107 protein-coding genes, 3 tRNA genes and 1 pseudogene (2 of these 111 only partly in view) are annotated in these 114514 nt (G+C 70.9%); 44 read left to right on the top strand and 67 right to left on the bottom strand.

Annotation, left to right across the window (positions count from 1 at the left end; all coding sequences use genetic code 11):
- The 8 genes and pseudogenes from V6U86_RS03480 to V6U86_RS03445 all read right to left on the bottom strand — a co-directional run.
- Positions 1–577 carry the start of a TIGR02678 family protein gene (locus tag V6U86_RS03480; protein WP_334498296.1) on the bottom strand. The gene continues 641 nt to the left of window position 1, outside the view, so the window shows 577 of its 1218 coding nt (coding positions 1–577); it begins with the start codon at positions 575–577; its stop codon lies off the left edge, out of view.
- Complete coding sequence (locus V6U86_RS03475) at positions 570–2156, bottom strand: DUF2397 domain-containing protein (protein WP_334498293.1); 1587 nt, start codon at positions 2154–2156, stop codon at positions 570–572. Before V6U86_RS03475 ends, V6U86_RS03480 begins: the two co-directional genes overlap by 8 nt.
- Positions 2157–2703: 547 nt before the next feature.
- A complete protein-coding gene (locus V6U86_RS03470) occupies positions 2704–5421 on the bottom strand; it encodes a ParA family protein (protein ID WP_334498290.1) in 2718 nt (905 codons plus the stop codon).
- Entirely contained in the window at positions 5418–5834 is a 417-nt protein-coding gene (locus V6U86_RS03465; protein WP_334498287.1) for a hypothetical protein, read from the bottom strand. Before V6U86_RS03465 ends, V6U86_RS03470 begins: the two co-directional genes overlap by 4 nt.
- Before the next feature lie 186 nt (positions 5835–6020).
- A pseudogene (locus tag V6U86_RS03460) lies at positions 6021–7492 on the bottom strand (tyrosine-type recombinase/integrase).
- On the bottom strand, positions 7489–7890 hold the full coding sequence (locus V6U86_RS03455; protein ID WP_334498284.1) for a helix-turn-helix transcriptional regulator: 402 nt from the start codon (positions 7888–7890) through the stop codon (positions 7489–7491). The pseudogene V6U86_RS03460 and the gene V6U86_RS03455 overlap by 4 nt, the downstream one beginning before the upstream one ends.
- A complete protein-coding gene (locus V6U86_RS03450; RefSeq protein WP_334498620.1) occupies positions 7865–8785 on the bottom strand; it encodes a DUF2637 domain-containing protein in 921 nt (306 codons plus the stop codon). Before V6U86_RS03450 ends, V6U86_RS03455 begins: the two co-directional genes overlap by 26 nt.
- 378 nt (positions 8786–9163) lie before the next feature.
- Positions 9164–10051, bottom strand: coding sequence for a replication-relaxation family protein (locus V6U86_RS03445; RefSeq protein ID WP_334498282.1), 888 nt, complete (start codon positions 10049–10051; stop codon positions 9164–9166).
- Positions 10052–10537: 486 nt separating this feature from the next.
- Between V6U86_RS03445 and V6U86_RS03440 the strand changes: the two genes are divergently transcribed.
- Positions 10538–11050, top strand: a complete 513-nt coding sequence (locus V6U86_RS03440; protein ID WP_334498280.1) for an HAD domain-containing protein — start codon at positions 10538–10540, stop codon at positions 11048–11050.
- Positions 11051–11175: 125 nt separating this feature from the next.
- On the opposite strand, the gene V6U86_RS03435 is transcribed toward V6U86_RS03440, so the two are convergent.
- The 8 genes from V6U86_RS03435 to V6U86_RS03400 form a co-directional block, all read right to left on the bottom strand.
- Positions 11176–12309: a DeoR family transcriptional regulator gene (locus V6U86_RS03435; protein ID WP_334498278.1), complete on the bottom strand. Its 1134-nt coding sequence runs from the start codon at positions 12307–12309 to the stop codon at positions 11176–11178.
- Positions 12310–12534: 225 nt separating this feature from the next.
- Entirely contained in the window at positions 12535–13221 is a 687-nt protein-coding gene (locus V6U86_RS03430; protein WP_334498276.1) for a pentapeptide repeat-containing protein, read from the bottom strand.
- A 72-nt stretch (positions 13222–13293) separates the two neighbouring features.
- Entirely contained in the window at positions 13294–13476 is a 183-nt protein-coding gene (gene amcA, locus V6U86_RS03425) for a multiple cyclophane-containing RiPP AmcA (protein ID WP_334498273.1), read from the bottom strand.
- Entirely contained in the window at positions 13473–14615 is a 1143-nt protein-coding gene (gene amcB, locus V6U86_RS03420) for a cyclophane-forming radical SAM peptide maturase AmcB (protein WP_334498270.1), read from the bottom strand. The genes amcA (V6U86_RS03425) and amcB overlap by 4 nt, the downstream gene beginning before the upstream one ends.
- A 59-nt stretch (positions 14616–14674) precedes the next feature.
- Positions 14675–14947 carry a hypothetical protein gene (locus V6U86_RS03415; RefSeq protein ID WP_334498267.1) on the bottom strand — a complete coding sequence of 91 codons (273 nt, stop codon included), beginning with the start codon at positions 14945–14947 and terminating at the stop codon, positions 14675–14677.
- Positions 14944–15108 carry a multiple cyclophane-containing RiPP AmcA gene (amcA, locus tag V6U86_RS03410; RefSeq protein ID WP_334498264.1) on the bottom strand — a complete coding sequence of 55 codons (165 nt, stop codon included), beginning with the start codon at positions 15106–15108 and terminating at the stop codon, positions 14944–14946. The genes V6U86_RS03415 and amcA (V6U86_RS03410) overlap by 4 nt, the downstream gene beginning before the upstream one ends.
- 447 nt (positions 15109–15555) lie before the next feature.
- Positions 15556–16440 carry a phosphotransferase gene (locus V6U86_RS03405; protein ID WP_334498261.1) on the bottom strand — a complete coding sequence of 295 codons (885 nt, stop codon included), beginning with the start codon at positions 16438–16440 and terminating at the stop codon, positions 15556–15558.
- A gap of 7 nt (positions 16441–16447) precedes the next feature.
- Complete coding sequence (locus V6U86_RS03400) at positions 16448–17803, bottom strand: hypothetical protein (protein ID WP_334498258.1); 1356 nt, start codon at positions 17801–17803, stop codon at positions 16448–16450.
- Positions 17804–18034: 231 nt separating this feature from the next.
- On the opposite strand from V6U86_RS03400, the gene V6U86_RS03395 reads away from it, so the two are divergent.
- Complete coding sequence (locus V6U86_RS03395) at positions 18035–18556, top strand: topology modulation protein (RefSeq protein ID WP_334498255.1); 522 nt, start codon at positions 18035–18037, stop codon at positions 18554–18556.
- Between the two features lie 149 nt (positions 18557–18705).
- Here the strand turns inward: V6U86_RS03395 and V6U86_RS03390 are convergent.
- Positions 18706–18781: transfer RNA gene (locus V6U86_RS03390), tRNA-Lys, on the bottom strand.
- A gap of 186 nt (positions 18782–18967) precedes the next feature.
- Here V6U86_RS03390 and V6U86_RS03385 point away from each other — a divergent pair.
- Together V6U86_RS03385 and V6U86_RS03380 are read left to right on the top strand one after the other, a co-directional pair.
- Positions 18968–20230 (top strand): L,D-transpeptidase, encoded by a 1263-nt coding sequence (locus V6U86_RS03385; protein ID WP_334498252.1) that lies wholly within the window; start codon positions 18968–18970, stop codon positions 20228–20230.
- Between the two features lie 247 nt (positions 20231–20477).
- The gene (locus V6U86_RS03380; protein ID WP_334498250.1) at positions 20478–21770 is read left to right on the top strand and encodes a L,D-transpeptidase; all 1293 of its coding nucleotides are present in this window, start codon (positions 20478–20480) and stop codon (positions 21768–21770) included.
- Between the two features lie 146 nt (positions 21771–21916).
- Here the strand turns inward: V6U86_RS03380 and V6U86_RS03375 are convergent.
- Together V6U86_RS03375 and orn are read right to left on the bottom strand one after the other, a co-directional pair.
- Positions 21917–21992, bottom strand: a tRNA-His gene (locus V6U86_RS03375).
- Positions 21993–22096: 104 nt separating this feature from the next.
- A complete protein-coding gene (gene orn / locus V6U86_RS03370) occupies positions 22097–22687 on the bottom strand; it encodes an oligoribonuclease (protein ID WP_334498247.1) in 591 nt (196 codons plus the stop codon).
- 72 nt (positions 22688–22759) lie between these two features.
- Between orn and V6U86_RS03365 the strand changes: the two genes are divergently transcribed.
- On the top strand, positions 22760–24043 hold the full coding sequence (locus V6U86_RS03365; RefSeq protein WP_334498244.1) for a glycosyltransferase 87 family protein: 1284 nt from the start codon (positions 22760–22762) through the stop codon (positions 24041–24043).
- Positions 24044–24147: 104 nt separating this feature from the next.
- Here the strand turns inward: V6U86_RS03365 and V6U86_RS33335 are convergent, their stop codons facing one another.
- The 3 genes from V6U86_RS33335 to V6U86_RS03350 form a co-directional block, all read right to left on the bottom strand.
- Entirely contained in the window at positions 24148–25182 is a 1035-nt protein-coding gene (locus V6U86_RS33335; RefSeq protein ID WP_442934868.1) for a hypothetical protein, read from the bottom strand.
- Positions 25183–25331: 149 nt separating this feature from the next.
- Positions 25332–26066: a YcnI family copper-binding membrane protein gene (locus V6U86_RS03355; protein ID WP_334498241.1), complete on the bottom strand. Its 735-nt coding sequence runs from the start codon at positions 26064–26066 to the stop codon at positions 25332–25334.
- A gap of 17 nt (positions 26067–26083) precedes the next feature.
- Positions 26084–27751, bottom strand: a complete 1668-nt coding sequence (locus tag V6U86_RS03350) for a copper resistance CopC/CopD family protein (RefSeq protein WP_334498237.1) — start codon at positions 27749–27751, stop codon at positions 26084–26086.
- 171 nt (positions 27752–27922) lie between these two features.
- Here V6U86_RS03350 and V6U86_RS03345 point away from each other — a divergent pair, with 171 nt between their 5' ends.
- From V6U86_RS03345 to V6U86_RS03330, 4 genes are read left to right on the top strand one after another with little or no spacing between them, the layout of a single operon-like run.
- A complete protein-coding gene (locus V6U86_RS03345; protein WP_334498235.1) occupies positions 27923–28513 on the top strand; it encodes a sigma-70 family RNA polymerase sigma factor in 591 nt (196 codons plus the stop codon).
- 32 nt (positions 28514–28545) lie between these two features.
- On the top strand, positions 28546–29067 hold the full coding sequence (locus V6U86_RS03340; RefSeq protein ID WP_334498232.1) for a MauE/DoxX family redox-associated membrane protein: 522 nt from the start codon (positions 28546–28548) through the stop codon (positions 29065–29067).
- The gene (locus V6U86_RS03335) at positions 29060–29776 is read left to right on the top strand and encodes a DsbA family protein (RefSeq protein WP_334498229.1); all 717 of its coding nucleotides are present in this window, start codon (positions 29060–29062) and stop codon (positions 29774–29776) included. Before V6U86_RS03340 ends, V6U86_RS03335 begins: the two co-directional genes overlap by 8 nt.
- Positions 29773–30870: a hypothetical protein gene (locus V6U86_RS03330; protein ID WP_334498227.1), complete on the top strand. Its 1098-nt coding sequence runs from the start codon at positions 29773–29775 to the stop codon at positions 30868–30870. The genes V6U86_RS03335 and V6U86_RS03330 overlap by 4 nt, the downstream gene beginning before the upstream one ends.
- Positions 30871–31073: 203 nt before the next feature.
- On the opposite strand, the gene V6U86_RS03325 is transcribed toward V6U86_RS03330, so the two are convergent.
- From V6U86_RS03325 to V6U86_RS03310, 4 genes are read right to left on the bottom strand one after another with little or no spacing between them, the layout of a single operon-like run.
- Positions 31074–31832: an energy-coupling factor ABC transporter ATP-binding protein gene (locus V6U86_RS03325; RefSeq protein ID WP_334498224.1), complete on the bottom strand. Its 759-nt coding sequence runs from the start codon at positions 31830–31832 to the stop codon at positions 31074–31076.
- Complete coding sequence (gene cbiQ, locus V6U86_RS03320) at positions 31829–32599, bottom strand: cobalt ECF transporter T component CbiQ (protein WP_334498221.1); 771 nt, start codon at positions 32597–32599, stop codon at positions 31829–31831. Before cbiQ ends, V6U86_RS03325 begins: the two co-directional genes overlap by 4 nt.
- A gap of 15 nt (positions 32600–32614) precedes the next feature.
- Complete coding sequence (locus tag V6U86_RS03315) at positions 32615–33031, bottom strand: PDGLE domain-containing protein (RefSeq protein ID WP_334498219.1); 417 nt, start codon at positions 33029–33031, stop codon at positions 32615–32617.
- Positions 33028–33744, bottom strand: coding sequence for an energy-coupling factor ABC transporter permease (locus V6U86_RS03310; protein WP_334498216.1), 717 nt, complete (start codon positions 33742–33744; stop codon positions 33028–33030). The genes V6U86_RS03315 and V6U86_RS03310 overlap by 4 nt, the downstream gene beginning before the upstream one ends.
- A gap of 177 nt (positions 33745–33921) precedes the next feature.
- Here V6U86_RS03310 and bcp point away from each other — a divergent pair, with 177 nt between their 5' ends.
- From bcp to V6U86_RS03290, 4 genes are all read left to right on the top strand, one after another.
- The gene (gene bcp / locus V6U86_RS03305) at positions 33922–34398 is read left to right on the top strand and encodes a thioredoxin-dependent thiol peroxidase (RefSeq protein WP_334498215.1); all 477 of its coding nucleotides are present in this window, start codon (positions 33922–33924) and stop codon (positions 34396–34398) included.
- A 30-nt stretch (positions 34399–34428) separates the two neighbouring features.
- Positions 34429–35355 (top strand): HNH endonuclease, encoded by a 927-nt coding sequence (locus tag V6U86_RS03300; protein WP_334498213.1) that lies wholly within the window; start codon positions 34429–34431, stop codon positions 35353–35355.
- Positions 35341–35423, top strand: a tRNA-Leu gene (locus V6U86_RS03295). Before V6U86_RS03300 ends, V6U86_RS03295 begins: the two co-directional genes overlap by 15 nt.
- Positions 35424–35514: 91 nt before the next feature.
- Positions 35515–36042, top strand: a complete 528-nt coding sequence (locus V6U86_RS03290; protein ID WP_334498211.1) for a GNAT family N-acetyltransferase — start codon at positions 35515–35517, stop codon at positions 36040–36042.
- Between the two features lie 4 nt (positions 36043–36046).
- On the opposite strand, the gene V6U86_RS03285 is transcribed toward V6U86_RS03290, so the two are convergent.
- From V6U86_RS03285 to V6U86_RS03275, 3 genes are all read right to left on the bottom strand, one after another.
- Positions 36047–37033 (bottom strand): expansin EXLX1 family cellulose-binding protein, encoded by a 987-nt coding sequence (locus V6U86_RS03285; protein WP_334498209.1) that lies wholly within the window; start codon positions 37031–37033, stop codon positions 36047–36049.
- A 111-nt stretch (positions 37034–37144) separates the two neighbouring features.
- Positions 37145–37963, bottom strand: a complete 819-nt coding sequence (locus tag V6U86_RS03280) for an MOSC domain-containing protein (RefSeq protein ID WP_334498207.1) — start codon at positions 37961–37963, stop codon at positions 37145–37147.
- A gap of 4 nt (positions 37964–37967) precedes the next feature.
- Positions 37968–38801, bottom strand: coding sequence for an O-methyltransferase (locus tag V6U86_RS03275; protein ID WP_334498205.1), 834 nt, complete (start codon positions 38799–38801; stop codon positions 37968–37970).
- A gap of 140 nt (positions 38802–38941) precedes the next feature.
- On the opposite strand from V6U86_RS03275, the gene V6U86_RS03270 reads away from it, so the two are divergent.
- Positions 38942–40024: an LCP family protein gene (locus V6U86_RS03270; RefSeq protein WP_334498203.1), complete on the top strand. Its 1083-nt coding sequence runs from the start codon at positions 38942–38944 to the stop codon at positions 40022–40024.
- 119 nt (positions 40025–40143) lie between these two features.
- Here V6U86_RS03270 and V6U86_RS03265 read toward each other — a convergent pair whose 3' ends face one another.
- Positions 40144–41601, bottom strand: a complete 1458-nt coding sequence (locus V6U86_RS03265) for a sugar transferase (RefSeq protein ID WP_334498201.1) — start codon at positions 41599–41601, stop codon at positions 40144–40146.
- 200 nt (positions 41602–41801) lie between these two features.
- Positions 41802–43208, bottom strand: a complete 1407-nt coding sequence (locus V6U86_RS03260; RefSeq protein WP_334498199.1) for an endo-1,4-beta-xylanase — start codon at positions 43206–43208, stop codon at positions 41802–41804.
- Between the two features lie 13 nt (positions 43209–43221).
- Here V6U86_RS03260 and V6U86_RS03255 point away from each other — a divergent pair, with 13 nt between their 5' ends.
- The 5 genes from V6U86_RS03255 to V6U86_RS03235 are packed head-to-tail and all read left to right on the top strand — an operon-like array spanning position 43222 to position 48569.
- Positions 43222–44838 carry a lipopolysaccharide biosynthesis protein gene (locus V6U86_RS03255; protein WP_334498197.1) on the top strand — a complete coding sequence of 539 codons (1617 nt, stop codon included), beginning with the start codon at positions 43222–43224 and terminating at the stop codon, positions 44836–44838.
- Between the two features lie 14 nt (positions 44839–44852).
- Positions 44853–45884: a glycosyltransferase family 4 protein gene (locus tag V6U86_RS03250; protein ID WP_334498195.1), complete on the top strand. Its 1032-nt coding sequence runs from the start codon at positions 44853–44855 to the stop codon at positions 45882–45884.
- Positions 45881–46825, top strand: a complete 945-nt coding sequence (locus V6U86_RS03245; protein WP_334498193.1) for an NAD-dependent epimerase/dehydratase family protein — start codon at positions 45881–45883, stop codon at positions 46823–46825. Before V6U86_RS03250 ends, V6U86_RS03245 begins: the two co-directional genes overlap by 4 nt.
- The gene (locus tag V6U86_RS03240; protein ID WP_334498191.1) at positions 46822–47862 is read left to right on the top strand and encodes a GDP-mannose 4,6-dehydratase; all 1041 of its coding nucleotides are present in this window, start codon (positions 46822–46824) and stop codon (positions 47860–47862) included. The genes V6U86_RS03245 and V6U86_RS03240 overlap by 4 nt, the downstream gene beginning before the upstream one ends.
- Positions 47859–48569, top strand: coding sequence for a nucleotidyltransferase family protein (locus tag V6U86_RS03235; RefSeq protein ID WP_334498189.1), 711 nt, complete (start codon positions 47859–47861; stop codon positions 48567–48569). The genes V6U86_RS03240 and V6U86_RS03235 overlap by 4 nt, the downstream gene beginning before the upstream one ends.
- Before the next feature lie 59 nt (positions 48570–48628).
- On the opposite strand, the gene V6U86_RS03230 is transcribed toward V6U86_RS03235, so the two are convergent.
- The 3 genes from V6U86_RS03230 to V6U86_RS03220 all read right to left on the bottom strand — a co-directional run bounded on the left by V6U86_RS03230 (position 48629) and on the right by V6U86_RS03220 (position 53491).
- The gene (locus tag V6U86_RS03230) at positions 48629–49594 is read right to left on the bottom strand and encodes a glycosyltransferase family 2 protein (RefSeq protein ID WP_334498188.1); all 966 of its coding nucleotides are present in this window, start codon (positions 49592–49594) and stop codon (positions 48629–48631) included.
- Positions 49595–49862: 268 nt separating this feature from the next.
- Positions 49863–51566 carry an O-antigen ligase family protein gene (locus V6U86_RS03225; RefSeq protein ID WP_334498186.1) on the bottom strand — a complete coding sequence of 568 codons (1704 nt, stop codon included), beginning with the start codon at positions 51564–51566 and terminating at the stop codon, positions 49863–49865.
- A gap of 20 nt (positions 51567–51586) precedes the next feature.
- Positions 51587–53491 carry a trypsin-like peptidase domain-containing protein gene (locus V6U86_RS03220; protein WP_334498184.1) on the bottom strand — a complete coding sequence of 635 codons (1905 nt, stop codon included), beginning with the start codon at positions 53489–53491 and terminating at the stop codon, positions 51587–51589.
- A gap of 199 nt (positions 53492–53690) precedes the next feature.
- Here V6U86_RS03220 and V6U86_RS03215 point away from each other — a divergent pair, with 199 nt between their 5' ends.
- The 6 genes from V6U86_RS03215 (at position 53691) to hutH (ending at position 61778) form a co-directional block, all read left to right on the top strand.
- Entirely contained in the window at positions 53691–54542 is an 852-nt protein-coding gene (locus V6U86_RS03215) for a MurR/RpiR family transcriptional regulator (protein ID WP_334498181.1), read from the top strand.
- Between the two features lie 17 nt (positions 54543–54559).
- Complete coding sequence (hutU, locus tag V6U86_RS03210) at positions 54560–56218, top strand: urocanate hydratase (protein ID WP_334498180.1); 1659 nt, start codon at positions 54560–54562, stop codon at positions 56216–56218.
- Complete coding sequence (locus tag V6U86_RS03205) at positions 56215–57417, top strand: allantoate amidohydrolase (RefSeq protein ID WP_334498177.1); 1203 nt, start codon at positions 56215–56217, stop codon at positions 57415–57417. The genes hutU and V6U86_RS03205 overlap by 4 nt, the downstream gene beginning before the upstream one ends.
- Positions 57418–57691: 274 nt before the next feature.
- Positions 57692–59053: a formimidoylglutamate deiminase gene (locus tag V6U86_RS03200; protein WP_334498175.1), complete on the top strand. Its 1362-nt coding sequence runs from the start codon at positions 57692–57694 to the stop codon at positions 59051–59053.
- A complete protein-coding gene (gene hutI, locus V6U86_RS03195) occupies positions 59050–60243 on the top strand; it encodes an imidazolonepropionase (RefSeq protein ID WP_334498173.1) in 1194 nt (397 codons plus the stop codon). The genes V6U86_RS03200 and hutI overlap by 4 nt, the downstream gene beginning before the upstream one ends.
- Entirely contained in the window at positions 60240–61778 is a 1539-nt protein-coding gene (gene hutH, locus V6U86_RS03190; RefSeq protein WP_334498171.1) for a histidine ammonia-lyase, read from the top strand. The genes hutI and hutH overlap by 4 nt, the downstream gene beginning before the upstream one ends.
- A 102-nt stretch (positions 61779–61880) precedes the next feature.
- Here the strand turns inward: hutH and V6U86_RS03185 are convergent, their stop codons facing one another.
- From V6U86_RS03185 to V6U86_RS03140, 10 genes are all read right to left on the bottom strand, one after another.
- A complete protein-coding gene (locus V6U86_RS03185; RefSeq protein ID WP_334498169.1) occupies positions 61881–63326 on the bottom strand; it encodes a glycosyltransferase family 39 protein in 1446 nt (481 codons plus the stop codon).
- Positions 63327–63487: 161 nt separating this feature from the next.
- Positions 63488–64102 carry an RdgB/HAM1 family non-canonical purine NTP pyrophosphatase gene (gene rdgB / locus V6U86_RS03180; protein WP_334498167.1) on the bottom strand — a complete coding sequence of 205 codons (615 nt, stop codon included), beginning with the start codon at positions 64100–64102 and terminating at the stop codon, positions 63488–63490.
- The gene (gene rph, locus V6U86_RS03175) at positions 64099–64824 is read right to left on the bottom strand and encodes a ribonuclease PH (protein ID WP_334498164.1); all 726 of its coding nucleotides are present in this window, start codon (positions 64822–64824) and stop codon (positions 64099–64101) included. Before rph ends, rdgB begins: the two co-directional genes overlap by 4 nt.
- Positions 64825–64903: 79 nt before the next feature.
- Positions 64904–65647: an MBL fold metallo-hydrolase gene (locus tag V6U86_RS03170; protein ID WP_334498161.1), complete on the bottom strand. Its 744-nt coding sequence runs from the start codon at positions 65645–65647 to the stop codon at positions 64904–64906.
- A 224-nt stretch (positions 65648–65871) separates the two neighbouring features.
- On the bottom strand, positions 65872–66837 hold the full coding sequence (locus V6U86_RS03165) for a PLP-dependent cysteine synthase family protein (RefSeq protein WP_334498158.1): 966 nt from the start codon (positions 66835–66837) through the stop codon (positions 65872–65874).
- A gap of 11 nt (positions 66838–66848) precedes the next feature.
- A complete protein-coding gene (locus V6U86_RS03160; protein WP_334498156.1) occupies positions 66849–67250 on the bottom strand; it encodes a MoaD/ThiS family protein in 402 nt (133 codons plus the stop codon).
- A 65-nt stretch (positions 67251–67315) separates the two neighbouring features.
- The gene (locus V6U86_RS03155; protein ID WP_334498153.1) at positions 67316–67804 is read right to left on the bottom strand and encodes a M67 family metallopeptidase; all 489 of its coding nucleotides are present in this window, start codon (positions 67802–67804) and stop codon (positions 67316–67318) included.
- A 52-nt stretch (positions 67805–67856) separates the two neighbouring features.
- Positions 67857–68357 carry a DUF2017 domain-containing protein gene (locus V6U86_RS03150; protein ID WP_030331274.1) on the bottom strand — a complete coding sequence of 167 codons (501 nt, stop codon included), beginning with the start codon at positions 68355–68357 and terminating at the stop codon, positions 67857–67859.
- Positions 68354–68644, bottom strand: coding sequence for an ATP-dependent Clp protease adapter ClpS (gene clpS, locus V6U86_RS03145; RefSeq protein WP_334498149.1), 291 nt, complete (start codon positions 68642–68644; stop codon positions 68354–68356). Before clpS ends, V6U86_RS03150 begins: the two co-directional genes overlap by 4 nt.
- A 148-nt stretch (positions 68645–68792) precedes the next feature.
- Positions 68793–70343 carry a hypothetical protein gene (locus V6U86_RS03140; RefSeq protein WP_334498147.1) on the bottom strand — a complete coding sequence of 517 codons (1551 nt, stop codon included), beginning with the start codon at positions 70341–70343 and terminating at the stop codon, positions 68793–68795.
- A 194-nt stretch (positions 70344–70537) separates the two neighbouring features.
- On the opposite strand from V6U86_RS03140, the gene V6U86_RS03135 reads away from it, so the two are divergent.
- From V6U86_RS03135 to V6U86_RS03120, 4 genes are read left to right on the top strand one after another with little or no spacing between them, the layout of a single operon-like run.
- Positions 70538–73216: a LuxR C-terminal-related transcriptional regulator gene (locus V6U86_RS03135; protein WP_334498145.1), complete on the top strand. Its 2679-nt coding sequence runs from the start codon at positions 70538–70540 to the stop codon at positions 73214–73216.
- Positions 73217–73232: 16 nt separating this feature from the next.
- Positions 73233–74519, top strand: coding sequence for a nicotinate phosphoribosyltransferase (locus tag V6U86_RS03130; RefSeq protein WP_334498143.1), 1287 nt, complete (start codon positions 73233–73235; stop codon positions 74517–74519).
- Positions 74520–74554: 35 nt separating this feature from the next.
- Positions 74555–75136, top strand: a complete 582-nt coding sequence (locus V6U86_RS03125; RefSeq protein WP_334498141.1) for an isochorismatase family protein — start codon at positions 74555–74557, stop codon at positions 75134–75136.
- Positions 75137–75176: 40 nt separating this feature from the next.
- The gene (locus V6U86_RS03120; protein ID WP_334498139.1) at positions 75177–76424 is read left to right on the top strand and encodes an MFS transporter; all 1248 of its coding nucleotides are present in this window, start codon (positions 75177–75179) and stop codon (positions 76422–76424) included.
- An 819-nt stretch (positions 76425–77243) separates the two neighbouring features.
- Here V6U86_RS03120 and ctaD read toward each other — a convergent pair.
- Positions 77244–79001 (bottom strand): aa3-type cytochrome oxidase subunit I, encoded by a 1758-nt coding sequence (gene ctaD / locus V6U86_RS03115; RefSeq protein ID WP_334498137.1) that lies wholly within the window; start codon positions 78999–79001, stop codon positions 77244–77246.
- Between the two features lie 130 nt (positions 79002–79131).
- Positions 79132–80238 carry an FAD-dependent monooxygenase gene (locus V6U86_RS03110; RefSeq protein ID WP_334498135.1) on the bottom strand — a complete coding sequence of 369 codons (1107 nt, stop codon included), beginning with the start codon at positions 80236–80238 and terminating at the stop codon, positions 79132–79134.
- 302 nt (positions 80239–80540) lie between these two features.
- On the opposite strand from V6U86_RS03110, the gene V6U86_RS03105 reads away from it, so the two are divergent.
- The gene (locus V6U86_RS03105; RefSeq protein ID WP_334498133.1) at positions 80541–81662 is read left to right on the top strand and encodes a GH12 family glycosyl hydrolase domain-containing protein; all 1122 of its coding nucleotides are present in this window, start codon (positions 80541–80543) and stop codon (positions 81660–81662) included.
- 56 nt (positions 81663–81718) lie between these two features.
- Here V6U86_RS03105 and V6U86_RS03100 read toward each other — a convergent pair whose 3' ends face one another.
- From V6U86_RS03100 to V6U86_RS03090, 3 genes are all read right to left on the bottom strand, one after another.
- Positions 81719–82684, bottom strand: a complete 966-nt coding sequence (locus tag V6U86_RS03100) for a golvesin C-terminal-like domain-containing protein (protein ID WP_334498131.1) — start codon at positions 82682–82684, stop codon at positions 81719–81721.
- Entirely contained in the window at positions 82684–82836 is a 153-nt protein-coding gene (locus V6U86_RS03095) for a hypothetical protein (protein ID WP_334498128.1), read from the bottom strand. Before V6U86_RS03095 ends, V6U86_RS03100 begins: the two co-directional genes overlap by 1 nt.
- 126 nt (positions 82837–82962) lie before the next feature.
- On the bottom strand, positions 82963–83751 hold the full coding sequence (locus V6U86_RS03090; RefSeq protein WP_334498125.1) for an aldo/keto reductase: 789 nt from the start codon (positions 83749–83751) through the stop codon (positions 82963–82965).
- Between the two features lie 195 nt (positions 83752–83946).
- Between V6U86_RS03090 and V6U86_RS03085 the strand changes: the two genes are divergently transcribed.
- Positions 83947–85137 carry a threonine synthase gene (locus V6U86_RS03085; protein WP_334498618.1) on the top strand — a complete coding sequence of 397 codons (1191 nt, stop codon included), beginning with the start codon at positions 83947–83949 and terminating at the stop codon, positions 85135–85137.
- A gap of 6 nt (positions 85138–85143) precedes the next feature.
- Here the strand turns inward: V6U86_RS03085 and V6U86_RS03080 are convergent, their stop codons facing one another.
- The 3 genes from V6U86_RS03080 to V6U86_RS03070 form a co-directional block, all read right to left on the bottom strand.
- Positions 85144–86943 (bottom strand): glycoside hydrolase family 15 protein, encoded by a 1800-nt coding sequence (locus V6U86_RS03080; RefSeq protein WP_334498122.1) that lies wholly within the window; start codon positions 86941–86943, stop codon positions 85144–85146.
- Between the two features lie 42 nt (positions 86944–86985).
- Positions 86986–87378: a cupin domain-containing protein gene (locus V6U86_RS03075; protein WP_334498120.1), complete on the bottom strand. Its 393-nt coding sequence runs from the start codon at positions 87376–87378 to the stop codon at positions 86986–86988.
- Between the two features lie 272 nt (positions 87379–87650).
- Complete coding sequence (locus tag V6U86_RS03070) at positions 87651–88529, bottom strand: sulfotransferase domain-containing protein (RefSeq protein ID WP_334498118.1); 879 nt, start codon at positions 88527–88529, stop codon at positions 87651–87653.
- A 91-nt stretch (positions 88530–88620) separates the two neighbouring features.
- Here V6U86_RS03070 and V6U86_RS03065 point away from each other — a divergent pair, with 91 nt between their 5' ends.
- Positions 88621–89685, top strand: a complete 1065-nt coding sequence (locus tag V6U86_RS03065; RefSeq protein ID WP_334498117.1) for a beta family protein — start codon at positions 88621–88623, stop codon at positions 89683–89685.
- Between the two features lie 8 nt (positions 89686–89693).
- Here V6U86_RS03065 and V6U86_RS03060 read toward each other — a convergent pair whose 3' ends face one another.
- Complete coding sequence (locus V6U86_RS03060; protein ID WP_334498115.1) at positions 89694–89975, bottom strand: adhesin; 282 nt, start codon at positions 89973–89975, stop codon at positions 89694–89696.
- A gap of 196 nt (positions 89976–90171) precedes the next feature.
- A complete protein-coding gene (locus V6U86_RS03055) occupies positions 90172–91305 on the bottom strand; it encodes an NAD(P)-binding domain-containing protein (RefSeq protein ID WP_334498113.1) in 1134 nt (377 codons plus the stop codon).
- Between the two features lie 49 nt (positions 91306–91354).
- Between V6U86_RS03055 and V6U86_RS03050 the strand changes: the two genes are divergently transcribed.
- Together V6U86_RS03050 and dacB are read left to right on the top strand one after the other, a co-directional pair.
- Entirely contained in the window at positions 91355–92071 is a 717-nt protein-coding gene (locus tag V6U86_RS03050; protein ID WP_334498111.1) for an MIP/aquaporin family protein, read from the top strand.
- A gap of 66 nt (positions 92072–92137) precedes the next feature.
- Positions 92138–93721 carry a D-alanyl-D-alanine carboxypeptidase/D-alanyl-D-alanine endopeptidase gene (gene dacB, locus V6U86_RS03045; protein ID WP_334498109.1) on the top strand — a complete coding sequence of 528 codons (1584 nt, stop codon included), beginning with the start codon at positions 92138–92140 and terminating at the stop codon, positions 93719–93721.
- 45 nt (positions 93722–93766) lie between these two features.
- Here the strand turns inward: dacB and V6U86_RS03040 are convergent, their stop codons facing one another.
- From V6U86_RS03040 to V6U86_RS03030, 3 genes are all read right to left on the bottom strand, one after another.
- The gene (locus V6U86_RS03040; RefSeq protein WP_334498107.1) at positions 93767–94096 is read right to left on the bottom strand and encodes a hypothetical protein; all 330 of its coding nucleotides are present in this window, start codon (positions 94094–94096) and stop codon (positions 93767–93769) included.
- Between the two features lie 117 nt (positions 94097–94213).
- A complete protein-coding gene (locus tag V6U86_RS03035) occupies positions 94214–95083 on the bottom strand; it encodes a hypothetical protein (RefSeq protein ID WP_334498105.1) in 870 nt (289 codons plus the stop codon).
- 271 nt (positions 95084–95354) lie between these two features.
- The gene (locus V6U86_RS03030; RefSeq protein WP_334498104.1) at positions 95355–95948 is read right to left on the bottom strand and encodes a pentapeptide repeat-containing protein; all 594 of its coding nucleotides are present in this window, start codon (positions 95946–95948) and stop codon (positions 95355–95357) included.
- 95 nt (positions 95949–96043) lie between these two features.
- Between V6U86_RS03030 and V6U86_RS03025 the strand changes: the two genes are divergently transcribed.
- A complete protein-coding gene (locus V6U86_RS03025) occupies positions 96044–97276 on the top strand; it encodes a serine hydrolase domain-containing protein (protein WP_334498102.1) in 1233 nt (410 codons plus the stop codon).
- A gap of 87 nt (positions 97277–97363) precedes the next feature.
- Here the strand turns inward: V6U86_RS03025 and V6U86_RS03020 are convergent, their stop codons facing one another.
- Positions 97364–97825, bottom strand: a complete 462-nt coding sequence (locus tag V6U86_RS03020) for a PPOX class F420-dependent oxidoreductase (RefSeq protein ID WP_334498100.1) — start codon at positions 97823–97825, stop codon at positions 97364–97366.
- 42 nt (positions 97826–97867) lie between these two features.
- Positions 97868–98506, bottom strand: a complete 639-nt coding sequence (locus V6U86_RS03015) for a DUF6642 family protein (RefSeq protein ID WP_334498098.1) — start codon at positions 98504–98506, stop codon at positions 97868–97870.
- A gap of 304 nt (positions 98507–98810) precedes the next feature.
- Here V6U86_RS03015 and V6U86_RS03010 point away from each other — a divergent pair, with 304 nt between their 5' ends.
- Complete coding sequence (locus tag V6U86_RS03010; RefSeq protein ID WP_334498096.1) at positions 98811–99590, top strand: D-Ala-D-Ala carboxypeptidase family metallohydrolase; 780 nt, start codon at positions 98811–98813, stop codon at positions 99588–99590.
- A gap of 102 nt (positions 99591–99692) precedes the next feature.
- Here the strand turns inward: V6U86_RS03010 and V6U86_RS03005 are convergent, their stop codons facing one another.
- From V6U86_RS03005 to V6U86_RS02995, 3 genes are all read right to left on the bottom strand, one after another.
- Positions 99693–100103: a hypothetical protein gene (locus V6U86_RS03005; protein ID WP_112582266.1), complete on the bottom strand. Its 411-nt coding sequence runs from the start codon at positions 100101–100103 to the stop codon at positions 99693–99695.
- A gap of 88 nt (positions 100104–100191) precedes the next feature.
- Entirely contained in the window at positions 100192–100929 is a 738-nt protein-coding gene (locus tag V6U86_RS03000) for a response regulator transcription factor (protein WP_334498616.1), read from the bottom strand.
- Positions 100908–102161 carry a sensor histidine kinase gene (locus V6U86_RS02995; RefSeq protein WP_334498092.1) on the bottom strand — a complete coding sequence of 418 codons (1254 nt, stop codon included), beginning with the start codon at positions 102159–102161 and terminating at the stop codon, positions 100908–100910. Before V6U86_RS02995 ends, V6U86_RS03000 begins: the two co-directional genes overlap by 22 nt.
- Positions 102162–102293: 132 nt before the next feature.
- On the opposite strand from V6U86_RS02995, the gene V6U86_RS02990 reads away from it, so the two are divergent.
- From V6U86_RS02990 to V6U86_RS02975, 4 genes are read left to right on the top strand one after another with little or no spacing between them, the layout of a single operon-like run.
- Positions 102294–103190, top strand: a complete 897-nt coding sequence (locus V6U86_RS02990) for an ABC transporter ATP-binding protein (RefSeq protein ID WP_334498088.1) — start codon at positions 102294–102296, stop codon at positions 103188–103190.
- Entirely contained in the window at positions 103187–103981 is a 795-nt protein-coding gene (locus V6U86_RS02985) for an ABC transporter permease (RefSeq protein WP_334498086.1), read from the top strand. Before V6U86_RS02990 ends, V6U86_RS02985 begins: the two co-directional genes overlap by 4 nt.
- 2 nt (positions 103982–103983) lie before the next feature.
- A complete protein-coding gene (locus tag V6U86_RS02980) occupies positions 103984–104733 on the top strand; it encodes a YqeB family protein (protein ID WP_334498085.1) in 750 nt (249 codons plus the stop codon).
- Positions 104734–104765: 32 nt separating this feature from the next.
- Entirely contained in the window at positions 104766–105326 is a 561-nt protein-coding gene (locus V6U86_RS02975) for an SOUL family heme-binding protein (protein WP_334498083.1), read from the top strand.
- A gap of 1 nt (position 105327) precedes the next feature.
- Here V6U86_RS02975 and V6U86_RS02970 read toward each other — a convergent pair whose 3' ends face one another.
- Genes V6U86_RS02970 through V6U86_RS02960 form a run of 3 tightly spaced genes read right to left on the bottom strand, consistent with a single transcriptional unit; the run spans position 105328 to position 109538 of the window.
- Positions 105328–106317, bottom strand: a complete 990-nt coding sequence (locus tag V6U86_RS02970) for a hypothetical protein (RefSeq protein ID WP_334498081.1) — start codon at positions 106315–106317, stop codon at positions 105328–105330.
- A 48-nt stretch (positions 106318–106365) separates the two neighbouring features.
- Complete coding sequence (locus V6U86_RS02965) at positions 106366–108795, bottom strand: ABC transporter permease (RefSeq protein ID WP_334498080.1); 2430 nt, start codon at positions 108793–108795, stop codon at positions 106366–106368.
- Complete coding sequence (locus V6U86_RS02960; protein ID WP_334498077.1) at positions 108789–109538, bottom strand: ABC transporter ATP-binding protein; 750 nt, start codon at positions 109536–109538, stop codon at positions 108789–108791. The genes V6U86_RS02965 and V6U86_RS02960 overlap by 7 nt, the downstream gene beginning before the upstream one ends.
- A gap of 169 nt (positions 109539–109707) precedes the next feature.
- On the opposite strand from V6U86_RS02960, the gene V6U86_RS02955 reads away from it, so the two are divergent.
- Genes V6U86_RS02955 through V6U86_RS02945 form a run of 3 tightly spaced genes read left to right on the top strand, consistent with a single transcriptional unit; the run spans position 109708 to position 112099 of the window.
- Positions 109708–110862: a sensor histidine kinase gene (locus V6U86_RS02955; RefSeq protein WP_334498075.1), complete on the top strand. Its 1155-nt coding sequence runs from the start codon at positions 109708–109710 to the stop codon at positions 110860–110862.
- Entirely contained in the window at positions 110859–111527 is a 669-nt protein-coding gene (locus V6U86_RS02950; protein WP_334498073.1) for a response regulator transcription factor, read from the top strand. Before V6U86_RS02955 ends, V6U86_RS02950 begins: the two co-directional genes overlap by 4 nt.
- 29 nt (positions 111528–111556) lie before the next feature.
- Complete coding sequence (locus V6U86_RS02945) at positions 111557–112099, top strand: DUF1697 domain-containing protein (protein WP_334498070.1); 543 nt, start codon at positions 111557–111559, stop codon at positions 112097–112099.
- 42 nt (positions 112100–112141) lie between these two features.
- On the opposite strand, the gene V6U86_RS02940 is transcribed toward V6U86_RS02945, so the two are convergent.
- Both V6U86_RS02940 and V6U86_RS02935 read right to left on the bottom strand, forming a co-directional pair.
- Positions 112142–113119, bottom strand: a complete 978-nt coding sequence (locus V6U86_RS02940) for an MBL fold metallo-hydrolase (protein WP_334498068.1) — start codon at positions 113117–113119, stop codon at positions 112142–112144.
- A gap of 154 nt (positions 113120–113273) precedes the next feature.
- A complete protein-coding gene (locus tag V6U86_RS02935; protein ID WP_334498066.1) occupies positions 113274–114218 on the bottom strand; it encodes a serine hydrolase in 945 nt (314 codons plus the stop codon).
- A 52-nt stretch (positions 114219–114270) separates the two neighbouring features.
- On the opposite strand from V6U86_RS02935, the gene V6U86_RS02930 reads away from it, so the two are divergent.
- Positions 114271–114514 carry the 5' portion of a LysR family transcriptional regulator gene (locus V6U86_RS02930; protein WP_334498064.1) on the top strand. The gene runs 722 nt beyond the window's last position, so the window shows 244 of its 966 coding nt (coding positions 1–244); the start codon lies at positions 114271–114273; the stop codon falls past the right edge of the window.

Genomic DNA, 114514 nt, shown 5'->3' with positions numbered 1-114514 from the left:
AAGTGCGCACCGGCCGCCCCATCAGTCCCAGCAGCTCTGCATCGACTGTTATAAGCGCCTCCTCGGGACCGCCGGATGCCACCGCCGCCACGCTCCCTTCGGTCTCCTCCAGCACGCCCAGTGTGACCAGGTGACGTAGGGCGGCCGCCAACGCCCGGAGTTCGACCGGGTCGTCGCTCACCGCGATGCCGGCCTCGGCCGCAGCTCCGCGTACGTTGGCCACCAGTTGGGACAGCAGGACCTGGCGGCCCACCTCCACCAGCGCCGCGAGCGTCAGGGCCAGGTACGCATAGCTGCGCGGGGTGAACCCGGACACACCGCGTCCGCCACCGTCATCGCGCTGCTTGAAGAGGCGGGCGAAACGGCGCTCCACCCGCAGTGGGTAGCCGAGGTAGGCCGCGAACAGCCGGCGCAGCACAGCCCGATGCCGGTACAGCAGGGGTAGCAGCTCCGCCTCCGGCCCGTCGGCGTGCAGTAGAGGCTGCCGCAGCAGCGCACGCGCGCACCTGCGGACCTGGGCAGCCTCGATATGCGGCAAGTCACCGAGCAGATCCATGTGGCGGCCCCGCTCATCCATGCGGTGACTCCGCTGCCGACGCCCCTTCGCAGACCTCGACATGGACAGCCACGTCGTGCAGCGTCAAAGTGCCGTGCGCGGCCCGGATGTGACACCGGACACCGGCCAGCGGTCCCACGCGTACGCGTAGCTGTGAAGGCGTGTGCAGGAATTCGCCAGCGCCATCGACACGCTCTCGGTGACTCATCGCGCGGCGCAATAGATCGTAAAGCACGTCCAGCGCACCGGCCGACAGGGTAACCTCTTCCAGCCGAGCCGCCGCGGCTCGCAGCTCCGCGTACGCCGCCTCACGCCTTCGGGCCTGCTCCTGGGCTTCGACCAGCGCCAGTTGCTCACCGAGAGGATTCTCTACGATCTTGGCCGTGCGGCCTCGCGCGGCTCGATCGCCCCGACTCGACATAGACACCGGGACCGGCGTCCTCATCCCGTCGCGCCACGGCGTCGTGGGCAGCGTATCGTCCACGTCCGGCGCTAGGAGCCAGTGTCGCGCACCCCACACACCAAATGATTCAGCGTATAGGCCGTGCGCCTCCTCTACTGTGGATTCGTCGAACCGGCGGGCGAGCCGAATCAGTTCCGTACGCCGCCCCGGCGCGATGTCTCCTCCGCCGGTTGCTCGCTTGACATTGGCCAGCAGTGACCCAATCGCCTTCGCCGTGGCCTCGCGGAGAGCTCCGACCTGACTGACCTGCCCTGGTCGCTCGACGAACCAGTCCGTTAGGCCACGCCAGTCGCTCATCGAACGGCCCCGGGCGCGCTCGACCGACTCTCCCAACTCGGCGGTCGGCGCAAGGAGCCGCAGCACCTCCGGCAGCGCCGTTTCGAGCGTGCCTATGGTCTCCGCGATCGGTGTCGTGTGCCGCATGACATCGTCGACAACGAGCTGGATGTACTCGACCAGCAGCCCACGGAACCCGGCGATTTCCTCCGGATTCAGATCATGCCGAGCCACGACCTGTCCCACATGGGCATAGAAGTCACGCACCGTGGCGGCCAGCTCAGCGTGCTGAAGGAACAGGGTGGTCACCTGCTCGGACAACCGCTCCCGCAACTTCGCCACCGCCGACGAACCCGAGCCGTGTAGCCGCTCAGCCACCAATGCTGCGGATATGGTGCCCGCCGCATCGTCCAGGCCACGCCGGATCGCGGGCAGCAGCTCTCTCGAAACCTCCCGAGCACCCTCCGGAATCGCCAATAGTGCCTCGGCCTCGCGATGTATCCGCAGCGCAAGTTTGTCCACCTGATAACGGAGGCTTCCGTGCGCGAACTCGGCAATCGACTTAGCGTTCGTTTCGCGCCGGCCGGGAACGAGATTTCCCCACTTCCTCAGCTGGGTAAGGCGGTCCACCACGCGGTCTACTGACGATTCCCCTGGCTCGATGCGACCGTCACGCTCGGCAGCGAACAACGCGTTTGACACATCAGTCGCCGATAAATCCGCGAGCAAGGTCGAGGAGAACACCCGCATGATGGCGAAATAGGTACGTGGGAATTCCCTGGAAGTCAGGTACGAGTATCGACGCAGACGACTCTCTGCATCGGAAGGGTCTCCAGCGACGTCGCCCTCTGCGTCCTCCACGTGTCGTACCGTAGCGAGCGACGAGGCCATCCCGGTACCCCCATTGATGTGGACCTTCCAGGAATCAGCAGGCGAAGTCGCGTGGACGAGCGACCTTGCGCTGCCGCTCGTTTGGAGACGCGACGCTCAGGGAATGCGGCTCAATGCCTGGCTGGGCACACCTCCCATACGCCAAAGAGGCTGTCCGGCGCCCACCGCCAGCGCTCCGCGCCGCCCTCCCGCACCGCAGCCTGCCCGACCCCTTCGATGCCAACCGTCCTCACCACCGGACCGCCACCGCTGCCGCCAGCCGTGCACCGCAGTCTGCAACACCCGCAACCGCCACGCAATCTCCGGCACCGACACACCCTCGGCGAACCACCCCGCGGCCTGCCGCCGCACCCCCCTCCGGCTCCGCCCGCGCCGCGCGGACGGACCACTACCATCGACACACCTCATCACGCCGGATCTACCCCAACTCCACACGATCACGCCACCAGCCATCCACAACGGACGAAGCTGGCCTTGCAATAAGTTTGGTTGAGCCGCACAGTCGAGGTGACGCCGGTCAACCGGAGATGTCGTTCCGGCGACGCACCACCTTCGCCATCGCCACCACTCTCGGTCGACCCTGCACCGAGAAGCCCAGTCCGTGCCGGAAGATCTCCGGAATCCAGTACTGGTCGCCTTCCCGAAACACGACACCATTCGTGTCCAGCAGCCGCGCCTCCTCGCTGCTGAGGCCGACCGATTCCAGCCGGAACGGCACCTTCTTTTGGTCCACGTCAAGGTCCCGTAGCCGGTCCAGCAGCTTCTTCACCGGTGGATTCTCCAGCCGAATCGCGTCGATCTTTTGCTCGCTGCACTTGGGGAGGGCGTTGCGCATGGCGGTGGGGGCGAGGATCCGATCCGACCAGCGCGGGTCGGCTCCCACCGACTCCTCCGCGGCCTTGGCGAGAAAGGCGACGATGTCCCGGGCCTGGATCTGTCCGCGGAAGTCGGAGAGCGCGGCGAAGAACCACACCTCAGACCGGGCCTCCTTGGACTTGGCACTGCCCATCTTCTCGCCCCAGATGGCCGACATCAGATGGGAGAGCCGGGACTCGGTAGCGGTACGGACGTCCTCGCCGGAGACCTCCGGGAGGCTCCTGCCCCGGTGGCACACCCACGCTGCCAGCCGCAGCGCCTCCTCGGTGTTCCAGCGCAGGGCGTACTTCTCATACCGCTTCTCGAACTGGCCGGGATTCTGTCGGATGGCGGCCAACGCCAGATCCCGCCGGACAAACGCCACTAAGCCGAGCGGTCGACCGCGCAAGGTGCGAAGCCACTCCGGGCAACCGACCAGAAGTGCCTGGAGGGCGTCCTGCTCCCGGCTCTTGTCGGCGAACGACGGGAACAGGTCCTCAAGGCCGTCGAGTACGAAGACCGCGGAGTGGTCACGGGCGAACGCCGTGAGGATCTCCTCGGCGGTAGCGGGGTCGGCGTCCAGACCGATTGAACGGGCGAAACATGCCAGCCACACCCGACGCCAACCGACCTGGGTCAGTTCCTGGGCCTTAGCCTCGTCGATCATGTCCCGAATCGCCCCACGGTTCACCGGCTGCCGGCCACTGAGGCTGCGCGCCGCCGCCGACCGTCGCTCATCGATCATTGTCGCCGGGGCGGGCAGCAGGTTCGTGGAGGCCAGAACCGGCACGGTCGGCACGGTCAGCGAGGCGTTGGGCACCCCGGCGGCCTGTACGAAGGACGCCCAGTCGGGGCGCTGGCACAACTGCATGAACGTGAAGGTCTTGCCAGCCCCCTTGCCGCCGATGACGATCTCCACCGGCAGTTCCGTCCGATGGGCTTCGGCGAGATTGCGGAGAGCGTCCGTGGTGAGGAACTCCGATTCGGCGGACCCTTCCGCATAGATCATGGCGTCGGCGACGCTGGCGAGGTGGTTCCTCACCTCTTCCACCGAGGCCAGCTCGACCTCGACCCGGGCGTGAGCATTCGTAGCAACGACGGGCAGCGCCTCGACCAAGGTGGTAACCACATCGGCGAGACGCAGGCGGGCGATGAGCTCCACCACGTCGTCCCAGGAGGCAGGGAGGTTGAGTAGACCAGGTTCGAAGCGGCTTGTCATTAGCGGGATCGCCGCGTCCGCCGCAGGCAGGTCGTCGTGTAGATCGCCAGCCCGGCCGGACACTTCGAGTGCGCCGTCCCTCAGCTCGGCCACCACGTCCGCCAGCCGATCACCGTGGTCCACCGCATGGAACTGCGTGAGGAGCAGAGCACAGTCCGGGTCGCCAGGCTGTTGACTGGGGGCACGACGGCTGAGCTCACGGAGGATCTGGCGGGTGCCTCGGACCGACTGGTCGCTGATGGTGGTGACGAAGACCCGGAGCACTCGGGGATCAAGCAGCAGGGGTGCGCTCAGCTCGCTCGATCCTGCCCGCAGATCGACAAGTACGGTGTCCGCGCCGACCGCGTGCCCCAGCTTGGCCAGGGCTTCGGTTAGCACGTAGGGGTCGCGGTCCGTGGTGAGTAGATCAACCGGCTCGATACGAGGTGGGGCAACCCGCAGGTGGTCGCGACGGGCGGGCATGACCACCACGCCATCCAGCTCCTGATTGGCCAGGAACTTCCGACCCAAGCTGATGGCTTCGACGTACGTCGCATCGGTTGCCCCGTGTACCAGAGCGAGGAAATCCTCATAGGCGAAGTCGATGCGCGTCGAGTCGGCCACCATCCAGGTGATCCCCGGTGCTTCGAGATCGGCGTCGACCAGCAGTACCTTCCGGCCGAGTTCGGCGAGACGTCGAGCCGTGGCGACGCAGTGGAGGGTGCGGCCGACCCCGCCCTTGAACGAGTGAAAGGCGACGATGGGCACGTCGTGCGGCAGGGCTGGACGTGGTGCGGGTAAGGCACCGGCCAGGTCGGAGACCACCCGACGGTCGTTCCAACGCGGTCGACGCTCCGCCGGGGGCACCTCACCAGCGGCCTCGATCTCGATGGCGAGCGGTCGCTGTGGGCCGTCCGGGCCAGTGTCGTCGAGCAGCAGCACGCCACGGTCGGGCTCGACGGTCAACGGCCCGAGTGCGTCTCGCAGCCAGGTCCAGACCTCGTCCGTCGACACCGTCGAGTCGACGACGAAGCGGGCACTGTCCCAGTATGCGTCGACCTCGTGCAGCCAGTGGGGCCAGCCGCCGTCACGCGCAAGATCGGCAAAGTACTGGTTGACGTCCAACCAGGTGAAGAGGTGATCGGGGTGGGCGGGTAGGGGGGCGTCAGACCGATCGATCACCGCCCGATCCTTTCTGCGCAGAGTTGTCCGAGCGTGGTCAAGCCTGCCACAGTCCGCCTCTCGTCCTCAGAATCAAGCTCCGCGCCGTACCGCCACGCCTCGTGTAGTTCCTTCGTCGCTACCGGTGGATGGCTGAATCCCCCCTTTGCGGGGCGTCGGCAGCTCATCAGGTTCCGATAGGCGGAGGCGCTCAGCTTGAGGGTTTTCGCCAACTGCCGCAGATCATGCGTGATGAGTTCCTGTTGCTGGGCGGTGGAACTCACCTTCCTCTCCTTGAGTGCCAGAACCTTCAACCCGCACTCGACGGAGTAGAAGCGTAGTAGGTGACTCACCGGCGGAGGGCTCGTTTCGGCAGCGTCGCGGAGTCGAACGTAGCTGTTGGTCAGCTCGCGGAGAGAGACAGTCAGCGGCACCGACGGATCCTATCGATGACTTCCGGTACTGGAAAGCGATCTATTGTCAGGTATCTGCGTGGCGGTTACTGCTGTACCGGGAGGTTGTGTCCCAGGATTGCGGACATCGAGTGGCCTTAGCGCTGGGTCAGCCAGCGAGTCGACCGGCTGGCCCAGCGCTACTGAGAACCGTCCGACAAGTGTGGATTACGCCGGCCTTGTCGCGCCGCGGCGGCTCGGGACGACGGCGGCGGTTGCTTCGGCGGCGGCGTGGGAGAGCTCGGGTAGGACTCGCCGTAGAACTTGGCGGTGAAGTGGGGGCTGGAGTGGCGGAGCCGGTTGGAGATGACTTTCATCTGGACGCCGGCGGCGAGGCCCATGGTGGCGGCGCCGTGGCGGAGGTCGTGGAGTCGGATGGGTGGTAGACCGGCTTGTGCGGCGAGGTGGTGGAAGTGGTCGGTGACGTCGGCGGGGTGGAGTCGGCCGCCGTTGGGTGTCGTGAATACCAGTCCCGTCTTGGTCCAGGTGGTGCCGGCGGCGAGGCGTTCGCGGTGTTGCCGCGTGCGGTGGGCGCGCAGGACGGCGACGGTTTCGGTGTCGAGGGCGACGGCGGCTTCGCTGTCGGTGGTTTTGGGTGTGTCGATGGCGGTGGCCCAGCCGTGTTGGACGAGTTGCCAGCGGACGGTGAGGGTGTGGGCGTCGAGGTCGAGGTCGTCCCAGTGCAGGCCGCAGGCTTCGCCGCGGCGTAGGCCGGTGAAGGTGATGAGGTGGTAGAGGGCGTACAGGCGGTCGCCGGCGTCGTGGGTGTGGTCGAGGAATCGGCCGGTGTGTTCGGGGGCCCAGATCATGACGGGGCTGGGGGTTTTGCCGGTGTCGCGCCACGTTTTGATGCGTTGGTCGGTCCAGATGGTGGGCTTGGGTGGTCGGGCGGTGGGTAGTTCGATCATGAGGGCGGGGTTGGTGTCGATGTAGCGGTGGCGGCGCATCGCGTCGTTGAGGGCCTTGCGCAGGGTGGCGTGGATGACGTGCAGGGTCCGGTTGCCCACGATCCGCTGGTTCTTGACCTGGTCGCGTTTCGCTTGGTCGCGGCTGGCGCGCAGGGCGGCGATGGTGGTGTTGCGTTCGGCGATGGCGTCGTACATGGCGTCGATGTGGCCGGGGCGAAGCCGGTCGATGCGTAGGTGCCCGAGGTGCGGGATCAGGTACAGCCGGATGTGCCCTTCGTAGGAGCGCAGGGTGCCGGCCTTGATGTTCTTGCGCCCGGCGAGCCAGTCGGTCAGGTACGCCCGCAACGTGGGCAGTTCGGTGGGGGTGATGTCCAGGTGCAGCGCCCGCCGAATCTGATCCGGGATGGGAACGGGCGCGCCGGTTTTGACGGCGGTTTCGATGAGGTCACCGGTCTTGACGGTGGCGTGCGGGTCGGTGGGGTCCGGGATGGCAAGCGCGGCCCGGATTCGGTCCAGGACGGCGTCGGCGTCGCCCTGGGTGGCGTACGGGCCGTGGCGCAGCGGGCGACGGGTGCCGTCGACGCGGGCGGGGATCTCGATCTGCCAGTGCCAGTGGCCGTGGGTGCGGGACCAGCCGCCGCCGGGCCGGCGCAGCTGAGGACAGGAGCGTCCCAGTCGCCGGCCCGTGACGCTGTCGCGGCAGCCGCAGCGTTTGAAGGTGGATCCCTTCACTCATCGTCTCCTGGATGCTTCGTCTGGTGCCGCCAGCGGTGCCGGGTGGAATCCGCTGGCGGCGGGGTCATCGCATCCACGCTCACCTTCGCGTCGGCTTCAAGTCCGCCGCCGCCGGCTGCGGCGGGGTCGGGTTGGAGGAGGTGGAGCAGGGCGGCGACCGGGACGATGATGCGGCTTCCGGCCCGGATCAGCGGTACAGGGAACTGGTCGGTGGCGGCGAGCCGGTAGGCCTGGGATCGGCTGATCCCGAGCACCGACGCGGTGGTGGCGAGGGTGGTGGTGACGCCGAGGGCACGGATGCGCTCGATCGTCCACACCTGCCCGACGCTGGGCGCGGTGGTGTTGTTGGTCGTGGTGCGGGTTGTCTGGTCAGCGGGGTTCGTTGGGCTGTTCATGATCTGGCTTCTCCTGGTTATGAGATGGATGGCTGTGAGGTAGGAGCGGGGTAGCCCTGTCGGGGTCGACCGGCGGCGCAGGGGTGGTTGCTGCGCCACCATCGCGCCACTTCGGTGACAGAGGCGGTGACGTCGGGTCGGTCGGCATGACCGGGCTCACGATCAGTTCGGGTGGTGCCGACGATTCGACCTTGAGGGTCTTGAGGAGTTCGGATATTCGGGTGTTGGACACGGTGTGACCGGCCGCGCGGAGGGCTTCGGCGAGCGCTGCCCGGGTCAGTGCCTGGCCGTCTGCGGAGAGCCGGTCCCGGACCTTTCGCGCCGCTGGCAGCAGCTCGGCCACCGCGCGGGACGGCTGCGGGGACGGTCCCCGGTCCGCTCGCCGCCGCCGTTCCCGTCCGCCTCCAAGACGAGCATCCGATGAGCGGACGGTCCGGTTGCTGGGCCGCTCCCCCGCCGTGACGACGGACCGCACGGTCTCGTCCGGTCCGCTGCCCGGACGGGTCCATCCGGCCTCATCCGGTCGGCAGTCCCCAACCGCCACGGCAGGGGCGAGCGTGGCGGTGCTGGTCCGGCCGAGGGCGATCTTGACCATGACGAGGAAACCGAGCGCGGGTAGGGCGGCGGTGATCCACCCGATGACCGAGGGTTCGGCCTCGACGACCTGCGCCGCCAGGGACAGGGTGACCGCACACGCCAGCACAGTCGCGGGGAACACCGTTGAGGTGTGAGCGCGTTTTCGGCGGCGCAGTTCCAGGCCGGAGGCGATCGACATCAACTCCAGGACGATCGCGTCGGCCCAAGCCAACCAGCCGGGTTGGCCGTGCGCAGCAGCGACGTTGTGCACGTGGGTGAAGCTGGCCGCTCCGGCTGCCCCGCCAATGGCCAGCATGATGACGACCTGGACGACGCCCTCGACGCGGCTACCCCGAGCTCCCGCGGTCGGATCAGTGGCCGGTGCCGTCGTGGCCCATCACCTCCCCGACCCAGACCGGAACAACGACCCGTCCGCCTGTCACAAGAGCCCGGACCGGATGCCGGGCCGACCTGGCGCCGGACAACCATCGGGACGGGGACCGCACACCGCCCGCGGACCGCCCGCCGCAAACGCGGGACCGGGATCCGGTCCCACGGCTGTGAGAGCGGACGTTCGGCGCTCTCACAGATCTGTCAGCACCGGCCGTGCCGCTCAGAACAGATCCGTGACAGACGCCGGCCGTTGCTGTCCGATCCGCAGCAGAGGTACTGTCCGCCGCCATCGTGTCGTCGCCAATCACGCGGCCTCACCCGCCCGGCCGGAGACGTCAACGACGTAACCGGCCAGATCAGCCAGCCGCAGCCGCTGCCCTTCCCCGCCGGCCACGGCCCACACCGCCTCCGCTGGGCCCAGGCCGGCCGTCGCGGCGTGGTCGCGGGCACCGGTAGCCACCGCCACCGACAGCGGCCCGTCGGCCAACACGCGGCGCAGGTTGCGCTCCCGGGCGGCCGAGTGCAGCCAGAACAACACCGGCCACGCCCGCTCGAGCGTCGCGAACAGCTCCTGATAGCCGTCCACCTTGCCGGCCAGAATCGACAACTGCTCTGCGCCGGTGTCGTACTCGACGAAGAACGGCACCTCGACACCGTTGTCGACCCACCGGCCGTAGCCGTCCGGGCGCACCCGCGGCTGATACGCCCGCACCAGCCCCGGATCCTGCCGGCTGGTGAACGTACCGGCGCGCTGGCACACCGCCTCCGGCAACCACTCCACCAAGCCGGTGCCCGGACGGGTGCGGGCGTGCCCGGCCAGGTCGGTGAAGAACCCGTTCACCCCGAGGCGGTGCGTGAGGCTGCGGGTCGAGGTCCAACGTCGCCGCTCCACCCGGGCGTGGTCGCGCCGGGGTGGGCGTTCGTCCCAGCTGGCCGCGACAACCTCAGCGCCGAGCTGATCTATCACGTAGTGGTACGGGTACGAGCCGCCGTCGGCCCGCTGTGGCCGAAACCGGGCCACCAACCGCAGCCGGTACAGGGTCCGCAGCCGCCGCTGGCAGAAATCGAGAGACGGGAACAGGGCGGTCGCGAGCTGGAACGACGTCAACACGCCGTGGTCGTACAACCAGCCCAGCAGCACACGGTCACGGCCGGTCAGCTGGGACTGGACCCGAAGGACCGGATCATCCACCGGCTACCACCTCCTTTTCCGGTACCGAATGCCAGCCCCAGGGGGAGAGACCCGAGACCAGGCAGGGTCTGTCGCAGGACAAGCCGATGGCGCTGACAGCCAGGCTGGCCTGCGGTGTGAGAAGAAACAGGGGGTCGGTTCGGGGGTCCGGCTGAAGACTGACGTCAACGCTGACGCCAAGCCCGACCCTCAAACGGGGATCAAGCCGGAACTCGTCACTGCCAGTGCCTACGGCAGTAGGTGAAGGTGTCGGCGAGAGCACGGAAACTCCTTGGTTGAGGGTGTGGAATGTGGTGCTGATGGCGTGGTCGGGTCACCACAGCGCCGTTGGAGCGAGAAGGGCCGGTGAGATGCATCCCGGCGCCGGCCCGGCGGTGGTCGCCACCCCAGCGGCGCACGCCTGGCGGGAGCCGTAGCGAAACGATTGGACTTGGGGTAAGCGCGCAGAGGTGGTTGGTGGCGGGGTGAGGGCTAGCCTCTTGGGTCATGTCCGCTCCTGCGCCGCATCCGTTGCTGTTCCTTGACGTGGACGGCACCCTCATCCCGTTCGGAACACCCGCGGCGGCTCAGTCGGGCATGCCGCATGGCCACACCCAGGCACCGGTCCTACCGGCCGACGCCCATCCCCTGCTGGGCAGGGTCGATCCGGAACACGGCCGCCGGCTGGAGTCCCTACCGTGTGACCTGGTGTGGGCGACGACCTGGATGAACGACGCGAACGACGTGCTCGCGCCCCTGCTCGGGCTACCGACCCTGCCGGTTGTGGACTGGCCCGACTCTGACGAGGTTGGCGTCCTGCACTGGAAGACCCGTGGGCTGGTCGAATGGGCGCACGGACGCCCCTTCGTCTGGGTGGACGACGAGATCTCTGACGCCGATCAGCAGTGGGTATCGACTCATCACCACGCCCCGGCCCTGCTGCATCGGGTCGACCCACGTCACGGGCTGACGGAGCACGACTTCACAGTCATCGAGAGCTGGCTCATGCAGGCGCGGTAGAGCGAGCCCCGAGCCGTCGCGGGCGCCGCTCTTGACGGCTGCCTGCCAGTCAGGACCGCCGCTGGTGAGATCCCGCACCATGCCGCTGGCGTTGGCGGCGTCCCGGGGGTCGTGACGTCGTGCGGTCACGATCCGACCTCGATGAGGCGACACCTGCCGATGTTCCCCGGCACCTGCCATATCTGCTCGTCCGGCCGGTGGCGATACAACAACTGCTCCGTGGTCGTAGCGAGCACGTTCCGCAGCGGCCGGCGGAGCAGGTCGGCCCGCAGCCGGTCCTCCCGCTCGGCATCCTGCGCGATCAGAAGAACCGCCCCGACCGGCACCAGCCGGTCCGCACGCCGGTAGCCGCCCAACAGTCCACCCAGCCCTGACGCCGGCCGCTCGTACTCGGCGACAACGTCGCCGGTCGGCCCACGGTCGACGTGTACCAGAAACCGCAGGCAACGCCCGTCCTGCAGCCAGACGCCGTACCCGTCGGCCCGAAGCTGCGCCAAGTCGTGCTGGCGCAACCACGACGAGGTCTCCATCGTCGCCAGCCACTGAAACAGCTCGCACCGCCCCGGGTTGCGTCGCGACACCTCGACCAACGGCAGGAACAACAGGGCATCCGCCACACCAGAGGACCGCTGGCCCAACCGCAAGGGAACCGGCCGCCCCGATCCCGTCAGGGCGCGGCGGAGCACGTCGGTCCCCTCAGCCGTGACCCCGTACCACCAGGTATGGGTCCGGTCCTCCGCCGAGCGCTCGCGGCGCACCAGTCCCGCCTCGTGCAGCCACACCAGATCCCGGTGAGCCGCCAACCGCGACACCGCACAGACAAGCGCCACGTCCAGCGTTGACGCGGAACCATGCTGAGCCAGGTACGACAGGATCCGCCACCGCCGCGGAGACAACCGCCGCTTGGCACCCTGCTCACCCATCCCCCGATGATCCCTCCGGGTGCCGACAGTCCGACACCCCGCTCCCGACAACCGCAACAGAAAGTAATCAATTGCGCCAACCGGGATACCGAAATTCAGGACCACCGTGACCGGAAACAGCGCTGGCCGCAGGCCGCTGGGCGACGCGTCAGCGGGCCGTGCGAGCACCCACATATCCAAACCGTGGTTTTGGGGTCGATTTTGGAGATCACTGTTCAGCGAATCAGCCGAAGAGTCGAGGACAAAAAATATATCACGGTCAAATCGGGCCGCCGATAGTTGATCTTCACGATTAGCGCCATACTGCGGCCCCGATCTTCCAGAAGCTCGCGACATGCCTCGTTCCGGCTCGGCGATGACGTGCCACCCACCGAAACGGCTGTTACTGAACGTAACAACGTCAGCGGGTCATTCTTGCGTCTTCCCTCGGTAACGAGCTATGCGCCAAGGGCCCATACAGGTGGACGACCGGACGAGCCGTGGACGGTGTCTGCGGCGAACTGGCCACTCGCTCGATCTCGCGGCTGTTGCCCTCAAGCGCAGCCGCAGCCGGTAGCGGCGTCAGCGGTCGTGGCCCCGCGCCACGTCGGCGCGGACGTTGATGCTGAGGGCGTCGATGGTCATCCGGGTCAGCTCGGGAAGCTGCTCCTCGGTGAGGGCGACGCCCTGCAAATTGTCCAGTGATGCAGCGAAGGCGTGCAGTCGACTGCCCCGCAGGTCAGCGCCGTCGAGGCGGCAGGAGTCCAGTTCCAGATCGCTGAGGTCGCACGACCGCAGCACAACACCGGAGAGTCGGCAGGATGACCACGTGCCGTGGACGAGGGTGCAGTCGATGAAGGCCACCGAACCGGCGGCGCTGACGCGGTTCAGCGTGGCGTAGTCGAACCGGCAGTTGTCGAACAAAACGTCTTTCAGGCCTACGTCGATGAGTCGGGTTCCAGTGAGGCGGGAGCCGGTGACCGAGCACCGCTCGATGCTGACGCCGGTGAGGGCTGCTCCGGACAGGTCCGTCTGGACGATCTCGCAGCCGTAGAGGGCACCGCCCTCCCAGGTGATCTCATCGAGATCCGCTCCGGTGATCCGGCAGCCTCGGATACTCCAGTCGGCGATCTGTCGACCTCGCCAGGAAGCGTCCTGCACGAGGCCGTCGTGAAGGTCGCCGTCCGGTAGGTCGCTGACTTGGTCGAGATCTTCCGGGTCGAGGTCGGGCAGGAGGATCGTCACGTCGCCCACGGTGGTCCTACGCATGTCTTTCCAACCTGTTCGGGCGCGGGGTGGGCACGCCGCCCCGCGCGTCGACTTGAGCTGCCGGTCGGCGGGCTACTTCTTCTTGTTCCAGTTGTCCCAGCCGGGGCGGCTGTCGAACTTCCCCTTGTTCTCCCAGGCGGGTCGGTTGTCGAACTTCGCCGCGTCGATCGACGCTACCGCGCGCTGCGGGTCGACGCCGAGGAGGGCGAGGCGGTCCGGCGTTGCGTCGAGAAGCGCGGCAAGGGCGTTGGTCATGACGGTCCTCCTTGAGGGGTGAGGTGATCCGCGGCGGCGCGGACCAGGGCTTGCCGAGTCGTGCGGCAGTAACCGGTCTCCCGGGCGGTGAAGGTGCCGTGTTCGAAGTAGCGGTTGCCGGCCTGAGCGCCCCGGCAGAAGTCGTAGAACGCGCAGCGGTCCGCACAGTCGTTGAGCGCCGTCACGAACTCAGCGACGTATCGCAACTCACCGGCGCGGGCCACCATGTCGCCGATCGCTTCACCGAGCACGTTGCCCGCGATGAAGTCGCCGTACCGCGGGCTCTTGATACCCAGCAGTTCCGGTGACAGCAGAACCACCTGGCCGTCGTGGGCGACTGTGGGGATCGGTTCGTACGGGCCGTGGTCGGTGAGGCCGGCGCGGGTGGCGCCGAGGTAGTCGGCCAAGCGATCCAGGTCGCGGATTCGCAGCGGACTGCCGGCGAGTCGGTGCCGGACGAGTCGACTCCAGAACCGGTACGCGGCTTCCTCCGGCACCGGCGTACGGGCGGCGCCTTCCTGTTCCTCGATGTTGAAGCCCACCGACTCGCATCCCGGCAGGGCGGTGAAAAACTCGACGAGGTCATTGGCGAGGTCGATGGTTTCGGGTGTGACGACGCAGATCACTGAGTACGGCAGGCTGGCCTCGGCCAGGACTCGCGTGCCGCGGATCGTGCGGGCCGTCGTCGCGTTACCGGCTCGGTCAAGCCGGTTCCTGTTGAGCATGCCGGGCCCGTCGATGCTGACGCCGATCTCGAAGTCGTAGGCGGCGAACAGATCGCACCACCGCTCGTTCATCAGCGTCGCGTTGGTCTGGATCTCGTGGCGCACCCGCCCAGCTCGCCGCATAGCTTCGAAGGGAGCCAGCAGTGCCTGGAAGACGTCAATCGGCGTCGTTGTGGGCTCGCCGCCGTGCCACACGACGCTTACTGGATGGGCGCTGTCCTGCTGCTCGATTGAACGGGCGCAGGCGGTCGCAACGGAGACGGACATGAGCTGGCGCGAGCGCCGGTCGGGCAGGTAGCAGTAGCTGCAGTCCAGGTTGCAGAAGCTGGTGGGCTGCAGGACCAGGGTATGGAAGGTCCCGGCGATGGCCGGCTGCCCTGTCGTGGCGATGATCCCGATGTCCCGGACGGTCATGTCTCCTCCGGTGTCTGCGGTCCGGCGATGGGCGGGCGACGGCTACGGTGCCGAGCCGGTCAGCCGAGAAAGCGGTCGAACAGGTTCCTGACGTCGCCGGTGGTGCTCGGGTTGAGTCGGTGCAGGTCGTCGATGGCCTCCTGCAGGCAGCCGGACAGGTAGAGCAGCAGGTTGAGCCGGCTGCCCTGGTAGCTGGTCAACAGGGCGAGCTTGGCCCGTCCACAGGGCCAGGGCTGCCCGCAGGCCCGGCAAAGCCAGAGCGGACGCAGCGGCAGATGCTCCGACTGCAGCTCCGGGTCCGTCTGAGCGGCAGACACTCCGTCCCCGCTCATCGGCGATCGCTTTCCCGCGCCTGCCGCTCGAACACGATCCGCCAGACGTGCGTCAGCAGTGGCGGATCGGTCGAGCCCCGCCGCGCCGACACCGCAACCGCCGCTGGGCGGTCTGTCGTCAGCTCGCCGGTCGCCGCGTACCGCGACACGTACACCGTCATAGCCAGCTCCCGGTCGGCGTCGACGCGTGTGTGCGGTGGGCTTGCCGGCATACCGGCAAGCCCACCGCCGTCGGCCAGCGGCTGGGAGCAGACCGCCGGTCACCCGCCCACGCAGCCCTGCTGGCGGTACGCGAACGGGGAGTCACCCGTGCGGTCGACGGAGTGCCCGGCGCGAGCACTTGCCGGTGCGTCGGGTCGCGTTCCGACCGGTCGCCAAGTGGCACGTCCATCTGGGTCTCCCTGGCGTGACATTGCCGCTGGCCCGTCGGCGCGCCATGGGGGTCAGGATGGTCCTGGACCGTTCCGCCGACGTGTTCCTGACGTCCACGATCGCTGGCGGCACTGGCCGGGAGACAGACCCAGCGTGGTGGGCCACGGTGGGCCTCACCGTGTCCCGCCTGAGCCAATGCGGAGAGGACACACGGTGCCCGCCCTACAAGACTCGGCTCAGAGGATGTGCCAGCGGCGGAGTTCCGACGCGTCGTCGACGAGGCCCGCGATCCGGTGGTGCACCTCGGCGGCGGCCTCGGTTCCGGGCCGGGATTTGCGAGCGTTGGTGGCGATCATCTGCAGCTCACGGAGCTGGCACAGGTCTTCGAATCTCGGCCAGGATGTGGCATCCCAGCCGTAGGCGGCGGTGAAGCCGGCGAAGGCATCGGGACCGGGCTGGTCGAACCGGCGGCAGTGGACAGCGACCGTGGCGATGTCCCACTCTCGGGGCCCGAGGGCGGCGCCGTCCCAGTCGGCCAGCACGGGCGTGCCGTCGAAGCGCCGGAGCGCGTTGCGGATCTGGGGATCGGACTGGATCATGCTCGTGCCGCCGGGAAACCGCATCGCCTCCCAGCCGGCAGCCAGCGCCTCGAGCCTGCCCATCAGCAGATCCTGTTCCTTGCCGTTGAGGATCTCCGAACAAATGACGGCCCGCTCGATGCCGTGGATCGGTCGCAGTGCAGGCAGCGGCACCGGCGGAGCGGGCAAGGCGTGCAGTTCCCGGAGAAGGCTTCCGAGCTCGGAGACGGTGATGGGGTCGTCGTGTGCCGGGTCCAGACGCTGCCAGACCGTAACGGCGTACCCGCCCACCCGCGTCGGCTGGGAGACGCCCGGATGAAGGCCCACCGTGGGGAAACCTCGGGCCACCAGCCAGTCGACCACGGCCACCATCCCGCGCACCCGTTCCAGGTCATGATCGCCAGGGGCGATCTTGACGACCACGTCACCGACTGCGTAGACGGCGTTGGTGTGGTGCCGTAGCAGGACCGCGTCCGAGTCGGAATAGCCGAGGAGACGACACACCTCGGCGAGTACCGGCCGGGTGCGCGCCTCGACGAACATGGGGCTCCTAGGGACCGAGTGCGGCTGTGGTCCCAAGACTACGGGCGCGCTCGCGGCACGCCCGTAGGTAATCCGTCAAGCTGGCGACCTCGCCGCGCCCGTTTTTCTCGGGGATCGCCGTGGCCACCTCGGTGGCCCTGGTCAGGATGATCTCCGTACGCTGCGTCTCGGGCAGGTCCGCGACGGCATCACGCGCGGTCAGGGCCGCTTCGGTCGCCCGCCGGTCGTGCGCGAGGCACATCGACCGGTCCAGGGCGATGAGCGCCGCGTCGATCGGTACGGCCGGAGCCGCGCCGTAGAGCCGCAATGCCTCGTCCTGGACCCGGTACGCCTCCACCGTGTCACCGAGCCAGGTGTATGCCCCGGAGAGGTAGAACAGCAGCCGCTTCGCCGGAAACCTGAACGCCACGTCGGTGTCCTCGTCGCCAGCCTGGTCGAACAGCCGCCGTGCCTGATCGATGGCCGACCGCGCCTGCTCGATGGCGCCGATCCGGGCCAGAGCACGCGCCCGGCCCGCCGCTGCCAGGGCACCCGGCGACGATGCGTTCGACGTCACCGCCAGAGCCGCATCTGCGAGGGCAACGGTTTGGGTTGGATCCCCGAAGTAGTACGGCAGCATCGCCGCTTGGGCCCGAACGAGCACCCTGAAACGAGCTTCCCCGCTGTCGTCCGCCGCGTGGATCGCCGTGCCGTACCACCGGCGAGCCTCGGACACGTCTCCGAGCCTCATCAACGCATCAGCGCACATCGTCGCCAGCAACGCCGCCACCCCGGACAGCCGGGACTGGACTGCCGCCGGCTGCCGTCGAAGCGACAGCGCCTGGACCTCTCGGCAATCGGCGGCCAGTAGCGCAAGCATGATCTGCGGCGAGGCCGAGGGGTAGACCCTCATATGCTCGCCTGCAGCTTGTTCAATCAGCTCGAGCTGCCGAGGAGCGAGACTCGCCGCTGCCAGAGCCTCGTCCAGTCCCAGTCGGAGCCTGACCAGATTGCTGACCTCGATGCGGGCGGCGGCACCGGCCGGCGATCGGTCCGCTCCACCCTCCACAGCCAGGCGGTCGGGGTCGCGAGGCACAACGATGTCCTCGTCGCGCCCGAGTCCCATAGCCGGACGCGGAATGTTCAGACCGGCTGCGATCCGTTCCAAAACCTCGTAGGCCGTGACCTGGCGGACGCCTTTGGCGATTTCAGCAGCGCGGTTGGGCGAGATGCCAACAAGAGCCGCAATCCGGCCGTATGACACGCCCCTGGCATGAAGGAAGTGGAAGACCGCGGTGATGTCGCGCCGCCGCAGGAACTCACTGATCGGTAGACCGTTCCAAAGCCCCGAACTCCACCACTCAGGATCCACCTGTGCAGCCACGAATCACCCCGATCGAACGACGACCAGTTACAAGCACAGCGCATGAGTGCCGTCACATCAAGTCAGCGACACGTCGAGTCGTTGGCGCTCACCTCAGAGTTGACCCATGCGGCAGCATCCGGAACACCACGATGGGCCCTCACCATGTCCCCATGGGATGAAGCGCAGGATCCGAGCGCCGCTAACCCTCCTTCCGCCGGAGTGCGCCTCCTCGGCCCTACCGTGGAAGACGTGGATCGGATCGCCATCATCGGCTGCGGCGGCAGCGGCAAATCCACCGTTGCCAGGAAGCTCGCTCGGATCCTCGACGTACCGCTGGTCCACCTCGACGCGATCTACTACGACGAGCGCTGGAGGCCGCTCCCCAGGGATGAGTTCGCCGCTCAACAGGAGAAGCTCGTCAGCGGCGAGCGGTGGATCATCGAGGGCAACTACGCAAGCAGCCTGCCCATCCGGCTCGCCGCCGCCGACACCGTGATCTTCCTCGACCTACCCGCCGCCGCATGCCTGTGGGGCATCGTCCAACGACGGTGGCGCTACCGCGGCGGCCAGCACCAGGCCGACGGCGTCTACGACCGGATCACCTGGAACTTCGTCCGCTACATCGTCAGCTACAGGCACACAATGCGACCTCGGGTCCGCAGCCTGCTTCGTCACCACGGGCCACACGTCCAGCTGATCACTCTCACCAGCCGACGCCACGCCGACAGGTTCCTGGACCGCGTACAACGGAAAAGACAGCCGGGCATCTGACCCATGCGTCCATGACGACAGCCAGGCATCCAATAGGACGACGGCCGGGTCCAACGGCTCCCGAGCACCCACCGAGCGACCGCCCACCACCGAAGCACACGAAAAAGGCCCTTCCCCAGTGTGAAACACCAGGTCAGGGCCTATCTCGTTGGTGCGCCGCCAGGGACTCGAACCCCGAACCCGCGGATTAAGAGTCCGCTGCTCTGCCAGTTGAGCTAGCGGCGCTCGTCGGCAACGGAGAGAACATTAGCACCCCTCCCGAGCGGGCTCCAATTCGGTTACCCGGGTCCCCCCTTCGGTCGAGCTTTGCCGGCAAAAGCCTCAAACCGGCCATCGCCCTCAAGATCGGGGCCTGGGTTGCGGCGGCGATGCGGCACGATGTCCGCCAGGTACGCGAGAACAGAGGTGGGCATGGCACGGTTCACGCGAGCTGGGGCGGTGGTGGGCGCCCTGACTCTGGCGGCGTCGCTGGCACTGAGCGGGTGCGGCGGCGACGAGAAGAAGCCGGAATTCGTTGGTGGGGCATCCTCGGACGTGAGCGCCGCCCCTGGTTCAGCCGCACCGTCCACGCCGACCGCGCCGAGCGGGCCGTCGCTCACCCTGAGCCCGGCGGACGGCACGAAGAACAGGCCGGTGAGCACGGAGATCAGCGCGAAGCTCCCGGATGGCGGGAAGGTGTCCGAGGTAACCCTGACGGCGGACGGCGGCGGCTCGATCGAGGGCAAGCTGCGTACCGATGGCTCGGCCTGGGTGCCGTCGGCTCCCCTGAAGTGGGGCACCCGCTACACGGCCACGGTGACGGCGAGCGCGTCGGACGGCACGAGCAGCCAGGGCACCAGCAGCTTCACCACGATGGCCAAGCCGAAGTCGACGATCGGGTCGGGCCTGTACCTCTTCGACGACAAGAGTTACGGGGTGGCCATGCCGGTGGTCACGGAGTTCCACCCCGGCATCCCGAAGAAGGACCGGGCGGCGGTCCAGAAGCGGATGTTCGTCAAGACCGACCCGCCGCAGCCGGGCGCGTGGCACTGGGTCAGCAACGGTACGCAGGCCTACTACCGGGCCCCGGAGTACTGGAAGCCGGGCACGACCATCACTGTGCGGATCGCCCTGGCGGGGGTGCCGTTGAGCAACGGCAGGTATGGCGACGTCGACCGCAAGGCCACCGCCAAGATCGGCCGGTCGTTCGAGATGAAGGTCGACAACGCCAACAAGAAGATGCTGGTGTACGAGAACGGCGCGGTGGTACGCACGATTCCGGTGAGCCTGGGCAAGAAGAGCACGCCGTCGTCGAGCGGCACGATGGTCGTGATGGAGAAGAAGGAAGCCACGGTCTTCGACACCCGTGACGATCCGGATCCGGCCAACCGCTACGTGACCGACATCCAGTTCGCCCAGCGGCTCACCTGGGGTGGCGAGTACATCCACGCGGCGCCCTGGTCGGAGCACGTGCAGGGGCGGCGGAACGTCTCGCACGGCTGCGTGAACGTGTCGATGGCGAACGCCAAGTGGTTGTTCGACAAGACCCGGATTGGTGACCCGATCACGATCAAGGGCACCGAGCGCAGGATCACCGCCGGTAACGGCTGGACGGCGTGGAGCCTGAGCTGGTCGGAGTTCATCAAGGGCAGCGCGTTGCCGGTGCCCAGTGGTGGGGCCGGCCCGGCGGTCTGAGCCGCCGGATCGTTGCGCCGGCCCTGCCGTTGGCGGGGCCGGCGTACCCTTGCACTCCCGCCGCGCGGGACGGCGCGGCGACCCCGCCAACCCCCGCACGGAGACGAACCAGGCTCACGAAACGCCGAATAGCAGCAGGATTCGGGCACTATTGACGGCGTGTTTCGGTTCACCCTCGGCAACCGGGGCGGGCTCTGGCGCGTCAGTAGGAGACGATGGGGCAGCGACCACGACTGTGAGGGAATTCATGCGAGCTAGCCAGGACCAGCTGATCAGGCCCGGTGGGCGACGCCGCGTGTTCGCGGCGGGGCTTCTCGCCGTGGCGCTGGCCTTCACCTCCGCCTGCACCAACGGTGACGGCGGTAAGCCGTCCTCCTGGCACGGCGGTGGCGAGAACCCGGCGCCGAAGGCCGCGGCGACGATCAGTGAGCCGGCCGCCGACGCCAAGGACGTGCCGGCGTCGACCGGCATCACCTTCACCACGAAGGACGCCGTGGAGACCGCGGTCGAGCTGAAGGACGCCGCCGGCAAGGCGGTCGAGGGCGCCCTTGCCAAGGACGGCAAGTCGTGGCTGCCGGCCGGCGCGCTGGCGTACGGCACGAGCTACACGGCGACCGTGACCGCCACCGGTGACGACGGGCGCCCGGCCACCGCGACCAGCACCTTCACCACCATGGCCAAGCCCGGCAATCAGGTACGGGTGAGCAGCTTCCTCGGTGACAACCAGGTCGTCGGGGTGGGCATGCCGCTGATCGTGAAGTTCAGCCGGGGCATCCCGGTGGACTACCGCGACGATGTGCAGCGCCGGATGACGGTCACCTCGACGCCGGCGCAGGAGGGGATCTGGCACTGGGTCAGCCCCACCGAGATCCGGTACCGGCCGAAGGAGTTCTGGAAGCCCGACAGCAAGGTCTCCTACCGGGTGCAGGCGGGTGGCCTGCCGATGGGTGAGGGCTGGTACGGCCGCGCCGACCTCTCGGTGGACATCAAGATCGGCGCGTCGCTGGTCATGACTGTGGACAACAAGACCAAGCGGATGACGGTGACCCGCAACGGCTCTGTGATCAAGACCCTCCCGGTCAGCCTGGGCAAGAAGAGCACCCCGTCGTCCAGCGGCACCATGGTCGTGATCGAGAAGCTGCGCAAGACGGTCTTCGACACGTTCGAGGAGCTGGGTCCGGAGGACGGCTACCGCACCAAGATTGACTTCGCGCAGCGCCTCACCTGGGGCGGGGAGTTCATCCACGCGGCACCCTGGTCCGAGGGCCAGCAGGGCAGTGTGAACGTGTCGCACGGTTGCGTGAACGTGTCGATGGCCAACGGCGAGTGGCTCTTCAAGAACACCCAGATCGGCGACCCGATCACGGTCAAGGGCACCGAGCGCAAGCTGCAGAACGGCAACGGCTGGACCGACTGGAACATGAGCTGGGACGAGTACGTCAAGGGCAGCGCCATTCCGTACGAGCCGCCGGCCGACCCGGACACCACCACGCCGACCCCGGACGCGACGGTCACCCCGTCCGCCACGCCGACCGCCTGAGCTAAATCGACTCGAGTTTCTTGAAACCGGGGCATCCCGCTCGATCGGACGCCCCGGTTTCCTGAAACCGGAGTCGATCATCGGCCAGCAGGCCCCGACAACGACTAAGGCCCCCTCCGAAGAGGGGGCCTTAGTCGTGAAACCAATGGGGTGACTGATGGGAATTGAACCCACGACAACCGGGACCACAACCCGGTGCTCTGCCAACTGAGCTACAGCCACCATGCCGCCGTCGCCCGGTCGATCGCTCCGGGCGGGGTGCGGACCAATAATAGCCACACCCCGGCCGGGCACGTCCAGCGGGTTGCCGGTCAGCGCGGCAGGGGTCAGAGTTCGGCGGCGATGGCCTTGGCGGTCTCGACATCCGGGCCGGGCAGCGGAACGAAGAGGGTGCGCCGGTAGTACTCCAACTCCCGGATGCTCTCCCGGACGTCGGCCAACGCCCGGTGCGCGAGACCCTTCTGCGGCTGGCCGAAGTACACCCGTGGGTACCAGCGGCGGCACAGTTCCTTGATCGACGACACGTCGATCATCCGGTAGTGCAGGTGCGCGTCGAGGCGGGGCATGTCCCGGGCGATGAAGCCCCGGTCGGTGGCGATCGAGTTGCCACACAGCGGAGCCGTACGCGGATCCTTGACGAAGGTGCGGACGTACTCCAGGACCAGGTCCTCGGCTTCGGTAAGGGTGACCACCGAGCGGCGGACCTCTTCGGTGAGGCCGGACTTGGCGTGCATGGTCTGCACGATCTCCGGCATTCCCGCCAGCGCCGCCTCGTCGGCGTGGATGACCACGTCGACACCGTCACCCAGCACGTTGAGGTCGGGATCGGTGACCAGTGCCGCAACCTCGATCAGTTTGTCCCTGCCGAGGTCCAACCCAGTCATCTCACAGTCGATCCAGACGAGGAGATCAGCCACCGGGACAGCCTACGCGCAGCCCACACCTCGCGGCTGCGCGCTCTCAGCGGACCGGCCCGCTAGGGTTTCGGGGTGCCAGCAGAACCCGTCGCGCCGCCCGCCGTCACCGAAGACGATCCTGGTGGCCGTACGGTCCGTCGCCTGGTCGCGGTGGTGGCGCTCAGCGCCGTGCTGCCAGCGCTCTACCTGCCCGGCCTCGTGCACAACTTCTTCGATCTCAAGATCTACATGTCCGCGATGGACTGGTGGCGGGTCGGCCACCCGCTCTACGACTATGTTCAACCCGACCGGGTGCAGGGCGAGTTGTACTTCACCTATCCGCCATTCAGTGCGCTGCTGCTGTGGCCGTTCGGTCTGCTGCGACTCGGTGCCACCGTGGCGATCTTCACGGCGCTGACCGTGTTGGCCGTGGTGCTGACCACCCGGTGGCTGGTGGTGCCGGTGATCGACCGACACCACCTGCCCCGAACGTTCACCCTGGTCACCGCCGTCCTGCTGGTGCTGGCGGTGGAGGGCATCCGGGAGACGATCACCTTCGGCCAGATCAACATGCTGCTGGTCGTGCTGATCCTGGCCGATCTGCTGTTCGCGGTGCCGCAGGCGCGACGCTGGGCCGGGGTGGGCGTGGGGCTGGCGACGGCGCTCAAGCTCTTCCCCGGCATCTTCATCGTGTACCTGCTGGCCACCCGGCGGTGGCGGGCCGCAGCGGTGGCGACCGCGACCGCGGCGGCGGCGACCCTGCTGGCGGCGGCGGTCGCCCCCCGCGACTCGTGGCGATTCTGGACGCACGAATTGTGGACCACCGAGCGGGTGGGGCGCACCGACATCGTCGGCAACCAGTCGCTGTTCGGCCTGCTCAGCCGGTTCACCGCTCCGGAGAAACCGGACCGGCTGCTCTGGCTTCTGTTGGTCGCCGTGGTCGCCGGCTACGGGCTGTGGCGGGCCGCCCGCGCGGCACGGGCCGGTGACCCGTTGACGGGCCTGACGTTGACCGGGCTGGTCGGTTCTCTGGCCAGCCCGATCACCTGGACCCACCACATCTACTGGTTCGTGCCGGCGGTGGTGCTGCTCGCCGACGCGGCGTTGAGCGCCAACCACCCGAACGAGGCGCGTCGGCGTGGGTGGTTGGCCGGGCTCGCAGTGGGCATCACCGCCCTGACGATCTACGGCGTGGTGACCTTCCAGGCCTGGGGCGCGGGGCTGGTCCGCACTCACGACCCGGTGGACTTCGCCCTGCAGAACACCTACGTGCTGCTCAGCCTGCTGCTGCTGGCAGCGTTGCCGGTGCGGCCGCGACCCCGTGCGGAAAATCGCACCAACTGGACAGACCTCCCGAGTAGCCATCATCAGCGCTAATCTGTCCTCATCTACCTCAAGCGTCGCTCGGGTAGCACCGATCCCCCGGTGAGAGTGGCCCTGCGCGTCGGCAGCGCGCAGGGCCACTCGCCGTTCCACCCCCGTCAGCCGGCAGGACCGCCACCGTCCGGGCCGTCAACCGGTGGGACCGCTACCGGCCGGGCCGTGGGCTGGTCCTCGACGGCCGGCGGCCAGGCGAGACTCAGCGTCACCTCCGGCGGACGGGGCAACCGGACCGGCTCGTCCAGGTCGGCGAGGGTGGCCGGGCGCCCGGCACCGATCGCCGACCGGGACCGTTCCGCCGTTCCGGCACCGACCGAGGTGAGCTGTCGTGCCGGCAACGGCGGGGTCGAGTCGGGTTGCCGAGGGCCCAGGCCGCTCAGCGACGTGACCCCGAGGCGGCCGGCGAGCACCGGCACCTGGTCCGGCTCGACCACGAAGATCACCTCGCGCGGGCGCAGCGGTCGCAGCAGAAGCAGCACCGCGCCCACCACCAGCAGCACGCCCACGGTCAGCAGACCCCAGGCGGTCGGTCCGGTCCACCCGGCCCGCAGCTCCGCGCGCAGGTCCAGGGCCAGGTCGGCGCCGCCGTCGGGGCGCATCACCACCAGACTCATGGGTTCGCCGGCGAGGTCGTCCGCGCTCCACTCCAGCGAGCCGATCCCCTCGCGTACCCAGAAGGGCCGACCCAGCGGCGTGACCGACCCGGCGGTCTTCGCCGCGCCCGGGGCGTCGGTGGCCGGGTTGTCGGTGGCCGGGGCGGCCGGATCAAGACGGACCGGCAGCGGACCCCGGGCCGGCGCCACCCGGCGGACCGTGGCGTGCGGCACTTCCTCCAACCAGCCACGCACCTCGGCGGTGGGCGCCAGCCCGACGAAGGCCGGCCCGTCCGTGGTGCGGGCGTTCAGTCGAAGCCGGGTCTGCGCGGTACGCGCGAAGGGCGCGTCCTGTCGCAGCAACCGGTCGAGGTCGGTGACCACGACCGCGTGACCGGGCGTGCGGACCGTTTCGAAGCGGGCGGCGAAGGCCCCGCCGGGGTCGGCGTGCCGGGTCACCAGCCACAGCCCGCCACCGACCAACAGCGCCGGAATTCCCACTACCAACAGCAGCACTCCGGCGATCACCCGCACGAACCGCATCCGCGCCGTCCCCCTCCGTAGCCAAATACCCGGCCGACCTTACCGACGTAGACGGTCTGATCAGGGGATATCCACGGCACGGTCGGCATCGACTCCGGAAAGCACGCTGGCCCGCCGGAAGATCCGGCGGGCCAGCGGGTGGAACAGGGTCAGGCCTTGGCGACCGGCTCCCGGCGGGTACGCGTGAACGCCAGCCCGCCCAGCACCAGACCGGCCAGACCGGCGACGAGACCGGCCACACCGAGGCCGACCGCGAGCCCGTTGCCGTCGTCGCCATCAACGTCGGGCAGGGCCACGGCTGCGCTCGGCGAGGCCGAACCCGCGGGCGCCGCCGCGGCGGCCAGAGTGAGCACCGGGGCGGGGTGCTCCGGTTCCTCGGCACCCGGCGCCACCGGCTCGTCGATCCACCGCGAGATGTTGCCGTCCGAGTAGGTCTGCAGGACCTTGAAGACCATCGAGTCGACCTGCGGCAGCGGCCCCAGCGAGACGGGGAACTCCTGGAACTGACCCGGCTTCACCCCCGCGTCGCCCGAAGCCGTCCAGGTGATCTTGGAGACAGCCTCGGTGAGCTGACTGCCGTGCACCTCGATCGGTGGGTCCACCTTGCGCTTCTCCGTGGCGACCGTCCAGCCGGGCACCGGCATCGTCGACACCGAGCCGACCGGGGCGTTCTCCGGCAGCACCACCTCCAGCTTGGTGGTCGACGCGCTGTCGCTCTCGTTCGGCACCCGGAACGCCACCCGGGCGTAGCCACCCTGGGTCGCTTCCTTCGGGTTCACCGTGACGTGCGCGGACGCCGGTCCGGCGAAGCCGAGCACAGCGGTGGCGGCGGCGGTGAACGCCAGGGCGGCAGCGGCGGTTGCGGTACGCCGGAATCGGGTCATGGGTTTCGCGAACCTCTCTAACGAATGGGCACGGTGGCGGTCACCGTGGCCTGGTCGATGTCTGTCGTTCGGGCGGTGATCTTGAGCTGCCACTCGCCGGCGGTCGGCAGGCTGATGTCGCCGTAGGCGTGACTGTCCGTCAACCGCAGCAACGGCACCTCGATCGGTTCGATCCCGGCCGAGGGCAGCGCGACGGTCGCCTTCCACTCCGCGACCAGTTGCGGCTGGTTGTTCTTGTCGTACGCGTACAGGTGCACCGTGTTGTTGCCCCGCTCGGCCGGGCTCACCTCGACCTCCACGGACAGCAGCGGGCTGGACAGCCTGGTGCTGAAGAAGCCGGTCTCGGCCCCGGCGGACGGGCCGGCCGCGGCGGTACGGGCGGGCGTGGTCTGCACGAGCGTGGCGGACACCGCCAGCACCACCACGGTGACGGCCAACTCCACCAGGACCGCCCGGCGCACCGGTACCGGGCGCTGCGCCGCGACACGGCTGCGCACCAACTGCCGGGAGTACGCCGCCACGGCGATGACGATCGCGAACAGCCCGATCTTGGCGAGCAGCAAGCGCCCGTACGTGGTGTCGAAGAGTGCCTGCGGGGTGGCCACCTCGATCAGCGCCTGGACGGTGCCGGCGAGCAGCAGCGCCGAGACGGCGAGCGCCGCCCAGCGCGACCAGATCGGCAGGATCGCGCCCAGCTCCCGTTCGTCGGCCTGACGCAGCAGGAAGACGGCGAGCATGAGCAGACCGCCCAGCCAGACCGCCATGCTGCCCAGGTGGACCGCGTCGACCACCACCGAGACCGCCGGCGCCGGGGAGGCCGCCGGGTGCCCGGCCAGCGGCCAGGTCAGCAGGGCTGCGCCGCCGAGCACGGCCAGGATGATCGCGTCCGCGCGGCCGGCGGGCCGGGCCAGCAGCGGGCGGAGCAGGAAGACGGACGCCGCCAACAGGCCGAGCCGGACCAGGTGGGCGGCGCCGAAGGCGCTGCCGAAGACACTGCCGAACCCTTCGCCCGTGACGTCGAAGAGACCACCACCGGCCGTGTAGGGCACCTGCAACCACAGGTCGGCGAGGGTGGCGACGGCCACCAGACCGAGGCCGGTCCAGGCCAGCCGGGTCGGCCCCCGGCGGGAGAGCCGTCGGGGCCAGAGCGCGGCGAGCACCAGCGCCGGCCCGATCAGCAGCACCAGGCCGGCGTAGCCGAGGAAACGGGCCACCTTCACCGCCGTCCCCACCACCGGGTTGGCCCGGGTGTCCGTGCCGGAGTCGACGGGTGGGGTCGAGGGTGCGCCGACCGAGTAGGTGAACGCCCCCGAGACCGGGTGACTGTCGGCGGAGATCACCCGGAAGCTGACCAGGTAGGTGCCGCGCGCGCCCGCCGGGTCGACCGGGATGGTCACGACAGCGTCACCGAACGACGGTTCGCCCCGGTCGGCCCGGGAACCGTCCGGTGCGATGACCCGGATCTTGCCGGGCACCTTACGGACCGACTCGCTGAACGTGAGGACCACCTCGGACGGCCCGCTCGGCACGATGGAGGAGGCGGCCGGGCTGCTGCTCTCCAGCACCGCGTGGGCGCTGGCGGAGGTGGCTGGCGCGATCAACAAGGCGACGACGGTGACCAGGAGGCCGGCGGCTGCGGCCAGCCGGGCGGCCCAGCGGCGGGGGGCGACAGTCATGCCGGCCATGGTCGCCGATCGGTGTCCCGTTCGGCGACCCGAGGGGGGCGGGCGCGTCGGTGGTCGCACGTCATGAACTGGTAGTCGGCCCGGGGCGGGGAAAAGTTCCCGACGTGGCGCAGACCATCCACGGCCGAACGACCCTGACGCGCGGCCGGGTGCCGCGTAACCTGGTGTGTCGTGATCCCTGTCCCGCGTGACTCCGGTGCCGCCGATCCGGCCGCACCGGCCGATGAGGTCGCCCGGGACCCGGCAACCGGGTGGGCGCTGACCGCCCGCGACGGTGACCCCACCGCTCAGGCGGCGTTCGTCCGGCTGACCCAGCCCGAGGTCTGGCGGTTCGCCGCCGCCCTGGTCGACCCGGACAGCGCCGACGACCTGACCCAGGAGACCTACCTGCGGGCGTTCCGGGCCCTGCCCGCGTTCGAGGGTCGCTCCAGCGCCCGCACCTGGCTGCTCGGCATCGCCCGGCGGGCCTGCGCCGACCACCTGCGCACAGTCGTCAGGCGTCGACGGCTCGACGAGCGCCTGACGGCGAACGCCTACACCGACCGACCGCACCCCGACCCGGCGGGCCAGCTCGGCGCGGCCGACCTGGTCCGCCGCCTCGGCCCCGAGCGGCGCTCGGCGTTCGTGCTCACCCAGCTGCTCGGCCTGTCGTACGCCGAGGCTGCCGCCGTCGAAGGGGTGCCGGTGGGCACCATCCGCTCGCGGGTCGCCCGGGCCCGCGACGACCTGGTCGAGGCGGTCGGCGACGCCCTGACCGGCTGAACGCGGAACTTCCGGCGCGGACGGGACGACAAATGAGCGTGACACCTTCCACCCGGGGCGGCCGCTGGCCGCTGGTCCGCCCCTGGCTCGGCATCGCGGCCCGACTCGGCCTCGCAGCCGTCTGGCTGGTCGCCGGCGCGTCGAAGGTCAGCGACCTCGCCGCCTCCGGGCGGGCGGTCAACGCCTACCAGGTACTGCCGTACGACGTGGCGACCGTGATCGGCGCAGCCCTGCCCTTCGTCGAGCTGGCGTTGGGCGTGCTGCTGCTGCTCGGGCTGGCCACCCGGCTCGTCGCCGGAGTCTCCGCCGCACTGCTGGTGGTCTTCATCGTGGGGATCGCCTCGGCCTGGGCGCGGGGGCTGGCCATCGACTGCGGCTGCTTCGGCAGCGGCGGGCAGCTGGCGGCGGGGCAGGCACCCAGTTACCTCCCGGAGATCCTCCGGGACCTGGGATTCTTGGTGCTGGCCGGATTTCTGCTGGTCTGGCCGCGTACGCCGGTATCGGTGGACGGGTGGTTGTCCGGCGAACCCGTTGTGGAGGACGAGGATGAGTAGTCGTAAGGGGCAGCGGGACGCCGCCCGGGTGGTCCGCGAACAGTTGGCCCGCGAGCGGCGCCGCCGCCGCACGATCTGGGTCTCCGCCACCGCCGTCGTCGTCCTGGTCATCGCCGGCGTCATCGGCTGGGCCGTCTGGTCCAACCAGCGCTCCGACGACTTCACCACCCCGCCCGGCGCCAACACGGCCGGCACCGGCATCGTCACCGGCGGCGGCCCGGTCACCGTCGACGTCTACGAGGACTTCCTCTGCCCGGTCTGCAAGCAGTTCGAGCAGACCAGCGGGTCGACGCTCGAACAGTTGGTGGCCGAGAACAAGGCGAAGGTCGTCTACCACCCGGTGGCGTTCCTCAACCGTTTCTCCACCACCGAGTACTCCACCCGCTCCTCGGCCGCCTCCGGCTGCGCCGCTGCGGGCGGCAAGTACCACGAGTACGCCAAGGCGCTCTTCGCCCAGCAACCACCGGAGGGCAGCGCCGGGCTCACCGACGACCAGCTGATCGACATCGGCACCAGCGTGGGCCTCGACCGGGGATCCTTCGGCAGCTGCGTGAAGGACGAGACGTACCGGACCTGGACCGAACACGTCACCGAGGACGCCAGCCGGAGCAACGTCACCGGCACGCCGACCGTCAAGGTCAACGGTCAGCCGCTGGAGAACCCCACCCCGGACGCCCTCACCGCAGCCGTGGCGGCGGCCGGCAAGTGATCCGTACCCTGCTGGGCCGCGCCGGCCTGGTCGCGGCCGCGGCCGGCCTGGTGACCCTGATCAGCGCGGCGCCCGCCGCCGCGCACGGCGCGGACGCCCCGGACGGCACCGACTACCGCACCCGGACCACCGGGGTCGCGCCGGCGCGGCCAGGACTTGAGGCACGCGTCATCGAGGCGGGCGCCCGACTGGAGCTGACCAACCGCACCGGCCGCGCCATCGAGGTCATCGGCTACTCCGGCGAGCCGTACCTGCGCGTCGGCCCCGACGGGGTCTTCGAGAACAGCCACTCCCCCGCCACCTACCTGAACCGCACCATCGCCGGGGAGACCGCGCTTCCAGCCGAAGCCGATCCGGCCGCCGCACCGGTCTGGCGGCGGATCGCCGACGGCACCACAGCGCGGTGGCACGACCAGCGCGCGCTGTGGCAGGAATCCGCTCCACCGGCCGCGGTACGCGCCGCACCGGACCGCGAGCACCGGGTCCGGGACTGGAGCATCCCAGTACGCGACGGCACCGACCCGCTGCTGATCGGCGGCACGCTGGACTGGGTGCCGCCGCCGGACGCGTACACCTGGTGGGCGGTGACCATCGTGGGGCTGCTCGCGGTGGGCGCGCTCGGCCTGCTCGCCGCCACCGCGACATCCGGTCGGCGAGCACTCTCCGCGCTCGGCGCGCTGCTGATCGTCGGCGGCGCGGTCGCCGTGGTGTACCCAGTGGGGCGCGAGTTGGACGCCGGCGCGCAGGGTGTAGGCCCGGTGGTGGTCGGGTTGCTCTCCGGGCAGATCTGGTCCCTGCTCACCGGCCTCGGCGCGATCGCCGCCGGCTGGTACGCGCTGAGCCGCCGCCCGGGCGCCGACTTCGTGGCCGCGCTGGCCGGGGCCTGCCTGGCCCTCTTCGCCGGCGCGGCGAACGCCGCCGTGTTCGCCCGGTCCATCGCCCCGGTGCCCTGGTCGCCCGAGGTCGCCCGCGTCATGGTGGCGGCGGTGCTGATCGCCGGTGCCGGCGCGACCGCCGCCGGCGTCCTCCGCCTACACGCCACCTCCCGCACCCCAACCCCAACCCCAACCCCAACCCGAACCCGAACCCCCTAACCACCCCACCCCACCCCACCCCACCCCACCCCACCCCGCCCCGCCCCGCCCGCGCCGATCTTGCACTTTGGGTTGGCCATATGCGGCTTTCGCCCCGAAGGCGGGGACAGAAAGTGCAAGATCGGCGGGGCGAGGGTGGGGGTGGGGGTGGGGGTGGGGGTGGGGGTGGGGGTGGGGGTGGGGGTGGGGGGCCGAGGGTGGGTCTACGGCTGCGGGGTGAAGCCGTAGGGGAGTTCCAGGCGGTGCTTCGCCAACAACTGGGTGTCGGTCAGCAGGTCCAGGGTGGGAGCGTCGGCGACGATCCGGCCACCGTCGAGGATCACCGAGCGCTCGCACAGCTCCGCCGCGTACGGCAGGTCGTGCGTGACCATCAGCAGGGTCACCGGCAGGTCGCGCAGGATCTCGGCCAGCTCACGACGGGCCGCCGGGTCCAGGTTCGACGACGGCTCGTCGAGCACCAGGATCTCCGGGTGCATGGCGAGCACGGTGGCCACCGCCACCCGGCGGCGCTGCCCGAACGACAGGTGCTGCGGGGCCCGATCCCGGTGCTCACCCATCCCCACCGCGGCGAGCGCCTCGTCCACCCGGGCGGCCAACTCGGCCCCGCGCAGACCCAGGTTCGCCGGCCCGAACGCCACGTCCTCCGCAACGGTGGGCAGGAACAACTGGTCGTCGGGGTCCTGGAAGACGATGCCCACCCGGCGACGCACCTCGGCCAGGGTGGCCCGATCCGGCGAGACAGTCAGCCCGCCGACGCTCACGCTGCCCTCGGTCGGGGTGAGGATACCGTTGAGGTGCAGCACCAGCGTGGTCTTGCCGGCGCCGTTGGGCCCGAGCAGCGCCACCCGGTCGCCACGCGGCACGTTCAGGTCAACCCCCTGCAGGGCGACGTGCCCGTCCGGGTACGCGTAGCGAACGCCCCGAACGTCCAGCGAGACAGCGGTCTGCACGACACCGATCATGACAGCACGACGGCGGTGGCGGCGATGGAGGCCGCCAACACCGGCACGGTCGCCGCGACCAGCCACTGACCGACGCTCGCCGCACCCTCGCCCTGCCACACCGCGGGCATCCGCCCGGTGTAACCCCGGGACAGCATCGCCAGGTAGACCCTCTCGCCACGTTCGAACGCGCGCAGGAACAACGCCCCGATCCCGGCGGCGAAGCCGCGCAACTGCCACAGGAAGCGCGGGTCGTCACCCCGGGAGATCCGGGCCACCCGCATCCGCCGCGCCTCGCCGACGAGCACGTCGAGGTAGCGCAACATGAACGTGGCGATCTGGGTGAGCACCTGCGGGCAGTGCAGCCGGTCCAGCCCCACGATCAGGTCCCGGGTGGTGGTGGTCGCGGCGAGCAGCAGCGAGGCGAGCACCCCCAGGGTGCCCTTGGCCAGGATGTTCCACGCGCCGTGCAGCCCGTCCTCGGACAGGCGCAGGCCCAGCACCTCGACCCGGTCGCCGCTGCCCAGGAACGGCAGGGCCACGGCGAACAGCACGAACGGCAGCTCGATCAACGCTCGGCTGAGCAGCCACCGTGGGCCCACCCGGGCCAGCGCCGCCACGCCCGCCACCAGCACGGCGTACGCGCCGAACGCCCAGAACGCCTCACGTGGGGTGGCCACCACGGCGATGGTGAAGACCACCATCGCCACGATCTTGACCTCGGGCGGGAGCCGGTGCACCGGCGAGTCCGACTCGCGGTACAGCACGTGCCCGTGACCGGCACCCATCCGCGTACCCCCTGCTCAGCTGGCCGTGCCGGCGCGCGACGTCGCCGCGTCACCCTCGGCGGGCGTGGGCGTCGGCGCGTCACCGTCGGTCGGCGTGCCGCCGCGCCGGCGCAGCAGCCAGAACCCGCCGGCCCCGATCGCGAAGGTGACCAGCACCCCGAGCACCCCGGAGAGGCCGGTGGAGACGAAGCTGTTCCGGACGCCCCGTACGCCGTAGTCGGCGAGCGGGCTGTCGGCCAACTCGTGGTCACGGGCCTGCTGAGCCGGGCAGCTTCCCCCGACGATGTTGTCGTCGGCGTCGACGGTGCAGCCCTTGAGCAGGGACGAATCCAGTCCGTCCGGGTGCGACGAGGCGTAGTTGCTGACCACGCCGGCGAGCAGCAGGGCGACCAGCAGGCCGCCGGCCAGGAAAGCCCAGGAACGGTTCTTCATCGGACACCTCCGGCGACCGGGACGACGGGAGCGGCGGGCGTACGCAGGGAGCGCAGCGCGTACACCAGGTCGGGGCGTACCTTCGCGACGGTGAGCACGGTGGTCGCGGTGATCAGGCCCTCACCGATGCCGATCAGCAGGTGGACGCCGGCCATCGTGCCGGCCAGGCCACCCAGGTTGCTGCCCAGGTCGGTGGTGCCACCCAGCCAGTACTGCAGGACGAAGCCCTGCGACGCCACCACCACGCTGATCGTCGCGGCGACAAACGCGGTCACGGCCAGACCGGCCCGGGTGCGGGGCAGCACCCGCAGCAGCAGCGCGATCAGCGCGTACGCCGCGGCGGTGCCGAGCAGTGCCATGTTCGTGATGTTGAGGCCGAGCATCGCCACGCCGCCGTCACCGAAGATCAGCGCCTGTACGACCAGCACCACTGCCACGCAGAGCGCGCCGACCCACGGGCCGACCAGCATGGCGGCGAGCGCGCCACCGAGCAGGTGGCCACTGACGCCGGCCGTGAAGATCGGGAAGTTGAGCATCTGGACGGCGAAGATGAACGCCGCCACCAGGCCGGCCATCGGGGCCAGCCGGTCGTCCAGGTCGCGCCGGCCGCGCAGAACGCAGGCGGTGAGCGCGGCCAGAGCGAGCGCAGCGAAGATCGCTGCCACGGGACCGTCGATGATCCCGTTCGAGATGTGCATCGCCAGTGTCTCCACGCGACCTCCCACGCATCAGCGGGCCCCCGACCGGGCCGCGTGGCTCAGCCTATTTCCCAAGCCTCGTTGTTGCCATAGTCTGGCAACAACGCGAGGTAATGATCACCTTTACCGGAGATGACCTGCCGGGGCGGTCAGCGGCGACGGCACCGGCAGGCGCGGCGGTAGGGTCGGGCCATGACCGCGCCCGACCGACTCTCCCCCGGTGACCCAGCGCCCGAATTCACCCTCGCCACCGACACCGGTGATCAGCTCTCCCTCGCCGACCTGCGAGGCCGCAAGGTCGTCCTGTACGCCTACCCGGCCGCGATGACCCCCGGTTGCACCAAGCAGGCCTGCGACTTCCGTGACTCGCTCGCCTCACTCCAGGCCGCCGGCTACGAGGTCGTCGGCATCTCCCCCGACAAGCCGGAGAAGTTGGCGAAGTTCCGCGAGCGCGACGCCATCACCTTCCCGCTGGTGTCCGACCCGGACAAGGCGGTGCTGACCGCCTACGGCGCGTACGGCGAGAAGCAGCTGTACGGCAAGACCGTCACCGGCGTGATCCGCTCGACGTTCGTGATCGACGCCGACGGCAAGATCGAGCGGGCGCTCTACAACGTGAAGGCCACCGGGCACGTCGCCAAACTCCGCCGCGACCTCGGCCTGGACTGATCTGTCGGACCCGTTCGCTACGGTCCGTCAGTGGTCCGATACAAGTACACGCCCGAAGCGCTGGCCGCCGCTGCCGCCGTCGCGCGCAACATCACCGAGGTGATGCGGCTGCTCGGCGTACGCGTCGGCGGTGGCTCGCACGCGCACATCAGCCGGCAGCTCAAGCGGTTCGGCATCGACACGTCACACTTCGCCAGGCAGGCACCCAACAAGGGTTGCAGTGGTCAACGGCGCACCACCTCCGCGCAGCTTCTGGTGGTGCTGCCCGAAGGGTCCCGGCGGACGCCGGGCGTGCGGCTGAAGTGGGCGCTGGGCACCCTCGGCGTGCCGGAGGAGTGCGAGGGCTGCGGGATCGGGCCGGTGTGGCGGAGCGCGCCACTCATCCTGCACGTCGACCACATCAACGGAGACTTCCTCGACAACCGGCCACCGAATCTTCGGCTCCTCTGCCCGAACTGTCACAGCCAGACCGCCACCTACGCCGGCCGGCGGAATCGGGCTCGTGACCTCACCGTTCCCACCGAAACGGCGACCAGCGGCGAGGAGCGCCGGCACATGACCGCCGGTTCCGGCCGTCGACCGGCAACGCGCGGGGAGCTCGTCGACCTGTTCGGTCGGGTCGACGCGCAACAGATGACGGCCGTCGACGCGGCACGACACCTGGGCTGTCACCCGGCATACCTGTACAAGGTCCGGCGCAGCCTTGAGCAGGAAGGCGTGTTGACACCACGTCCGGACCGCAGCTGGCGTTCAAGGGCTCATCGAGACACGGTGATCGAACAGGCGCTGGCCAATCCGGATGCTGGGCCGAAGCGGCTGTCGGGGATCCTGCGCAACCTGCCTGACGGGCCGTGCAGGGTGAGTCATGGCACGATCTCGACCATTCTCAAGGAGGCCGGGCTCAACACCGTCGGAGCGAGACGTTCTAGACTCACGGAGTTGGCGGGAGTGGCGTAACGGCAGCCGCGATAGGTTTAGGTCCTATTGTCCGAAAGGGCGTAGGGGTTCGAATCCCCTCTCCCGCACAGTCCAACACCGACCGCGTGCCCGCGCGCGGTTGTCGGGCGCGTCACTGTCGCGGGTCGTGGGCCTGGTCGTCGGGTCAGGATGGCGAGCGTGAGTCTGCGCTTCGTTCTCGACCCCGACCTGACCCCGCAGCTACGTGCCGAGATCGTCGACCTGTGGGTGGACGTCAGCAACGCCGGCGGCGCGGTCGGTTTCGTGCCACCGGTCACCGCCGCCGACGTGCACGTCATCGCCGATCCGACCTTCGTCGGCATCGTCGACGGACCGGACCGGCTGCTGGTCGGCTACTCCGGTGACCGACTGGCGGCCATGCTGATCTTCAGTGACAACCGTTTCCCGCTCAAGGCGCACTGGTGTGTGTTGAAGCGGGTGATGGTCCACCCGGACACCCAGGGCAGCGGCTACGGCTCGGCGTTGATGGTGGAGGCCGCCCGGCTGGGCAGGGCGTTCGGCCACGAGGCGCTGCACGTGACGGTGCGCGACGGGTTGGGGTTGGACAAGTTCTACGGCCGCCTCGGGTATCGGGAGATCGGCCGGCTGCCGGGCGCGTTGCGGGTGGCAGCCGATGACGACCGGGACGAGATTCTGATGTGGCTGGATCTGACGGACGCCGACTGAGCGGTCAGCCCTCGCACCATCGGGCGTTCGCCCGGGCCGACCTGGTGGTCGGCGGGTCGGTGGCCGGCGCGCTCGCCCTCGCCACCTCGACCGGGCGACGAGTCGGCGTGGGCGTGGCGGTGGGCCGGTTGCCCGTCGGCCGGGTTGACGCGGACGGACGTCGAGTCGACGTGCCGCCGGGTGCGTACATCCGGACCGTGCTGTTCTGCACCTGGCCCGGCGCCATCCGAATGCCGCCGACGGTGACCCGGTTGCCGTACACGTCGCTGATCCGGAGGTTGAACGGGCCCGGCCCGGCGCCGGAGGCGATCAGCCAGTAGTTGTAGTCCTGCCGGGCGGCCGACTGCCAGGGGCCGCTGTCACCCTGCCGGACCTCGACGGACCGCAGCGGGTTGCCGTGGTTGCCGACCCGGACGGCGAACCACCACTGCGACGCGCCCTCCTTGATCCGGAAGGTGAGTGGTCCGGGCAGGGGAGGGTTGACCACCGCGCGGTAGGTGACCGGAACGAGGCCCTGGACCGGGTCGGCGATCCGGGCGAACGCCTCGCGGGACAGGTCGAGGTGCCCGGGTTCGCACTCCGGGCACTGGTCCATGATGAGCACCCGGACGGTGCCCTTCGGGCCGACCACGTCGAGGAATCCGCCGCAGGCGGCACCGGCGGAGTATTCCGTCGGACCGAGCGCTACGTACAGTCGGTTGGCCGGGGCAGCTGGGTTTGAACAGTTGCCGCCTGCGCCCTTGGAGTCGTAGAAGGTCGCCTTTCCACTGTGCGTGGCGGTGCCGGTGGGCGGCGCGGCGGCGAGTGCCCGGCCGGCGGCGCAGGCCGGGGTGGAGCCGGAGCGCAGGGTGAGGGTGAGCCCGAGCGTCGCCGCGAGCACGGTGACGCCGGTGGCGACGAGCCAGGGCTTCGCGCCGGACGACGGTGCCGGCCGGTCCTCTGGGGGGTGGTCCAGGTCGATGTTGATGTCGACAGCGCTTCCGTCCGGCACGAGGGCGATGCTGCCGGACTCGGGCGCCTACCGACAAGCGGGCTAAGCCAAAGCTAAGACAGCATCGACGGACGGTGATGAGGGGGTGCCGATTACCGGTCGGCGACCCGGTCAGGGTGCGACGACGATCGGGGCGTCCACGGCCAGGGGTCCGCTGTCGAGCGGCACCAGGTTCAGTCCGAAGAGGAGCTTCTGCCTGATGTTGCGGTACCGACCGAGGGTGCGCAGCGGCTCCTTCGTGCGTACCCCGGTCTCCTGGTCGGTGGTGGTCACCACGCAGCGGTCGCACGGCCCGGCGGCCCGGAACGACCGATCGCCGATGCGCATCCGGCGACCGACCCAGTCGTCCTCGGCCCAGGCCGGCGCACCGCTGACCACCAGGTTGGGTCGGAACCGGGTCATCGGCACCGGTTCCTCCCCGGCCTCGGCGAGCCAGTCGTTGAGGACGTCGAGGGACGCGGTGTTCGCCAGCAGCAGCGGGTAGGCGTCGGCGAAGTTGACCTGGTCACCAGTGTCGTGTTCACGGGACCCGGCGGCCAGGTGGCGGGTCGGTTGGGCGAGCCAGACCAACCGGACCGGTCGGCCGAGCAGGGCGGTGAGCCAGTCGTCGGCCTCCTGGCCGGCGGGCAGCGCGGGGACCGGGAAGGCCCGGCTGCGGAAGGTGCGCACCGCGACCGGTTCACCGCCGGCCGGCTCCGGCACGTCGAGGTCGGGCTGCCCGTCGGCGCGCAGCGACAGACCGCCGGGGCGCACCGAGGCGCGCAGGCCGACGAGCCGGGTCGTCTCCCGCTGGGTGACGCCGACGCCGTCGGCGTCCACGACCATCCAGCGCCGGTCGCCGGCCAGCCCCCACGGATGCACGAACGCACCGTCGTGGTCGAGCCGGTGACAACCCTTGACGGGGTACGTGTGAATGGAGGTCAGCCGCACCCGGCTACCATGCCACGCCGATCCCGTCGCCCGGGTACCAGTGGTTGACCGGGCTCTCCCGGTAGGCGAGGAACCGGCGGCCGGTGCGTTCGGCGTGCTCGGCGAGCACGTTGGTGCTGGTGACGTTGTCGGTGAGCAGGATCGCGCCGGGGGCGAGCTTGGGCTCCACGGCGTCGAACTCACGCTTCTCGTGGGCGCGGCTGTGGTCGCTGTCGTGCAGGAACAGGTCCACCGGGCGGTCCAGCGCGCCGATGGAGGCGATCGAGTCGCCGATCACCAGGTCGACGACCTCCGACCAGGGCGCGACCCGGGCGAGGTAGCCGGCCTCCGGGTTGATGTCCAGCGAGGTGACCCGGCCGGGGTGCCCCTCCTGCGCGTTGCGCAACAGGGCGGACGCCAGGACGCAGGTGCCCAACCCCTTGTCGACGCCGGTCTCCACCACGTGTGCGGGGTGGGTGGCCCGGACGATCGCGTACCAGCCGACGCGTCGGGCGTAGCGGACCTTCCGGTCTGCGAGGCCACGGCGGGCTGCGGTGGCGGTGGCCTGCTCGATGTGGTGGCGCAGCGCGTCGTCGGACTCGATCTCGGCGACGTAGCTGCGGACCTGCTGCACGGGGATGTCGCAGACGACGCTGACGAACCAGGTCAGGTGGTGGCGGCTCAGCTTGGTCAGCTCGTAGGTGTAGTTGTGATGCTCTCGGGAGGTGACCAGCCACCGGGCCGAGGCGCGCAGCACTCTGGCGTCGTGGCGGGCTACCCGGGCGAACCGCTTGGGAAAGGCGGCGACGGGCGCGAGTGGGGTACGGGCGATCGCTCGGCGGAGCTTCGTTGCGTCCACCGAAGGTTCATATCACTTCCATGCGAGCGCCGGCAGAGGGAAACGGCGGATGGTGCGCCGCCCGATTCGGAACCCACGTCACACGATGGTGACCGGACGAGGGTACGCGATCAGAAACCAGGTTCAGTAGCATCGCGCACATGCCACGTCGTGAACAAACAGCGGAGCACTGGACGGAACCGAGTTACGGCGCCGCCGGCGGGCCTCAACCGACCGAGGAAATCTCGCCGGATGCCGCGCCGCCGCGCCGCCGCCGCCGCTGGCGCCGGATCGCCCTGTTCAGCCTGTTGATCTTGCTGGTGCTGGGCGGCAGCGGCATGGTCGCCGGTGGTCTCTACCTGCGATCGGTCGAGTCGGGTATCGAGCGGGTCGACGCCTTCGACGGCGTACCCGAGGAGTCACGCCCACAGGCGGGCGTCGACGGCGCCATGAACATCATGATTCTGGGCAGCGACTCACGCGACCCGGAGAAGACGAGCGGCTCGCGTACCGACACGATCATCCTGGCCCACCTGCCGAAGGACCGGAAGAGCGCCCAGCTGATCTCGATCCCCCGCGACACCTGGGTTTCGGTGCCGAAGTCGGCGAACGGCAACAACGGTGGCCGGGACGCCAAGGTGAACGCCGCGTACGCCTGGGGTGGGGTGCCCCTCATGGTGCAGACGGTGGAAAAGTTCACCGGTGTGCGGGTGGACCACGTGACGCTGATCGACTTTGCCGGTTTCAAGGAGATCATCGACGCGCTCGGCGGCGTCGACATCGACTCGGAAAAGAGCTTCACCTCGATCCACGAGCCGTTCCGCACCTTCAAGAAGGGCGTGCAGCGGATGGACGGCGAGGCGGCTCTGGACTACTCCCGCCAGCGCAAGCAGTTCGCCGACGGTGACTTCGCCCGGATCCGCCACCAGCAGCAGGTGATCCGCGCCATCATCGACAAGGCCTCCTCCGGCGGCATCCTCACCAACCCCGCCAAGTTGAACAGTTTCCTCAAGGCCACCTCGAGCTCGGTCTCGGTCGACAAGGAGCTGTCGCTGTTCGACATGGCGACGCAGATGCGCGGGGTCCGTGGCGGGAACATGACCTTCGTGACCAGCCCCACCAAGGGCACCGGCCGGATCGGCTCGGAGAGCGTGGTGTTGGCCGACAACGCCCGAGCCAAGACGTTCTACGACGCGGTCCGCCGGGACTCGGTCGACGAAATCGTCAGCCTCGGCAAGAAGTAACACCTGGGGCCGGCGCGGGACCCGCCGGCATTCACCACAAAGACGGGCGGCGGCCTCACGGCCGCCGCCCGTCGCTGTGTGTCGGTGGCCCTGCCGGAAACCACCAGTGATCGGGTCGGTCAGTACGCCCCGCGCCGGGCCAGCACCACGCTGGCCGTCTTCCAGAGGATGGCGAGGTCGTACACCAGCGACCAGTTGTCCACGTAGTGCAGGTCCAGCCGGACCGCGTCGTCCCAGGTGAGGTCGGAGCGGCCGGAGATCTGCCAGAGGCCGGTGATGCCCGGCCGCACCAGCAGCCGCCGACGGACGTCACCGCGGTAGTCGTCGTCCTCGGTGGGCAGCGGACGTGGGCCGACCAGCGACATCTGCCCGCGCAACACGTTGATCAGCTGGGGTAGTTCGTCGAGGGAGAGCGCCCGCAGGTGCCGGCCGATCGGGGTGACCCGAGGGTCGTCCTTCATCTTGAAGAGCAGGCCGTCACTCTCGTTCCGATCCTTCAGGGCCGCCAGCCGCTGCTCGGCGTCGGTGTACATCGTCCGGAACTTCCAGACCTTGAACGCCCGACCCTCGTGGCCGATCCGGGTCTGCCGGAACATCACCGGCCCGGGGTCGTTGACCTTGATGGCCAGCGCGATGGCGAGCAGCACCGGGCTCAGCAGCACCAGCCCGACCAGCGCGGTCACCCGGTCCAGAACGCTCTTGGCCAACAGGGAGAGACCGGAGATGGTCGGCTCGTCCACATTGAGCAGGGGAAGGCCCTCGATGGGCCGGACGTGGATGCGGGGACCGGTGACGTCGGTGACCTGGGGGACGACCACCAGGTTCAGGCCGGTGCCCTCCAACTGCCAGGCGAGCTTACGAAGCTCGTACGACTCCAGGCTGGCCGGGCCGCAGACCGCGATGGTGTCCGCGCCGAGCTGTTGGACCAGCGGCACCAGATCCCAGCCCACGTACACCGGCACCGGAGCGTTCACCCGCTCGCCGGGGCGGGGATGGTGTGGCAGGTGGATGGCGATCGGGTGCAGCCCGGCCCCGTAGTTACGGGTCACCACCTCATGCACCGCGAGCGCGTCGACGAGACGACCGACCAGCAGCACCTTCTGCGATGCCCGTCCGGTACGCCGGATCCGCCGCAGCACCACGCGGGCGGCGAACCGAACCACCAGCGTGTAGAGCAGCAGGCAGACGATGATGGCAGCGACCGTCGCCCGGGACAGGTCCTTCTTGAAGCCGAGCGCCAGGAACGAGACCGCGGCGGCCATCGCGAGGCTGGCCCGGGCCACCCGCTTGAGTTCTTCGGTGCCCAGCCCGAGCGCACGCTGGTCATACGCCCCGGCGGCGACGAGCAGGATCAGCCAGCCCACCGGGACGCCGACAAAGGCCGCGAGGCTGAAGGAGCTGACGTTCCCGAGCACCCGCTGGTCCCAGAAACCGGCGTCGGCGTCGGCCAGCAGGGTGACGACCGTCCGGCTGGCAGCCAGGGCCGCGAGGACGTCGAGCAGGACCAGCCAGGCTACGTAGCGGCGGCGCCAGTTGGCCCGAGGCGCGACCGGACGGGCGAACACCGACCGGGCCATGCCGTTGGATGGAGGCGTGATCACCCCCAGGTCGGGGTCAAAGCTCGGTCTTTGCTGCGACGAGACAGCCGTGAGGAATTGCGTCTGTGCGGACACGACCTTCCTTTCCCATGTCGCCCCCGTCGGGAGATCGCGACGTGCACCCTATGCGTCCATGCCGTGTCGTGCCTAGTGGCGGTTCGGGTCCTTCCTCAGCCAGATCAGTCCGGTGGTGCCGACTTCCGGGCACTCAGCTCCTGCAGGAGCGCACCATGTGCCGGCTTCGGCTTGAACTCGTCGTCGAAGACGCAGGCGGCGCCGTACCCCGGATACTGCGGACCGATCCAGCTGCTGGCGTCGGTGAAGCCCCACATCGTGATCGATTCGCAGGTGGATACGGCGAGACATGCCTTGAGCATGTGCTGGTAGAGCAACGCCTGGTCCAGCAGCTTCTGAGTGGTGACCGGCAACGGAACGCGTACGTCCAGCTCGGTGATGGCCACCGAGACGCCCAACGCCGCGAAGCGGCGCAGATTCCCCGTCGCGTCCTTCGGCGGCGAACCCAACCGGAGATGGCTCTGGAAGCCGACCCCGTGCACCGGCACGCCACCCGCACGCAGCTCCTTGACCAGCCGCAGCAGGCCATCGGCCTTACGCGTGCGACCCTCGGTGCCGTAATCGTTGATGAACAGTCGGGCGTCCGGGTCCGCCTCGTGGGCCCAGCGGAACGCGTCGGCGATGTAGCGGGGGCCGAGCTTGCGCAGCCACAGCGAGTCTCTCAGCGACCCGTCCTCGGCGAGCACCTCGTTGACCACGTCCCAGGCCCAGACCTTGCCCCGGTAGCGGCTGACGACGGTGATGATGTGGTGCCTGAGTGCGGCGCGCAGTTGCTCAGGCGACCAACTCTCGGTCACCCACACCGGTGTGTTGCTGTGCCAGAGCAGTGTGTGACCGTAGACGGCCTGCCCGTTGGCCTTGGCGAAGTCGACAAACTGGTCACTGGCCGACCAGTCGTACACGCCACGCTTCGGTTCCAGGTTCGTCCACTTCATCGCGTTTTCGGCGGTGACGGCGTTGAACTGACTCGCGAGCGTCCCGCGGTACCGCGCGTCCGAAGCCAACAGCTGCCCGCTGACGGCGGATCCGATCCTGACGTTCGGCGGCATCAGGTCGCGCAGCCCCGGCGGACCCGGGGTAGGCGACGGCTTTCCGGTGGGCGCGGCGACCGACTCGGCCGGGCCCACTCCGCGGTCCCAGCCAAAGTATGCTGCGCAGGCGACGAGGACCAGCACCACCACCGACAGCACAACCACACGAGCCCGGGCCAGCCGTGACATCGTGCGGTCGACCGATGTCGGCACCCGCGCTTGCGACACCAGCCAGCCGTCGTCCGTTTGGACAACGGTGCCCGTCGCGGCACCGGCGCGGACCTCTTCGGTCATTAGCATCCCCAGACAGAAGTAGCGACGCAGCATGACGAGGCCCAACTGATGCGCCTGATCGATCCTACGACCCTCGACAAAAAGGGTCCGCCCGACTGTCGGCCGGCTTTCTCGGCACCGACGTGTCGGCGCAGGCCGACCGCAGCCAGCGTTCACCCCCGGTCGCGCCGCGACCCATAGAGACATCGGCGGTCTGACAGTGCAGCACGGTCATCCCATCAACGGCAGCGCGGCACGCCTGCGGGATCCGGCGATCCCACCACTCGGCGGGACACCCGACGACACCGCTGCGCGCGGCACGGCTGCGGTGCCCCCGCCGAAGCCCCCGGTTCGTGGTGGCTCCACCATCATGCGCAGCGGCGCGCTCTCGATGCTCGCCCTGGTGGCGGTTGGCGCGACCCGTCTGGTGCACGGCTCACTCACCAGCCACGCCACCGACCGCGCCACCTACGGGCTGGTCGGCATCATGCTGGCCGCGAGCATGGTCGCCAGCCTGCTGCTGCCCGGCGGCGTCTCCAGCGGCCTGTCCAAGTTCGTCGCCTTTCACCGTGGCGCCGGCGACCTGCCCGCGGCCTGGGCCGTACACCGGTTCCTCTCCCGGCTCGGCCTGACGGCCTGCCTGGTGCTCGGCGCCGCGACGGCGCTGGTGGTGCAGCGGATCTACCACCTTGGCGCGGTGGACACGGTGACGCTCGCGGTGTTGACCGCCACCTACTCGCTCTACACGGTGGACAAGGCGGCCATGTACGGGCACGGCCTCGTCCCCCAGTACGCCCGCATCGAACTGGCCACGTCCGCGCTGGCGGTGGTGACCACCGTCGTGGTGATCGCCACCGGTGAAACCGCCTACCTTCTGCCGCTCTGCCTGGGATACGGCATCTTCGTCGCCCTGTGCCGGCACCGGCTACGCGCCCACCGTCGACGTGAGGGGGCACCGGCCGGTGGGCGGTTCGACCGACGCGAGGTCGTCATCTTCGCCGTGCTGGGCAGCATCGGCACCCTGGCCAGCGCCGGTTTCCTCCAGACGACCCAGCTTCTCGCCGGTCACTTCGCGGACCCGTCCGAGGTGGCCTACCTGGTCGCGGCCGTCGCCCTGATCGCACCGCTGTGGTTCCTGCCCCGGGCGCTCGCGCTGGCGCTCTTCCCGGCCATGGCGGGGGCTCAGGGCGCGGGGGACACCACCGCGGTACGCCGACAGGTGGACGCGTCCACGCGTGCCCTGGCGGTGACGATGGCCCCGGTCTTCGTGGTTGGCCTGTTGGCCGCGCCCCTCGTGTTGGGTCTCTTCGGCGGCCACGAGTACGCCGCCGGTGCCACCGTGCTGCGCATCATGCTGTGCGCCGCCTTCCTCGGCATCCTTCAGGTGCCGTCGGTGAACGCGTTGGCCAGCGGGCCGCTGACCCAGGCCCGGGTGCCAGTCATCTCCGCCGTGGTGGGCTGCCTGATCGGGTTGGCCGTGGTGGTGGCCACAGCCAGGTCGATGGGTGCCACCGGGGTCGGCCTCGGCTACCTGGTGGGCACCGCCGTCACCGCGACCATCCCGGTCGTCACGGTCTGGTGGCTGCACCGGCTCGCCTGGACGATGACCCTGGCCCGGAGCATCGCGCTGGTCGTGGTCGCCGCGCTGGTGACCCGCCTGGACGTCATGCAGACCTGGTCGTGGACCGCCGCCGCGGTGACCCTCGCCGGGTTCGTCGTGGCCGGGCTCGTGCTCAGTGGCGACATTCGTCGGTTGCTCGTCCTCGCCCGCAGCCACCGCGGGTCCGCGTCCACCCCAGTCGCCACTCCCCCGTCCAAGACCCAACAGAGCGTCTGAAGAAAGAGAACAGCGTGAACGAGACGTCCGAGCAGTTGTCCCCACCCCTCGCCAAGCAGCGCACCCTGCGGATCCTGGCGGTGACGAACCTCTGGCCGGAGCAGGGCAGCTACCGGGGAATCTTCGTGCAGCGGCAGGTGTCCGCGCTGCGCGCGCTGGGCCACCACGTCGATGTCGAGGTGGTCGCACAGTCCCGCGGCAAACTCGACTACTTCACCGCCGCGGGCCGGATCCGCCGGCAGGCGCGGACGGGCGGGTACGACATCGTCCACGTGCACTACGGGATGACGGCACCGGCGGCGCGGCTCGCTGGTCACCCCGCCCGGGTGCTGTCGCTCTATGGCAGTGACGTCAACGCCCCCCGCCAACGTTTCATGACGAAGCTGGGCTGGGGTGGCACGCGGGCCCGGATCTACGTGTCCCGCCGGTTGGCCGAGACGGCCGGTGACGCCGCCGGCCACGTGGTGGCCAACGGTGTCGACTTCCAGCTGTTCCAGCCCGGTGACCGGGTCGCCGCCCGGCGAGCGCTCGGCATCGCCCCCGACGCCCGGGTGGTGCTCTTCGGCGCCGACCCCGGCCGTGCGGTGAAGGGTTACGACGTCTTTCGCGACGCGCTGGCCGAGCTGCGGCGCCAGGACCCGTCGGTGCAGGAGCTGATCCTGTCCGCGCCGGGCCAGCCCGAGGCCGATCTGGTCCGCAAGTACGACGCGGCCGACGTCATGCTGTTCACGTCACGACCGGGCAGCGAGGGCTCACCCACGGTGGTCAAGGAAGCCACCGCGATGGGCCTGCCGGTCGTCACCGTCGACGTCGGAGACGTCGCCGAGGTTCTGGCCGACGTACGGCCGGGAGCCGTCGTGCCGTTCCCGGCCGGCCCGGTCGCCGGGGCGGCTCGCGACCACCTGGTCTCGGAGCTGGCCAACCGGGTCCGCGAGGTGCTGCACCACGGGGCACGGGCGAACGGACGAGAGCGGAGCAGCTGGCTGGACGAGCGCCTGGTGGCGGAGCGGATCGCCGAGATCTACCGGTCGGTGCTCGGATCGTGAGCACCACCCTCGTGACCGGGTCGCACGGTTGGGTCGGCGCCCACCTGCGTCGCCTGGTCGCCGCCAACAGTGAGCGGGTGGTCGGGTTGGGTCGCCGGCCGCAGCAGGCCGGCCCGGGTGAGACCTACCACCAGCTTGACCTGCACGACCCGGAGGCGGTCCGCGCAAGGCTCCAGGCGGTACGGCCCGACGTCGTCTTCCACCTGGCCGCGACCCTCCCCCAGCGGGGGGCCAGCGGGGCGGACGTGGTGGCCGATGCCGTGCACACCACCTACAACCTCTGTCAGGAGCTGCGCCGGGTCGACACCCGGTCGGGCCGTCCGGCACGTCTCGTCCTGGCCGGATCCTCCGCGCAGTACGGCGCGGTGCCCCCGGAGCTGAACCCGATCACCGAGCAGACGTTGCCCCGACCCATGGGCGCCTACGGCCATGCCAAGGCGGCAGCGGAGTCGCTGGCCCTCGCGCTCGGCGCCGACGGGCGGATCGCCGTGGTGGCCGCCCGGCCCTTCAACCATGTCGGCCCGGGCGAGGACGCTGCCACGGTTGCCGGCTCGCTGGCCCGACGGGTGGCTGACGTGGTGGCCGGGCGCGCCGATCGGGTTCAGGTCGCCGACCTCGACGCGGTGCGCGACTTCACCGACGTCAGGGATGTCGCACGGGCGTACGTCGAGCTGGCGGAGTTGGGCAGGCCCGGTGAGATCTACAATGTCTGCTCGGGTTCCGGGGTGACCGTCCGGCGGGTCCTGGAGACTCTGCTGGACCTGGCCGGGCTGGACTGGTCCGTCGTTGACGTGGTCGCCGGGCGCAGCGACATCCGCTGTCAGGTGGGTTCGGCGGCCAAGCTCGCCGCCGAGACGCCCTGGAAGGCTGAGACGCCGTTGCGGGATAGCCTGCGTGGCCTGCTGACAGAGTTGGCAACCCCGGCCGGAGCCGGCCAATGAATGACAAGGAGAGGCACGGGATGACGGCGTTATCAACCGATGGGGCTTGGACGGGGCGCCGAGTTCTGGTCACCGGTGCCGGGGGGTTCATCGGCTCCCACCTGACCGAGCGACTGGTCAGGGCCGGCGCGGAGGTACGCGCCATGGTCCGGTACACCGGGAGGTCCGACCTCGGCATGCTCGCCGACGTCGACCCGGAGATCCGCCGCTCGGTGGAGGTGGTGCACTCCGACATCACCGACCCCTTCGCGGTCCGCCGTGCCATCGCCGACTGCGACACGGTCTTCCACCTGGCCGCCCTGATCGCGATCCCGTACAGCTACGTGGCCCCGGCGTCCTACGTGGCGACCAACGTGACCGGCACGCTGAACGTGCTGGAGGCGGCCCGGGATCTCGGGGTACGGCGGCTGGTGCACACGTCCACCTCCGAGACGTACGGGACGGCCCGTTACACGCCGATCGACGAGGACCACCCGATCCAGCCCCAGTCGCCCTACTCGGCCTCGAAGATCGGCGCCGACGCGATGGCCGAGTCGTTCTACCGGTCGTTCGATCTGCCGGTGGCCGTGATCCGTCCGTTCAACACCTACGGTCCTCGGCAGAGCGCCCGCGCGGTGATCCCCACCGTCGCCGCTCAGGTGGTGGCGGGGCGGGAGAAGATCGCCCTCGGCGACCTGCGGCCGGTGCGCGACCTGACGTACGTCACCGACACGGCGGACGGGTTCATGGCCGTAGCCGCCTCCGACCAGTGCGTCGGGAAGGTCACCAACATCGGCAACGGTCGGGGCATCACGATTGGCGACCTCGCGCGCCTCATCGCGGAGGTGGCGGGGCGGCCGGACATCGACATCGTCGAGGACAGCCAACGTCTCCGGCCGCCGCAGAGTGAGGTGTTCGAACTGATCGCCGGCACCGACCGGGCGCGGGAACGCTGTGGCTGGGAGCCCACGGTGTCGCTGCGTCAGGGCCTCGCCGAGGTCGTCGACTACGTGCGCGCGAACCTGGGCCGTTTCGATGTGGACCGGTACGTGGTATGAGGGCGGTCATTCTCGCTGGTGGGCGCGGCACCCGGCTGCGTCCCTTCACCACCAGCTTTCCGAAACCGCTGATGCCCGTCGGTGACATCCCGATCCTGGAGATCCTGCTCCGCCAGCTCAAGGCGCACGGCGTCACCGACGTGACACTGTTGACCGGTCACCTGGCGTACCTGCTGGAGGGGTACTTCGAGGATGGCCGCAAGCTGGGTCTGCGCATCGACTACGTCCGCGAGGAGCAGCCGCTGGGCACGGCGGGGCCGTTGCGCCAGCTGGCGGGGTCCCTGGTCGACGACTTCTTCGTGATGAACGGCGATCTGCTCACCGACCTGGACTTCACCGCCCTGATGGCGCATCACCAGGGCAGCGGAGCTCCGGTGACGATCAGCGTCTACACCCGGTCGGAGAAGATCGAGCTGGGCATCCTCAAGATTGACGAGTCCGGTGACGTGGTCGGCTACGACGAGAAGCCGACGCTGAACCTCGACGTCTCGATGGGTGCCTACGCCATGTCACCCAAGGCGCTGGAGAAGATCCCGGCCGGCGCGTACGACATGCCGCAACTCATCCTCGACCAGCTGAACACCACCGGCCGGGTCGCGAGTTGGCGGCACCGCGGCTTCTGGCTCGACATCGGGCGGGTGGACGACTACAGCCTGGCCAACAAGATGTTCGCGGAGAACCCGACCGGGTTCCTGCCGCCCGACTGACGGCACCACAACGAATCGGCCCGGCCGCCCCACGGGGTGGCCGGGCCGATTCGTTTGATTCAGCGCCCGAGCGCGGAGACCAACCACTTGCCGATCTCGCTGCTGGCGCGCACCGCCTTGATGACCAGCGCCAGGCCCGGCACCCGTGGTCGGGTGTACCGGCCGATCAGCTGGAACCAGACGCTGAGCCCGGCGATCCGGCGGCGGCTGATGCTGCCCTCGTGCCGGTGGAACCGGACGACCGGATGGCCGAGGTGCGCCGGGTGGACGCCGTCGGCGAGCGCCCGCAGGACCAGCTCGACGTCGACCTTGATGGGTAGCTTTTCGTCGTAGCCGCCGAGGCGGAGCAGCAGCTCCCGCTCGATGGACATGCCGGAGTGCTTGAACGGCAGCCGCGGACGGGTCAGGACCGACCAGAGCATGTGGCGTGCCGTCGGGTAGGACGGGAGGCTGATCACCCGAGCGGAGTTGCCCACCAGCTCTTCGTAGTCGGTGTAGATCCAGCGGGACCCGGTCTCCGTCAGGAACTCCTGGATGCGGGCCAGGCCGTCCTCAGTGAACTGGTCGTCGGAGTCGAGGACGGTTATGTAACGGCCGCGGGCGACGCGCAGGGCGGTGTTGCGGGCTGTGCTGATGCCCGATGGCTTCTGACGCACGAGTCGGATGCGCTGGTCGGCCAGGAGACCGGCGGCGGCCAGGCATTCCTGGGCCGGCACGGTGGAGCCGTCGTCGACCACGACGATCTCGAAGTCGTCGAAGGTGCCGTTGAGCACGCTGCGGATGGACGTCACGAGCAGTTCGGGACGGTCGCGCACCGCGATGCAGACCGAGATCGCCGGAGTTACCCGGCGGACCGGCTCGGTGAGCCCGACGGTCGGAGCGTCGACGGCCGGACGGACCGGCCCGGTGAGCCCGACCGTCGGAGCGTCGACGTTACGGCCGGGAGCGCCCGGCAGTGGCTGGAGTGCGCGGGGATCCCGGTCGGTCAACTGGGCGGCGCGCACCGCGAAAGGGCCTTCGCTCACCGCGAGCGTCGACCGCCGCTCGCGGTGAGGCCCGCGCCGACCGGTGCCCGGCCAGCGGACGAGCCCTCGGCTCTACTTGTATCGCCCATGCCCAAAACCCCCGTGATGGTCACTGCTGGCCGTCCCTGGTGACGTTCCGGTAGGACCGTCACGCCGAAGGACGCCCGATCTGGACGCCGCGCGCGGCAGATGGATTCTAGCGATGCACTCATCATCACACCACTACTGAATGTGGACGAGTAGTGACACAAACGCGTGTCGCGCTACCTCAGCGGAACCCGGCCGGAGGGCGCACCTGACGCGCGTGCGCCAGGATCTCGTCGGTGGCGAGGATACGGGTGTCGTCCTCCCGGGCACCGGCGGGGCCACCGACACCGGTGGGCCCGGCCTCCTTCTGCTCGGTGGGTGCGGAGCGTCGCGCGGCCCACCACGCCAGACCGACGACCGTCCAGAGAAGGGGCGGGAGCAGGGGATCCTCCATCGAAGGCGAGAGGAAGCCAACGATGCAGGCGAATACGATTGCGGCGATTCCCCACAGCACGAAGGGCGCCGGCCGGTGGCCCGTACGACGTAGTTGACGCGTCCGGGCCAGCAGTGGTTTGGCAATCATGAAGAGCCACACCAGGTACGCGCCGAACCCCAGAACGCCGACCTCCATGACCAGGTGCAGCCAGAAGGAGTCCACCTGAACCGCCTGGAAGCCGTAGCGGTTGAAGCCACCTGGGCCAAATTTCGGGTTCTTGTGCCAGTTCGGATTGTCCTTCTCGGCAACCACACCACCGAACTGGCCGATACCGAAGCCAAGAAGGGGTTGACGCGGCAGGATCTTCGCTGCCTGCTGCAGGTAGAGCACCCGGATCTCGCGGACTGGCGCGGGCGAGTGGGTGGGCTGCGGCGTGACCGCGGCCGGCGAGCCGTGCGGGCCGCCGGACCCGGGCGGCGTCGACGGCTTTGCCGAGGTACTGGGGCCACCTGACGCCGCTCCGCCATCGTCCGGCCGAGCGGTGGGCGTCGGGGTGGGCCTGGCCGTGGCCGGTCCGGGCGGGGACGACTCGCTGCCGGCCGGGTGATCGAAGCTCGTGAACGCGTTGCCGATGCGGCGTTCCCATTCGGCCCGATTGTCAGGACGGGCGGCGATCTGAGCGACCGTGCAGAGGACCACCAGCAGACAGACGGCGAGGACGCGTCGCGTGTTGGTGCGGGCCACCACCGCGATGAGCACCGCGCCGATCAGTACGCCCAGCAGCGTTTCCCGGGACTGGGTCGCCGACATGGCGACGGCGACGACGGCGGCCACGGCCCACCAGCGCCGCCGGACGTCGGCGGCGGTCGCCAGCCAGGCGACGAAACCGAGCATGGTCAGCCCCAGGACGTGGCCGAGGTGGTTCGGGTGGGACAGCAGCCCCTGTGCGCGGCTCTGGTCCGACCACGTCAGGTCCACCCAGCCGAGTACGCGGTAGGCCGGCTCGCCCACGACCATCTGGACGAGAGCGAGCAGCACGTTGACGCTCACCACCACCGCCACCACGACGAGCAGGCGCCGGATCATCGTCGAGTTCAGATCGGCGGCGCGCAGCGCGTAGAAGACGATGACGCCACGGAAGTAGACGAACAGCGCCTCGCCCATCAGAGACATCGAGGAGTCGTTCACCAGGCCGGCGAGCACCATCACCAGCCCCAGCACCAGCAGGGCCAGGTCGGCGCCGGCACGGAACCGGTGCCACAGCCGATCGACGGCGACCTTGACCACCGTCAGCCCGGCGAGCCCCAGGTAGAGGGCTGTCTTCAGCTGCTTGGGCCACTGGGCGGAGCCGTCCAGGTTGGCTCGTGGATCCACGCTGGTCGGCCCGCTCAGCACCTGGGCCCAGGTTTCGAGGAGCACATGCACCAGCAACGCGCCGACGACCACCACGATCGCGGTGGAGAGCAGCCCCGAGATCGGCCGGGTGGGCCGGTTCGTCGCAGGGGCCACGCTTTGGATGGAACCGTTCATCACACGTCCCTACGGCGTCGGACCAGCATCACCACGAGCACGACGAGACCGACGGAGAGGGCACCGCCGGCACCGGCGAGCAACACCATCGGCCAGACCGACTCGTCGCTCGGCTCGGACTCGTTCTGCTGCCGTTCCACGGCATTCTGCCGGTACGCCTTGGCCAGCAGGTTGCCGGGGGATGCCTGCGCGACCCCATCGAACTGGGCGATCGCCGCCGAGTGCTGACCAGCGAAGTAGGCGTCCAGTGCCTTGCGATACAACTGGTCGGAGTCACCGAGCTTGTTTGCCGTTCCGGCCTCGCCGATCAGCGCGTTCAGCGTCGACGACGGCACAATCACCCGATTTGCCCGGTCGGGGCGAGCCTGATCCTGGTCGATCATCCCAGCTACCCGACCGCTCGGGTCCAGGGCTATGCCACCGTGGGAGCTGGTGCCGAGATCCTGGTTGATTCGGGAGATCGACACCGATCCCCGCCGACCGGTGCCCGTGATGCCCACGAGCTTCGACCGCGGGCGGTACGTGGCGGTGCGGAAGTCGTCATCGGCGGTCCCGAAGCCGAGAATCAGCAGGGAACTTCCCTCGGCCAAGGTCGCCGAGGGGTTGAGCTCCGCCACCGGCAGGCTCCCCTGTGCCAACTTGATGAGAGCGACGTTGCCGGTCTCGGGCGGCAGCGCCCGGACGACCTGCGCCGGGATCGCCGGCTCCGTGGTGAGGTTGCCCTTGGCGGTGTTGAGCTGGCCGCGGATCTCGGTACCGGGCTCGGTGCCCGGATCGATCCCGGTGAACGTCGTCTTGCCCATGTTGGTCCGGACGTACTCCTGGACCTGCGCGGGGAGCAGTGTCTGCTCGCGCACGAGCATCCGGGCCACCGTGTCGAGCGCGATCTGCCGGACGGTCTCCTGGGTGGGCTTGACGCACGCGCTGCTGGTGAGGGCGTGCCCGTCCGGGGTGACCACGAAGGCACTGCACCGTCGAGTGAAGGTGATGGGCGTGGCCCGTACCGGCGCATTGGTGCTGGCGTCACGGACGTAGCCGGTGAAGACCGTCTCGACGAAGATGAGTGCGGGCGCGGCAACCGCCAACGCACGCTCCTCGGGGCTGTACGGGGCGGCCTGCGCCCACGGCTTCAGCGGTGGGTCGACGGCAGCGGCCGTGGGGAACGCGGTGGCGCCAACCGTCGGCGGGGCGCTGGGGCCAGCCGGCTCGTCAGATGTGAGCGCCCAGACTCCCACGCCGCTGCCGACCGCCACCACCAGCGCGAGTGCGGCGACCTTGACCCAGAGGCCCGTGCGGCGCTTCGGTGGCTCCGACGGCCGGATCCGTCGCACCGGCCCGGCGAACGGATCGTGCGGTGGCGCGACGTCAGTCGATGGGATGGCGGGCGGCTGCGGCTCGTCGGCGACGGGTTGCGCGGGCGCGGGGTCGGGCACCACCGGCGGGCCGGCGTGCAGCGCCCACGGCGCCGGCGGAGGGCCCGAGGTCAACTGCGGCACGCCAGAGACCTGCTGCGGTATGCCGGATACCTGGTGCGGCACGCCCGATACCTGCTGCGGTATGCCGGAGACCGGAGCGGAGGCCCCACCCTCGGCAGGCACCGGCTGGTAGTCCTGGCCGAGCGCGCGGAACAGCCGCTCTGCGCCCGGGCCGGCCTCCGCGGGGTACGCCACCCACGGCTCGGGTGCGGAGAAGTCGGCGTAGGCGAAGGTTTGGCCACCGGGTGCCTGCGCCAAGCTGTTGGCGGCGCCGACGAAGGCTTCGCGCCAACCCGGAGTATTCGCGACGGCTGCGTTCAGCACGGCAATCGTTACGAAGCGGCCCTGCCCGTCGATGGCTGCCCATGCTTTTCCGGCCGGGCAGGTGCCCAGCATGTGGGTGAACCTGTACGGACCAACCGGCTGCATGCGCACTCCTCTGCTCAACCGCCGTGCGGATACTACAGAGAGCACGCTCGCCCACCGCCCCGGTGGTCGTCGGCGCGACAGTGGGTTGACGGGCCCGCGAGGCACCCTTTTCCCAGTCCATCAAGGGTTTGCCGGCCGGCCGACAGGCACCGCGCGGCGCCTGTTGCTTATTGAAAGTTTTCATGCATAGAGTCAGCGTGTGAATAAAGGAGCTGTCGGGGCACCGGCCGAGCAGGTGCTCGGCCTGTTCCACGGGGTGCGGCTCACCCCCACTCAGCGCCGGATCGCGCACTGTCTGGTGCAGCACGCCCCCACGGTGGCGTACCTGTCCGCCGCCGAGGTCGCCGAGTTGGCCGGTGTCAGCCAGCCGTCGGTCACCCGGTTCGCCGTGGCGCTCGGCCACGACGGCTACCCGGCGCTACGCCGCCGGCTGCGCGACCTCACCGCCACCACGCCGGGCGGGTCGGCGGACGCCGGCAACGAGCTCCAGCAGGCGGTACGCGCCGAGATGGAGAACCTGGACCGACTGGCCGGTCAGCTCGCCGACCGGGACCGGATCGCCGAAACCGGACGGCTGCTCGCCGAGAGTCGTCCGCTGCCGGTACTCGGCCTGCGCGCCGCCGCACCTCTGGCCGCGTACTTCGCCTACTTCGCGGCCAAGGTGCACCCGGACGTACGGGTCCTCGACGACGGCGGCAGCCTGCTCACCGACCGCCTGGAGCAGGCCGCCGAGGCTGGGGCGTCCGCTGTGCTCGCCTTCGTGCTGCCCCGCTACCCCCGGGAAACCCTGGACGCGCTGCGCGACGCCCGCCACGCCGGTCTGACCGTGGTGGCGATCACCGACTCGCCGGTCAGCCCCGCCACCGAGTACGCCGACGTGGTGCTCGCCGCCGCGGTCGGCGCGCAGCTCGTCTTCGACCTGCACACCGCCCCGATGACCCTGGCCATGGTGCTGTTGCAGGCGATCTGCGATGCCGCGCCGGCCGACACCCAGCGCCGACTGGAGGCGTTCGAAGCCTCCGCGGCCCGCCGACAGTTGTTCCTCGGTTGACCGGAGGAGAACCAGAGATGACCCAGCCCATTCGCGCCGCACGCGGCAACCAGCTCACCACCCGCGGGTGGCAGCAGGAGGCCGCCCTGCGGATGTTGATGAACAACCTCGACCCCGAGGTGGCCGAACGCCCGGACGACCTGGTGGTCTACGGCGGCACTGGCAAGGCGGCGCGGGACTGGCCGTCGTACCACGCGTTGGTCCGCACCCTGACCGACCTGCGCGAGGACGAGACGATGCTGGTGCAGTCGGGCCGCCCGGTCGGTGTCATGCGCACCCACGAGTGGGCGCCCCGGGTGTTGCTGGCCAACTCGAACCTGGTCGGCGACTGGGCGACCTGGCCGGAGTTCCGCCGCCTCGAACAGCTCGGCCTGACCATGTACGGGCAGATGACGGCCGGTTCGTGGATCTACATCGGCACCCAGGGCATCCTCCAGGGCACCTACGAGACCTTCGCGGCGGTGGCCGCCAGGAGGTTCGGTGGCACCCTCGCCGGGACGCTGACGCTCACCGCTGGCTGCGGTGGGATGGGCGGCGCGCAGCCCCTCGCGGTCACCATGAACGACGGCGTCTGCCTGATCGTGGACGTGGACCGCACCCGCCTCGACCGTCGGGTGCACGACCGCTACCTGGACGAGGTCGCCGACTCGTTGGACGACGCGGTGCGACGGGTGCTCGCCGCGAAGCGGGACCGGCGTGCGCTCTCCGTCGGTGTGGTCGGCAACGCGGCGGTGGTCTTCCCCGAGCTCCTGGTGCGGGGCGTGGAAATCGACATCGTGACCGACCAGACCAGTGCGCACGACCCGCTGTCGTACCTGCCGGTGGGGGTGGAGCTGGCCGAGGCCCGGGACTACGCGGCGGCGAAACCGGCCGAGTTCACCGACCGGGCCCGGGCGTCGATGGCCCGGCACGTGGCCGCGATGGTCGGCTTCCTCGACGCCGGCGCCGAGGTGTTCGACTACGGCAACTCGATCCGGGGTGAGGCGCAGCTCGCCGGCTATCAGCGTGCCTTCGACTTCCCGGGCTTCGTGCCCGCGTACATCCGGCCGTTGTTCTGTGAGGGTAGGGGTCCGTTCCGGTGGGCGGCGCTCTCCGGCGACCCGGCCGACATCGCCGCGACCGACCGGGCCATCCTCGACCTGTTCCCGGAGAACGAGTCGCTGGCCCGTTGGATCAAGCTGGCCGGCGAGCGGGTCGCCTTCCAGGGCCTGCCGGCCCGGATCTGCTGGCTGGGCCAGGGCGAACGGGACCGGGCGGGTGTGCGGTTCAACGACATGGTCGCCTCCGGCGAACTCTCCGCCCCGGTGGTGATCGGCCGGGACCACCTGGACACCGGCAGCGTCGCGAGCCCCTACCGGGAGACCGAGGGGATGGCCGACGGCTCCGACGCCATCGCCGACTGGCCGCTGCTCAACGCCCTGGTCAACACGGCCAGCGGCGCCTCCTGGGTGTCGATTCACCACGGCGGCGGGGTGGGCATCGGCCGGTCGATCCACGCCGGGCAGGTGTGCGTGGCCGACGGCACCGCCCTTGCCGGGCAGAAGATCGAGCGGGTGCTCACCAACGACCCGGCGATGGGGGTCATCCGACACGTCGACGCCGGCTACGAGAGCGCCCGCGAGGTCGCCGACCGCACCGGCGTGAGGGTGCCCATGACGGAGGGAGACGCCGCATGAGCGACGACCTCTCCGCCCGGTTCCGGGCGCTGTGGGACGAGATCGCGCCGGTCGGGCGGGACGCCGCCAGCGGCGGTTACCTGCGGTACGCGTTGACCGAGCCGGAGCGGGAGCTGCGCGCCTGGTTCCGTGCGCAGGCCGAGCGCCGTGCCATGCCGGTGACCGAGGACGGCAACGGCAACCTCTTCGCCCACTGGGGTGACCCGGAGGCGTCCGACGCGGTGCTCACCGGCAGCCACTTCGACTCGGTGCCGCACGGCGGGGCTTACGACGGGCCACTCGGCATCGTCAGCGCGTTCCTCGCCGTGGACGAGCTGCGCGCCGCCGGCTTCGCCCCGGACCGGCCGCTGGTGCTGGGTGCCTTCGTCGAGGAGGAGGGTGCGCGCTTCGGCGTACCGTGTCTGGGGTCGCGGCTGCTCACCGGTGCGCTGTCGGCCGAGCGCGCGGCCGGCCTGCGCGACGCGGCCGGGGTGAGCTTCGCCGAGGCGCTCGGCGACCGGCCGGCGGGCGCCCGGCCGGAGTTGCTCGGCCGGTTCGGCGCCTTCGTGGAGTTGCACGTCGAGCAGGGCCGCGCGCTGGTCGACACGGACGCGCCGGTCGCGGTGGCCAGCGCGATCTGGCCGCACGGCCGGTGGCGCTTCGACGTCGTCGGCGAGGGTAACCACGCGGGTACCACCCGGATGACCGACCGGCGCGACCCGATGCTGACCTACGCGTTCACGGTGCTGGCCGCCAACAAGGAGGCCCGGCTGCGCGGCGCGCACGCCACCGTGGGCCGGGTCGCCGTCGAACCCAACGCCACCAACGCGATCCCGTCGAAGGTGACCGGCTGGCTGGACGCCCGGGCCGCCGACCCGGAGACGCTGACCGGGTTGGTCGACGCGGTGCGCGGCAAGCTCGCCGAGCGGGCCCGCCGCGACGGTACGACGGTGACCGTCACCGAGGAGTCGGCCACCCCGGTGGTCGCCTTCGACGGTGGGCTGGCCAAGCGGCTGGCCACCCTGCTCGACGCGCCGGTGCTGCCCACCGGCGCGGGGCACGACGCCGGGGTGCTCGCCGCGCACCTGCCCACCGCGATGCTCTTCGTGCGCAACCCGACCGGGGTTTCGCACTCCCCCGCCGAGGCCGCGACGGACGACGACTGCGCGGCCGGGGTACGGGCGCTGGCCCGGGTGCTGGAGGAGCTGACATGCGCGTGAACGTGCTGGCGAACCGGTCGGCGGCTGCCACGGATCTCCGGCGAGCGCGGATGCGTGGTCTCCGGCGCGGCGCTGGTCGGCACCTCTTGTCGTCGTCCTTTGGAGCTGATGTCGCAAACGAATCAGCCGCCGCACCCCAACCGGTGAGGTCGCCTCACCCGCTGAGGTCGCTCCAGCCGGTGAGGTCGCCCCAGCAGCCGACATCGCCCCACCCGCTGAGGTCGCCCCACCCGCTGATGTCGCAGACGATTCAGCTCCAAAGGAAGCGAGGAGCATGACCACCGCCCGCTGGCTCGCCGAGTACGCCTGGCTGCCCGAGCACGCCGAACCCACACCCGACGTGCTCATCGAGGTCGAAGCCGGCCGGATCGCGGCGGTGACGCCGCTGACCCCCGGCAGCAGGCCACCGGCCGGGGTCGAGGTGTACGCCGACGCCACCCGGCTGCCCGGCCTGACCTTGCCGGGCCTGGCCAATGTGCACTCGCACGCCTTCCACCGGGCGTTGCGCGGGCGCACCCACGGCGGGCGGGGTGACTTCTGGACCTGGCGGGACCAGATGTACGCCGTCGCGGACCGGCTGGACCCGGACACCTACCTCGCCCTGGCCCGGGCCGTCTACGCCGAGATGGCGCTCGCCGGGATCACCTGCGTGGGCGAGTTCCACTATCTGCACCACCGGCCGGACGGCGGGGCGTACGACGACCCGAACGCGATGGGCGCGGCGCTGGTGGAGGCCGCCGCGCACGCCGGGATCCGGCTCACCCTGCTGGACACCGCCTACCTGAGCGCCAGCGTGGACGGCCAGCCTCTCGCCGGGCCGCAACGTCGCTTCGGTGACGGTGACGCGGGTCGCTGGGCCGAGCGGGCCACGGCGTTCCAGCCGACGGATCCGCACGCCCGCGTCGGCGCGGCCGTGCACTCGGTGCGGGCCGTCCCGGCCGACCAGTTGCGTACGGTCGCCGACTGGGCCCGGGAGCGGCAGGCGCCGCTGCACGTGCACCTCTCCGAGCAGCCCGCCGAGAACGACGAGTGCCGGGCCGTGCACGGGCGTACGCCCACCGCTCTGCTCGCCGAGCACGGCGTGCTCGGGCCGGGCACCACCGCCGTACACGCCACGCACCCCACCAGCGCGGACCTGACCCTGCTCGCCGACAGCCGGACCGGGGTGTGCCTCTGCCCGACCACCGAACGCGACCTCGCCGACGGCATCGGCCCGGCCCGACGGATGGCCGACGCGGGCATCCGGCTGAGTCTCGGCACCGACAGCCACGCCCTGATCGACCTGTTCGAGGAGGCCCGGGCGGTGGAGCTGGACGAGCGGCTGCGTACCCGCCGGCGCGGCCACTTCGCGCCGCTCGACCTGCTGACGGCGGCCAGCGGCGCCGGGCACGCCGCCCTGGGCTGGGCGGACGCCGGGAGGATCGCCGTGGGTGCCCGCGCCGACCTGGTGACGGTACGCCTGGACAGCGCCCGCACCGCCGGGGTGCCGCCGGTGGGCGTGTTCTTCACGGCCGGCGCGGCGGACGTCGAACAGGTCGTGGTGGACGGCCGGGTGGTGGTGGCCGAGGGTCGGCACCTGACCGTCGACGTGCCGACCGAACTGTCGGCGGCCATCGAGGCGGTGACGCCCGTATGAGCGGCAGCCTGCTGATCGACAACATCGGGGAGCTGGTCACCAACAGTCCCGGTAACGGGCCGCTGGGCATCCGCCGCGACGCCGCCGTGCTGGCCGAGGAGGGGCGGGTGGTCTGGGTCGGCCCGTCCGCGTACGCGCCGGCAGCCGACCGGCGGATCGACGCCGGTGGGGCCGCCGTGCTGCCCGGCTTCGTGGACAGCCACGCCCACCTGGTCTTCGCCGGGGACCGGGCCGCCGAGTTCGCCGCCCGGATGGCCGGTCAGCCCTACACCGGTGGTGGCATCCGGACCACGGTCGGCGCGACCCGCGCCGCGACCGACGAGGAACTACGGGCCACCGTGCGCCGGCTGCACGGGGAGGCGCTGCGCCAGGGCACCACCACCATCGAGATCAAGAGTGGGTACGGCCTGACCGTCGCCGACGAGGCCCGCTCGCTGCGGATCGCCGCCGAGACCAGCACCGAGACCACCTTCCTGGGCGCGCACGTGGTGCCCGCCGAGTACGCCGACCGCCCCGACGACTACGTCGGACTGGTCTGCGGGCCGATGCTCGCCGCCGCAGCTCCGTACGCGAAGTGGATCGACGTGTTCTGCGAGCGGGGCGCCTTCGACGTGGACCACGCCCGCGCCATCCTGGCCTGCGGTCAGGCCGCCGGGCTGGGCGTCCGGCTGCACGCCAACCAGCTCGGCCCCGGCCCCGGCGTTCAGCTCGGGGTGGAGTTGGGCGCGGCCAGCGTCGACCACTGCACCTACCTGAGCGACGCCGACGTGGACGCGTTGGCGTCGACAACGGTGGACTGGATGTGCGGCTCATCGACGACCACGGTGGCGACCCTGCTGCCGGGCGCGGAGTTCTCCACCCGCTCGCCGTACCCGGACGCGCGCCGGCTGCTCGACGCCGGTGTCACGGTAGCGCTGGCGACGGACTGCAACCCCGGCTCGTCGTACACCTCATCGATGCCGTTCTGCGTGGCCCTCGCGGTCCGCGAGATGCGGATGACCCCGGCGGAGGCGGTCTGGGCCGCCACCGCCGGTGGCGCGCGGGCGCTGCGCCGCGACGACATCGGCGTGCTCACCCCCGGCGCACGGGCCGACCTCGTCGTCCTCGACGCGCCGTCGCACCTGCACCTGGCCTACCGGCCCGGTGTCCCCCTGATCCGCCAGGTAATACGCAACGGAGTTCCGCAATGACGAACGTGACCATCCAGCCCACCGGGATCACCGCCGACGACGTTCTCGCGGTGGCCCGCGGCGCCGCCACTGTCGTCCTCGCCCCGGCCACGATCGACGCGATGGCGACCAGCAGGGCAATCGTGGACGGCATCGAGTCGTCGGGCCGTCCCGTCTACGGCGTCTCGACCGGTTTCGGGGCGTTGGCCAACACCTTCATCGCACCGGAGCGGCGGGCCGAGCTGCAACACGCGCTGATCCGCTCGCACGCCGCCGGGGTGGGCGCTCCGATGCCGCGCGAGGTGGTCCGGGCCATGATGCTGCTGCGGGTCCGGTCCCTCGCCCTGGGCCGTTCCGGGGTCCGGCCGCTGGTCGCCGAGGCCCTGGTCGACCTGCTCAACCACGACATCACCCCGTGGGTGCCGGAGCACGGTTCGCTGGGCGCCTCCGGTGACCTGGCGCCGCTGGCGCACTGCGCGCTGGTGCTGCTCGGCGAGGGCTGGGTCCTCGGCCCGTCCGGTGAGCGGCAGGACGCGGCCGACGCGTTGACGGCCGCCGGGCTCAAGCCGATCGAGCTGGCCGCCAAGGAAGGGCTGGCGCTGATCAACGGCACCGACGGCATGCTCGGCATGCTGTTGCTGGCCATCCACGACGCGGCGCACCTGTTCGCCATGGCCGACGTGACGGCCGCGCTGGCCATCGAGGCGATGCTCGGCTCGGAGCGGCCATTCCTGCCCGAGCTGCACGCGATCCGGCCACACCCCGGTCAGGCGGCGTCGGCGGCGAACATCCACCGGCTGTTGCAGGACTCCCGGGTGATGGACTCGCACCGCGACGACCTGGCGCACGCCGTGCAGGACGCGTACTCGATGCGCTGCGCGCCGCAGGTGGCCGGCGCGGCCCGCGACACCCTGGACTTCGTCCGCACGGTCGCGGCCCGGGAGCTGGTGTCCGTTGTGGACAACCCGGTGGTGCTCCCGGACGGCCGGGTCGAGTCGACAGGTAACTTCCACGGCGCGCCGCTCGGCTTCGCCGCGGACTTCCTCGCCATCGCCGCCGCCGAGGTGGGCGCGATCGCCGAACGGCGGGTGGACCGCCTGCTCGACGTCACCCGCTCCCGGGAGCTGCCGGCGTTCCTCTCCCCCGACGCCGGGGTCAACTCCGGGCTGATGATCGCCCAGTACACGGCGGCCGGGATCGTCGCCGAGAACCGTCGGCTGGCCGCCCCCGCCTCGGTGGACTCGTTGCCGACCAGCGGGATGCAGGAGGACCACGTCTCGATGGGCTGGGCGGCGGCCAAGAAGCTGCGTACCGTGCTGGACAACCTGACCAGCCTGCTCGCGGTGGAGCTGCTGGCCGGCGTACGCGGCCTTCAACTGCGGGCCCCACTGGAGCCGTCACCGGCCGGCCGGGCCGCAGTGGAGGCGCTCGCCGACGCGATCGGCGAGCCAGGGCCGGACGTCTTCCTCGCCCCACTGGTGGAGACCGCCCGAGCGGTGCTGTCCGGCCCCAACCTGCGGGCCGCCATCGAATCGGAAATCGGCACGCTCGACTGACGCGGCCCGCCGAGTGCGCGATCAGCGATAGCTGACTGATCGCGCACTCGGCGAATGGCTGCGGCCGGCGTGCTCTTGGCCACCGGCCGCATGCCAACCAGGTCAGTGCTTAGGCACCAGCAACAGCACGATGACGCCCTCATAGGACTCGCTCCGCTGGAGCGTGTAACGGGTGCGGAGAAGTTCCCCCAGGTTGCCGCCGCCGAGAAGCGCATGCCACTGCTTCGGGGAGCCTTTGATGCTGCTGAACAACCACAAGCGGCCCGCACCCTGCAACACCTGGGCCGCGTTGGCGTCGTCGTGGTCCAAGGCGTAGTAGGAGCCCTGCTGCCTCGCCGACGCTATTGCCAGCACGTCACGCGGTCGGCGTTCGGGCAGATAGAGGCCTGCGGCGAGGCGGGACACGTTCTGCTGTGGGCCGCGATGCAGAATCCCATCGCCAGGCTGCTGAGCGGATGCGACGACTGCGTACGCGGAGCGTAGATCGGGGTTGCCGGGGAGAGTGTCGCCGCGGAAAGCGGTGTGCCCCGAAATCCCCAACAGGATCGCTGCCGCGATCATCGCCGGCCCGGTCCATCGACTGAGGCATGCCTGGGCTGCGAGTAGGCACCACGCCGGAACGGTGAAGAGCAGATACCGCGGGTGCAGCGTCGGCGAGGACAGCGACACCAGGAACAGCACCACCGGGGGCACGATCCCCCACGTCACGAGCAGCGCGGTGGTCCGGTTCGCGGGCGGACGTACCGCCAGGATCGCGCCAATCAGAAGCCCGCCGACGGCTGCGGCGCCCAGGGCCTCCCCTGGTATCTGGGGCAACCTCGTCCAGCTCGGGGTGCCCAACCACGCCACCTGCGCGGACTGGCCGGAGCCGAGCAGCAGCAGCGGCAGCACCGGAAGCATCCCGGCGGCGACCGCAGCAGCCCATCGCAGCGCGTCAGATCGGCGAGACGCCATGTAGGCCAAGTGCGCTGCGAGCAGCATGAGCGCCAGCAGGTGCGCTGCGGCCAGGAGTGCGACGGTGGGGGCGTAGATGGCCCAGCGTAGCCAGGTCTGCCGCTCAGCCGCCCACACCAGGGCGAGGGTTGAGATCAGGGCGGCGGCGACCGCGAGGGCATACGGGCGGGCCTCCTGCGCGTACCGTGACACCGCCGGTAGCGTGGCGAACAGCAGGCCGCCGATCAGCCCGACTCGGGTGTTGACGAGGCGGCGGCCAAGCACCACGACCAGCGCTGCGGCCACAGCCATCGCCACCAGAGACGGCACTCGCAACGAGAACTGCGACGCCCCGAAAACCCGAGACCACACGTGCAATGCCAGGTAGTAGGGGGCGAACACCACGTCCACATGCCGAAAGACCGCGCCAAGATCCCGCACGGGCAGGGTGGCCGCGTACCAGGTGATCACCTCGTCCTGGTGGAACTGCCTGCCAATCCCGTAGAGGCTGACGGCAATCGTCGCTGCGGAGGCGGCGATGGGGGCGGCCGCAGGGTGAGCCCATACCCTACGACGGCGTCGCACCGGGGTTGGTGCGTCGAGGACAGCAGTCATGGAAGCGGAGCCTACGGCACAAGTTGATCATCCCGTCGGCCGTCCTTCACCAACGTGAGCGTCTCGCACCCCACCCCACACCCGACAGCGCCAGGCGGTCGACTCGTCCCTTCCTTCGCTACCTCTTCGAGGCTGGTTCGGCGATTTCCAGGCAGCCCGAGTCAATCCGCCGGCAGGACCTTGGCGACCAGCTTGGCCAGCTCCCGCAACGCCTTGCCCCGGTGGCTGATGGCGTCCTTCTCCGTTGGGGTCAGTTCGGCGTTGGTCCGGTCCTGTCCGTCGCCCAGGAAGATCGGGTCGTAGCCGAACCCGCCGTCACCGCGCGGCGCGCGCAGCACCCGCCCGGGCTGCCGGCCGTCGACGAGGTGCTCCTTGCCACCGGGCAGCACCAACGCCACCGTGCAGACGAACGAGGCGGCCCGCTGCTCGTCGGGCACGTCGGCGATCTGATCCAGCACCAGCTGAAGGTTGGCCCGGTCGTCGCCGTGCTTGCCGGACCAGCGGGCGCTGAACACCCCCGGCATCCCGTTGAGCGCGTCGACAGCGAGCCCGGAGTCGTCGGCGATGGTCGGCAGCCCGCTCTGCCGGCACCCCTCCCGCGCCTTGATCAGCGCGTTCTCGCCGAAGGTCAGGCCGGTCTCCGGCAGCTCGGCGTACTGCTCGACGTCGTCCAGCCCGAGCAGGGCGATCCGGTGCGCGCCGAGCGCGCCGTCCAGGATCCGCTGCAACTCGACGAGCTTCTTGCGGTTACGGGTGGCCAGCAGGACCTTGTTCATGCGAGTGCCTTTCGCTGAGCTTCGGCCAACTCGGCACAGCCGGCGACCGCCAGGTCGAGCAGGGCGTCGAGCTGGTCGCGGGCGAACACGCCGGCCTCGCCGGTGCCCTGCACCTCGACGAAATCGCCCGCGCCGGTGCACACCACGTTCATGTCCACCTCGGCGGCGACATCCTCTTCGTAGCAGAGGTCGAGCCGGGCCTCCCCCGCGATGACCCCCACGCTGACCGCGGCCACCGAACGGTGCATCACCTTCTCCGGCTTGCCGGCCAACGCCTTGCGGGCGGCAAGCCAGCCCACCGCGTCGTGCAGCGCGACGTACGCGCCGGTGATGGCGGCCGTGCGGGTGCCGCCGTCGGCCTGGAGCACGTCGCAGTCGAGCACGATCGAGTTTTCGCCGAGCGCCTTGAGGTCGATGCTGGCCCGCAGGCTACGGCCGATCAGCCGGGAGATCTCGTGGGTGCGGCCACCGACCCGGCCCTTGACGCTCTCCCGGTCGGAGCGGGTGTTGGTGGCACGCGGCAGCATCGCGTACTCGGCGGTCACCCAGCCGAGCCCGGAGCCCTTGCGCCAGCGGGGCACCCCCTCGGTGACGCTCGCCGTGCAGAGCACCCGGGTGCCGCCGAACTCGACGAGCACCGAGCCCTCCGGATGGGTGCTCCAGCCTCGGGTCACTGTCACCGGTCGAAGTTGAGAGGGCCCTCGCCCGTCAGGTCGCGCCATGCCTGCACCCTATGCGGTGCGGCGACCCGCCTCGCTCGGGGTGTCCGACCGGACACCACCGACTGCCAGACGTGCCGGGTCAGATGTCGTAACTGGCGCCGGGGCGGACCACGTCGATAGGTCCGGTGTACGCGGCCGCGGCCGACTCCAACGTGTGCGCCTCGCTGCCCCAGGCCGCGACCAGATGGGTGAGCAGCAGCCGACCCACCATCGCCTTGGTAGCCGCCTCGCCGGCCTCCCGGCCGGTCAGGTGCAGATCCGGCGGATTGTCCACCCCGTCGAGGAAACTCGCCTCGCAGAGGAAGGCGTCGACGTTCTGGGCCAACCGCAGCAACGCGTCGCAGGGCGCGGTGTCCGACGAGTAGCACAGCGACCGACCGCCGTGCTCCAGCCGCACCCCGTACGTCTCGATCGGATGGTTCACCCGGTCGACGGTGACCGCGAACGGGCCGATCGGGAAGGTGCCCGGTTCGAGCGCGTAGAACTGGTAGACGTCCTCCAACGGGCCGTCGTCGTGGTACGCGGCGCTGAGCTGGTCGGGAGCACCGGCGGGCGCGTACATCGGCAGGGCCGGGTGAGGGCCCTCGGGGGCGTACCGGCGGACCACCACGTACGTCACTGCGTCCTGGATGTGATCGCAGTGAAGGTGGGTCAGCAGGATCGCGTCCGGGGCGTGCAACCCCGCGTACCGCTGGAGGCTGGACATCGACCCGGAGCCGAAGTCGACCAGGAGCCGGAAGCCGTCGGCCTCGACGAGGTACGCCGAGCACGGCGACTCGGGGCCGGGGAAGCTACCGGCGCAACCAAGGACGGTCAGTCGCATCGAGTCGTCTCGCTGTCACTGTCGGTAGCATCCATGCCTGCCACCGCTCCAGCCATGATCTCTACCGACGCGTACGCCACGCTGCGCAGCCTACGCTGGCGCGCCCGGCAGCAAGAATCATCCAACGGAAGTTGTCACGAACGTGACACCCGCTCGCGGTACGCCGGGCAGCGAAACGGGCCGTCGACGGATGTCGACGGCCCGTAGTCGGGAGACCAGATCGGTCAGGCCCAGAGCTGCCCTTCCAGGGCGTCCTCCGCATCGGCGAGCGTGCCGCCGTACGCGCCGGTGGACAGGTACTTCCATCCGCCGTCGCAGACCACGAAGGCCACGTCGGCACGCCTGCCGTCGCGAACCGCCTCGTGCGCCACCGCCAACGCGGCGTGCAGGATTGCACCCGTGGAGAACCCGGCGAAGATGCCCTCCACCTCCACCAACTGACGGGTGCGCAACACCGCGTCCCGGGTGCCGACCGAGAAACGCCGGGAGAGCACCGACGCGTCGTAGAGCTCCGGCACGTAGCCCTCGTCGATGTTGCGTAGGCCGTAGACCAACTCGCCGTAGCGCGGCTCGGCGGCCACCACCTGAATGCCCTCGACCTTTTCCCGCAGGTAACGCCCGGTGCCCATCAGGGTGCCGGTGGTGCCCAGCCCGGCCACGAAGTGCGTGATGCTGGGCAGGTCGTGCAGCAACTCCGGCCCGGTCGTCTCGTAGTGCGCCCGCGCGTTGGCCTCGTTGCCGTACTGGTAGAGCATCACCCAGTCGGGGTGCTCGGCCGCGATCTGCTTGGCCGTGGCGACCGCCTGGTTGGAACCACCCGCCGCCGGCGAAAAGATGATCTCGGCCCCGTACATCCGGAGCAGCTGGACCCGCTCGGTGGAGACGTTCTCGGGCATCACGCAGACCAGCCGGTAGCCGCGCAGCTTGGCCACCATCGCCAACGAGATGCCGGTGTTGCCACTCGTCGGTTCGAGGATGGTGTCACCCGTGCGGAGCCGGCCAGCCTCCTCCGCCGCCCGGACCATGAACAATGCCGCGCGGTCCTTGATGCTGCCCGTGGGGTTGCGGTCCTCCAGCTTGGCCCAGAGCCGCACCGGAGGGGCACCGTCGGGCACCGTCGGGGAGAGTCGGGGCAGGCCGACCAGCGGCGTGCCCCCGCAGGCGTCGAGCAGGCTGTCGTACCGCGCCATGGCGGCCGACCTCAGCGAGCCGCGACGGCGTCGCCGGCCACCACGGCGGCGGCGCTGTGCGAACTGGTGCCGTGCGAGCTGATCGCCGCTGCCGCGGCGCTGTGCGAACTGATCGCCGCTGCCGCGGCGAAGCCGAACGCGCCGCCGGCCACGGCCGGCAGGATGGTGACGCTGTCGCCGTCGGAGAGCTTCGCGTCCAGCGCGCCGAGGAAGCGGACATCCTCGTCGTTGACGTAGACGTTGACGAAGCGGTGCAACGTGCCCGCGTCGGTGATCAGCCGGCCGCGCAGACCGCCGTGCCGCGAATCCAGGTCGGTGAGCAGATCGGCGAGGGTGTCGCCGGTGCCGTCGACGACCTTGGCGCCGCCGGTGTAGCTGCGCAGGATGGTGGGGATGCGAACCTCGATAGCCATGATGTCGAACTCCTTGATCGGGTGTGCCTACGGTGACGGGACGAGACGGCTGCGGCGCTGACAGGTCAGCGGCCGGAACACTCGTAATCGACCGTCGCCGGGCTCTGCCCGAACATGTAGGACTGGACGGCGTGCGGGTCGACGCCGGCCTCCACGACCCGGACCGGCTCCTCGGTGACCACGCCGTCGACGATCCGGAACGACCGGATCTCCTCCGAGCCGGGCTCACGGGTCGAGACGAGCAGGTAGTGCGCCCCCGGCTCACCGGCGAAGGCGACATCAGTCCGCGACGGGTACGCCTCCGTGGCGGTGTGCGAGTGGTAGATGACGACGGGCTCCTCGTCCCGGTCGTCCATCTCCCGCCACACGCGCAGATGCTCCATCGAGTCGAACTCGTAGAAGGTCATCGACCGCGCCGCGTTGTCCATCGGGATGTGCCGGGTCGGGGTGTCGCTGCCGACGGGACCGGCGACCACGCCGCACGCCTCGTCGGGGTGATCCCGCCGCGCGTGGGCGACGATCGCGTCGATGATCGACCGGTCGATGCTCAGCACGTCCACCAGCCTAACGCCTGCCGAGCACGGGCCGAAGTGGTGCCGGTCACCCCTAGTCGATCAAGGCGTTGAGCAGCGACTCCTGTAGATACCCGAGATAGGCGTAGACCGAAAGCTGGAACACCCGGCTGGAACCCGGGTCCTCAGCGACCGCGTCGTCCAACTCCTCGCCCAGATCCGTGCCGTCCTTGATCTCCAGGCGGACGCCCATCGCGAGCCGGGCGTCGTTCAGCGCCCGCAACCACGCCTCGGCGGCCTCAGCGTCCAACCGCACCTCGCCGCCGGCGTCGTCCGGCAACGCGGCCAGGATCGCCCCCGCCTGATCGATCTTCGCGGTCTTCAGGTCGCCCTCGGTGTAGCGGCGAAACTCGGCGGTGCCCGGTGCGTCCTGCGGGTAGACCGCCGGGAAGAGCCGACCGACGACCGGGTCGGTGTGGTCGAAGCCGTCGGTGAGCAGACCCACCACCTCGGAGGCGACCTTACGCAGCACCCGCACCTCGTCGACGGCGAAGACGGCGACGTAGTGACCTGCCTGGCGACGGAACATGCTCATGATTTGTCCACCGTCGCCCACAGCCCGTACGCGTGCAGCTGCGACGCATCGTGCTCCATCCGCTCCCGGGCACCGGTGGAGACCACGGCGCGGCCCTTGTGGTGCACGTCCAGCATCAGCTGTTCGGCCCTCTCCCGGCTGTAGCCGAAAAGCTTCTGGAAAACCCAGGTCACGTACGTCATCAGATTGACCGGGTCGTCCCACACGATCGTCACCCATTGCCGGTCGGACGCCGGCACCTCGTCAGTGTCCGGCGTCTCGACCGGTACAACCTGTGGAGCCGCCATGCCCCCCATCGTGCCACCGGTTTCCCGGAACCGAGGAACCGGAACGCCGGCCCGGCGCGGATCACCCACCCCGGGCACTCCCGACCCGCCCGGAACGCCACCGGACGCCGGGTCCGGCCCGGACTCGGACCAGTCGGCGGGTGCGCCGTCAGGCGAGCAGGATGCCGTGATCAACTGCATCGGAGAGCACCACGCCCAGCGAGAGGCGGATCACCTCGAACCGTCGGGAGATCTCCCTGGACAACCCCAGCTCGACCTCGCGCACCGCCCGCTGGGACCAGGCCCGCGCCGCACTGTGGTCGTCGTTGCCGGGGGTACGCCACTGCTGCCAGCACCCGCCGGAGAGCGCCACCGCGACCGGCGGGAGCACCTCGTCTCGGGACGCCACCGGATAGCTGGCGGCAGCGTCGATCGCCTCCGGGCCGGTCAACTCGGCCACGCCGGCCGTGCTGGTGATCAACAACACCTTGTCCAATTCGTGGCCGGGCCGATGATCGGTCAGGCCGTACTGCACTGCCGCGGCGATCCGGCGTCGCACGCCTTCGGTCGGCGGAGCGCCCAGCACCCGCGACGCGGCGTCGGTCATGATGCCGCGCACCGCCTGATCGCACTGCGAGGTGGCCAACAGCGACAACGCCGCCATCTCCCGGTCGAGGAGATCCGGTAGGCCGGCACAGCCGACTCCGAACACGATCTCCTGAACGGCTCGCAGGTGGATGTTCGCCAACTCCAGGGCAAGGTGCTGGCGGATCCGCTGCGCACACGTGCGGGCGTGGCGGTCGAGCCGTTCGGACCAGTCGCCCGGATTGGCGGCCACGGCGACGCGGCCCTGCTGGCCCGGCAGGACCGGTGGGTCGACGCTGGCCCGCTGCAACCCCTCACGCGACGCCCAGCCCACCAGCGCCCGCCGCAGGTCGGCAGCGGTGGCGGCACCGTCGACCGGGAACCACCGCGCGCCCGCGAGCGCCGGCACCGCGGCCAGCAGCGCGGCCCGATGTGCCGCCACCGTCACCGCGACCGCATCCACCTCGGTCTGCGCACCCCCGACCGGCGGGACGGACGCCCCCGCGCCCTCCGTAGTCGCCGCGCCGTCGGCAAGCGGAGCCCAACCCACCGCGCCCGGGGTGACCGCGAAGACGACCTCCACCGACGTCGAGGCGACTTCGGCGAGCAGGTTCAACTCGGCGGCGGTGAAAGCCTGGTCGGCGGCGATCACGAAGAGCAGCGCGCCGGCCCGGCCCGCCGCTTCGAGCAGCACCCGGGTGCCGGAGACACCGAGGGTGGCGGTGTCCGGAACGTCGATCAGCGCGAAGTGCCGTAGCAGGGGCTCGGGCACGGTCAGCTCGACCCGCCGGGGCGGGCGGGCCAACGCCGGACCGGCGGCGTCCCGGTCCGCGCCGTACGAATGCGGCTGGCGGTAACCGGGCACGAACGCCGCCCGGGTGGGCACCTTGGCGTTGCGCACCACCAACCAACTGCCGGCGGGCACGGTGAGCATGACCGGGTCGAGCCCGAGCAGGGTGGCGAGCACGGCACGCCGCTCGGCACCGGCCGGGCCGACGGCGACCACGCCGAGCGGCTCGTCCGGGGCGGGGCCGGTTGCGCCGACCCGGGTCGGGAGCGGGCCGCAGGTCGGTAGGTCGGCTGGGCCGGTCATGTCGTCCGGCGAGTCGACCGAGGGGAGAGGGCCCTGCTTCATCAGGTGCCTCCCGTTGCAGGTGATCGGAGGTCCGGTCGCGAAATTTCCGGTACGCCAACCCGGATGTCGGAAGACTACGGGCGGGCCGACGACCGGGCAGAACACCTCGAATACTCACCGGTAATTGTGCGATTACTCAACTTCGTACCGTGACGGTGCGAGCGCGGACGGATTCCGATCGATATGCTGCGCGGATGAGTCGATGGGAGTTCGTCGGCCGCACGGATGAGCTCAACCGCCTGCTGGAGGCGGTGACCGGTGAGGCCGGCCGCGGGCTCTTCTTCAGCGGCAGCGCTGGCATCGGCAAGAGTCGTTTGCTGCGCGAGGGCGTGGGCGCGTTGCCCACCGACCGGTTCGCGATCTGGTCCATCGCCGCGAGCGCCACCACGGCGGCGCTGCCGTTCGGCGGGCTGGTCCAGGTCCTCCCCGCCGAGCAGCCCCAGGGCCTCTCCCCCGCCGGTGTCCTGCGCTGGGCGCTGCACGTGCTGCAACAGCAGGCGGCCGGCCGACGGATCGTGCTCGCCATCGACGATGCCCACCTGCTCGACCCACCCTCCGCCGCGCTGGTGCACCTGGTCGCCCGCGCCGAGAACGCCACAGTGGTCGGCACCCTGCGCGACGGCGAGCAGATCCCGCTGCCGATCCGCGCACTCTGGACCGACGATCTGGTCGAACACGTCGAGCTGACCCCGATGCCGCAGACGGAGACCGCGGGCCTGCTGGCGGCGATCCTGGGCGGCCCGGTCGACCCCGGCTCCGCCGACCGGCTCGGTCGACTGTCGTCCGGCAACCCACTGCTGCTGCGCGAGCTGGTGCACGCCGCCAACGGCAGCGCGGAGTTGAAGCAGACGTACGGGATCTGGAAGTGGACCGGCCGGTTGGAGCTGGCACCCAACCTGAGCGACCTCATCGACACCCGGGTCGGAAAGCTCACCGACGGCGTCCGCGCGGTCGTCGAGCTTGTCGCCTTCGGCGAACCACTCGGCCTGCATCTGCTCAAGCAGGCCGCCGATCAGGCAGACGTGGAAACCGCCGAGGAGCGCGGGCTGATAACTGTGGACCAGCACGACCGACGCACCAACGTCCGGCTGGCCCACCCCCTCTACGGCGAGGTGATGCGCCGTCGCTGTCCGGTCAGCCGCACCCGCCGGCTTCAGGCACACCTCGCCGAGCTGATCGAACAGGTCGGCAAGCGCCGCCGCGACGACCTGCTGCGGGTCGCCGTCTGGCGACTCGACTCGGGCACCGCACAAGACCCGGCCCTGCTGCTGGAGGCCGCCGTTCAGGCGTTCACCCGCTACGACGTACCGCTGGCGACCCGCCTGGCGCGGGCCGCGCTGAATGCCGACGGCGGCTCCGACGCGGCGGAGCTGCTGGCCACCATCCTGATGTTCGCCGACCGGCCCGGCGAGGCGATCGACGTCCTCGACGCGGTGACCCCGGAGCCCGGCGACGAGCGACGATTCTGTCGATGGCTGACCGTACGCGGGATGGTCAGCTACTGGGGGCTGAGCCAGGAGTCCACGGTGGAGGAGATCGCCGACCAGGTCGAGCAGCTCAGCGATTCCGCAGACCGCGCCCGGGTGCACGCCTTCGAGGCGATCATGCGCCTGCACCGACTGGACACGACCGCCGCGGTACGGCTCAGCCAACGCGTCCTGGACCGGCCGGCGGCCGGCGTCGCCGCCCGCGAACTGGCCCGTTCCACAATCGCGTACGTCCAGGCCGCGCAGGGCGAGCTGACCCGCAGTGGTACGGCCATCGCCCAGGTGCACTCGGCCGCTGCCAACTGGCGCACCGACATGCCGTACCTCCAACTGGCGCTGGAGTTGGCCCGGGGCACCCGGCTCATGCTCACCGGCGACCTGGCCGGAATCGACGCGATCGTTGCCGACGAGTTCGCCGACCTCGCCGGGGAGGGTGACTTCCGCCTCGGCACCGGCTATCTGGCCATCCTCCAGGCGTACTCGTTCCGGCTGCGCGGGCAGAGCGCCGCGGCCATGCGGACTTCCCTGGGCGCCTGCGCGGTGCTGGCCACGAGTCGGGTCTACGCCGGCCTGGCCCAGGCCGAACGCGCCCAGTCGGCGGCGCTGCGCGGTGACGCCGTGCAGGCAGCCGAGGCGATGGCCGAAGCCGACCGCACCCACGCGCCGGGAATGGCGGTGCTCTACCCGTGGCTGGAGCAGGCTCGGGGCGCGACGCTCGCCGCGGGTGGCGACCTGATGGGCGCGGTCAAGCACCTCGGCGACCTGGTGGATCGGCTGCGCTCGGACGGCTTCGCCGGGCACGAGGTGCACGTTCTGCACGACCTTGTCCGACTGGGTCAGGCAGGCATGGCGGTCGGGCCCACCTGTTCCGACGGTGGTCGACGCACCGTCGCGCAGCGCCTCGCCGAGCTCTCCGAGCGGGTCGACGGGGTGCTTCCGCCGCTGCTGGCCCGGCACGCCCGCGCCGCGGTGATCGACTCCTCCACTGATCTGCTCGCGGTCGCCGACGACTACGCCGCACTGGAGTTGACCGTGTACGCGGCCGAGGCCACCTCCCAGGCCGCTCAGCGGTTGCGCCAGCAGCACTCGGCCGCCGCCAACGACGCCCGGGAGCGCCTCGCCGGCTTGCTCGGGCGCTGCGACCTGATCCGGACCCCGGCGCTCCAGGCCGGTGCGCCGGTGCTCACCGAGCGGGAGTGGCAGGTGGCCCGCCTCGCCGCGCACGGTGCGGCCAGCCGGGCCATCGCCGAACGGCTCTACCTGTCGGCGCGCACAGTGGAGAACCACCTCCAGCGGATCTACGCCAAGCTCGGCGTCACCAGCCGGGCCGAGCTGTGGGCGGCGTTACGCTCGATACCGGGCCATGACGGCGGCGACGCGAGCTGAACCTTAGGCTGGGGCGGTGAGCATCCACCGCCCCGCGCTGCTGACCGACCACTACGAGCTGACGATGGTCAGCGCGGCCCTGAAGGACGGCACCGCCGACCGCCGGTGTGTCTTCGAGGTGTTCAGCCGCCGGTTGCCGAGTGGCCGCCGGTACGGCGTGGTCGCCGGGACGGCCCGGCTGATCGAGCTCATCCGTGACTTCCGGTTCGACCCCGCCGAGGTGGAGTTCCTGCTGCGGACCGGGGTGGTCGACGAGACGGCGGCGGCCTGGCTCACCGACTACCGCTTCACCGGGGACATCGACGGGTACGCCGAGGGTGAGCTGTTCTTCCCCGGTTCACCGATCCTCACCGTCTCCGGCGGTTTCGCCGAGTGCGTGGTGCTGGAGACGCTGGCGCTGTCAGTGCTCAACCACGACAGCGCCGTGGCCGCGGCGGCAGCTCGGATGGTGACCGCGGCGCGGGGCCGGGCTCTGATCGAGATGGGGTCGCGTCGGGCACACGAGGGGGCTGCGGTCGCCGCGGCGCGGGCCGCGTACCTGGCCGGTTTCCGGTTCACGTCCAACCTCGCCGCCGGTGCGCTCTACGGAATCCCGACGGCGGGCACGGCGGCGCACGCCTTCACCCTGCTGCACGACGACGAGCGGGCGGCGTTCGCCTCGCAGGTCGCCACGCTGGGCAAGGACACCACGCTGCTGGTCGACACGTACGACATCAGCCAGGGCATCCGTAACGCGATCGCGGTGGCTGGGCCGGAGCTGCGGGCGGTGCGGATCGACTCGGGCGATCTCGCGGTGATCGCTCAGCAGTCCCGGGAGTTGCTCGACTCGCTGGGCGCCACCGAGACCAAGATCATCGTGTCGGGTGACCTGGACGAGTACGCGATCGCCGCGCTGGCCGCCGAACCGGTGGACATGTACGGCGCCGGCACGGCCGTGGTCACCGGTTCCGGGGCACCGACCGCCGGGTTGGTCTACAAGCTGGTCGAGGTCGAGGGACGGCCGGTGGTGAAGCGCTCCGAGCACAAGGCGACAATCGGCGGCCGGAAGGTCGCGGTCCGCCGGCACAAGCCGACCGGCACCGCCACCGACGAGATCATCGTCCCGCAGGGCGTTCCGGACCGGCAGCCCAACGACCGCCTGCTCCAGCGGTCGTTCGTGGTCGCCGGTGAGCCGGTGCCGCTGCCCACGCTCGACGAGTCGCGCGAGCACCTGCGTGAGTGTCTGATCTCCATCCCGTGGGAGGGGCTGAAGCTCTCGGCCGGCGACCCGGCCGTGCCGGTCACCGTCGTACCCGCTGGCTGAGCCTTCCGCCGATCCGACCTCGAAGGGAAACCCCGATGGCCAACGCGCTGATCATCGTGGACGTGCAGAACGACTTCTGTGAGGGCGGCTCGCTGGCCGTCGCCGGCGGGGCAGGGGTGGCCGCCGGCATCTCCCGGCTACTCGCCGCCGAGCCGGACCGGTGGGCGCACGTGGTCGCCACCAAGGACTACCACGTCGACCCTGGTGCCCACTTCGGCGATCCGCCGGACTTCGTGGAGTCCTGGCCCCGGCACTGCGTGGTGGGCACCAGCGGTTCGGAATTCCACAGCGAACTGGACACCACGCGCGTCGAGGCGATCTTTCACAAGGGCGAGCACGCGGCGGCGTACTCCGGTTTCGAGGGGCATGCCGACGACGGCGAGTGCCTGGCCGACTGGCTGCGCCGCCACGACGTGGACCGGGTCGACCTGGTCGGGATCGCCACGGATCACTGCGTCCGGGCGACCGCGCTGGACGCCGCCCGGGAGGGTTTCGTCACGACCGTGCTGCTCGAGTTGACCGCCGCCGTCGCCCCGGCGACCACCGACGTGGCCCTCCGCGCGATGGACGGCGCCGGGGTGATCATGCACGGCCAGCCTGTGATCAGAGCCGCATGAGGCCCTAATTGATTGGCCAAGGGGCCGCCGCCGGTCGAGGATGTCGCCGGAGGTACGGACCCACGTGAACATGAAGCCTTACCGGCAGGCGCTCGCCCTGCCCGGCCTGCGGTCGCTGTTGCTGATCGCCGTCCTCGCCCGTATCCCGCTCACCGCGACCGGGGTGACGCTGACCTTCCACGTGGTGCTCGATCTTGATCGGGGCTACGGGGCGGCCGGCCTGGTGGGTGCTGCCGTCACCGTGGGTGCGGCGATCGGCGGGCCGCTGCTCGGCCGGCTGGTGGACCGGCGAGGACTGCGCCCGGTCCTGGTGCTCACCGGTATCGCCGAAGCGATCTTCTGGTCCACAGCGCCCTCGCTGGCGTACCCGTTGCTCCTGCCGGCCGCCTTCGTGGCCGGCTCCCTGGCCCTACCCATCTTCTCCGTGGTCCGTCAGTCGATCGCCGCGCTGGTCCCCGAGGACCAGCGCCGCCCGGCCTACGCACTGGACTCGATGTCGGTGGAGCTGTCCTTCATGATCGGCCCGGCGTTGGCGGTGGCCCTGGTCACCGCGATCTCCGCGCAGACCACGATGTATCTGGTCGGTGGCGGCATCGTCGCCGCCGGGATCGCCCTATGGCTGGTCAACCCACCGATCCGGGATGCCGCCGAGCCGGCCGGCCCACAGCGCCGGGTGCCGCGTCGGGAGTGGCTGACACCCCGACTGCTCGCCGTGCTGGCGCTCAGCGCCGCCGCGACCCTGGTGCTCGGCGGCACCGACGTGGCGGTGGTAGCCGTCCTGCGAGCCAGCGGCGAGGTCGGCTGGACCGGCGCGGTCCTGGCCATCTGGGCGGTCGCCTCGCTGGCCGGCGGTTTCGCCTACGGGGCCGTGCACCGCTCGTTCTCCCCGTTGGTGCTGACCGCCACACTGGCCCTGTTCACCATTCCGGTGGGGCTGGGCGGTGCGCACTGGTGGCTGCTGTGCCTGGCGTTGATCCCCGCCGGCGCGCTCTGCGCGCCGACGATCGCGGCCGGTTCGGACGCGGTCAGCCGCCTGGTCCCGGCCGAGGTACGCGGTGAGGCCATGGGTCTGCACGGCTCCGCTGTCACCGTCGGCATCGCGATCGGCGCGCCGCTCGCCGGCGCGGTGATCGACGCCAGCGCGCCAGCCTGGGGCTTCGCGGTAACCGGTGCGCTCGGCGCGCTGGTCACCCTGGTGGTGCTCCCGATCGAGCTGCGCCGCCGCCGCAACGCCGGCGCCCCCACCCCGCCGCCCGTCGAAACCGACCTCACCCCCGCCGCCCGCTAACCGTCCGACCCGGCCGGAGCCGAGCCGAGCCGGACTGGGCCGGACGGAGCCGGGCCGAGCCGGGCCGAGCCGGGCCGAGCCGGGCCGAGCCGGGCCGAGCCGGGCCGAGCCGGGCCGAGCCGGGCCGAGCCGGGCCGAGCCGGGCCGAGCCGAGCCGGGCCGAGCCGAGCCGGACTGGGCCGGACTGGGCCGGGCCGAGCCGAGCCGGACTGGGCCGGACGGAGCCGGGCCGAGCCCAGCCGGGCGGGCGGGCGCGCGGGGGCAACTCCGCGGACAGGCGAGCAGGAGCGGGTCGAGGCGGCCGGCGCGCCGTCTGGCGCAACAGCGGTACCGGGGTAACTGCGGATCGAGGTGTCCGCCGGGCAGCCGGCAGGCATACATACTGATACGCCTGATGTCTGTGAGTCATCGTGATGACTCACAGGCATCAGGCTCACTAGGGACATGGCCTGCCTTGGGGCCAGGCCGAGCCGACGCCAGGCTGAGCCGACGCCAGGCCAGCCGAACCGACGCCAGGCCAGCCAAGCCGACGCCAGGCCGGCCGAGCCGACGCCAGGCCGAGCCGAGCCGACGCCAGGCCGAGCCGAGCCGAGCCGAACCGAACCGAACCGACGCCAGGCCGGCCGAGCCGACGCCAGGCCGAACCGACGCTGGGCCGGGCCCAGACCTAGCAGACGCGGCTAAAGACAGTTGCCGGTAAGCGGCGTGGAGCGGCCGGAACGAGGCGAGACGCGAGAGTGGCACTGGCTGGACATAGCGACGGGCGCCGCTCCCGGTGATCCCGGGGCGCGGCGCCCGTCGTACTGCTTGCGTCGAGCGTCAGTGCCGGTCGACGTCGCTCGCGGTGTCCTCGCGGTAGCTGGCTCCGCCGTCGGACTCGCTGGTGAGCGGCTTGGCGCCACCCTCCGGCGGGCCGGCCAGGCTCTGACCCGCGGCCAGCTCCGGGAACTTCGCGTCGAACGCGGGGCGCTCGGAGCGGATCCGCGGCATCCGGTCGAAGTTGCGCAGCGGCGGCGGGCTGCTGGTCGCCCACTCCAGCGAGTTGCCGTGACCCCAGGGGTCGTTCACCTCGACCACCGGGCCGGTCTTGTACGACTTCCAGCAGTTGTAGATGAACGGCAGCGTGGAGATACCGGTGATGAACGCGCCGATCGTGGAGATCGTGTTCAGCGTGGTGAAGCCGTCGCCAGGCAGGTAGTCGGCGTAACGCCGGGGGAATCCCTCCGCGCCGAGCCAGTGCTGCACCAGGAACGTGGTGTGGAACCCGATCATGGTGAGCCAGAAGTGCACCTTGCCCAGGCGCTCGTCGAGCATCCGACCGAACATCTTCGGGAACCAGAAGTAGATGCCGGCGAAGACCGCGAACACGATGGTGCCGAAGAGCACGTAGTGGAAGTGCGCCACCACGAAGTACGAGTCCGACACGTGGAAGTCGAGCGGCGGGCTGGCCAGCAGCACACCGGTGAGACCACCGAAGAGGAACGTGACCAGGAAGCCGACGGACCAGAGCATGGGCGTCTCGAAGCTGATCTGGCCCCGCCACATGGTGCCGATCCAGTTGAAGAACTTCATACCGGTCGGCACGGCGATCAGGTAGCTCAGGAAGCTGAAGAACGGCAGCAGCACCTGGCCGGTCGCGAACATGTGGTGCGCCCAGACGCTCATCGACAGCGCCGCGATGGAGATGGTGGCGGCCACCAGGCCCTTGTAGCCGAAGATCGGCTTGCGGGAGAAGACCGGGATGATCTCGCTGATGATGCCGAAGAACGGCAGCGCGACGATATACACCTCGGGGTGCCCGAAGAACCAGAACAGGTGCTGCCAGAGCATCGGCCCACCGGTTGCCGGGTCGTACACGTGGGCGCCGAGGATGCGGTCCGCGGCCAGCGCGAAGAGCGCGGCGGCCAGCAGCGGGAAGACCAGGATCACCAGGAGGCTGGTGACCAGGATGTTCCACGTGAAGATCGGCATCCGGAACATGGTCATGCCGGGCGCGCGCAGGGTCAGCACCGTGGTGATCATGTTCACCGCGCCGAGGATGGTGCCCAGGCCGGAGATGGCCAGACCCATGATCCACATGTTGGCGCCGACGCCGGGCGAGTGCTCGACGCTGCTCAGCGGCGCGTACGCGAACCAGCCGAAGTCGGCGGCGCCACCCGGGGTGATGAACCCGGCGGTCGCCATCGTGCCGCCGAACAGGTACAGCCAGTAGGCGAAGCTGTTCAGTCGGGGGAAGGAAACGTCGGGCGCGCCGATCTGGATCGGCACGATGTAGTTCGCGAAGGCGAACACGATCGGCGTCGCGAAGAACAGCAACATGATCGTGCCGTGCATCGTGAAGAGCTGGTTGTACTGCTCGGGCGACAGGAACTGCAGCCCGGGTCGGGCCAGCTCAGCCCGCATGATCAGGGCCATCAGGCCACCGATCATGAAGAACACGAACGCGGTGATCATGTACATGATCCCGATTTGCTTCGCGTCCGTGGTTCGCAGCAGCCGCGCGATGGCCGACCCCTTGACCGGCTCCCGGACCGGCCAGGGCCGGGTCACGACCGGCTTGGGTGCGACGGTGGTCACGAGTGGCCTCCGGTTCTCGGTTGTCCCGCTCGGCACACGCTGGTTATCGGCGGGCCGTCATCCGCAAGGAGGATAGTCCCCGGCAGGTCGCAGCGCCGCGTGGGGTGGCGTGACACGATCTACAACGGGCCTACAGCGGGCCGAGCAGGAGCCGGTAGTGCTCCCCGAAGATCCGGTCGCCGCGGCCGCGCAGCAGCGGGTCGCGCAGCGCGGGAGGCACGTCCCTGGTCCGGTTGCGGTCCCGGGTCCGGTCCCGCACCCATCGGGTACGCGGACGGCGACGGCTCTCGTACGCCACGAGCGCCGCGTCCACGCTGTTGGCGGCGCGCAGCGACTCGGCCAACACCACGGCGTCCTCCAGGGCCATGGCCGCGCCCTGCGACAGCGTCGGCGCGGTGGCGTGCGCGGCGTCGCCGACCAGCAGGACGCGCCCCCGGTGCCACCGGCCCAACTCCACCTCGTCGGTGATCCCGGCGTGCACCTCGTCGAGCGCCGCCAGCACCTCGGGCACCGGGCCGCGGTAGTCGGCGAAGACGTCCCGCAGCCGGGCCAGCGGGTCGGCGGGTTGCTCGGTGCTGGCCTCGTCGGCGTAGAGGTGCAGCCGCCCGGCGCCGATCGGCACCATCAGGAAGCCGGAGCGCTGCCCGAGCAGCGCGGTCCACTCGGTGACCGGTGGGCCGTCGCGCAGGACGGCCCGGTAGACCACCTGCCCGACAGGGCGCGGCGGCCCACCGAGCGCGGCCAGCGCCCGGACCGAGGAGCGTGGCCCGTCGGCACCGATGACCAGGTCGTACTCGGTGGCGGTGCCGTCGGTGAAGGTGACGCCGACCGCGCCCGGGAGCAGGTCCAGGGTGCGGACCTCGGCACCGTGCCGGACCGCGCCGCCGGCACCGCTGAGCAGCACCCGGTGCAGGTCGGCCCGGGGTAACGCCCGGCACTCGCCGACGCCGGCCCAGAGGGCGTCGAGGTCGACCTCGCAGAGTTGGGCGCCCGCGGCGTCGAAGAACCGCTGGCGGCGGATCACCTGCCCGATCGGCCGGACCGGGTCGTGCAGGTCGAGCCGGTGCAGCGCGCGGGCGGCGTTGCCGGGCAGGTACAGACCAGTCTCGGCGAACTCCCCCGGTGGCAGCTTGTCGGTCACGTCGGGCCGGAAGCCCGCCAGGCGCAGCGCCCGGGCTACGGCCAGGCCGGCGATGCCCGCGCCGACGACGAGGATGCGCAGGGGGGAGCCACCCATGGTGGTGTACGCCTCCGGAGGGGGAGCGGCACGCGTTGGAGGCAACACGCTACTCGGAGCGATCGGCGCACACCAGGCCCAATCGGCCCGCACGCCACCGCTCGTCGGCGACCCGCACCGCTTGGCCGGCCGTCCGTCGCCAGCCGTAAGGCGGGGGCGCGGCAATCCTCACAATTCGCCAGTTCACCGCGGACGGTTGCGCGTCAGTTTCAGACATGTAAATGTGTCGTTGAGCGTGGGAGCGCTCCCGCACTGCCCCACCACATCCGGCGCCCGGGCACGCGCCGCAGTCAAGGAGCGTCATGAAACGTAAACTTCGGGCCCTGGCCGCCGCCGGGCTGCTGGTCGCCAGTTCACTCGTGGCCGTCGCCCTCGGCGGCAACGCCTCCGCCGACACCCAGATCTGTGAGCAGTACGGCTCGACCACCATCCAGGGCCGGTACGTGGTGCAGAACAACCGCTGGGGCACCACCGCCCAGCAGTGCATCAACGTCACCAACAACGGCTTCGAGATCACCACGCTGAACGGCAGCAGCCCCACCAACGGGGCGCCCACGGCGTACCCCTCGGTGTTCTTCGGTTGTCACTACACCAACTGCTCCCCCGGCACGAACCTGCCGATCCAGGTGAGCCAGATCAGCAGCGCCACCAGCAGCATCTCCTACCGCTACGTCAGCGGCGCCACCTACAACGCGTCGTACGACATCTGGCTGGACCCGTCGCCCAAGCGGGACGGCGTGAACCAGATGGAGATCATGATCTGGCTCAACCGGCAGGGCCCGATCCAGCCCATCGGCTCGGTGGTCGGCACCACGAACCTGGCCGGCCGCACCTGGGAGGTCTGGCGGGGCAGCAACGGCTCCAACAACGTCATCTCCTACGTCGCGCAGTCGGCGATCTCCAGCCTGAACTTCAGCGTGCTGGACTTCATCAACGACACCCGCAACCGGGGAGCGATCAACAACTCCTGGTACCTGACCAGCATTCAGGCCGGCTTCGAGCCGTGGCAGGGCGGCGTCGGTCTCGCGGTGACCTCGTTCTCGGCCAACGTCAACGGCGGTGGCAACCCCACCAACCCGCCGACGACCCCGCCGCCGGGCGGTGGTGCGGGCTGCGCGGTGAAGTACACGGCCAACTCGTGGAACAACGGCTTCACCGCCGACGTGCAGATCACCAACACCGGGTCCAGCGCGATCAACGGTTGGACGATGAACTACAGCCTGCCCAGCGGGCAGACGGTCACCAACGCCTGGAACGCCACGGTGAGCCAGAGCGGTTCGGCGGTGACCGCCCGCAACGTGGGCCACAACGGGTCCATCGCACCTGGAGGCACGGCCAGCTTCGGCTACCAGGGCACCCTGAACGGGTCGTACTCGTCGCCGAGCAGTTTCTCGCTCAACGGGGCAACCTGCTCCCGCTCCTGAGCTGACCGTGGGGGCGTGACCTGACGGTCGCGCCCCCACCGCGTACGAGATCAGGGTCAGACGCGGGTGAGGCGTACGGCGTCGGCGATGACCAGGCCGCTGGTGTTGCTCCACCGGCTCACGCCCACCCGGTTGGCGTCGCCGGCCGGCAGCGTGAACGTGCCGAGGACCCGCCACTGCCCACCGGTGGCCCGCTGGTCGACGCGGACGGTCTGGTTGCCGGTGCTGGTGGCGACGATGTACGGGGCGGCGCTGTTGTAGCCCGAGTTCGCCGGCCACCAGGCCTCGACCCGGTAGTTGCCGGCGGCCGGGACGTTGAACCGGTACCAGGCGACGTCGCTGGCGGCGACCGGCTCGGCGTAGCGGTAGTCGGCACCGTGGCGCTGACTGGAGTACGAGGACACGCCCCAGTTGGCGCTGGCGGTGAACCGACCGCTGGTGGTGTTGTCCACCGTGGCGGACCATGTCGTGCCGCCGCCGGCCATTCTCGCCGCCACGTCGGCGCGCATGACGTTCAGGTCGATGAACGACGGGTCGATCTTGCCGGTGGTGCTGGTCTCCCGGTGGCCCCGGGCGTAGCTGCTGTTCCGGCCGAGGCGGGTGAGCACGGCGGCGGTGGCGGCCAGCGACGCGTCGTACTGTGCGGCGGTCATCTCCTGGTTGACACCGTTGTAGTCGATCTCCCACCCGATCATCAGGGTGTTGCCGTCCCCGGCCGGGATCGGTCCGCTGCCGCCGCTGACCCCGGCGTGGTTGCAGCGGCCGGCGGAGATGACGTGGAAGACGCCGTGGTAGTCGACCAGCGCCTGGCACAGCGGCCCCGGCAGGTCGGACCGGCCGTTGATGCAGATGCCGAGCGCCGGGTGTGGGTTGCTGGCGCTGGAGGTCGAGGCGGTGTGGTGCCACAGCACCCCGATGGGGTCGAAGGAGCCGGGTCGCATCCGGTTGAGCCAGTCACCCTCGACCACGACCTGGACGCCGGCGGCACGCAGTACGTCCACCAGCCACGGGATCGTCGCCATCAGGCGTCCGGAAGCAGGTCGGCGAGGCACTCGACCTTCGGCGCGGCGCTCACCGCGGTGGGTCGGGCGACGACGGTCAGCGCGGCTGCCACCAGGGCGGGGATGCCGAGCAGCCCACGGCGGCGCAGACGGATGGATGGTGATCGGGCCATGGCGATCCTCCAGCGACGGCGGGTACGAACGGATCGACGAACGTGATGACGGGCACGCTATACCGTCACGTACGTCGATGTCGATACCCTTCAACGTCGACTCAAGGGCTGAAGGAAACCGCCAAGTCAGACCTCGCCGAGCGCGTCGATGTCGCGCATCTCCTCCGCCGTGAGCGAGAAGTGGAAGACGTCGAAGTTGGCGGTGATCCGCTCCGGCGTCACCGACTTCGGAATCGCCACGATCTCGTGGTCGATGTGCCACCGCAGCACCACCTGCGCCGGGGAGACGCCGTGTGCGGCGGCGATCCTGACCAGCACCGGGTCACTGAGGTCGCTGGTCTTGAACGGGCTGTACCCCTCCAGCACCACGCCCCGGTCCCGGTGTTCGGCGTGCCGCTGCCGGTCGTACAGCGCCGGGCTCCACTCGATCTGGTTGACCGCCGGGTTCTCCTCGGTGGACTGGATCAGCTCGTCGATCTGCGCGGTGCTGTAGTTGCTCACCCCGATGGCCCGGGTGAGATTCTCGTCCCGGGCGGCGATCAGCTCCCGCCAGAGCGGGATGCTGTCACCCGACGACGACGGCGGCCAGTGGATCAGCCACAGGTCCAGGTACTCGACGCCGAGCGCCTCCAGGCTGGCCTCCAGCGTCTGCCGCTCCCGGCCCATCTGGTTGGGGGGCAGCTTCGTGGTGATGAAGACGTCCTCCCGGCGCAGCCCGCTCTCGCGCACCGCACGGCCGACCTCCCGCTCGTTGCCGTACACGGTGGCGGTGTCGAGGTGCCGGTAGCCGGTGTCGAGCGCCGCCAGCACGGCGTCGTACCCGGCCTGGCCGGTGGCCTGCCAGGTGCCGAAGCCGAGCAGGGGCATCCGCACGTCACCGGGGAGCAGGGCGGTGGGCTGGTCGGTGAGGTCCATGACCTCCGTTCTACCCCGCCGAGCCCCCAACCGCCGAGCGAACCGGACACCTGAGGCGTCGACGTGCCGTACGCGCAACGCCGGGACCTGCCCGATGGGCTGGCCTTGGCCGGTGCGCACTGGCAGACTCCGCCGTGGTCCCCGACGCGGGCGACACTGGCTGGGCAACGACGCGGTCTGACGGCGAGGAGCGACGTGTACCTGACCCACCTGGACTGCCCGCGATGCGGCAGGGAGTACGCCGCCGACCGGTTACAGAACCTCTGCGAGTGCGGGTCGCCGCTGCTCGCTCGCTATGACCTGCCAGCCGTGGCGAAGGCGGTCACCCCGGAACGCTTTCCGCTGCGCCCGGCCGACCTGTGGCGCTACCGGGAGCTGCTGCCGGTCGCCGACCCCCGGCACGTCACCACGCTGGGCGAGGGCTGGACGCCCCTGCTGCGCGCCAGTGGGTACGGCACCGAGATCGGCATCGCGGACCTGATGGTCAAGGACGAGGGGCTGATCCCGACCGGCTCGTTCAAGGCCCGGGGCGCGGCGGTCGGGGTGAGCCGGGCCCGCGAGCTGGGCGTCGAGCGGATCGCGATGCCCACCAACGGCAACGCCGGGTCGGCCTGGGCCACGTACGCCGCGCGGGCCGGGATGGGCGCGACGATCGTCATGCCGTTGGCTGCGCCGAGCATCTGCCGGCGCGAATGCGTCGCCGCCGGTGCCGACCTGCGCCTGATCGACGGACTGATCGGCGACGCCGGCCGGCGGGTGGCCGAGCTGATCGCGGAGTCGAACGGGGCGATCTTCGACGCCGGCACGCTGCGCGAGCCCTACCGGCTGGAGGGCAAGAAGACGATGGGGTACGAGATCGTCGAGCAGCTCGGCTGGCAGGCACCGGACGTCATCATCTATCCGACGGGCGGCGGTGTCGGCCTGATCGGCATCCACAAGGCGCTGCACGAACTGCGCGAGCTGGGCTGGATCGGTGACAAGCTGCCCCGGCTGGTGGCGGTGCAGTCCACCGGCTGCGCGCCGATCGTGCGGGCGTTCGCCGCCGGCGAGAGTCGGGCGCAGCCGTGGGCGGACGCGCAGACGGTGGCGTTCGGCATCACCGTGCCGGCCCCGCTGGGCGACGAGCTGATCCTGGCGGCGCTGCGGGACTCCGCCGGCACGGCCGTCGCCGTCGACGACGCGGACATCCTGGCCGACCTGCGAGACTTCGCCGCCCGGGAAGGGCTGCTGCTCTGCCCGGAAGGGGCGGCCTGCCTCACGGCGGCCCGGCAACTGCGCGCCGGCGGGTGGATCCGCGCCGGTGAGCGGGTGGTGGTGCTCAACACCGGCGCCGGGCTGAAGTATCCGGACACGGTCGACGTGTCCGGCGTACCCGTGCTGGGGTGAGGCCGATCAGTAGCTGTCCGGCTCGGTGATCCGCCACGCCGCGTTGATCAGCCCGATGTGCGAAAGCGCCTGCGGGGTGTTCCCGAGCTGCACCCCGGTGGACAGGTCGATTTGCTCGCTGAACAGCCCCACGTCGTTGGTGTACCCGGCGACCCGCTCGAAAAGCGCCTCGGCGCGTTGCCGCTCACCCGTCATCACCAGGCACTCCACCAGCCAAAACGAACACAGCGGAAAAGCGGCCGGGTCGGTGCTCCACCGCCGGAGCAGCCCCTCGTCGGTGCCCAGCTCCCGTTCCAGCATGCTGATTGTGGAACGCATCCGCGGGTCGGTGGCGGGCAGGAACCGCGCCACCGGCAACGCGAGCACGGAGGCGTCCAGCTCCGGCGACCCGAACGCACCGGTGAACGCACCGATCCGGTCGTTCCATCCCTCGCGCAGCACCACCTCCCGGATCTCGTCGCGTACCGCGGCCCAACGACGCGGGTCGGCCCGATCGCCGAGCCGGTCGGCGAGCCCCACCGCCCGGTCCAACGCCAGCCAGCAGGACACCTTCGACCAGACGTAGTGGCGCTCATCGCCGCGGGTCTCCCAGATACCCCGGTCCGGCAGACGCCAGGTCTCGACCACCTGCTCGGCCAACCCGAGCACCATCTCCCGCAGTTCGTCCTCGAACGTCGCGCCGAGATAGTCGCGCAGCCGCCACACCGCCGCTATCACCTCACCCGGCACGTCGAGCTGCCGCTGCCGCCAGGCGTCGTTGCCGACCCGCACCGGCTTGCTGTCGCGGTATCCGCGCAGGTGGTCGCAGTGGTGTTCGGAGACATCCCGCTCACCCTCCAACCCGAAGAGCACAGGCACGGGTTCGTCACCGACCCGGCCGATCGATCGGGTCACCCAGGTGAACAGCCGGGACGCCTCGTCGGGGCAGGCCGCCACCCAGAGCGCCCGCATCGTCAACGAGAAGTCCCGCAGCCAGGAGTAGCGGTAGTCGTAGTTCCGGTCGCCGCCGATCCGCTCCGGCAACGAGCTGGTCAGCGCCGCAGCGACGGCGCCACTGCGGGCGTAGGTGAGGCCGGTCAGGACCGTCGAGCTGTGGGTGACGAGGTCGCGGTACCGGCCGGAGTACGTGTGCGTCTCCCGGAACGCCTGCCATGCCCGCGTCGTCTCGGCGAGGGCGGCCAGCGGGTCCACCCGGGCCGGCGGAGCCCCGTACGCCTCGCCGAAGGCGACGTCCATCGCGATCACCTGACCGGCGGAGACCTCGAACTCGTGGGTCACCCGGTCGGTGCCCGCCCGCAGGTGCAGACCCCCGGCGTGCAACACCAGCACCACCGGGCCGGCCCCGGCCAGCACCCCGCCGTCCGGCTGCTCGTGCAGGTACGGCGTGAGCAGGCCGTACTCCGGGCGGGGCGCGAAGTCCAGGGCCATCCGTACCCGCCCGGACAGCCCTTCGATCACCCGGATCAGCACGGCCGGTGAGTTCTTGCCCAACTCGTGCGCCCGGGCGCCCTGCTCGGCGGCGAGGGCATCGGTGACCGCCACGCTGCCGTGCGGGGTGTGGTGCACCGTCCGCAGCACCAGCGAGTCCGGTAGGTACGCGCGCTCCACGCGGTAACCCGGGCCGCCGACCCCCATCGGTGCGAGCTGGAAGTGGCCAGCTTTCGGGTCGAGCAGCCGCGCGAACACGGCGGACCCGTCGAACCGGTGCGGGCACCACCAGTCGATCGATCCGTCCTTGCCGACCAGGGCACCCGAACGGGAGTCCGAGAGGAACCCGTAGTCGGAGATCGGCGGCTGCTGCTCCACCCGCAGGGGGTACCCGCATCGGGCTGGATCAGACCGGGTGGCTCACTCGGTCGGTGGCTCGTCCTCGCCCGCCGCCTCGGCCGCGTCGGCCTCCTCCTTGGTCTTGTGCACGGCCTGGTCGGCGTGCTCCGGCGGCCCATAGACCGTGTACAGCACCAGCGGGTTGGGGCCGGTGTTGACGAAGTTGTGCTTGGTGCCCGCCGGCACCACGACCAGGTCGCCCGCGGCCACCTTCCGCTTCGCGCCGGCGACCCGGGCCTCGCCGACGCCGCTGACGAAGGTCAGGATCTGGTCGATGTCCTCGTGCACCTCCTCGCCGATCTCCCCATCCGGCGGAATGGTCATGATGACCAACTGGGTGTGGTCACCGGTCCACAGCACCCGCCGGAAGTCCGGGCTCTTCTCGGCGACAGTCGCGATAGTGAAATGCTCCATGTCCACGCTCATACCCCGTCCGGCGGCACGCCACGCCGGGACTCGCAGATGGTGGAATTCCCCACGGCCGCAGGGTTTGGATTCGCCCGGACCGGGGATCGAGAGCGCAGACCGGCACGAAGGGCCGGTCGAGCCAGGTCCCCGCTGGCGTACCGCCGAACGGCTGCGACGGTGGGAGACGGCCAGAGCGCGGCGACGTTCCGACCACGGTCGAGCGGCGCCGTGCGCTCTTGTACGCCCCCTGGCCCGCGATCTCGCCGGGGAGTGACCGGTTAGCGGTGCAGCCAGGTGAGCAGGTCGGGCGGGGCCAGCGCGGCGGCCCGTAGCTGATAGCGGGATCGCGCGGAGTCGTCCAGCAGGTCCCGTCCCTGACCTGAGCCGCCTCGGCGGAAGAACGCCTGGCGGTCACGCAGCACGCCGAGCGTGTCCGGTGCGAGTTGGTCGGCGCGCTCCCGCATGCGACCGAAGGTGGCCGCTTCGACCAACTCCGGCCCCGGCGCCGGAAGGCCCCACCGGTCGGCGAGGCGGCGCATCTCACCGCCCAGATCGGTCAGCAGGGCGTCGTAGTGCACCAACTCGACGTTCGGCTCGTGCCGGCGGGCCCACGCGTCAGTCAGGTGCATCAGCACCCCGGGCAGCGAGTCCAGCTCGGAGCTGGGGTCCACCTCCCGGTCGACCCAGCTCACCAACCACTCCCGCACCCCAGGCCGCTCGCGGGGCGGCCCCGCCGGGGCGGGTTGACCGGTCAGCTGGGCCAGGCGCTTCCGATCCAGGTTGGCGGCCTGGTGGTAGAGGGAGACCGCCATGTCCAGTGGGTGCCGGGCCACCACCACGTAGTGCACCCGAGGGTCGATCGGCACCCCGTCCAGCGGTGTGTGGGTCTTGATGAACCGCCGGTGTCGCTGGGCGGCCAACCGGTCGTACACCGTGGCCTGCGGCTCGCCCAGCCAGTCCAGCCACGGTGACAACACGGTCAGCGGCGCCGGCAGATCCGGGGTGCCCAGCACCAGGAGCGCACAGATCATCTGCATCCAGGTGGTGCCGCTCTTGGACCGGGTGCTGATCACGATGTCGCCGTCGCGGAACGGGAAACCCGTCCACCGTGCGCTGTCCTCGTCGTCGGATCGGTAGCGGTTGACTGGCGTGGGCACCGGTGGATGGTAGTCACCGAACCGACAGTCGAGCAGCCGAATTCCGACTCCCTTCCCTGTGACATATGCGCATACCTGGCTAGATTGAAGTATGGTGCCCGCCCACGGGGGCCGGGCGGCAACGATCTACCGCCCCATCCTCGCCAACCGACGAGGCGAGCTTGAGGCCCTGTGCCACCTCGATCCCGCGTACGCCGCACTGGTCACTCCGATCCTGGAGATCGGCGCGATCGACCGCTCCACGATGGACGCCATTCGCCGGCTGCCGTCCGGGCTGCTGCCCGCCATCGACGTCAGCGCGCTGCCCGACACCCCCGAGGCGGAGCTGACCCGCTGGGGCGTACCGATGGTGCCAGTCATCGGGCTCTCCGAGAGCGACCACCGGTTGGTCGCGCACGGCGCGGCGGCGCGGGCACATGGCCGCCGCGCGCTCATCCGGCTACGCGCCGCCCAGGACCGGGCCGGGCCGGGCGCGAGCACCACCGCCGTGGAAAGGATCTGGCGGTTCACCGACCTCGCCCCGGAGGAGTGCGACCTGCTGGTGGACGCGGGGGACGTGTGCTGCCCGGCGGACGTGCGGACCGCCGAGCCCCGGATCCGTCACCTGCTGGACTGGGCACGCCGACACGCCTGGCGGTCGGTGACGGTGGCTGCGGGCGGTATGCCGCCGACGCTGTCCCGGTTGCCCACCGACGAACCGGTCCAGCTGGACCGTTGGGACTGGCAGCTGTGGCGACGGCTGGCCGACGCCGGGGTCGATTACGGCGACTACGGCGTCCACCCGGCCGTGCCCGGCACCGGCGACCCCGGCGACCGACTGCCGACCGTGCGTTACACCGACGACGGCAGTTGGTGGGTCTACCGCTGGGCGCGACGCGGCGGCCGGGGCGACGACCGGTTCGCCGACCTGTGTCGCACGCTGGTGTCGGCACCCCACTGGCCAACCACCGGGGCGGCCTTCTCCTGGGGTGACCACGAGCTGTTGCGGCGGGCCCGCAGGGGCGCCGGCGCCGGCTCCACCGCCAACTGGGCGGCGTGGAGCACCTCGCACCACCTGGCCCACGTGCTGAACACGCTGGTGCACCCGGCCGCTGACGGCGCGCCGAGGTGGCACCCCGGGCAGGGGCCACCGCAGCGGGGGCGACCGCTGCGGTGAAGCCCGGTCTACTGCTTCTCGGTGAAGCCGAACTGGATGATGCCCTCGTCGTCGACGGTGGCGTCCACCGACGCGTCACCGAGCAGCTCGGCGGCGTCCTCGTCCAGGAAGATCCGGGCGCCCTGGTTGTCGACCACACGATCGCCCTGCACCGGCTGGGGCACCAACTCGACGGTGAGCGAACCGGCCTCGGTGTCGGCGGCGATCCGCACTCCGCCGTCCTGGGCGACGTCCTGTTGGTTGGCGAGGTCCCGAATGACGAGCACGGCGTTATCGGTCATGGTGAGCATTTGGCTGGAACTCCTCGTGGATTCTCGGCTCGCGGTCGGATACCGCACGGACCGGACAGTCGGCCCGCGTACGAGCACACGTGGGAGGCGACAGAAGGGGCGAACGGTCGTCGCCGTCGCATCAGTTTCGGGGCAGCTGACGGCCCCGCCACTCCCACCGTGCCCGCTGGCGGACCATCCGTCAAATAGAGCTGGATCAGTGGAGAGCGGCGGCCGGGGCCAACCAGGCGCGAATCTCGTTGACCGCCGCACGGCCGGCCCGGTTGGCGCCGATCGTGCTGGCCGAGGGGCCGTACCCGACCAGGTGAACCCGCGCGTCGGCGACCACCCGGGTGCCGTCCATCGTGATACCGCCGCCCGGCGCGCGCAGGCCCAGCGGAGCGAGATGATCGATGGCCGCGCGGAAGCCGGTGCACCAGAGGATCACGTCCGCCGGCACGAACCGCCCGTCCGTCCAGGCCACCCCGTCGGGTGTGATCCGGTCGAACACGGGTAGCCGGTCGAGGACACCGCGCTCGCGCAGTCGGCGTACCTCGGGGGTGACCGGCAGCCCGGTCACGCCCACCACGCTTCCCGGCGGTCGGCCGGCCCGGACCGCCTCGTCCACCCGCGCCACGGCCGCGCGACCCAGCTCCGGGCCGAACTCCTCATCGTTGAACGACGGCGGTCGGCGCGTGACCCAGGTGGTGGTCGCCGCGACGGTGGAGACCTCGCCGAGCAGTTGCACTGCCGAGGTGCCGCCACCGACCACCACCACACGAAGGCCGGCGAACTCGGCCGGCCCCCGATAGTCGGCGGTGTGCAGTTGCCGCCCCCGAAACGTCGACCGGCCCGGATAGTGCGGCCAGAATGGCCGCGTCCAGGTGCCGGTGGCGTTGATCAGGGCTCGGGCGGTCCAGGTGCCCCGGTCGGTGTGCACCTCCAGCCGTCCGTCGGGGCGGGAACGCACCGCCTGGACCCGCACGGGCCGCCGCACCGGCAGGTCGAAGGTTCGCTCGTACGCGGCGAAATAGGCGCTGACCTGCTCGGATGCCGGGCGTTGTGGATCGGCGGGCGGGAGCGGCAGCCCGGGCAGGTCGTGGAAGCCGTGCACCCGGTCGAAGACCAGCGTCGGCCAGCGGTGCTGCCAGGCCCCGCCGGGCCCGTCGTCGGCGTCGAGAATGACGAAGCCGCTGCCGGGGGCGAAGCCGGTACGGCGCAGGTGATATCCGGCGCTCAGGCCGGCCTGGCCGGCGCCGATCACCACGACGTCCGCGGAGAGGGTGTCCACACGGGGTACAACAGCCCGGATGTCGTCACTGTGCCCGTCCTCGGCGGTCGCGCCGATCACAGCCGGCCATTCCGGCCTCGCTCACCTGACCTGCGCCTACGCTGAGCGAATGAGCGACTTCCGTCGGTACGCGGCCGAACTCCTGGGCACCCTGCTGCTGGTGTTCTTCGGGGTGGGCAGCGCGGTCGCCGCACGGGTCCAGGGCGGCGTGGTGGTGGTGGCGCTGGCCTTCGGGTTCGTGATGGTGGCCCTCGTCTACACGATCGGCCCACTCTCCGGCAGTCACGTCAACCCTGCGGTGACGCTCGGCGTGCTGCTCTCCGGAAAGATCTCGGTGCTCGGGGCTGTGGCGTACTGGATCGCGCAGTTCGTCGGCGCGACCATCGCTGCCTTCGTGCTCTGGGCACTCACCCGCTGGGGTGACGTCGCGGACCAGACCGGTGCTCTCGGCACGAATGGTTACGGCGCGCACATCAACCGGGGCGGCGCTGCCGTGCTGGAGGTCGTGCTGACCTTCCTCTTCGTGCTGGTCGTGCTGGTGGTGACCAGCCGGAGCGAGAATCCGGGCACCGCCGGGCTGGCCATCGGGTTGGCCCTCGCCGCGACCCAACTGGTGGGCGTGACGCTGACCGGCGCGGCGGTCAACCCGGCCCGCGCGTTCGGCCCGGCGGTCTTCGAGGGCGGTGTGGCACTGCGGCAACTCTGGGTGTTCATCGTGTTCCCGCTGCTCGGCGGGGCGCTTGCCGCGCTGGTCGCACCGATGCTGATGGGGGCGCAGCGGCACTACTGGGGCGGTCACGAGAAATCGGTCGGCGGGCCGAAGTAGCCCCAACGGCAATATCTTTCGCCCGGGGCCTTTCTCTGGCGAATATTTCCGTGGCAGCATCAGCATATGCATCACCGTCACTTTCCCCGGGCCCTCGCGCTGCTCGCGCTGGTCGCCACCGCGGCCACCGTCGGCGCGCCCGGCGCCACGGCCGAGTCGCCCACCCCCGCGACGACCCAGCTACGCGCCACCATCGACACGATCCTCGCCGACAGCCGGCTGACCGGCGCGCAGGCGTCGGTGGTCGTTGTCGACACCAGCACGGGGCAGACGCTCTACGACCGCAACGGTGACCGCCGACTCGTTCCGGCGTCCAACACCAAGCTGCTGACCTCGACGGCGGCCCTTGAGCTGCTCGGCCCGGGCCACCGCTTCACCACCGACGTGCGCGCCAGCGGCAAGCGCCGCGCGGGTTTGCTCTCCGGCAACCTCTACCTGCACGGCGGTGGCGACCCGACCATGCTCGCCGCCGACTACGACGCGCTCGCCGCGCAGGTCGCCGCCGACGGCGTACGAGTGGTCACCGGAAACCTGGTCGCCGACGACACCCGCTACGACCGCACCCGGCTCGGCCCCGACTGGACCTGGGACGACGAGCCCTACTACTACGCCGCCCAGGTCTCCGCGCTGACCGTCGCCCCGGACACCGACTACGACGCGGGCACCGTGATCGTGCACGCCGCGCCGGCCGACCGGGCCGGCGCCCCGCCGGTGGTGACCACCACCCCCGCCACCGGATACGTCCGAGTCGACAACCGGGCCGAGACGGTCAGCGACGGCGAGACCGCCATCTCGATCGAGCGCGAGCACGGCGGCAACACCGTCGTGGTGACCGGTCAGATCGCCGTCGGCGACGAGCCCGCCAGCGACTGGGTGACCGTCTGGGAACCCACCGGGTACGCCGCCGACGTGTTCCGGGCAGCGCTGCACCGACACGGCGTCCGGGTGCTCGGCCGGACCCTGCTCGGTCAGCCCACCCCGGAGACGGCCGACCCGATCGCGAGACACGAATCGGTGACCCTGGGCGAGCTGATGACGCCCTTCCTCAAGCTTTCCAACAACGGGCACGCCGAGGTGTTGACCAAGGAGATCGGTCGGGTGCTCTCCGGCTCGGGCACCTGGACGGCCGGGCTCACCGCGATCAGCGAGTACGTCGCCGACACCGGAATGGACACCGGGGTGCTGCGTCAGCGTGACGGCTCAGGGCTGTCCCGGCGCAACCTCGTCCCCGCGACGGAGTTCGTCGACCTGCTGAGCGCCGTCCGCGCCGAACCGTGGTTCGCGACGTGGTACGCGGCGCTGCCGATCGCCGGCCAGCCCGAGCGGTTCGTCGGCGGCACCCTGCGCAGCCGGATGGCCGGCACGGCGGCGGCGGGCAACGTGCACGCCAAGACCGGCAGCCTGACCGGTGTCTCCGGCCTCTCCGGCTACGTCACCAGCGCCGATGGTCGACTGCTGGCGTTTTCCATCCTGCTGAACAACTACCTGACGGCGTCGGTGAAGCCGCTGGAGGACCAGATCGCCGTGGCGCTGGCCGGTTTCCGTGCGGGTGGCGCGTCGACGGCACGGGTGGCACCGCCGGCGGTACCGGAGACGCCGCGTACCCCGGAGGGCGTCGAGTGCTCCTGGGTCAAACCGATCACCTGCTGAGCGGCGGCCGGGAGGCGCGGACACGCCTCCCGGCCCGGCGAGCGCTCAGGCCGGACGGCTCGGTGGGGGGACCACCGCCGTCGGGTCGCCACGCTCGATGAGCGCGGCGATCTCAGCGGCCCGCAGCCCGCGCAGCGCCAGCACCCGGGTGCCCCAGCGGTGCAGGCGGCACGGGTGTGGGCTGGCATCGTTGCGGCAGACCACACCCCCGGACCACCGCCGGGGGGCGTGCACCACCACCGCCCGTACGGCGAACTGGGTGTCCTCGCCCGTCACGTACGGCGGCAGGGGAATGTCGCGAAGAACCTCCCCGGACGCTGCACCGGTGCCGGACGAAGCGGCACGACGGACGCGGTGGGCGGTACTGCTACTCATCTCCGCTGCCTCCACACTGGATCGTCGGATGGGGACAGCAGAAAGTTACGGCTCATACGACGGTCCGCGACGGACAAACTGTCCCGCAGCCGGTTCGCGCAGCGATCGGTCAGTCAGTCAGCGCACCGTCACGGCCTGGAGGCCGACGTTGCCGCAGTGTTGCGTGAAGACCTTCTCGACGGTCCAGTTCAGCAGCAGGCGAGCACCCTTCGGCACTGTGAAGCGGATGGTGAACTGGGCGCTCTGACTGGTGTAGGGGTCTTCCAGTCGGGCGGTGCTGGCGGGCCCGCCGGTGGACAGCCGCGCTTCCAGTCGCCCCCGAGCCATCCAGATGCCGCCGTAGAGTTGGACCGTGCGCGGCTCGCCGCTGCCGGCGACGGCGAGGCTGAACCCGTTCCCGGCACCGCAGGTGTAGACACCGTTGGAGGTGCCGTTCGTCGACCGCTCCGGCGTGCCGTCGGACCAGCGCACGTACTCCTGGTTGCCGTCCCAGCCGACCCGCCTGCCAGCGCCTCCCCCGTCGATGATCTCGCCGGAGCCGGAGCGCTTGCGGACCGTCGACCTGCCGTCGCGCTCTCCCCAGTGCACCCAGTCCCGGGTGCCCACGGTGGTGAGGTCGACGGCGGCGGGCATCTCCCCGCGGCTCACCGACAGCGCCAGCGAACCGGGCTTGGCCGGCGGCGGCGGGGCGGGCGGGCTGGCCGACGGTGTCGGGTCCGGCGAGGGCGGACGCTGGCGCGGACGCAGACCGGGAGTGGCCGGCCCCGCCTCGCCGCTGTGCCCGTCTGCGGCCGGGAGAACGGGGGGACGGAGGGCCCCGGCGGACACGCCGCCCGGACCCGCCTGGTCGTCCGGCTCCGGACCGGACCGGAAGCTGAAGTACGAAATCAGCATCACCAGGCCGAGGAGTCCGGCGACCCCCTCCACCACCCAGCGTCGCCGCTGTCGGGCGCGGCGCAACAGGCTGCGGGTCAATCCGGCGGTCATGGCACGCGGGCGGTGCCTCGGCGGCGTATCGCCAGACCTCGAACCAGCCCGCGTGCGGTCTTCGTCCGCCACCGACCCCTCCAACTCCGCCACCCGGCCGTCCTGGACCGCCGCGGACCACACCGTCCACTGTGGGCCGTTTCACGTTCACACGGGCGTGGACGACACGCTAGATCCGGACTGCCGGACGTGTCCAGCCCACAACGGGACGCTGTCGGACAACCTGGCCCGCCCGGACGGACACATCGACAGACCGCGAGCGCCCTGCCTGTCAGCCGATCCGGAAGCCGAGCAGCTGCGCGATGATCACGGCTTGCTCGACGTCGATGATGGCACCGGCCCGTTCGACGACCGTCGGGTCGAGCGCGGTGAGATCGCTGCCCCGCAGGTCAGCGCCGCCGAGACGGACGTTGTTCAGCTGGGCGCCGGAAAGATCGACACCAGTGACGGTAGCACCGGTCAGATTGGCCCTGGTGAGATCCACCTCGCGCATGCGCACCCCGGTCAGCCGAACGCCACGCAGGTCGGCGCCGGGCAGCGCGGCGAAGGACCAGTCGCCACCGTCCACCGTCAGCGGACGCAGGTCGCACTCGCTGAAGGTGCTGCCAACAAGTTTGCAGCCGGTGAACTCGGCCTCAAAGAAGTTGCACCGCCGAAAGACGCACCGGGTGAAGGCGGAGTCGACGTGTCGGGAGGCGTTGAACGCCACGTTGCCGAACGTGCACCCGGTGAAGACCGCGCCTCTGCTGAGCGCCTCGGTCAGGTCCACCCCGAAGAACTCGCAACCCACGAAGTGCCGGTCGGTCAACGCCTCGCCGTACCAGTCCTCGTTGCGGAAGGTCATATCCTCGGTCAACTCCGGCATCCGGCCAGGCTAGTGGCCGCCGCCGACAGCCCACGGCCGGCGGCCCGGTGCGGCCCCCTTCCGGTGGCGGCGTACCGGCGAGTAGGTTCTGCGGCGTGAGTGTGGCTCGGAGCAAGGACCCGGATCAGATCGGTTTCGACCCGGCACGGCTCGCGCGGATCGACGAGCACTTCGGCCGGTACGTCGACGACGGCCGGCTGGCCGGCTGGCAGGTGCTCGTCACCCGTCACGGCGAGGTGGCGCACTCCTCGACGTACGGGCTGCGCGACCGGGAGTCGGGCGCACCGGTCGAGCCTGACACCCTCTGGCGGATCTACTCAATGACCAAGCCGGTCACCTCGGTCGCGGCGATGATGCTGTGGGAGGAGGGCCGGTTCGAGCTGACCGACGAGATCAGCCGCTGGCTGCCCGAGTTCGCCGACCTGCGGGTCTACTCCAAGGGGTCGGTGCTCAAGCCGTACACCGTGCCGGCGGCCGAGCCGATCCGGGTCTGGCACCTGCTCACCCACACGGCCGGCCTGACCTACGGCTTCATACAGACCTCGGTGGTCGACGGGCTCTACCGGGCCGCCGGCTACGACCTGTACCCGCCGGCGGACGTCGACCTGGCCAGCGCCTGCGCGGCCTTCGGCGAGCTGCCGCTGCTGTTCCAGCCCGGCTCGGCGTGGGGCTACTCCGTCGCCACCGACGTGCTCGGCCGACTCGTCGAGGTGATCTCCGGGCAGAGCCTCGACGCGTTCTTCGCCGACCGGATCTTCAACCCGCTCGGCATGACCGACACCCGCTGGTGGGTGGAGGGCGACGAGGCCGACCGGCTGGCCGCGCTCTACGTACCGGAGCCGCGCAGCGGGCGAGCCGTCCGCTACGACAGCCTCGGCTCGCTCGCGTTCAGCAAGCCGACACTGCTCTCCGGCGGCGGCGGCCTGATCTCCAGCGCCGCCGACTACCACCGCTTCACCTCGATGCTGCTGCGCGGCGGGGAGCTGGACGGCGTCCGGCTGCTCGGACCACGCACGGTGCGGTTCATGACCCGCAACCACCTGCCCGGCGGTCAGGACCTGGGCACCCTGTCCACCGGCGGCTTCGCCGAGACCACCCTGGACGGGATCGGGTTCGGCCTCGGCTTCGCGGTGGTCGACGACCCGATCCCCAGCCGGTTGCCGAGCAACGTCGGCGAGTACTACTGGGGCGGGGTGGCCAGCACCGCGTTCTGGGTCGACCCGGCCGAGGAGATCACCGCGCTGCTGTTCACGCAGCTGATGCCGTCCAGCACGTACCCGCTCCGCTCCCAGCTGCGCCAGCTCGTCTACGCCGCGCTGACCGACTGACGGGTAAGAGCGCCCACCCTCGTTGCGCCCCGGCGCGGGTGGTCGCCGGGGCACGCGGGCAGCGCCGCCGGCCACAGCCGGGCGAGGCTAGGCGAGGCGGGCCGGGAAGCCGCCGGTGGCGATCGGACCCCAGGCGTCAATGGTGACCCGGATCAGCGACTTGCCCTGGCGCACCATCGCCGCCCGGTAGTCGTCCCAGTCCGGGTGCTCGCCGGAGATGCTGCGGAAGTACTCGACCAGCGGCTCCAGCGCCTCGGGCAGGTCCAACACCTCGGCGGTGCCGTCGATCTGCACCCAGGGGCCGTTCCAGTCGTCGCTGAGGACGCAGGCCGAGACCCGGGGGTCGCGGCGGAGGTTGGTCACCTTGGCCCGCTCGGGATAGGTGGAGACGACCAGCCGCCCCTGCCCGTCGACCCCGGCGGAGACCGGGGAGGACTGCGGGCGCCCGTCGGCTCGGGTGGTCATCAGCAGGACGCGGTGTCGCGGCCGGAGGAAGTCGAGCAAGCCGTCTCGGTCGACCCGGGTGTTCGTTGCGATGCTGCGTGCCATTCCCCGTTCCTACCAGGGCGCGGGCGCAGCGCCGGCGGCGGGTCAGCGGGGCCGGGCCGCGGTGCGGTGCGTCGTCTGGGTGGGCACCCGGAGGCGACCGGACGGACGCCAGGCCCGACCGTTGGCGTAGATCACCCGAAAACCGAGGTACGACGCCAGCGGCGCCCAGTGGGCGGAGCCCATCCGCAGCTCGGCGGCGTTGTGTCGCTGGCCGTTGGCGAGCACGTCGAGGAGAACGGTTTCGAAGGCCGCCGATTCGACCCAGTCGACTTCTCGGGTAAAACCGCAGATCAGGGCGGCTCCGGTGACCTCCAGGAACTCGCGCAGCACCGCGTCCGAGGCGCGTAGCACCGAGCAGCTGCCGAAATAGAGTCGCCGCCCCTCGGCGCGGCCGGCCATCAGATCGGCCACCTCGTTCAACTCGACCGACTGCCAGTCGGTGAGGCAGAGCCGGCTGGGCTCGCCGTGCATGGCGAAGAAGCCGACCCGGTGGTCGGCGTACTGCTTGAGCAGCCAGCGGTCCAGGAAGTAGAACAGCTCGTCGCGGGTCGCCGCGTCCTTGTGGATGAAGCGGATCTTGCCCAGCCGCTCCAGCAGCTCCAGGGTGGGCAGCACCGAGCCCCGCTCGTTGAGGTCACGGTGCCACTGACCCTCGACACAGAAGACGCCACCGCGTGCCACGCGCACCTCCGCCAGTCCGCTGCCCGGGGCTGACGTTACCGGCCGCGATTGCCCCGGGAACATCACCCTCCGTGTGACGGATTGCGACGTTCGGTGTGCTTGCCCGGAGGAGGGGCGATCGGCAGGGAATGGCTGTTTCGCAAATCAGGCGAATTGCCAGCCAATACCCAGGTACGGCGAATTATGAGCACGATTCTCGTTAATCACCTCCAACGGCACTGATCAGTGCCAGGGTAGAAATCACGGGACTTCTCGGTCGATGTCCCAGAGCCACCCCATTCGCTCTCCTATCGGGAGGACTTCTGTGCGCGTAAACACCTTGAAGCGTGTCGCCGTCGCATTCGCCCTGGCACTGCCCGGGGCCGCAATCGCCACGGTGGTCGCCGCACCAGCGGCGCACGCGGACGGCTGTTACACCTGGAACCGCACCCTGACCCAGGGGCGCTCCGGCAACGACGTCCGCCAGTTGCAGATCCGAATCGCCGGGTGGGCCGGCTACCGGGACATCGTGGAGAACGACGGCCGCTACGGGCCGAAGACCGCCGCGGCGGTCAAGCGGTTCCAGCAGGCGTACGGGCTGCGCGCCGACGGCATCGCCGGCCCGCAGACGTTCGGCAAGCTGTACCAGCTCCAGGACAACGACTGCACACCCGCGCACTTCAGCTACAGCGAGCTCGACAACGGGTGCGGCGAGAGCGGGTGGAGCGGCGGCCCGCTCTCGGCGAGCCAGACCAAGCAGAACGCGCTGCGCACCATGTGGAAGCTGGAGGCGCTCCGCAAGAGCCTCGGCGACAAGCCGCTCTACGTGTCCAGCGGGTTCCGCAGCCGCGCCTGCAACAACCAGGTCGGCGGCGCGTCCGACAGTCAGCACCTGTACGGCAACGCGGCCGACGTGGTCTCACGCACGTCGTCGTTGTGCCAGGTCGCCCGTAACGCCCGCAACAACGGCTTCAGTGGGATCTACGGACCGGGCTACCCCGACCACGACGACCACGTGCACGTCGACTCGCGGCGGGAGAACAACAACGACCGCAGCTCGAACACGACGAGCTGGTCCGCCCCGGACTGCGGGGTCGGCAACTGAGCCGACCGACCAGAGCGACGTCGGCCCGACGCGGAGGGGGAATCTTCGCGCCGGGCCGACGTCGTGTCGCCCCGGGTCGGGGTGGGCGGAGGGGTGGCGCGCTCAGCTCGCCCGGGGCCAGCGCGGCGCGGTGACGGGGGGAGTCACCGGCCGGCCAGCTGCGGTGGGCCGTACCCCCTGGGGAACGACCCGTGCGGCCTGCTGCCGCGACGGCCCGGTCGCCGTGAACGGGAAGGGCACGTGCACGAACGGATTGCCGTGCCGGATCAACGCCTCGATCTGCCGCTCGTTGAGCCCATGCGTCTCCAGGACTCGCCGCCCCCAACGGTGCAGTCGGCACGGGTAGGAGGCACCGTCGTTGCGGCACAGCGGCCCAGTGGGCCACTCCTCGGCGGTGTGCACGACCACCGCCCGGACCGCGAGCCGGACATCCTCCGGGGTCAGCGGCGCCGGCATTGGCACCTCACCCAGTACCTGGTCGATGGGATCCGTCGACTGCTCACCAACTCGCACGGCAGGCCTCCCGCAGTTCGGCAGCGGTACGGCGGACTCACCGCACCGACATCCTCTTCCATGGGTACGGCGAGGACCGGACGAAAGTTCAATCGAGGCCGGCGTCGTGCACGAGCAGCGCCACCTGGACCCGGTTGTTCAGGTCCAGTCGGGTCAGCAGCCGGGAGACGTACGCCTTCACCGTCGCCACACTCATGAACAACTCGCCCGCGATCTCCGCGTTGGTGTGGCCCCGCCCCAGCGCGACCGCCACCTGCCGCTCCCGCTCACTGAGCCCGGTGAGCAGCCGCAGCGCCCGCTCCCGGCGCGGGTCCGGGCCGACCGGGCCGGGGGCGGCGCCCGTCACGTGGGCGATCAACGTCCGGGTCACCGTCGGGGAGAGCGTCGCCTCACCGGCCGCGACCCGGCGTACGGCGTGCACGATCTCCGCCGGTGGGGTGTCCTTGAGCAGGAAGCCGGCCGCCCCGGCGCGCAGCGCCCGCAGCACCTGCTCGTCGGCGTCGAAGGTGGTCAGCACCAGCACCTCCGGCGGGTGCGGCTGGGCGCGCAGCGCCTCGGTGGCGGTCAGCCCGTCCACCCGGGGCATCCGGATGTCCATCAGCACCACGTCCGGGGCGTACGCGGCGACGGCCGCCGGGACCTCGCCACCGTCGGCCGCCTCACCGACCACGATCAGGTCCGGCAGGCCGCCGAGGATCATCGAGAGCCCGGCCCGGACCAGCGCGTCGTCGTCCACGATCAGCACGCGCACCGGCGGCCCGGCGGCGGCAGGGCCGGTCGCGTCCGGCGGCCCGGCGGGGCCGGTCACGCCGCCCACGGCAGCCAGGCGGCCAGCCGGAAGTCACCGGTGTCGTCCCGACCGTAGGCGAGCCGGCCGCCGGCCAGGGTGACCCGTTCGCTGATGCCGACCAGGCCGGTGCCCGCGCCCGGCAGGGTGCCGCCGGCCGGTGCGCCGACCGGCCAGCGGTTGCCGATCGCCACGGTGAGCCCGGTGCCCGGCCCACCGGCCACGTCCACGGTGACCGCCGCGCCGGCCGCGTGCTTGCGGGCGTTGGTCAGCCCCTCCTGCACGATCCGGTACGCGGCCCGGCCCAGCGCCGCCGGCACCTGCTCCGGTGTCGCGACGCTGTCGCTGACGTTGACCCGTACCCCGGCCGCCCGCGACTCGGCGATCAGGGCGGGCAGGTCGGCCAGGGTGGGCTGGGGCGGCTCGGGTGCGTCATTGGCAGTGTCGTCCTCGGCCCGGAGCACCCCGATCACCTCGCGCAGGTCCTGAAGGGCGGCGTGCGCGCTGCCCCGGATCACCCCGGCGGCTCGGGCCACCTCGTCAGCCGGCGCGTCCGGGCGGAACTCCAGGGCACCCGCGTGCAGGCTGAGCAGCGAGATCCGGTGGGCCAGCACGTCGTGCATCTCCCGGGCGATCCGGGTGCGTTCGAGATGGCGGGCCTGGGCGACCCGCAGCTGCTGCTCGGCCTCGGCGCGCTCGGCGCGCTCCCGCAGCGACACGATCAACTGCCGCCGGGCCCGGACGAACATCCCCCAGGCCAGCACGGCGAAACTGATCACCACACCCCAGGTGACGGTGAGCCAGTACGGCATCACCGGATCCGGGCGGAGCCAACTGAAGACCAGGTTGGTGACGAGGCCGACACCGGTGACCGCGATCGCGACGGCGGTGCGCCGGTGCACCACCACGGTGAAGTACAGGATCAGCAGCGGGATGGCGGCGGCCAACGAAAACATGGTGAGCGGCGCGGTCGCCACGATCAGCCCGAGTGGCCATCGGCGGCGCAGCCAGAGCAGCCCGCAGCAGATCAGTCCGAGCGCCGTGTCGACGCCGACCATCCAGTCGTACGGCAGCGGGAGCGCCATCTCGGGCGTCGGTGACAGACCGTCCGCGGCGGCGAACAGCACCCAGAGCAGCCCGATCAGGAAGGCGAGGCTGTCCACCACCCAGTCGCGGGTGGTGCGGCGCGGACGCGTACGCCCTCGGTCAGCCGGCACGACCAGCTCCCCCGGCAGCAGCCAGGGGTGCTCCGGGACGGCGAGGCTGGTCACGACGCCAATGCTAGGCAGCCGGCGGGGGCACGACCAGCTACCAAAGTCGAGACCTGCCGACCGACCAAGGTCGACGCGGCATCGACCGGTGGCCGCAGCGGATGGCCGGGCGGCGCCGGCAGGCTCGACCACATGATCACCGTGGAGAACCTCAGCAAGCGATACGGGCCACACCCGGCCGTGGACGACGTGTCGTTCCAGTGCGAGCCGGGCACCGTCACCGGCTTCCTCGGCCCCAATGGCGCCGGCAAGTCGACGACCATGCGCATGATCTGCGGGCTCACCACACCGACCGCCGGCCGCGCCACCGTCTCCGGGCACCCGTACCGGGACCTGCCCAACCCGGGGCGGGAGGTCGGGGTGCTGCTGGACGCCTCCGCCCAGCACGCCGGGCGGACCGGCCGCGAGGCGTTGACGCTGTCCGCGTACACCATGGGGTTGGACCGGCGCGAGGTCGCCGCGAAGCTCGACCTGGTCGGGTTGAACGCGGTGGCCGCGAAGCGTCGGGTACGGGCGTACTCGCTGGGCATGCGCCAACGGCTCGGGCTGGCGCAGGCGATGCTCGGTGACCCCCGGGTGTTGATCCTCGACGAGCCGGCCAACGGCCTGGACCCGGAGGGCATCTTCTGGATGCGCGGCCTGCTGCGCGACTTCGCCGACCGGGGCGGCACCGTGCTGCTCTCCTCCCACCTGCTGCGCGAGGTGGAGGCGGTCGCGGACCGGCTGGTGGTGATCGGGGGTGGCCGGATCGTGGCCCAGGGCGACAAGAACGAGCTGCTGGCCGGTGGCGGCACCGTGGTCCGGGCCCGCGACGGCGCGGCACTGCACCGGGCGCTGTCGGCGGCGGGTCTGACCGCCGCCGACAGCGCCGACGGTCTCCTGGTACAGGCCGACGCCGAGGCGGTCGGCCAGGCCGCCGCCGATGCCGGCGTCGCGCTCGCCGAGCTGCGCCCCGCCAGCGGCGGCGGCCTCGAACAGCTCTTCCTGACCCTGACCGCCGGCGAATCCACCAAGGAGGCCGTCCGATGACCACCACCACCGCGCCCGCCGCCGGCGCCGTCGCGCCCCGGCACCACACTCCGGTACGCCGACCGTCGCTGCTCCGCCTCAGCACCGTGGAGCTGCGCAAGCTCGTCGACACCCGGGCCGGCCGCTGGCTGTTGATCACCATCGGCCTGGTCGTCGTCGCGATCGTCACCCTCCTGCTGATCTACGCCGAGGACGCCGACCAGACCTTCTTCACCTTCTTCGCCACCTCACTGTTGCCCGTCAACGTGCTCCTGCCGGTGCTGGGCATCCTGTCGATCACCAGCGAATGGTCCCAGCGCACCGCCCTCTCCACGTACGCGCTGGTGCCCCGGCGGGAACGGGTGGTGGCCGCGAAGCTGATCGCGGTCGTGCTGGCCGCACTCGCTTCCCTGCTGGTCACCGTGGCCGTCGCCAGTGTCGGGACGCTGGTCGCGTCGGCCACGGGCGGCGCGGGCACCTGGCAGGTCGACGCGACGCTGATCGTGAACGCGACGATCGTCCAGGTCGCCGGTGTGCTGATGGGTGCCGCCTTCGGTCTGCTGCTGCTCAACCCGCCGTTGGCCATCGTCGGCTACCTGCTGCTACCGACCCTCTGGTCGGTGCTCGGCGAACTGGTCCGCCCCCTGCACGGTGCGGCCGGTTGGCTGGACACCAGCCGAACCATGGAGCCGCTGTTCACCAGCCACGTGACCGGCGAGCAGTGGGGACGACTGGCGGTCTCCCTGCTCGTCTGGATGGTCCTTCCGCTGGCCGCCGGCCTGTTCCGGACGCTGCGCCGCGAGGTGTCCTGACCATGGAGATGGCCGGCTACCGTCCGCGCACCGTGGTCAGCGGCGGCCCGCTGGAGCTGGCGGTCCTGTGGGGTGGCTTCCCGCTGCTCGGCGCGGGCGCCGGATGGCTCCTCGCGGCGACCACGGGCTGGCTCGCCCGGCTGCCCTGGGTGCCGTTCAGTGATCTGGTCGAGTGGCTGGACCGGTTACCCGAACCGCAGGCCACCGCCGGCACCATCGCGGTGGGCGTGGTGGCCGGCCTGGTCATCGCCGGGATCGGCACCGCCGAACGGCCGATCGTCACCGTCGACGCGGCGCAGGTCCGGCTGCGCCGCGCCGACGAGAACCGGACCGTCGCACGGGTCGACACCCGGGTGGTCTTCCTCGCCGACAAGCACCTGGTGCTGCTCGACGCCGACGGCGCGGAACTGGTCCGGGAATCGACGGACCTGCCGGCCGCCCAGCTGGCTGCGGCGTTCCGGGCGCACGGCTGGGGCTGGGCGGACGACGACCCGCACCGGTCGGCGTACCGGCTGTGGGTGCCCGACCTGCCCGGGTTGCCGGCCGGTGCGGACGCGCTGCTGCGGGCCCGGGAGCGGGCGATCCAGCGGGACCGCCGCGACGACGCCCGGGAGTTGCGCCGCGAACTGGGCCTGATCGGGGTGGTGCTGCGCGACGAGGACAAACGGCAGTACTGGCGGTTGACCGACCGGGCCCTCGCGCCCGGGTCGGAGCAGCCGACTTCGGCCGAGCGGGAGCCGGACGGGCGGTAGCGTCGGTCCCAGCAGACCCTGGGAGCCGCGCGATGACCGAACAGCAGCCGTACCGGGTGGTGTCCCGACACCCCGGCTTCGAGCTGCGTCGGTACCCCGCCCACCTGGTGGCCGAGATGCAGATCCAGGCGTCGTTCACCAGGGCGCCGATCGAGGCGTTCCGGCCGCTGGCCGCGTACCTCGGAGGCGCCAATCGGGCCCGGCACCCGGTCGCTCCGGCCGCGTCGGCGGGGGCGGCCGGCGGCTCGGAGAAGATCGCCATGACCGTGCCGGTGGTCCAGGTCGAGGGCGAGTGGCCGGGCGCCTACCTGATCCAGTTCGTCATGCCGGCCACCTCCACCACCGCGACGCTGCCCGAGCCGGTGGATGCCCGGGTGCGGATCCGCGAGGTGCCGGCGCAACTGGCGGCGGCGATGCGCTTCTCCGGGCGGTGGACGGAGCAGGCGTTCAGCCAGCGGGCCACCATGCTCGGACGGTCGGTGACCGCGGCCGGGCTGCAACCCACCGGCGCCATCCGGTACGCGCGCTTCGACCCACCGTGGAAGCCGTGGTTCCTGCGCCGCAACGAGGTCGTGCTGCCGGTCGTCGAGTGAGCTACCGGCGGTTGTCGACGGTCGGCCGGGCCAGCAGCAGGGACATCGCGAGCCCGGAGAGTAGGCCGAACAGCGAGATCAGCACGTCGGAGTCGGCGCCGTTGATCGGGCTGTTGCCGGCCAGCGCGGTGAACGTCGCCCCGATCGGCAGCAGGATCATGATGGGGATGGCCGTTGCCAGTAGAAATACCATCGGGCCCACCAGCGCGGCGAGGGCGGCCAGTGCGTGGTGCCACCAGATCGGTCGACCGCCCGGCCAGTCCCAGGCCACGAACGTGACACCGGTGAGCAGCACCGCCCCGAGTGCGACCTCGGGCAGGAGGCGCGGGCCGGGCGGGACGGCACGAACCAGCGCGACGCCGATCAGCGCTGTCATGGCGAGGCCGGCCGCCAGCCCGACGCGAGCCCGGGAGCGCGCCGGGGCCGCCGCCAGCGCTGCGCCGACGGCCAGCACGACCAGCAGCGCTGCGGTGGCCAGGGCACCCTGGTTCAGCTCCGGCTCCCGGTCGGTCGGTGACTCCATGCCGACCGCCACGACCGTCAGCACCCCGGCCACACAGGCCGTGCCGGTCAGCGCCTTCCGCGCCCGGGCTGGCGGCCGGGCTGGCGGCGTGGCTCGGTCCCGCCAGCACAGCACCGCCGCGAGCGCCGCGAGCACGGCGCAACCGCTCACGGCGAGCAGCACCGTCGCCGCTACGCCGGTCGGGTCGACCCGGTCGATCGCGATGTCGGCGGCGACCCAGAGACCACCGAGCAGCACCGCCGGTTGACTCCAGCGCAGCTGCCCCCGGCCGGCCAGCATCAGCCCGGCGGCCACCGCCATGATCGCCAGAAACCGGAGGTCGCGTGCCCAGTAGGCGTTGTTGCCCGGCAGATTTTCCGACCACGGGCCGATCGGCTCGGTCAGCGGTTGCAGCACGGTCATGCCGATCGCCCAGAGCACGACGGCGGCGGCGGAGAGGAGCAGCCCGACTGGCCGCGCGGATCGCATCCGTGGACGGTATCGGTCCGACCGCAGTGCCGGGGGGCGGCGACGCGGTCATCCGACGACGCCGACCGATGACCGCGCGGGACGGTGACGCAGCGACCGCCACGTCGGCAGCACGCTCGCCAGCGCCGCCAACAGCAGGCACAACCCCACCACGCCGGCGACCACCGACCACGGCACCACCAGGTCGACGTGGGCGCCGACCTGCTCGGCGAGGCCCGCGCGGATGCTGAGCAGCCCGACGAACGCGACAGCCCCACCGAGCACCGCGCCGATCAGCACCACCAGGGCGGACTCGGCCGTGACGAGCCAGATGACCTGCCGCCGGGTCGCCCCGGCCATCCGGATCAGCCGAAGGTCAGCGGCCCGGCCGGCGGCGGCCAGCAGCAGCGTGTTCGCCACCGCGATGGCCCCGTAGCCGGCCGACACCCCGATCAGCAGCAGCGTGAACAGCCAGACGAGGCGGTCCTCAGCGGCGTCCGCCTCGGCCGACCAGGTGGCGACGTCGACGATCCGTGCCCCGGCCGGCGGGTCGATCCGGTCCCGGACGTACACGGTGGATGTCAACGCCGACGGGTCGTGCGCCCGCACCACGGCCCGAGGTAGGAGCAGATCGCCGGGGATGGAGGTGTCGCTGACCACGGCGACGACGCGCAACGGCACCGACGTCCCGTCGGCGAAGACCACCGGGTACGGCTCGGACGGCAGCAGATCCGCCGAGGCGGTCACCACCACCGTGTCGTCGCCCGTCAGGTCGTTCAGCGAGCCGGCGACCACGGTGAGCACCCGGTTGGCGGCGGCGAAGCCCTCCGGGTCCACGCCCAGCGCGGTCATCGGCCGGTTCGCCGGTGCCGGTGCCGGGTCGGTGCGGTAGACGGTGGTCGGCAGGAGGGCGGTGCCGCCGGTCGCGGCGACGGCCTGATCGGAGAGGCCGGGTGCCCGGTCCGGCACGACGATCCAGCCGGCGTTCACGTTGTCCGCCCGCCCTGCCGCGTACGCGGTGGTGGTGGTGCGCACCATCCCGGACACCAGCACCGCGAACGCGACAGTGAGCAGCACCGGCGCGGCGATGGCGGCGGTCCGCCGGGTCGCGGTCAACGCCCCGCCCCGCACCAGCATCCCGATCGCGCCACCGGGCCGACGCACCGGAGAGCGGAGCAGCCGCACCAGCGGCCCGACCACCACCGGGGCGAGCACGGTGGCACCGACCACCAGCGCCATCACCGCGTAGAGCGCGTACTGCCCGGCGATCCGGGCCTCGTCCGAGGTCGCGGTGCCGACGCTGAGCGCGATCCCCGTCGCGACGAGGAGCGCCCCGGTGGCGACGCGCACCCGCCCGATCGGTCGCTGCTCCACCGCGGCATCACGCAACGCCTCGAGTGGGCGGACCCGGGCCGCCCGGCGGGACGCCGACCAGACGGCCAGCAACGCGATCACCGGCCCGGCGGCGAGCGAGACCGCGATCGGCCAGAGTTCGTAGTGCACCCGGAAGGTCGACGGTTCGTAGCCGAAATCGACAAGCAGCCGACCCAGCAACGGGGCGAACGCCGCGCCCACCAGCAGGCCGACGAGCCCCGCCGAGACGCCGACGGCGAGCGCCTCGGCGTACACCATGCGGCGGACCTGGCGTCCGGTGGCGCCGACGGCGCGCAGCAGGCCCAGCTCACGGCGGCGCTGCGCGATGGTGAACGCGAACGTGGAGGCGACCACGAACACGGTGACGAAGCCGGCGAGGGCCGCCGTGGCGGTGAGCACCTGCAGGCCGATCCACCGGGTACGGGCGTCGCCGCGCGGCTCCAGCGCACCCCGGGCGTCACCAGTCAACACCCGCCCGTCGCCGCCGACGACTCCGCGAGCCGCCGCAGCGACCCGCTCGGTGTCGGCCCCCGGCGCGAGCACCAGCCCGATGGCCCGGACGCCGGGAGCGAGCGCGGCGGCGACCCCGTCCGCGACGTGGACGCCGGGCCCGTCGACCAGACCACTGACGGTGTACGGCTCCGGGCCGACGGCGGTCAGCAGGGTGACCGGTGCGCCGGCGTGCAGCCCGAGCGCGCGGTCGACGACCACCTCGCCGGGCCTGCGGGGTGGCTCGCCCGCAGTGAGGCGCACCCCACCCAGTTGGGCGCTGGACCAACTGTGCCCCTGAAAGGCGTCCTCCCGCCGCGTGTCGGCGGCCGAAGGTCGGCCGTCCACGAGCGGCTGCGCGTAGAAGGTGCGGTCCGGCACCGCCGCCACGACGTCCGGCAGACCGGCCAGCCTGCCGACGTACTGCGCCGCCGTGGCGGCGGACCAGGGCCGGGTCGGCACGAACTGGTCAGCCGACGCGCCCGCCTCGGGGCTCTGCACCACGACCGCCGCCCGGGTCAGCCGATCCGGCACCTGCGGGCGTCCGGAGGCGAGAAGCAGGGTGGCAGCCGCGACCAGCGTGACCCCGATGGCTACGGCCACGAACGCGCTGGCCGAGCGCCGGACGCTCAGCACGACGACTCCGCGACGACTTCCCGCTCGGCGATCCGGGCGGCGACGACGCCGGCGGTGATCCCGCCGGTCAGCTCGTCGACGACGCGGCCGTCGGCCAGCAGGAGGACCCGATCGGCGTACGCGGCGGCGGCGGGATCGTGGGTCACCATCACGACGGTCTGCCCGTGGTCGTCGACGAGCGCGCGCAGCAGCCGAAGCACCTGCCGGGAGGACGCGCTGTCCAGTGCCCCGGTCGGTTCGTCGGCGAAGACGACCGCCGGACGAGTGATCAGCGCTCGGGCCACGGCGACGCGCTGCTGCTCGCCGCCGGACAGCTCACTAGGCCGGTGACCGGCCCGGTCGGCGAGCCCGACGGCATCGAGGGCGGCGGCCACCTCCCGGGCTGGCGGGCGACGGCGGGCCAGACGCGACGGCAACTCCACGTTCTGCGCGGCGGTCAGTGTGGACACCAGGTTGAACGCCTGGAACACGAAGCCGATTCGGTCCCGCCGCAGCCGGGTCAGCTCGTCCTCACCGAGGTCGTCGAGGCGGGTGCCGTCGATCGTGACGGTCCCCTCGGTCGGGCGGTCCAGCCCCGCCGCGCAGTGCAGCAGGGTGGACTTCCCCGAGCCCGAGGGGCCCATCACCGCCGTGAACGTGCCGCTCGGGAAGTTGGTGGTCACGCCGTCGAGCGCCGTCACCCGCCGGGTTCCGGTGCCGTACACCGCTCGCAGCCCCGTCAGGGTCACCGTGTGTGTGGTCATGACCGTTACGGTGCCGAATGCCGGGGGGTGGGCGCGTCGTGCCGAGGCGGGCACTTTCCGGCCCTCCCCCGGGTGGACCCGCAGGCCCGGAGGCACCGGCGCGTCGTCCTGCGGGATGACCGCCCACAGGCGGACGCGGTCGGCCCCGCCGGCCGATACCGTTCGACGGGTGACCGCTCTCCTGCTGACCCGACGCATGCGGCCGGTGGACCTGTACACCGTGGACGCCCTGCTGGCCGTGGCCGTGGGCGGGGCACTCTGCCCGTACGCGGCGTTGGAGTCGCCGTTGCACGGTGGCGTACGCGAGCCGCTCTGGGTGTCGGTGCTGGTCGGGCTGGCCCTGGGGCTGCCACTGGCCGTGCGGCGACGGTGGCCGATGACGGTAGCCGTCATGATCAGCTCCGCCGCCACCGTTGCCCTGATCACCGGGGTGATACCCAACTTCGCGGCCGCCGCGCCGGCGTTCGCCATCGGCCTGGCCTTCTACACGGTGGCCGTGTCGACGCCCACCCGCAGGTCGATGCTCTGCGCCGCCGGTTGCCTCGCACTGGTGAGCGTCGCCCTGGTGCTGACCGCAGGCGACCTCTGGTCGCGCACCGGCGCGGTCGTCTACGCCGCCGTCATGATCGCGCCCGCCTGGGTGATCGGTTGGCTGATCCGGGAGCGACGCGCCCTCGCCGCCCGGCAGAGCGACCAACTGGTCCGTCAGGCCGCCACCGAGGAACGGTTGCGGGTGGCGCGCGAGCTGCACGACGTGGTCGCGCACACGCTGAGCCTCATCGTGGTGAAGGCGGCAGTCGCCAACCACGTCGCCGAGGCCGACCCCCGCGAGGCGGGTGCCGCACTGCGGGTCATCGAGGAGACTGGCCGCACCGCGCTGACCGACGTGCGTCGGGTGCTCGGCGTCCTGCGTGAGGACAGCCCGTACGCGCCGACGCCCGGGCTGGACGAGTTGCCGGTCCTCGCCCGGCAGGCCGCGATCGGCGGCGTCGACGTGCAGCTCGACGTACGGCGGGAGCCGGCCGGCGCGGTGCCGGAGTCGGTGGGCCTGGCGGTGTACCGGATCGTGCAGGAGGCGGTGACGAACGTGGTGAAGCACGCGGCGCCGGCCGCCTGCCGGGCTACGGTGACCGTCCTGCCCGACGAGGTGCGGGTGGAGGTGACCGACGACGGCCAGCGGCCGGCAGTGCTCGGCGGGGAGGGGCACGGGTTGATCGGCATGCGGGAACGGGTGGCGTTGCACGGCGGGGAGTTCCGCGCCGGACCACGCTCCGACGGTGGCTTCACGGTGACGGCCAGCCTGCCCTACCGGGTGGCCGCGTGATCCGGGTGCTGATCGCCGACGACCAGGCGTTGCTGCGCGGCAGTTTCCGGCTGCTCGTCGATCTCAGCCCGGACTGCACCACGGTCGGCGAGGCGGGCACCGGCGTGCAGGCCGTCGCGTTGACCGAGCAGCACCGGCCGGATGTGGTGCTGATGGACGTCCGGATGCCGGAGATGGACGGCATCGAGGCGACCCGGCGGATCTGCGCCGACCGGGCGACCGCCGGCACCCGGGTCATCATCCTGACCACGTTCGACCTCGACGAGTACGTCTACGGGGCGCTGCGCGCCGGCGCCAGCGGGTTCCTGCTCAAGGACACCCCGCCGGCGGACCTGCTGACCGGGATCCGGGTGGTCGCCGCCGGGGAGGGGCTGCTCGCGCCGACGGTGACCCGCCGGCTGATCGACGAGTTCGCCCGGCGGCCGGAGCCGACCCGGCCGTTACCCCGGCGGCTCGACGGGGTGACCGATCGGGAACGGGAGGTGCTCGCCCTGATCGCCCGGGGCCTGTCCAACGCGGAGTTGGCCGCGCACCTCAACCTCAGCCAGGCCACCGTCAAGACGCACGTCGGGCGGCTGCTGACCAAGCTGGCGGTGCGCGACCGGGCGCAACTGGTCATCGTCGCGTACGAGACGGGCCTGGTCGGGCCGGGCGGCCTACGCTGAGCCGGTCGGTAGCGCACCCAGGAGGAGCCATGACCCGGTACGTCGCCCTGCTGCGCGGGGTCAACGTCGGCGCCACCACGCGGCTGGCGATGGCCGACCTGCGTCGGATCCTCACCGACCTCGGCCACGAGGACGTCAAGACGTACCTGCAGAGCGGCAACGTGGCCTTCGGCAGCACGGTGCGCGACGCGGAGAAGTTGGCCGCCGGGATCGAGCGGGCGCTCACCGACGAGCTGGCGTTGACAGTGCCGGTGTTGGTGCGCAGCGGCCGGGAGTTGGCGGCGATCGCAGGCGGCAACCCGTACGCCGACCGGGAGGACGACCCGACCCGACTGCTGGTGGCCTTCCTCGCCACCGCACCGAAGAAGTCCACGGTGGACGCTCTGGCCGTGCCCGGTGGTGAGAACGTGTCGTTCACGGTGACCGGCCGGGAGGTGTTCCTGCACTACGTCGACGGCGGTTACGGCCGGTCGAAGTTCACCAACGCGTACCTGGAGAAGAAGCTCGGCGTGGTCGCCACCACCCGGAACTGGAAGTCGGTGCGGGCCCTGGCCGAGCTGGCCGCCTCCTGACCGCGGTGGGGGTCGCGCCATGGCGACCCCCACCGGTGCTGCTCAGAAGTGGTACGCGGTCTCGTACTCGGGCACCAGCACCCGGCTGCGCGGCGAGATCCGGCGGACCGCCGCGATCATCTCGGTCAACCGGGTGCGGTCGTTCGGGGCGACCGGCGGCGGGTTCTGCAACGCCGTCTCGAAGTTGTCGTAGTGCACCGGCACCACGACCTTCGGGTAGTCGAGGCCGGCCAGCAGCCGGGGCAGGTAGTCGCCGGTGGTGGTGGCGTTCTGCATGGCGACCATCGCCACGTCGGGCGCGAGGCCGGTGAGATTCCGCTCGACGACGTCGCTGGCCCCGGTGAAGTAGACCGACGGGCCGCCGTCGACCCGCAGCAGGTAGCCCAGCGTGTCGCCCTCCGGCAGGTCCGCGATGGTGGCCGGCTTCGGCGGCGGGGTCACCCGCACCCCGGGAAAGGCCACCGAGTACGACGGGTTACGGCTGTGCAGCGAGCCGACCACCTCGACGCTGTGGTCCCCGAAGTCCAGCACCTCCCCACCCTTCACGGCGCTGAGCTGCGTCGACGGCAACCCGTAGGCCAACCCCAGGTGGTACGCGGTCAGCGTCCCGAACACCCGCGCGCCGGTGCGCCCGGCGATGTAGGGCACGTCCATGAAGTGGTCCCAGTGGGTGTGCGTGACCAGCACCGTCATGGCCCGGTCGACGCGCGGGTCGATCACGTCGGTGCGCACGGTCAACGGGGTCTCCGGCTTGAACGGGCCGGTGAACAGCCCGGTGTCGATCCGGCTGAGGAACGGGTCGACGAGAACGGTGCGGTCGCCGATGTCGACGCGCCAGCCGGCCGTACCCCACCAGCGGAAGCTGACCGCGCCCTTGCGGCGAGCGGCCGGTGCGGGTGCGACGGTCGAGGGGGCGGCCTGGGCCGGGGTGGTGACGCCGGCGGCGAGGCCACCGGCGGAGACCAGGGCGGTGGTGGCGGCGGCGTCGCGCAGGAAACGTCGGCGGTCGAGACTGGGCATACGGATCTACTCCCCGTGGTCGGGCGTTGTGTCGACCACGAGACAACCAGCGCCACCGGGGCACGGTCCAAGATCAAGGGCCGTCGGCGTCGATACGCCACCGGATATCGGTCCTGCTCGGCGGGGGTGCGGCGGCGCTCGGACGGGCGGGAAATCAGTCGCCGCGCAGCGCCTCGACGGCCGTGCGGGCGGCCTCCCCCATCGCCAGGTCCACGTCGATGCGGCGCGGGGTCAACTCTTGGGCACGGGCGAAGACGGCGATCGCGTACCGGCCGCCGTCGGGGTATTCGGCGACCCCGGCCTCCAGGTGGAACCCGGGCAGGGTGCCGGTCTTTCCGGAGACCCGGACGCCGGGCGGGAAACCGGCGGCCAGCCGGGTCCAGAAGATCTGCTGGGCCATCCAGGTGCGGACCATCGCGCAGGCCGCCGCCGGCCCGGCCTCGTCCCGCCAGATCAGCGTGAGCAGCCGGGTGATCTCCCGGGCGGTGCTGGACGTGGTGTGCGCGGGGTCGAAGACCCGCATCGCCCGGACCCGGTCCGCCGGCAGGGTGGGGAAGATCCGGGCGAACTCCGCCTCGGTCCGGGCGCCCACGTCGGCGAGCATCATCTCGACCAGCTCCCGAGGGCCGCCGAGAACGCGGGTACGGGTCAGCCCCAGCTCGACGGCGAGCATCGGCAGCAGGTCCGGGCCGACCCGGCGCAGCAGCAGGTCCGCGGCCGTGTTGTCGGTGACCGAGATGGCGAAGTACGCGAGGTCGCGCAGCGACACCTCGGCGTCGTCGGTGCAGCCGGCCAGACCCCACCCGCCCAGCCGGTCGGCGGCGGTGACCAGGACCCGCTCGGTCGGATCCAGCTGACCGGCCTCGACCTGCCTAGCGAACTCCAGCACCAGAAGGATCTTGAAGATCGATGCGATCACCACCTGCTCGTCGGCCCGCACGCCCACCTCGCGGAGGCCGCCGCCAGCCGGGCCGCCACCGGCAGTCGTGCCGCCACCGTCGACGGCGCTCAGGTCGACGGCGTCCAGGTCCACGACGTGCAGGCTGGCCGTCACCCCGACGGCGGCGAAAATGCTCTCGATGCGTTCCTCCACGTCCACGCCAGCACGGTATCCAGCGACCCCGTGGCGACGCTGGCGTAGGGTCCCGGCCGTGGATCTGCTCCGGCACCTGCGGCACTTCGTGGTGGTCGCACACGAACTGCACTTCGGGCGGGCCGCGGAGTCGCTCGGGATGGCCCAGCCGCCGCTGAGCCAGTCGATCCAGCGGCTGGAACGTGAGCTGACGGTCGAGCTGTTCGACCGGTCCCGCCGCCAGGTGCGCCTCACCACCGCCGGTGAGCTGCTGCTCGGCGAGGCGGAGGAACTGCTCGCCGGCGAGGGTCGACTCCGCAGCC

It is taken from the genome of Micromonospora sp. CPCC 205558 (assembly GCF_036902955.1).
GTDB lineage: Bacteria > Actinomycetota > Actinomycetes > Mycobacteriales > Micromonosporaceae > Micromonospora.
The sequence above is the reverse complement of the archived record's forward strand: the minus strand, read 5'-3'. Positions and strand labels throughout refer to the sequence as shown.

Coding starts and splice junctions, on each gene's coding strand:
- V6U86_RS03455 (WP_334498284.1), bottom strand. CDS start 7,890: ATGAACAGCCCAACGAACCCCGCTGACCAGACAACCCGCACCACGACC.
- V6U86_RS03440 (WP_334498280.1), top strand. CDS start 10,538: ATGTCCGCTCCTGCGCCGCATCCGTTGCTGTTCCTTGACGTGGACGGC.
- V6U86_RS03435 (WP_334498278.1), bottom strand. CDS start 12,309: ATGTCGCGAGCTTCTGGAAGATCGGGGCCGCAGTATGGCGCTAATCGT.
- V6U86_RS03430 (WP_334498276.1), bottom strand. CDS start 13,221: ATGCGTAGGACCACCGTGGGCGACGTGACGATCCTCCTGCCCGACCTC.
- amcA (WP_334498273.1), bottom strand. CDS start 13,476: ATGACCAACGCCCTTGCCGCGCTTCTCGACGCAACGCCGGACCGCCTC.
- amcB (WP_334498270.1), bottom strand. CDS start 14,615: ATGACCGTCCGGGACATCGGGATCATCGCCACGACAGGGCAGCCGGCC.
- V6U86_RS03415 (WP_334498267.1), bottom strand. CDS start 14,947: ATGAGCGGGGACGGAGTGTCTGCCGCTCAGACGGACCCGGAGCTGCAG.
- amcA (WP_334498264.1), bottom strand. CDS start 15,108: ATGACGGTGTACGTGTCGCGGTACGCGGCGACCGGCGAGCTGACGACA.
- V6U86_RS03405 (WP_334498261.1), bottom strand. CDS start 16,440: ATGTTCGTCGAGGCGCGCACCCGGCCGGTACTCGCCGAGGTGTGTCGT.
- V6U86_RS03385 (WP_334498252.1), top strand. CDS start 18,968: ATGGCACGGTTCACGCGAGCTGGGGCGGTGGTGGGCGCCCTGACTCTG.
- V6U86_RS03380 (WP_334498250.1), top strand. CDS start 20,478: ATGCGAGCTAGCCAGGACCAGCTGATCAGGCCCGGTGGGCGACGCCGC.
- V6U86_RS33335 (WP_442934868.1), bottom strand. CDS start 25,182: ATGCGGTTCGTGCGGGTGATCGCCGGAGTGCTGCTGTTGGTAGTGGGA.
- V6U86_RS03355 (WP_334498241.1), bottom strand. CDS start 26,066: ATGACCCGATTCCGGCGTACCGCAACCGCCGCTGCCGCCCTGGCGTTC.
- V6U86_RS03350 (WP_334498237.1), bottom strand. CDS start 27,751: ATGGCCGGCATGACTGTCGCCCCCCGCCGCTGGGCCGCCCGGCTGGCC.
- V6U86_RS03340 (WP_334498232.1), top strand. CDS start 28,546: ATGAGCGTGACACCTTCCACCCGGGGCGGCCGCTGGCCGCTGGTCCGC.
- V6U86_RS03335 (WP_334498229.1), top strand. CDS start 29,060: ATGAGTAGTCGTAAGGGGCAGCGGGACGCCGCCCGGGTGGTCCGCGAA.
- V6U86_RS03325 (WP_334498224.1), bottom strand. CDS start 31,832: ATGATCGGTGTCGTGCAGACCGCTGTCTCGCTGGACGTTCGGGGCGTT.
- cbiQ (WP_334498221.1), bottom strand. CDS start 32,599: ATGGGTGCCGGTCACGGGCACGTGCTGTACCGCGAGTCGGACTCGCCG.
- V6U86_RS03315 (WP_334498219.1), bottom strand. CDS start 33,031: ATGAAGAACCGTTCCTGGGCTTTCCTGGCCGGCGGCCTGCTGGTCGCC.
- bcp (WP_334498215.1), top strand. CDS start 33,922: ATGACCGCGCCCGACCGACTCTCCCCCGGTGACCCAGCGCCCGAATTC.
- V6U86_RS03270 (WP_334498203.1), top strand. CDS start 38,942: ATGCCACGTCGTGAACAAACAGCGGAGCACTGGACGGAACCGAGTTAC.
- V6U86_RS03265 (WP_334498201.1), bottom strand. CDS start 41,601: ATGGCCCGGTCGGTGTTCGCCCGTCCGGTCGCGCCTCGGGCCAACTGG.
- V6U86_RS03260 (WP_334498199.1), bottom strand. CDS start 43,208: ATGTCTCTATGGGTCGCGGCGCGACCGGGGGTGAACGCTGGCTGCGGT.
- V6U86_RS03240 (WP_334498191.1), top strand. CDS start 46,822: ATGAATGACAAGGAGAGGCACGGGATGACGGCGTTATCAACCGATGGG.
- V6U86_RS03235 (WP_334498189.1), top strand. CDS start 47,859: ATGAGGGCGGTCATTCTCGCTGGTGGGCGCGGCACCCGGCTGCGTCCC.
- V6U86_RS03220 (WP_334498184.1), bottom strand. CDS start 53,491: ATGCAGCCGGTTGGTCCGTACAGGTTCACCCACATGCTGGGCACCTGC.
- hutU (WP_334498180.1), top strand. CDS start 54,560: ATGACCCAGCCCATTCGCGCCGCACGCGGCAACCAGCTCACCACCCGC.
- V6U86_RS03205 (WP_334498177.1), top strand. CDS start 56,215: ATGAGCGACGACCTCTCCGCCCGGTTCCGGGCGCTGTGGGACGAGATC.
- V6U86_RS03200 (WP_334498175.1), top strand. CDS start 57,692: ATGACCACCGCCCGCTGGCTCGCCGAGTACGCCTGGCTGCCCGAGCAC.
- hutI (WP_334498173.1), top strand. CDS start 59,050: ATGAGCGGCAGCCTGCTGATCGACAACATCGGGGAGCTGGTCACCAAC.
- hutH (WP_334498171.1), top strand. CDS start 60,240: ATGACGAACGTGACCATCCAGCCCACCGGGATCACCGCCGACGACGTT.
- V6U86_RS03185 (WP_334498169.1), bottom strand. CDS start 63,326: ATGACTGCTGTCCTCGACGCACCAACCCCGGTGCGACGCCGTCGTAGG.
- rdgB (WP_334498167.1), bottom strand. CDS start 64,102: ATGAACAAGGTCCTGCTGGCCACCCGTAACCGCAAGAAGCTCGTCGAG.
- rph (WP_334498164.1), bottom strand. CDS start 64,824: ATGGCGCGACCTGACGGGCGAGGGCCCTCTCAACTTCGACCGGTGACA.
- V6U86_RS03170 (WP_334498161.1), bottom strand. CDS start 65,647: ATGCGACTGACCGTCCTTGGTTGCGCCGGTAGCTTCCCCGGCCCCGAG.
- V6U86_RS03165 (WP_334498158.1), bottom strand. CDS start 66,837: ATGGCGCGGTACGACAGCCTGCTCGACGCCTGCGGGGGCACGCCGCTG.
- V6U86_RS03160 (WP_334498156.1), bottom strand. CDS start 67,250: ATGGCTATCGAGGTTCGCATCCCCACCATCCTGCGCAGCTACACCGGC.
- V6U86_RS03150 (WP_030331274.1), bottom strand. CDS start 68,357: ATGAGCATGTTCCGTCGCCAGGCAGGTCACTACGTCGCCGTCTTCGCC.
- clpS (WP_334498149.1), bottom strand. CDS start 68,644: ATGGCGGCTCCACAGGTTGTACCGGTCGAGACGCCGGACACTGACGAG.
- V6U86_RS03140 (WP_334498147.1), bottom strand. CDS start 70,343: ATGAAGCAGGGCCCTCTCCCCTCGGTCGACTCGCCGGACGACATGACC.
- V6U86_RS03135 (WP_334498145.1), top strand. CDS start 70,538: ATGAGTCGATGGGAGTTCGTCGGCCGCACGGATGAGCTCAACCGCCTG.
- V6U86_RS03125 (WP_334498141.1), top strand. CDS start 74,555: ATGGCCAACGCGCTGATCATCGTGGACGTGCAGAACGACTTCTGTGAG.
- V6U86_RS03120 (WP_334498139.1), top strand. CDS start 75,177: ATGTCGCCGGAGGTACGGACCCACGTGAACATGAAGCCTTACCGGCAG.
- V6U86_RS03110 (WP_334498135.1), bottom strand. CDS start 80,238: ATGGGTGGCTCCCCCCTGCGCATCCTCGTCGTCGGCGCGGGCATCGCC.
- V6U86_RS03105 (WP_334498133.1), top strand. CDS start 80,541: ATGAAACGTAAACTTCGGGCCCTGGCCGCCGCCGGGCTGCTGGTCGCC.
- V6U86_RS03100 (WP_334498131.1), bottom strand. CDS start 82,684: ATGGCGACGATCCCGTGGCTGGTGGACGTACTGCGTGCCGCCGGCGTC.
- V6U86_RS03095 (WP_334498128.1), bottom strand. CDS start 82,836: ATGGCCCGATCACCATCCATCCGTCTGCGCCGCCGTGGGCTGCTCGGC.
- V6U86_RS03090 (WP_334498125.1), bottom strand. CDS start 83,751: ATGGACCTCACCGACCAGCCCACCGCCCTGCTCCCCGGTGACGTGCGG.
- V6U86_RS03075 (WP_334498120.1), bottom strand. CDS start 87,378: ATGGAGCATTTCACTATCGCGACTGTCGCCGAGAAGAGCCCGGACTTC.
- V6U86_RS03065 (WP_334498117.1), top strand. CDS start 88,621: ATGGTGCCCGCCCACGGGGGCCGGGCGGCAACGATCTACCGCCCCATC.
- V6U86_RS03060 (WP_334498115.1), bottom strand. CDS start 89,975: ATGCTCACCATGACCGATAACGCCGTGCTCGTCATTCGGGACCTCGCC.
- V6U86_RS03050 (WP_334498111.1), top strand. CDS start 91,355: ATGAGCGACTTCCGTCGGTACGCGGCCGAACTCCTGGGCACCCTGCTG.
- dacB (WP_334498109.1), top strand. CDS start 92,138: ATGCATCACCGTCACTTTCCCCGGGCCCTCGCGCTGCTCGCGCTGGTC.
- V6U86_RS03040 (WP_334498107.1), bottom strand. CDS start 94,096: ATGAGTAGCAGTACCGCCCACCGCGTCCGTCGTGCCGCTTCGTCCGGC.
- V6U86_RS03035 (WP_334498105.1), bottom strand. CDS start 95,083: ATGACCGCCGGATTGACCCGCAGCCTGTTGCGCCGCGCCCGACAGCGG.
- V6U86_RS03030 (WP_334498104.1), bottom strand. CDS start 95,948: ATGCCGGAGTTGACCGAGGATATGACCTTCCGCAACGAGGACTGGTAC.
- V6U86_RS03020 (WP_334498100.1), bottom strand. CDS start 97,825: ATGGCACGCAGCATCGCAACGAACACCCGGGTCGACCGAGACGGCTTG.
- V6U86_RS02990 (WP_334498088.1), top strand. CDS start 102,294: ATGATCACCGTGGAGAACCTCAGCAAGCGATACGGGCCACACCCGGCC.
- V6U86_RS02985 (WP_334498086.1), top strand. CDS start 103,187: ATGACCACCACCACCGCGCCCGCCGCCGGCGCCGTCGCGCCCCGGCAC.
- V6U86_RS02980 (WP_334498085.1), top strand. CDS start 103,984: ATGGAGATGGCCGGCTACCGTCCGCGCACCGTGGTCAGCGGCGGCCCG.
- V6U86_RS02975 (WP_334498083.1), top strand. CDS start 104,766: ATGACCGAACAGCAGCCGTACCGGGTGGTGTCCCGACACCCCGGCTTC.
- V6U86_RS02970 (WP_334498081.1), bottom strand. CDS start 106,317: ATGCGATCCGCGCGGCCAGTCGGGCTGCTCCTCTCCGCCGCCGCCGTC.
- V6U86_RS02960 (WP_334498077.1), bottom strand. CDS start 109,538: ATGACCACACACACGGTGACCCTGACGGGGCTGCGAGCGGTGTACGGC.
- V6U86_RS02945 (WP_334498070.1), top strand. CDS start 111,557: ATGACCCGGTACGTCGCCCTGCTGCGCGGGGTCAACGTCGGCGCCACC.
- V6U86_RS02940 (WP_334498068.1), bottom strand. CDS start 113,119: ATGCCCAGTCTCGACCGCCGACGTTTCCTGCGCGACGCCGCCGCCACC.